The sequence below is a fragment of the Gluconobacter kanchanaburiensis NBRC 103587 genome (assembly GCF_007988905.1).
In the GTDB taxonomy this organism is placed as follows: domain Bacteria; phylum Pseudomonadota; class Alphaproteobacteria; order Acetobacterales; family Acetobacteraceae; genus Gluconobacter; species Gluconobacter kanchanaburiensis.
On the sequence record NZ_BJVA01000001.1, the window covers coordinates 56,473 to 171,815 of the forward strand.

The 115,343-nt window shown below is 59.7% G+C and carries 95 protein-coding genes, 2 tRNA genes, 3 pseudogenes and 1 riboswitch (2 of these 101 only partly in view); of the genes and pseudogenes, 61 read left to right on the plus strand and 39 right to left on the minus strand.

All coding sequences use genetic code 11. The annotated features are described in order from the left end of the window. From aat to GKA01_RS13950, 11 genes are all read left to right on the plus strand, one after another. Positions 1-631, plus strand: partial view of a leucyl/phenylalanyl-tRNA--protein transferase gene (gene aat / locus GKA01_RS00275; RefSeq protein ID WP_146858079.1) — the 3' portion only. It extends 38 nt beyond the left edge of the window; 631 of the gene's 669 nt are visible here — the last part of the coding sequence; the start codon falls outside the window, past its left edge; it ends in the stop codon at positions 629-631. Then, a complete protein-coding gene (locus GKA01_RS00280; RefSeq protein ID WP_146858081.1) occupies positions 628-1,581 on the plus strand; it encodes a hypothetical protein in 954 nt (317 codons plus the stop codon). The genes aat and GKA01_RS00280 overlap by 4 nt, the downstream gene beginning before the upstream one ends. Then, complete coding sequence (locus GKA01_RS00285; RefSeq protein WP_146858083.1) at positions 1,578-2,186, plus strand: hypothetical protein; 609 nt, start codon at positions 1,578-1,580, stop codon at positions 2,184-2,186. Before GKA01_RS00280 ends, GKA01_RS00285 begins: the two co-directional genes overlap by 4 nt. A gap of 164 nt (positions 2,187-2,350) precedes the next feature. Further along, the gene (locus GKA01_RS00290; protein WP_146858085.1) at positions 2,351-2,740 is read left to right on the plus strand and encodes a hypothetical protein; all 390 of its coding nucleotides are present in this window, start codon (positions 2,351-2,353) and stop codon (positions 2,738-2,740) included. A gap of 91 nt (positions 2,741-2,831) precedes the next feature. Then, positions 2,832-3,338, plus strand: coding sequence for a thioredoxin-dependent thiol peroxidase (gene bcp, locus GKA01_RS00295; protein ID WP_146858087.1), 507 nt, complete (start codon positions 2,832-2,834; stop codon positions 3,336-3,338). A 57-nt stretch (positions 3,339-3,395) separates the two neighbouring features. Beyond that, a complete protein-coding gene (locus GKA01_RS00300) occupies positions 3,396-6,656 on the plus strand; it encodes a DUF3971 domain-containing protein (protein WP_146858089.1) in 3,261 nt (1,086 codons plus the stop codon). A 125-nt stretch (positions 6,657-6,781) separates the two neighbouring features. Continuing rightward, the gene (locus GKA01_RS00305; protein ID WP_146858581.1) at positions 6,782-8,206 is read left to right on the plus strand and encodes a replication-associated recombination protein A; all 1,425 of its coding nucleotides are present in this window, start codon (positions 6,782-6,784) and stop codon (positions 8,204-8,206) included. Further along, positions 8,203-9,207 (plus strand): RluA family pseudouridine synthase, encoded by a 1,005-nt coding sequence (locus GKA01_RS00310; RefSeq protein ID WP_146858091.1) that lies wholly within the window; start codon positions 8,203-8,205, stop codon positions 9,205-9,207. Before GKA01_RS00305 ends, GKA01_RS00310 begins: the two co-directional genes overlap by 4 nt. Then, a complete protein-coding gene (locus GKA01_RS00315) occupies positions 9,204-11,717 on the plus strand; it encodes an AsmA family protein (RefSeq protein ID WP_146858093.1) in 2,514 nt (837 codons plus the stop codon). The genes GKA01_RS00310 and GKA01_RS00315 overlap by 4 nt, the downstream gene beginning before the upstream one ends. Continuing rightward, positions 11,714-12,409 (plus strand): ATP12 family protein, encoded by a 696-nt coding sequence (locus GKA01_RS00320; RefSeq protein WP_146858095.1) that lies wholly within the window; start codon positions 11,714-11,716, stop codon positions 12,407-12,409. Before GKA01_RS00315 ends, GKA01_RS00320 begins: the two co-directional genes overlap by 4 nt. 153 nt (positions 12,410-12,562) lie before the next feature. Then, positions 12,563-12,697: a hypothetical protein gene (locus GKA01_RS13950; RefSeq protein WP_264789350.1), complete on the plus strand. Its 135-nt coding sequence runs from the start codon at positions 12,563-12,565 to the stop codon at positions 12,695-12,697. 78 nt (positions 12,698-12,775) lie between these two features. Here the strand turns inward: GKA01_RS13950 and GKA01_RS00325 are convergent, their stop codons facing one another. Genes GKA01_RS00325 through metZ form a run of 3 tightly spaced genes read right to left on the minus strand, consistent with a single transcriptional unit; the run spans position 12,776 to position 15,705 of the window. Next, complete coding sequence (locus GKA01_RS00325) at positions 12,776-13,942, minus strand: bifunctional 2-C-methyl-D-erythritol 4-phosphate cytidylyltransferase/2-C-methyl-D-erythritol 2,4-cyclodiphosphate synthase (RefSeq protein ID WP_146858097.1); 1,167 nt, start codon at positions 13,940-13,942, stop codon at positions 12,776-12,778. A 54-nt stretch (positions 13,943-13,996) separates the two neighbouring features. Then, the gene (gene apaG / locus GKA01_RS00330) at positions 13,997-14,470 is read right to left on the minus strand and encodes a Co2+/Mg2+ efflux protein ApaG (RefSeq protein WP_146858099.1); all 474 of its coding nucleotides are present in this window, start codon (positions 14,468-14,470) and stop codon (positions 13,997-13,999) included. A gap of 41 nt (positions 14,471-14,511) precedes the next feature. Beyond that, on the minus strand, positions 14,512-15,705 hold the full coding sequence (metZ, locus tag GKA01_RS00335) for an O-succinylhomoserine sulfhydrylase (protein ID WP_146858101.1): 1,194 nt from the start codon (positions 15,703-15,705) through the stop codon (positions 14,512-14,514). A gap of 71 nt (positions 15,706-15,776) precedes the next feature. Then, a riboswitch (SAM riboswitch) is annotated at positions 15,777-15,856 on the minus strand. A 108-nt stretch (positions 15,857-15,964) separates the two neighbouring features. Here metZ and GKA01_RS00340 point away from each other — a divergent pair. Next, positions 15,965-16,038: transfer RNA gene (locus GKA01_RS00340), tRNA-Gly, on the plus strand. 20 nt (positions 16,039-16,058) lie between these two features. On the opposite strand, the gene GKA01_RS00345 is transcribed toward GKA01_RS00340, so the two are convergent. The 5 genes from GKA01_RS00345 to GKA01_RS00365 all read right to left on the minus strand — a co-directional run bounded on the left by GKA01_RS00345 (position 16,059) and on the right by GKA01_RS00365 (position 20,997). Beyond that, positions 16,059-16,598 (minus strand): hypothetical protein, encoded by a 540-nt coding sequence (locus GKA01_RS00345; protein WP_194265781.1) that lies wholly within the window; start codon positions 16,596-16,598, stop codon positions 16,059-16,061. A gap of 52 nt (positions 16,599-16,650) precedes the next feature. Beyond that, positions 16,651-17,400, minus strand: coding sequence for a 2OG-Fe dioxygenase family protein (locus GKA01_RS00350; protein ID WP_146858106.1), 750 nt, complete (start codon positions 17,398-17,400; stop codon positions 16,651-16,653). A gap of 80 nt (positions 17,401-17,480) precedes the next feature. Further along, entirely contained in the window at positions 17,481-18,710 is a 1,230-nt protein-coding gene (locus GKA01_RS00355; RefSeq protein WP_146858108.1) for an NAD(P)/FAD-dependent oxidoreductase, read from the minus strand. A 111-nt stretch (positions 18,711-18,821) separates the two neighbouring features. Then, positions 18,822-20,057, minus strand: a complete 1,236-nt coding sequence (gene argJ, locus GKA01_RS00360; RefSeq protein WP_146858110.1) for a bifunctional glutamate N-acetyltransferase/amino-acid acetyltransferase ArgJ — start codon at positions 20,055-20,057, stop codon at positions 18,822-18,824. 4 nt (positions 20,058-20,061) lie between these two features. Then, the gene (locus tag GKA01_RS00365; protein ID WP_194265780.1) at positions 20,062-20,997 is read right to left on the minus strand and encodes a peptidylprolyl isomerase; all 936 of its coding nucleotides are present in this window, start codon (positions 20,995-20,997) and stop codon (positions 20,062-20,064) included. Between the two features lie 313 nt (positions 20,998-21,310). Here GKA01_RS00365 and secA point away from each other — a divergent pair, with 313 nt between their 5' ends. The 15 genes from secA (at position 21,311) to glmM (ending at position 37,911) form a co-directional block, all read left to right on the plus strand. Further along, positions 21,311-24,076, plus strand: a complete 2,766-nt coding sequence (gene secA, locus GKA01_RS00370; RefSeq protein WP_146858583.1) for a preprotein translocase subunit SecA — start codon at positions 21,311-21,313, stop codon at positions 24,074-24,076. Between the two features lie 34 nt (positions 24,077-24,110). Continuing rightward, positions 24,111-24,860, plus strand: a complete 750-nt coding sequence (locus GKA01_RS00375; RefSeq protein ID WP_146858114.1) for a YebC/PmpR family DNA-binding transcriptional regulator — start codon at positions 24,111-24,113, stop codon at positions 24,858-24,860. After that, a complete protein-coding gene (ruvC, locus tag GKA01_RS00380; RefSeq protein ID WP_041111979.1) occupies positions 24,857-25,363 on the plus strand; it encodes a crossover junction endodeoxyribonuclease RuvC in 507 nt (168 codons plus the stop codon). The genes GKA01_RS00375 and ruvC overlap by 4 nt, the downstream gene beginning before the upstream one ends. After that, entirely contained in the window at positions 25,360-25,962 is a 603-nt protein-coding gene (ruvA, locus tag GKA01_RS00385; protein WP_146858116.1) for a Holliday junction branch migration protein RuvA, read from the plus strand. The genes ruvC and ruvA overlap by 4 nt, the downstream gene beginning before the upstream one ends. After that, on the plus strand, positions 25,959-27,008 hold the full coding sequence (ruvB, locus tag GKA01_RS00390) for a Holliday junction branch migration DNA helicase RuvB (protein WP_146858118.1): 1,050 nt from the start codon (positions 25,959-25,961) through the stop codon (positions 27,006-27,008). Before ruvA ends, ruvB begins: the two co-directional genes overlap by 4 nt. Before the next feature lie 52 nt (positions 27,009-27,060). After that, on the plus strand, positions 27,061-27,486 hold the full coding sequence (ybgC, locus tag GKA01_RS00395) for a tol-pal system-associated acyl-CoA thioesterase (RefSeq protein WP_146858120.1): 426 nt from the start codon (positions 27,061-27,063) through the stop codon (positions 27,484-27,486). Between the two features lie 29 nt (positions 27,487-27,515). After that, the gene (gene tolQ / locus GKA01_RS00400; protein WP_174694421.1) at positions 27,516-28,307 is read left to right on the plus strand and encodes a protein TolQ; all 792 of its coding nucleotides are present in this window, start codon (positions 27,516-27,518) and stop codon (positions 28,305-28,307) included. Between the two features lie 3 nt (positions 28,308-28,310). Next, complete coding sequence (tolR, locus tag GKA01_RS00405) at positions 28,311-28,751, plus strand: protein TolR (protein ID WP_146858122.1); 441 nt, start codon at positions 28,311-28,313, stop codon at positions 28,749-28,751. Between the two features lie 12 nt (positions 28,752-28,763). Continuing rightward, positions 28,764-29,759: an energy transducer TonB gene (locus tag GKA01_RS00410; protein ID WP_146858124.1), complete on the plus strand. Its 996-nt coding sequence runs from the start codon at positions 28,764-28,766 to the stop codon at positions 29,757-29,759. Between the two features lie 16 nt (positions 29,760-29,775). Continuing rightward, positions 29,776-31,137 (plus strand): Tol-Pal system beta propeller repeat protein TolB, encoded by a 1,362-nt coding sequence (gene tolB, locus GKA01_RS00415; RefSeq protein WP_141349673.1) that lies wholly within the window; start codon positions 29,776-29,778, stop codon positions 31,135-31,137. Positions 31,138-31,624: 487 nt separating this feature from the next. Further along, entirely contained in the window at positions 31,625-32,104 is a 480-nt protein-coding gene (pal, locus tag GKA01_RS00420; RefSeq protein ID WP_146858126.1) for a peptidoglycan-associated lipoprotein Pal, read from the plus strand. A 143-nt stretch (positions 32,105-32,247) separates the two neighbouring features. After that, positions 32,248-33,129, plus strand: a complete 882-nt coding sequence (locus GKA01_RS00425) for a tetratricopeptide repeat protein (RefSeq protein ID WP_146858127.1) — start codon at positions 32,248-32,250, stop codon at positions 33,127-33,129. Further along, positions 33,126-34,367: a tRNA lysidine(34) synthetase TilS gene (tilS, locus tag GKA01_RS00430; RefSeq protein ID WP_228119734.1), complete on the plus strand. Its 1,242-nt coding sequence runs from the start codon at positions 33,126-33,128 to the stop codon at positions 34,365-34,367. Before GKA01_RS00425 ends, tilS begins: the two co-directional genes overlap by 4 nt. A 172-nt stretch (positions 34,368-34,539) precedes the next feature. Then, a complete protein-coding gene (ftsH, locus tag GKA01_RS00435; protein WP_146858129.1) occupies positions 34,540-36,444 on the plus strand; it encodes an ATP-dependent zinc metalloprotease FtsH in 1,905 nt (634 codons plus the stop codon). Between the two features lie 108 nt (positions 36,445-36,552). Further along, complete coding sequence (glmM, locus tag GKA01_RS00440; RefSeq protein ID WP_146858131.1) at positions 36,553-37,911, plus strand: phosphoglucosamine mutase; 1,359 nt, start codon at positions 36,553-36,555, stop codon at positions 37,909-37,911. Between the two features lie 67 nt (positions 37,912-37,978). On the opposite strand, the gene GKA01_RS00445 is transcribed toward glmM, so the two are convergent. Next, the gene (locus GKA01_RS00445) at positions 37,979-38,722 is read right to left on the minus strand and encodes a response regulator transcription factor (protein WP_146858133.1); all 744 of its coding nucleotides are present in this window, start codon (positions 38,720-38,722) and stop codon (positions 37,979-37,981) included. Between the two features lie 190 nt (positions 38,723-38,912). Between GKA01_RS00445 and fliI the strand changes: the two genes are divergently transcribed. After that, entirely contained in the window at positions 38,913-40,271 is a 1,359-nt protein-coding gene (fliI, locus tag GKA01_RS00450; protein ID WP_146858135.1) for a flagellar protein export ATPase FliI, read from the plus strand. 13 nt (positions 40,272-40,284) lie between these two features. Further along, positions 40,285-40,710, plus strand: coding sequence for a flagellar export protein FliJ (fliJ, locus tag GKA01_RS00455; protein ID WP_146858138.1), 426 nt, complete (start codon positions 40,285-40,287; stop codon positions 40,708-40,710). Here the strand turns inward: fliJ and GKA01_RS00460 are convergent. The 3 genes from GKA01_RS00460 to GKA01_RS00470 form a co-directional block, all read right to left on the minus strand. Further along, the gene (locus GKA01_RS00460; RefSeq protein WP_146858140.1) at positions 40,692-41,123 is read right to left on the minus strand and encodes a hypothetical protein; all 432 of its coding nucleotides are present in this window, start codon (positions 41,121-41,123) and stop codon (positions 40,692-40,694) included. The genes fliJ and GKA01_RS00460 overlap by 19 nt on opposite strands. Positions 41,124-41,186: 63 nt before the next feature. Continuing rightward, a complete protein-coding gene (locus GKA01_RS00465; RefSeq protein WP_146858142.1) occupies positions 41,187-41,744 on the minus strand; it encodes a hypothetical protein in 558 nt (185 codons plus the stop codon). Beyond that, the gene (locus GKA01_RS00470; protein ID WP_146858144.1) at positions 41,741-43,024 is read right to left on the minus strand and encodes an aminopeptidase; all 1,284 of its coding nucleotides are present in this window, start codon (positions 43,022-43,024) and stop codon (positions 41,741-41,743) included. Before GKA01_RS00470 ends, GKA01_RS00465 begins: the two co-directional genes overlap by 4 nt. Before the next feature lie 38 nt (positions 43,025-43,062). Here GKA01_RS00470 and GKA01_RS00475 point away from each other — a divergent pair, with 38 nt between their 5' ends. Then, positions 43,063-43,938: a glycosyltransferase family protein gene (locus GKA01_RS00475; RefSeq protein WP_244289146.1), complete on the plus strand. Its 876-nt coding sequence runs from the start codon at positions 43,063-43,065 to the stop codon at positions 43,936-43,938. A 45-nt stretch (positions 43,939-43,983) separates the two neighbouring features. Here the strand turns inward: GKA01_RS00475 and GKA01_RS00480 are convergent, their stop codons facing one another. The 4 genes from GKA01_RS00480 to GKA01_RS00495 all read right to left on the minus strand — a co-directional run bounded on the left by GKA01_RS00480 (position 43,984) and on the right by GKA01_RS00495 (position 47,073). Beyond that, positions 43,984-44,259 (minus strand): hypothetical protein, encoded by a 276-nt coding sequence (locus GKA01_RS00480; RefSeq protein ID WP_146858148.1) that lies wholly within the window; start codon positions 44,257-44,259, stop codon positions 43,984-43,986. A gap of 140 nt (positions 44,260-44,399) precedes the next feature. Continuing rightward, the gene (hisC, locus tag GKA01_RS00485) at positions 44,400-45,467 is read right to left on the minus strand and encodes a histidinol-phosphate transaminase (protein WP_146858150.1); all 1,068 of its coding nucleotides are present in this window, start codon (positions 45,465-45,467) and stop codon (positions 44,400-44,402) included. Continuing rightward, positions 45,464-45,964 (minus strand): ankyrin repeat domain-containing protein, encoded by a 501-nt coding sequence (locus tag GKA01_RS00490; RefSeq protein WP_228119732.1) that lies wholly within the window; start codon positions 45,962-45,964, stop codon positions 45,464-45,466. Before GKA01_RS00490 ends, hisC begins: the two co-directional genes overlap by 4 nt. A gap of 74 nt (positions 45,965-46,038) precedes the next feature. Then, entirely contained in the window at positions 46,039-47,073 is a 1,035-nt protein-coding gene (locus tag GKA01_RS00495; RefSeq protein ID WP_228119730.1) for an MBL fold metallo-hydrolase, read from the minus strand. Positions 47,074-47,180: 107 nt separating this feature from the next. On the opposite strand from GKA01_RS00495, the gene tkt reads away from it, so the two are divergent. The 10 genes from tkt (at position 47,181) to aldA (ending at position 59,107) form a co-directional block, all read left to right on the plus strand. After that, positions 47,181-49,238 (plus strand): transketolase, encoded by a 2,058-nt coding sequence (tkt, locus tag GKA01_RS00500; protein WP_146858154.1) that lies wholly within the window; start codon positions 47,181-47,183, stop codon positions 49,236-49,238. A gap of 12 nt (positions 49,239-49,250) precedes the next feature. Beyond that, positions 49,251-52,124 (plus strand): bifunctional transaldolase/phosoglucose isomerase, encoded by a 2,874-nt coding sequence (locus tag GKA01_RS00505; RefSeq protein ID WP_146858156.1) that lies wholly within the window; start codon positions 49,251-49,253, stop codon positions 52,122-52,124. Between the two features lie 3 nt (positions 52,125-52,127). Continuing rightward, positions 52,128-53,126 carry a phosphogluconate dehydrogenase (NAD(+)-dependent, decarboxylating) gene (gene gnd / locus GKA01_RS00510; protein WP_146858158.1) on the plus strand — a complete coding sequence of 333 codons (999 nt, stop codon included), beginning with the start codon at positions 52,128-52,130 and terminating at the stop codon, positions 53,124-53,126. Between the two features lie 105 nt (positions 53,127-53,231). Beyond that, positions 53,232-54,092: a Cof-type HAD-IIB family hydrolase gene (locus tag GKA01_RS00515; protein ID WP_194265779.1), complete on the plus strand. Its 861-nt coding sequence runs from the start codon at positions 53,232-53,234 to the stop codon at positions 54,090-54,092. After that, complete coding sequence (pgl, locus tag GKA01_RS00520) at positions 54,089-54,829, plus strand: 6-phosphogluconolactonase (protein WP_146858162.1); 741 nt, start codon at positions 54,089-54,091, stop codon at positions 54,827-54,829. Before GKA01_RS00515 ends, pgl begins: the two co-directional genes overlap by 4 nt. Positions 54,830-54,840: 11 nt before the next feature. Further along, on the plus strand, positions 54,841-55,521 hold the full coding sequence (gene rpiA / locus GKA01_RS00525; protein ID WP_146858589.1) for a ribose-5-phosphate isomerase RpiA: 681 nt from the start codon (positions 54,841-54,843) through the stop codon (positions 55,519-55,521). A gap of 2 nt (positions 55,522-55,523) precedes the next feature. Next, on the plus strand, positions 55,524-56,060 hold the full coding sequence (locus tag GKA01_RS00530) for a gluconokinase (protein ID WP_194265778.1): 537 nt from the start codon (positions 55,524-55,526) through the stop codon (positions 56,058-56,060). 3 nt (positions 56,061-56,063) lie between these two features. Further along, positions 56,064-56,591 (plus strand): YaiI/YqxD family protein, encoded by a 528-nt coding sequence (locus tag GKA01_RS00535; RefSeq protein ID WP_146858166.1) that lies wholly within the window; start codon positions 56,064-56,066, stop codon positions 56,589-56,591. 49 nt (positions 56,592-56,640) lie between these two features. Then, the gene (locus GKA01_RS00540) at positions 56,641-57,525 is read left to right on the plus strand and encodes a LysR family transcriptional regulator (RefSeq protein ID WP_146858168.1); all 885 of its coding nucleotides are present in this window, start codon (positions 56,641-56,643) and stop codon (positions 57,523-57,525) included. Positions 57,526-57,664: 139 nt separating this feature from the next. Beyond that, positions 57,665-59,107 carry an aldehyde dehydrogenase gene (gene aldA / locus GKA01_RS00545; protein WP_146858170.1) on the plus strand — a complete coding sequence of 481 codons (1,443 nt, stop codon included), beginning with the start codon at positions 57,665-57,667 and terminating at the stop codon, positions 59,105-59,107. A gap of 163 nt (positions 59,108-59,270) precedes the next feature. Here the strand turns inward: aldA and GKA01_RS00550 are convergent, their stop codons facing one another. The 4 genes from GKA01_RS00550 to GKA01_RS00565 form a co-directional block, all read right to left on the minus strand. Next, positions 59,271-60,377 carry a glycerophosphodiester phosphodiesterase gene (locus tag GKA01_RS00550; RefSeq protein ID WP_146858172.1) on the minus strand — a complete coding sequence of 369 codons (1,107 nt, stop codon included), beginning with the start codon at positions 60,375-60,377 and terminating at the stop codon, positions 59,271-59,273. 13 nt (positions 60,378-60,390) lie between these two features. After that, positions 60,391-62,772 (minus strand): TonB-dependent receptor, encoded by a 2,382-nt coding sequence (locus GKA01_RS00555; protein ID WP_146858174.1) that lies wholly within the window; start codon positions 62,770-62,772, stop codon positions 60,391-60,393. Positions 62,773-62,880: 108 nt separating this feature from the next. Then, positions 62,881-64,320, minus strand: a complete 1,440-nt coding sequence (locus GKA01_RS00560; RefSeq protein WP_146858176.1) for an ATP-binding protein — start codon at positions 64,318-64,320, stop codon at positions 62,881-62,883. 4 nt (positions 64,321-64,324) lie between these two features. Then, entirely contained in the window at positions 64,325-65,563 is a 1,239-nt protein-coding gene (locus GKA01_RS00565; RefSeq protein WP_146858178.1) for a TIGR03862 family flavoprotein, read from the minus strand. A 74-nt stretch (positions 65,564-65,637) separates the two neighbouring features. Here GKA01_RS00565 and panC point away from each other — a divergent pair, with 74 nt between their 5' ends. Further along, positions 65,638-66,465: a pantoate--beta-alanine ligase gene (gene panC, locus GKA01_RS00570; RefSeq protein ID WP_146858180.1), complete on the plus strand. Its 828-nt coding sequence runs from the start codon at positions 65,638-65,640 to the stop codon at positions 66,463-66,465. 58 nt (positions 66,466-66,523) lie between these two features. Further along, positions 66,524-68,221, plus strand: a complete 1,698-nt coding sequence (gene ade, locus GKA01_RS00575) for an adenine deaminase (RefSeq protein WP_146858182.1) — start codon at positions 66,524-66,526, stop codon at positions 68,219-68,221. A 148-nt stretch (positions 68,222-68,369) separates the two neighbouring features. Here ade and GKA01_RS00580 read toward each other — a convergent pair. The 6 genes and pseudogenes from GKA01_RS00580 to GKA01_RS00605 all read right to left on the minus strand — a co-directional run bounded on the left by GKA01_RS00580 (position 68,370) and on the right by GKA01_RS00605 (position 77,460). Further along, a pseudogene (locus tag GKA01_RS00580) lies at positions 68,370-68,796 on the minus strand (transposase). A gap of 89 nt (positions 68,797-68,885) precedes the next feature. Then, positions 68,886-70,913 carry a TonB-dependent receptor gene (locus GKA01_RS00585; protein ID WP_244289147.1) on the minus strand — a complete coding sequence of 676 codons (2,028 nt, stop codon included), beginning with the start codon at positions 70,911-70,913 and terminating at the stop codon, positions 68,886-68,888. A 903-nt stretch (positions 70,914-71,816) separates the two neighbouring features. Beyond that, the gene (locus GKA01_RS00590) at positions 71,817-72,059 is read right to left on the minus strand and encodes a hypothetical protein (RefSeq protein WP_146858187.1); all 243 of its coding nucleotides are present in this window, start codon (positions 72,057-72,059) and stop codon (positions 71,817-71,819) included. A gap of 1 nt (position 72,060) precedes the next feature. After that, positions 72,061-74,436 carry an SGNH/GDSL hydrolase family protein gene (locus GKA01_RS00595; protein WP_146858189.1) on the minus strand — a complete coding sequence of 792 codons (2,376 nt, stop codon included), beginning with the start codon at positions 74,434-74,436 and terminating at the stop codon, positions 72,061-72,063. A 9-nt stretch (positions 74,437-74,445) separates the two neighbouring features. Next, a complete protein-coding gene (locus GKA01_RS00600; RefSeq protein WP_146858191.1) occupies positions 74,446-75,078 on the minus strand; it encodes an IS3 family transposase in 633 nt (210 codons plus the stop codon). A gap of 222 nt (positions 75,079-75,300) precedes the next feature. Beyond that, positions 75,301-77,460, minus strand: a complete 2,160-nt coding sequence (locus GKA01_RS00605) for a tail fiber protein (protein WP_146858194.1) — start codon at positions 77,458-77,460, stop codon at positions 75,301-75,303. A 232-nt stretch (positions 77,461-77,692) separates the two neighbouring features. Here GKA01_RS00605 and GKA01_RS00610 point away from each other — a divergent pair, with 232 nt between their 5' ends. Beyond that, the gene (locus tag GKA01_RS00610; protein ID WP_146858196.1) at positions 77,693-78,598 is read left to right on the plus strand and encodes a hypothetical protein; all 906 of its coding nucleotides are present in this window, start codon (positions 77,693-77,695) and stop codon (positions 78,596-78,598) included. A gap of 246 nt (positions 78,599-78,844) precedes the next feature. Here the strand turns inward: GKA01_RS00610 and GKA01_RS00615 are convergent. The 3 genes and pseudogenes from GKA01_RS00615 to GKA01_RS00625 form a co-directional block, all read right to left on the minus strand. After that, a pseudogene (locus tag GKA01_RS00615) lies at positions 78,845-79,075 on the minus strand (transposase); the annotation flags it as partial. Positions 79,076-79,117: 42 nt separating this feature from the next. Next, positions 79,118-79,194, minus strand: a tRNA-Arg gene (locus GKA01_RS00620). A gap of 79 nt (positions 79,195-79,273) precedes the next feature. Next, the gene (locus GKA01_RS00625) at positions 79,274-80,299 is read right to left on the minus strand and encodes an alpha/beta hydrolase (protein ID WP_194265777.1); all 1,026 of its coding nucleotides are present in this window, start codon (positions 80,297-80,299) and stop codon (positions 79,274-79,276) included. A gap of 50 nt (positions 80,300-80,349) precedes the next feature. Between GKA01_RS00625 and polA the strand changes: the two genes are divergently transcribed. Genes polA through GKA01_RS00640 form a run of 3 tightly spaced genes read left to right on the plus strand, consistent with a single transcriptional unit; the run spans position 80,350 to position 85,462 of the window. Then, the gene (polA, locus tag GKA01_RS00630; RefSeq protein WP_194265776.1) at positions 80,350-83,184 is read left to right on the plus strand and encodes a DNA polymerase I; all 2,835 of its coding nucleotides are present in this window, start codon (positions 80,350-80,352) and stop codon (positions 83,182-83,184) included. A gap of 13 nt (positions 83,185-83,197) precedes the next feature. Continuing rightward, positions 83,198-83,806, plus strand: coding sequence for an SCO family protein (locus GKA01_RS00635; protein ID WP_146858198.1), 609 nt, complete (start codon positions 83,198-83,200; stop codon positions 83,804-83,806). Further along, the gene (locus tag GKA01_RS00640; RefSeq protein ID WP_146858200.1) at positions 83,807-85,462 is read left to right on the plus strand and encodes an ABC transporter substrate-binding protein; all 1,656 of its coding nucleotides are present in this window, start codon (positions 83,807-83,809) and stop codon (positions 85,460-85,462) included. It abuts the gene before it with no gap. Between the two features lie 11 nt (positions 85,463-85,473). On the opposite strand, the gene GKA01_RS13550 is transcribed toward GKA01_RS00640, so the two are convergent. The 3 genes from GKA01_RS13550 to purD are packed head-to-tail and all read right to left on the minus strand — an operon-like array spanning position 85,474 to position 87,355. Beyond that, complete coding sequence (locus GKA01_RS13550; protein WP_167506291.1) at positions 85,474-85,881, minus strand: hypothetical protein; 408 nt, start codon at positions 85,879-85,881, stop codon at positions 85,474-85,476. Next, the gene (locus tag GKA01_RS00645) at positions 85,842-86,129 is read right to left on the minus strand and encodes a hypothetical protein (RefSeq protein WP_146858202.1); all 288 of its coding nucleotides are present in this window, start codon (positions 86,127-86,129) and stop codon (positions 85,842-85,844) included. The genes GKA01_RS13550 and GKA01_RS00645 overlap by 40 nt, the downstream gene beginning before the upstream one ends. Then, entirely contained in the window at positions 86,126-87,355 is a 1,230-nt protein-coding gene (purD, locus tag GKA01_RS00650; protein ID WP_146858204.1) for a phosphoribosylamine--glycine ligase, read from the minus strand. Before purD ends, GKA01_RS00645 begins: the two co-directional genes overlap by 4 nt. Before the next feature lie 66 nt (positions 87,356-87,421). Here purD and xseA point away from each other — a divergent pair, with 66 nt between their 5' ends. Together xseA and GKA01_RS00660 are read left to right on the plus strand one after the other, a co-directional pair. Then, positions 87,422-88,975 (plus strand): exodeoxyribonuclease VII large subunit, encoded by a 1,554-nt coding sequence (xseA, locus tag GKA01_RS00655; RefSeq protein WP_146858206.1) that lies wholly within the window; start codon positions 87,422-87,424, stop codon positions 88,973-88,975. A 37-nt stretch (positions 88,976-89,012) separates the two neighbouring features. Beyond that, complete coding sequence (locus GKA01_RS00660) at positions 89,013-89,372, plus strand: hypothetical protein (RefSeq protein WP_146858208.1); 360 nt, start codon at positions 89,013-89,015, stop codon at positions 89,370-89,372. Positions 89,373-89,455: 83 nt separating this feature from the next. Here GKA01_RS00660 and GKA01_RS00665 read toward each other — a convergent pair whose 3' ends face one another. Next, entirely contained in the window at positions 89,456-92,245 is a 2,790-nt protein-coding gene (locus GKA01_RS00665; RefSeq protein ID WP_456305902.1) for an Rne/Rng family ribonuclease, read from the minus strand. 578 nt (positions 92,246-92,823) lie between these two features. On the opposite strand from GKA01_RS00665, the gene GKA01_RS00670 reads away from it, so the two are divergent. The 3 genes from GKA01_RS00670 (at position 92,824) to GKA01_RS00680 (ending at position 96,371) form a co-directional block, all read left to right on the plus strand. Next, the gene (locus tag GKA01_RS00670; protein WP_146858209.1) at positions 92,824-93,672 is read left to right on the plus strand and encodes an N-acetylmuramoyl-L-alanine amidase family protein; all 849 of its coding nucleotides are present in this window, start codon (positions 92,824-92,826) and stop codon (positions 93,670-93,672) included. Between the two features lie 209 nt (positions 93,673-93,881). After that, positions 93,882-95,450, plus strand: a complete 1,569-nt coding sequence (locus GKA01_RS00675; protein ID WP_146858211.1) for a 2-isopropylmalate synthase — start codon at positions 93,882-93,884, stop codon at positions 95,448-95,450. 153 nt (positions 95,451-95,603) lie between these two features. Further along, positions 95,604-96,371 (plus strand): sulfite exporter TauE/SafE family protein, encoded by a 768-nt coding sequence (locus tag GKA01_RS00680; protein WP_146858213.1) that lies wholly within the window; start codon positions 95,604-95,606, stop codon positions 96,369-96,371. 25 nt (positions 96,372-96,396) lie between these two features. Here the strand turns inward: GKA01_RS00680 and GKA01_RS00685 are convergent, their stop codons facing one another. After that, entirely contained in the window at positions 96,397-96,858 is a 462-nt protein-coding gene (locus tag GKA01_RS00685; protein WP_146858215.1) for a hypothetical protein, read from the minus strand. A gap of 47 nt (positions 96,859-96,905) precedes the next feature. Continuing rightward, the gene (locus GKA01_RS00690) at positions 96,906-97,160 is read right to left on the minus strand and encodes a YMGG-like glycine zipper-containing protein (protein ID WP_146858217.1); all 255 of its coding nucleotides are present in this window, start codon (positions 97,158-97,160) and stop codon (positions 96,906-96,908) included. A gap of 310 nt (positions 97,161-97,470) precedes the next feature. Here GKA01_RS00690 and GKA01_RS00695 point away from each other — a divergent pair, with 310 nt between their 5' ends. The 6 genes and pseudogenes from GKA01_RS00695 to GKA01_RS00720 all read left to right on the plus strand — a co-directional run bounded on the left by GKA01_RS00695 (position 97,471) and on the right by GKA01_RS00720 (position 104,628). Further along, a complete protein-coding gene (locus GKA01_RS00695) occupies positions 97,471-98,520 on the plus strand; it encodes a rod shape-determining protein (protein WP_146858220.1) in 1,050 nt (349 codons plus the stop codon). Between the two features lie 17 nt (positions 98,521-98,537). Further along, the gene (mreC, locus tag GKA01_RS00700; RefSeq protein WP_146858222.1) at positions 98,538-99,467 is read left to right on the plus strand and encodes a rod shape-determining protein MreC; all 930 of its coding nucleotides are present in this window, start codon (positions 98,538-98,540) and stop codon (positions 99,465-99,467) included. 5 nt (positions 99,468-99,472) lie between these two features. Continuing rightward, a complete protein-coding gene (locus GKA01_RS00705; protein WP_146858224.1) occupies positions 99,473-100,039 on the plus strand; it encodes a hypothetical protein in 567 nt (188 codons plus the stop codon). 77 nt (positions 100,040-100,116) lie between these two features. Beyond that, positions 100,117-102,006, plus strand: a pseudogene (mrdA, locus tag GKA01_RS00710) (penicillin-binding protein 2); the annotation flags it as partial. 167 nt (positions 102,007-102,173) lie between these two features. Then, on the plus strand, positions 102,174-103,361 hold the full coding sequence (gene rodA, locus GKA01_RS00715; protein WP_146858226.1) for a rod shape-determining protein RodA: 1,188 nt from the start codon (positions 102,174-102,176) through the stop codon (positions 103,359-103,361). After that, positions 103,351-104,628 (plus strand): hypothetical protein, encoded by a 1,278-nt coding sequence (locus tag GKA01_RS00720; RefSeq protein ID WP_146858228.1) that lies wholly within the window; start codon positions 103,351-103,353, stop codon positions 104,626-104,628. Before rodA ends, GKA01_RS00720 begins: the two co-directional genes overlap by 11 nt. Before the next feature lie 71 nt (positions 104,629-104,699). Here the strand turns inward: GKA01_RS00720 and GKA01_RS00725 are convergent, their stop codons facing one another. The 3 genes from GKA01_RS00725 to GKA01_RS00735 are packed head-to-tail and all read right to left on the minus strand — an operon-like array spanning position 104,700 to position 109,663. Continuing rightward, complete coding sequence (locus GKA01_RS00725; protein WP_146858230.1) at positions 104,700-106,736, minus strand: DUF2075 domain-containing protein; 2,037 nt, start codon at positions 106,734-106,736, stop codon at positions 104,700-104,702. A 4-nt stretch (positions 106,737-106,740) separates the two neighbouring features. Next, the gene (gene glyS, locus GKA01_RS00730) at positions 106,741-108,795 is read right to left on the minus strand and encodes a glycine--tRNA ligase subunit beta (protein WP_146858232.1); all 2,055 of its coding nucleotides are present in this window, start codon (positions 108,793-108,795) and stop codon (positions 106,741-106,743) included. Beyond that, a complete protein-coding gene (locus tag GKA01_RS00735; RefSeq protein WP_146858234.1) occupies positions 108,788-109,663 on the minus strand; it encodes a glycine--tRNA ligase subunit alpha in 876 nt (291 codons plus the stop codon). The genes glyS and GKA01_RS00735 overlap by 8 nt, the downstream gene beginning before the upstream one ends. A gap of 153 nt (positions 109,664-109,816) precedes the next feature. On the opposite strand from GKA01_RS00735, the gene GKA01_RS00740 reads away from it, so the two are divergent. The 3 genes from GKA01_RS00740 (at position 109,817) to aspS (ending at position 114,204) form a co-directional block, all read left to right on the plus strand. Then, the gene (locus GKA01_RS00740; protein ID WP_146858236.1) at positions 109,817-110,584 is read left to right on the plus strand and encodes a DUF2076 domain-containing protein; all 768 of its coding nucleotides are present in this window, start codon (positions 109,817-109,819) and stop codon (positions 110,582-110,584) included. A 146-nt stretch (positions 110,585-110,730) separates the two neighbouring features. Continuing rightward, positions 110,731-112,302 (plus strand): FAD-dependent oxidoreductase, encoded by a 1,572-nt coding sequence (locus tag GKA01_RS00745; protein WP_146858238.1) that lies wholly within the window; start codon positions 110,731-110,733, stop codon positions 112,300-112,302. 105 nt (positions 112,303-112,407) lie between these two features. After that, the gene (aspS, locus tag GKA01_RS00750; protein WP_146858240.1) at positions 112,408-114,204 is read left to right on the plus strand and encodes an aspartate--tRNA ligase; all 1,797 of its coding nucleotides are present in this window, start codon (positions 112,408-112,410) and stop codon (positions 114,202-114,204) included. 114 nt (positions 114,205-114,318) lie between these two features. Here aspS and GKA01_RS13745 read toward each other — a convergent pair whose 3' ends face one another. Further along, positions 114,319-114,783, minus strand: coding sequence for a hypothetical protein (locus tag GKA01_RS13745; protein WP_146858242.1), 465 nt, complete (start codon positions 114,781-114,783; stop codon positions 114,319-114,321). A 341-nt stretch (positions 114,784-115,124) separates the two neighbouring features. On the opposite strand from GKA01_RS13745, the gene GKA01_RS00760 reads away from it, so the two are divergent. Continuing rightward, on the plus strand, positions 115,125-115,343 hold the 5' portion of the coding sequence (locus GKA01_RS00760; RefSeq protein ID WP_146858244.1) for a YXWGXW repeat-containing protein. The gene runs 54 nt beyond the window's last position; the window shows 219 of its 273 coding nt (coding positions 1-219); it begins with the start codon at positions 115,125-115,127; its stop codon lies beyond the right edge, outside the window.

Below are 115,343 nucleotides of genomic sequence, written 5' to 3' on the forward strand. Positions count from 1 at the left end.
GGCCTATGCTTCGGGGATTTTCCCCATGGCTCCTGATGCGGGTAGCGAGGAACTGACATGGTACCTGCCCGAAGAACGCGGGATCATGCCGCTCGGCGGGATGCACGTTTCGAAAAAGCTCCTGAAACTCGTGATGTCGGGCAGACTGACGGTCACGGCGGACAGGGCCTTTGACGATGTCATGCTGGCCTGCGCCGAACCCGCGCCCGGTCGGGAAACGACCTGGATCAGCGGACGGATCCGCGCGCTTTACGGCGAACTGCACCGTCGGGGAAACGCCCGTTCCATCGAGGTCTGGAACGGCGGAACGCTCGCAGGTGGCCTGTATGGCGTCTGCCTGCGCGGGGCTTTTTTCGGGGAGAGCATGTTTTCGCGGGAACGGGATGCTTCTAAGGTAGCACTCGTCCATCTTGTCGCCGGGCTGCGCAAGGGAGGGTACACGCTTCTGGATACACAATACACGACGCCCCATCTGACGGGGTTGGGCGGTATCGGGATTCCGGCGGCGGACTACCAGTCCCTGCTTCACCAGGCTTTGACCGTTCGCGCGGTCTGGCCCGAAGATTTCAGTCTTCCTGCCCTTCGCGACTTCATTGCGTCACTGCGCGCCCCTGCCGGAGATCCGCCATGACTGTTTTCCCGCACCCTGCCTCTGGATACGGAGCAGTGCTCGGCCTGCTGGGAGCGGCTCTGTGCCTGCCTTTGCCGGCCTGTGCCGAAGACCATCCCCGCCTGACACCGACACGGGACGTCACGGTCGTCTACGCGCTGGCCACGCCAAACGATGCGACCAAAGGCGGCCCGGGGACTGTGAAGGTGGCATTCTCGGGTGCTGGCGATCTGCTGCGAATTGATTCTCAGGACGGAAACGGCGTGACCATCCTCGACCGCCCGGGGCAGCAGGTGACGCTCGTGATGATGAAGCAGCAGATCTACACCCGCCTTCATCCGACCCACGGGCTGCACAATCCGTTCATGCTCGATCTGGATATGCAGTATACACCAGCGGGTCATGACACCGTGGCCGGCGTGTCCTGCGATCTGTGGACGATCCAGAGCAGCCACGGCAAGGCCACGGCATGCGTGACGACGGATGGCGTCATTCTCCGGGAAAATGGCGTGGACGCGGACGGCGTCGAGGGCTCAATCAAGGCGCTGTCAGTGTCCTATCAGGACATTCCTGCCTCGGCCTTCCAGCCCCCCGAAGGCTTTCATGAACTTCAGCCCAAAGCCCGTCCCGCGCATCAGGGCGAGGCCGGAAGCCCCACACCGTCCCCCGTGCCCGAAGCGTCAGGAAGCGACACCAAGACCACAACATCGGAAGTCACGCCTCCCGATGCCGCCGATCCTGACACGCCCCTGATTGGCAGTCATGACGTCCCTGTTCCCGCGACCACCACGCCAGGTTCAGGCGCCTCCCAGTCTGGAAAGCAGTCCGCGGTCCTGCCTGGCCTCTTGCCGGGGCAGACGGTACAACCGGATACAACACAACCCTCCGTTCCCAATGATTCCGCGGGAGACGGCTCGGTCTCCACGCCCGATCAGCCACCGAGCGGTTCCGAGGGTGGTGACCCTAAATGAAAAGAATGCTCTCGGCGGGCATCGCGGTCGTGGGTGGTCTGTTGATCGCTTTCGCTCATCCGGTATGTGCGGAGGATGCGGCATCCCCCTCCGCTTCGGCAGACAGTGAAGCACCCTTCGTGACGCCCCTGCATGATGCGGACATCACCTATGTCCTGACTACGGGGCCGTCGGGCGGGCATCTGCGCCAGCGGATGCGCTGGACGTCCGCCCTGTGGCGTCAGCGGGTAGAGACCGAAGGGTCCGCCACCGTCATGCTGACCGACTACCGGACCCACACCCTCATGGTTCTGGATCGTACCAACCATACGGCAACCGTCACGCCTGCGCCGGGAACGGGTTTTGCTGCACCGGGAACGCCTGCCACGGGAACGTGGCGCCGTGTGGGGCAGGGACATATCGCGGGGGAGGCCTGCACGATCTGGGACAGTGTCGACAGCGACAGCAGGCTGACCACATTCTGTTACACGGATGACGGGCTGATGCTGGGAGCCGTCCATGGCGGAAAGCCGGTCGTCGAAGCGGTCTCCGTTAGCCGCGCACCGCAGCCGGTCATGATTTTCGACCCGCCCCCGGGCTATCACCGGGCTGATCTCCCACACTGATTCCGACAGAAAAGCCGGAAATCGGGTCTGTTACAATTTGTCCGGCTCCTGCCATGATTGGCGCCTCTTGCTGCCATTTTCATTCGGCATCTTTTCTCCCATGGACGGAAGGGAGTTCCCCCGCCGGAGCTTCTCCGTCCACGTGTATCGAGGAGAAAGATGCCATGCGTCGCATCACACGTGCAGTTCTTATGGCCGCTCCCCTGCTGATCGGCTCCGCTGTTGTTCCGAATGTCCTGGTGCCTCAGGCGCAGGCTCACTGGCATGGCGGTGGCCCGGGTTACGGCTATGGACCGGGCTACGGATATGGCGGTCCGCGCGGAGGCTGGCATGGTGGCCATCATGACCATACCGGCGCCGTCGTCGGCGGAATTCTGGGTGGACTGGCGCTCGGAGCAGTCGGGGGCGCACTCCTTGCGCAGCCTTATGCACCTCCGCCCCCGCCGCCGCAGGTCGTTTACGCGCCGCCCCCGGTTGTCTACGCGCCGCCTCCGCAGGTTGTGTATGGCCCCCCGCCGGTTGCCGTCTATCCGGGGATGTATCGCGGCTACTGAGGACTACAACAGGGATCAGCACGGCTGATCCCAAAATACTGAACGATTTTCGTCCGGTTTGCCTTGATTGGTCCGGACGGGTCGGGCAATCATGGGTGTCATGACAGCCTCTTCCCAGAAAACGGACCTGCAACCGGGCGACCGGGCGCCAGATTTCACGCTTCCGGCTTCGGGCGGGCGTACCGTCAGCAGCGCGGCCCTGACGGGCATGCCCTATCTGCTGTATTTTTATCCCAAAGCGGATACGCCCGGCTGTACGACGCAGGCCTGTGGTCTTCAGGAGGTTCTGCCGAAATTCGAGGCTGACGGCCTGACGGTCATCGGTGTGAGCCCGGACCCGGTTGCGAAGATCGAGAAGTTCGCCACGAAATACGGACTGGAGTTCCCGCTGGCGTCTGACGAGAACCATACCGTCGCGGATGCTTATGGAACCTGGGTTGAGAAATCCATGTATGGCCGGACTTACATGGGTATGGAGCGCAGTTCCTTTCTGGTCGATGGTCAGGGCGTCATTCGCAATGTCTGGCGGAAAGTGAAACCTGCGACGCATGCCGAACTGGTTGCGCAGGCCTTCCGGGATCTCGTCTCCAGAGCCTGAGGGCTTTTCCCAAACCTTCCAGAGGGAGACAGGCCGGAAACGCGCCGATGACCGTCTATGGCCGTCCCCGACTTCCAGCATCCGTCCCGCAGGCGCTTTCAGCCGTTCACGCCCGGCCCGCACATGCCGCGCCATCTGCATGTTGCGCGGTGGGTCGCGCTCGTATGCGTGACCCCGCTTGCGCTTGTCGCAGCGACGGGAAGCGTCTTTCTGTGGCAGCTCGCCCACGGCCCGGTGGACATCACGCGCGTCTCACGGCTGGTGGAACCGGTGGCCATCGCTGCGGGCAAGCGGCCCGGGCATCCCGCCGGGCGGCTGGACTGGGACATGCTCCGTATCCAGTGGCAGCCCGCCGCGGGAGGCGTCCCTGCCGGGCTGGTCCTGATGGCAAAGGGATTGAAAGTCACCCGCTTCGACAACCGGATTGCCGAACGCGCTGATGAGGCTGATGCGGTTCTCTCCCTGAGCGCCCTGTTCAAAGGCGTGCTCGCGCCGCGGACCCTGCGTCTGAAAAACGCGTCCATCGCCCTGCGACGTCTTCCTGACGGCGACGTGGATCTGGACCTCCCCGAGCAGAAAAAAAGCGGTCGCGGTGTGCCAACCCGACTGGACAGACTCCGCTCCGTCGATGTCCATAACGTTTCCATAACACTCGCGGGTTTGCCTCAGGACCGTGTTGCGAGGCTTGGCCCCGTAGAATTGCATGCGCGCCGGATCCCCGTGAGGCCGCACGGGCGGGATTATGTCTGGATCGGTACGGGACGGACCCGTGTCGCGATCGAAGGTTTTCAGACCACACTGTCTGTGGAGGCGCGGCAGGTTGGAAGCTCCGGCGAACTGCATGTCCGTACCACGCCGTTCCAGCCCTCGGACTTGGGCATGTTCAATCCCATTGCTGCTGACTGGCATGTTCCAGTAGCGCTCGACCTGCGGGCGCTGTTTGTGCCCTACGGTATGAATGACCGTCCGTCCGATGCGGTGTTGGACGTATTACTGGGCGAAGGCAGGGTCTTTCAGAAAACTGCTGATCCGGTCCATTTGAAGGCTGGTCGGGTCATGGTGCATCTGCGGATGGATCATGCGGGCCTGACAGGCGCGGCGACTGTCGCGGTGCCGACCGCGACACTGGATGTTGCCGATCCTGACGGGGTCGTGACGCATGTTCATGCCTCGGCGACATTGAAGCTGGATGATCTTCTGAAACCACGGGTTATGGACGGTGATGCGGAGGCGGGACTTGATGCCATCCGGTTTGCAACCCTTGGGTCCATCTGGCCCGCCGCCATCATCAAGGGTGGTCGCCGCTGGATTGCTAAGAACATTACGGACGGGACGGGACGGGACCTGAACGTGAAGGCCCATCTGCACAGTGATCACGGTCCGGAACGCATCCTGCCGGTTGCGGTGCAGGGACAACTGATCGGTCACGGACTGACGGTCCACTGGCTGCGGCCTGTTCCGCCGGCGACCGGGCTTGACGCGTCCCTGCATTTTGATGGCCCCGAGACATTGGTCATCAATCTGGCCAAAGGGATACAGTCTACGGGAGTGACGGAGAATGTGCTGCTTCCGGAAGGAGAAATCCGGATCGGCAACCTCTACGCCAAGGATCAGACGGGCGATATTTCCACGCATCTGACAGGATCTCTGACGGGGTTCATGTCAGCCCTCTCCCATCCCAGGCTGCATCTGTTGTCGCGTCATCCACTGCCCTTCACGCAGCCTTCAGGTCAGGTGGATGCGCATGTGCGGCTCACACTGCCTCTGGTCGCACATATTCCGGACGGGTCGCTGCATGTCTGGACGCAGGCGGCGTTTTCGGGCGTGCATCTGGGCAATGTCCTGATGGGACAGCCTGTGGACGACGCGGCAGGAAAAATGTCCGCGACCGAGGAGGGCCTGGATCTCATCGGAGATGGGCGGCTTGCAGGGATTCCTACTCATGTCGTGCTGCATGAGAATTTTCAGGGTGGTGCGCCATCGCGCGTGTTGCAGACGATTGATGCCCGGTCGGTTCTGGATCCGCAGTCTGCCGCGAAAGCCCGGATCGCACCGGCGGGACTGTTTGATGGACATGCTATCCTGAATGCGCATTTCGTGCAGCAGGCCAACGAGGCCTCCGATCTGAAGTTGTCTCTGGACATGACCCAGGCGGCGTTGAGTGTTCCGATCTGGGCCAAGCCGTTGGGCGAACCTGCGACGGCCATGGCGCATATCGGGTTTCAGAAAGGCCGGATGGCGGTTCTGGACGGGTTGCAGGCGCATGGGGCGGATCTTTCCGTTGCGGGGCGTGGTGTGACGCAGGGCGGGAAGCTGACCGGGATCGTGCTGGAAGGTTTCCGGATTGGCCGGACAGAGGGCGATGCGCGCATCGCGTTGCCGCAGGATACGGACCAGCCCATTGGCGTGACGGTCGATGCGGACCCTCTGGATCTGGCGCCGATGTTTGCGCCCCATCGACCGGTTTCTGACGTAGGAGCGCAGGGAAACACAGGTGGAAAAAGCCCTTCCATGGGCGATAGCTGGTCCATCTCCCTGAATGCGCCGCATGTCTATTATGGCCCGAAAGCGCAGGTGGGCGGCGTTGTTTCTCAGATCGAACTGAGAAATGGTCTCCTGACATCCGGGCGGTTCGCGCTTGATGCGCCGACGCGGGTGCGGGCAGTTCTGGCCGATACGGGGCGCGAACACCCGTTCGTGCTGGATATCGACAATCTGGGTACGCTGCTGAACGGACTGGGTTTGTATGATCGGATCCGTGGCGGTCAGACGCATCTGGATGGTGTTTTCACTCCGGATGAGACCGTGCGCAGGGTGCCGGAGGGGCGGAATGTGAAGTCGGCCGGCCTGTGGGGTGGGCTGCCGCCATTCCGGGGGCATGTGGAAATGGGCCCATCGCAGTTCCTGCGGCCGCCGTTGACGCTGACGGCGGTGTCGGACTTGTCACCGCTGCACTGGCTGACCAATCATCTGGACCGTTTTGAAATCACTCATCTGTCCACACGGCTCAGTCTGGCAGGGAACATGCTGCTGCTGCATGATGGGGTGATCGGCAATCAGGCGCTTGGTGCCACGATGGAAGGGCCGATAGACCTGAAAACGTCCGAGCTGAATCTTAACGGGACGATCGTGCCGCTGTTCGGGTTGAATGCGCTGCCCGGGAAGCTGCCTGTTCTGGGGCATCTGATGTCGCCCGAAAAGGGCGGTGGATTGCTCGCGGCGACGTTTGATCTGCATGGGACCGTGGAAAAACCGGATCTTACGGTCAATCCATTATCGATGCTGTTGCCGGGTGTCATGCGGCGCATCCTTCATTAAGGCTGCGGGCGAGGTCATGCTCAGATAACGGACAGGTAGGGATTACTCAGAGCCGCCTGCTTCCCCATATTCATGATAAAACTTTCTGAGAATGGGCCGGAGAACGGGAGACGCCAGTGAGCGACATGACAGATCTTTTTGGTGGCGCTCCTGTCGGCCGATCCCCGGGAACGCAGCCGACATCCGGGCAGTCGCAAGTCCGCGGGTCATCCGGCCCCCCGGATACCCTGCGACAGAACCGTCCGATCGAAGCGCCCCAGGTGGCGCGCAGGCCGCCATCTCGGACGCAGCCTCTGGCAGACCGTTTGCGGCCGAAAAGACTGGAAGACGTGCGGGGTCAAGATCATCTGCTCGGGCCTGAGGGGACTCTGACACGGATGCTGGCGCGGGGTACGCTATCCAGTCTGATCCTGTGGGGCGGTCCGGGATGTGGCAAGACGACGATTGCGCGGCTGCTCGCAGGACGGGCTGGGCTGTTTTATTCCCAGATTTCAGCCGTGTTTTCGGGTGTTGCGGATCTGCGTCGGGCGTTTGAGGAGGCCGATCAGAAACAGGCGGCGACGGGCAAGGGCACGCTGCTGTTCGTGGACGAAATCCATCGCTTCAATCGCGCGCAGCAGGACGGGTTTCTGCCTTATGTGGAGCGCGGGACAGTGGTTCTGGTGGGGGCGACCACCGAAAACCCGTCTTTTGCGCTGAATGCGGCGCTCCTCTCGCGGTGTCAGGTCCTGGTGCTGAATCGGCTGGATGATGCGAGCCTTGAGAGCCTGCTGGAACATGCGGAAGAGGAAGTTGGTCGTCCGTTGCCGCTTGATCCGGAGGCGCGGGCCAGTCTGCGCGCCATGGCGGATGGGGACGGGCGGTATCTGCTGAACATGGTCGAGCAGCTTGTGGCTCTTGATTCATCAAAAGTGCTGACGCCGCGCGATCTGGCGGCGATCCTGTCCCGCCGGGCCATCTTGTATGACCGGGACCGGGAAGAGCACTACAATCTCATATCCGCTCTGCACAAATCGCTGCGGGGCAGTGATCCGGATGCGGCTCTGTACTGGTTCGCGCGGATGCTGGAGGGCGGGGAGGATCCGCGTTACATCGCCCGGCGTTTGACGCGGTTTGCGGCCGAGGATGTGGGGCAGGCCGATCCGTCCGCGCTGCCGATGGCCGTGGCGGGGTGGCAGACCTATGAGCGGCTGGGCTCGCCGGAAGGAGAACTGGCGCTGGCGCAGGTCGTGGTGCATCTGGCGACCGCCCCGAAATCCAATGCGGTCTATACGGCCTATAAGGCGGCGCGTGCTCTGGCGCGCGATACCGGCAGTCTGATGCCGCCGTCCCATATCCTGAACGCGCCGACGGCGCTGATGAAAGACATTGGCTACGGCCAGGGCTACGAATACGACCACGATAGCGAGGACGCGTTTTCGGGCCAGAACTACTTTCCGGACGGGATGCCCAGAGCATCTCTTTATCATCCCACGGACCGCGGACATGAGGGGCGTATCAGAAAACTTCTGGACATGCGGGCCGCCAAGAGGGCATCCCGCGAACCATGACAGTTACCAACCGCATCGTGACCGAGGATGAGGCCGATATTCGCCTCGACCGCTGGTTCAGACGTCACTACCCCAATCTGACGCAGGGCGCGCTCCAGAAGCTGTGCCGTAAGGGACAGATCCGCGTGGAGGGAGGCCGTGTTCAGACCAATACGCGCCTGATCCCCGGACAGAGCGTTCGCATCCCGCCGCTACCGGATGTGGACAAGCCCGCGCCGCTGCCGCCACCGGACCCGATGCTGGAGCGTGAGATCCGCAAGATGGTAATTTACGAGGACGAGCATCTTCTGGTTCTCGACAAGCCGTCCGGTCTTGCGACGCAGGGCGGTCCGGGCATTACGAAGCACGTGGACATGATGCTTGACGGCCTCCGGCCTGAGGGCGGGGATCGGCCGCGTCTGGTGCATCGGATCGACCGGGATACGTCCGGCATTCTGCTGATTGCGCGAACGCCAGGTGTGGCGGCGAAACTCGCAGCCGCGTTTCGTGGGCGTGATGTGGAGAAGACGTACTGGGCCGTGGTCGTCGGACGTCCGTCGCCGGAATCCGGGATCATCGACCAGCCTCTGGCCAAAATTGGCGCTGGTGGCGCGGCGCTGGTGATTGCGGCATCGCGTGATGAAGAAGACGCGGCTTCGGCCAAGACGGATTATGCGACGCTTGATGCGGCCGGAAAAAAGCTGAGCTGGTTGAAGCTGTCTCCGCTGACGGGACGGACGCATCAGCTGCGTGTGCATACCGAATCCATCGGCACGCCGATCCTTGGCGATCCGCGCTACGGCGGAAAGGCCGCGCATCCAGAAGGGTTTATCGACCGGTTGCATCTTCATGCGCGCCAGCTGGATATTCCCCATCCCGCCGGTGGGCGTCTGATCGTGACGGCCCCTCTGCCGCCGCATATGCGCGAGACCTTCCGCACGCTGGGCTTCGTGCCGGGTGAGACGCCCGCGCCCAAGCGTATCCGGAGTGGAAACAGCAAAGGCCGGGGGCCTGCGAAATGAAGAAGCTTGCCGGCGCTTTGATCGCCATCATCGTTGTTCTTGTTGGAGCCAGCGTGGCGACGCATTTCCTGATCGATCAGGAGGCCCTGCGTGAGCGTGTGGCTCTGGCGCTGAAGCGCCAGACAGGACTGACGATGCAGGTGCGTCATTCGTCGGTACAGCTTCTGCCCTGGCCCGCCTTTGAAGCGTCCGACGTCGTATTGACCCGGGACGGCCAGACGCCGGTTCTGAAGGCTCATACGATCCATGCCGGGATCGCCGTTTTTGCGCTGTTGCACCGGGAGGTCCGGTTTCAGGATTTCGTGGTGGAGCGGGCGACGCTCAGTCTCGTCCGCGGGATGGATGGGCAGGCCAACTGGTCTGTCATCCCCGATCGCGGAAGCGAAGATGCCTCTCTGCCGGTACACGGGCGTAGCGGGCAGCGGATTCAGGCGCGCTGGGATCTGTCGCTGGATGGTCTGCATGTCGTGCAGTCGGCCATCGTCTGGAATGACCGCCTGACGCGGACAAGCGGTGCTTTCAATCTGGACACGCTGGATCTCGCAGGGTTGCGCAGTCCCAGCCCATGGATCAGCCTTCAGGGTCATCATGACGGAACGCCGTTCACGCTGAAGGGCCATATCGGCAGCCTGGCGCAGACTGGGGGGACGAAGCCCTGGGCTTTCAGTGTTGCGGCAACACTGGGGGACGGCGCGCGGCGTGACTGGCTCAATCTGGACGGGCGCGTGGGTAATCCGTCACAGATGCAGAACGTCGCCCTCACAGCGCAGGGCGAATGGCCGAATCTGCGGGACATACATCGGCTGTTCCCCCATGCCGGGTTGCCGGACGTGCCCTCTCTGGGCGGCGATATCGCGCTTCAGGGCAGTCCTGGGGTCCTGATGGGCCTGACAGGGGATGCGCTTAAAAACCGGCTGCTGAACAGCATGACGCCTATGCATGTGCATCTGCATGCGGGTCAGGTCACGCTCCGGCAGGGAATATTGCGGAACCTGCATGTTGATGCCGATTCCGTTGATGCACCTCTGACATTGGCTGCTGATATGCAGTGGCATGATACGATGTGGCATCTTCAGGCTGGGGCGGGTACGATGCGGCAGGCTCTTGCCGGATGGCGTGACGGACTGCACACGGCGGTTCCTCTGACAGCGGAACTGCGCAGCCAGACGACGCTTCTGTCGGGTGCGCCTGCCCTCAATGCGCAGGATGAAGCCCGTTTTGCGCTTTCTGGAACGGTCGGCCTTTCAGGGGCGCATCTTGTGGCCCAGGGAAGCGGCAGAACAGTGCATTTCCCGGGGGCGATTCTGCATGACGTTAGCCTAAAAGGGACGCTGGAAGGTCATGACGCGGGGACCATGACTCTGGACGGTCTTACCTTTGGCAGCCGGGAAGTGGCGCTTGATGGAGCCGTGACGCTGGTTCTGGATCATGATGCTCCGCCGATTGCGAGCGGGACGCTGCATGTTCCGTTCATGGATCTGGACGCGCTCAAGGGGCTATGGCTCCAGCCTTCGTCTACTGCCGCGCCCATTACCCCTGTGACGCCAGTTGCTCCTCATGTCGAGGCTTCGCAGTCCGGATCGTTGGCTGCGGAAAGAGCGCCGGAAAAAAATGTCGTGGGTGCCTCTGCGCCCGATGCGACGCCGCTCTGGGTCCGGCGGCTTCGCGGGCAGGATCTGAACCTGCATCTTTCGGCGGATCGTGTTGTTTACTCTGGCCGCGATTACACGGGGCTTGCGACGCATTTGACCCTTTCTGGGGGCCATCTACGTCTGGACCCGATTTCCGGACAGGCACAAGGTCTGCCGCTTTCGGGTATGGCGGAGCTGGATGCCAGTGTGCTTCCGGTGACCGGCACGGTGACTTTTCAGCCGCTGGTTCTGCCTGCCGGATTGCTGGAAAAACAGATTGGTATGCCAGTGCTGCTTCAGGGGCCGGTGCAGATTGTCGGGCAGCTCTCCGCCAAGGGAAACACATCCGCTGAACTGCGTCAGTCGCTGGATGGACATCTGGGCGTGTCCATTGTGGATGGACAGGTTCAGAGCAAACTTCTCGGGCAGCTTGCAGGTTCCGCGGCCAGCGTCGTTCTGGGTAAGGGAGACCGTTCGCTCCGCTGTCTGGGCCTGCACATGACAATTGCGGATGATGTCGCCCATGTTGATACGCTCGGGCTTCAGTCAGGGCGTTTCTCGACCTCCGGTCGCGGAACGGTCGGACTCGGGACGCAGGCTCTGGACCTCCGGCTTCTGCCTGTTGTCGATTTCGAGGGGGCAGGGGCGTCCACACCCGTTGTGGTGACGGGAACGCTGGCCGCGCCGAGCGTGGCACAGGATCGCGATGCTGGTGGCCGGTTCCATCTTACGATCGTGGGAGATGGCAATGCCGGTGATCCATGTACCACGCCTCTGGCCGCGGCACGCGAAGGACAAGCCGGTCCTGCCCCCGAGACGATCAAGGTTCATCATTCAAAGGCCGGGGATATTCTGCGGGCTCTGGGAGTGCTGCATTGAGCGGGCATAAGCGGTTCTGGAAAACGGTTGCTGTCGTTCGGGAAGGCGACCTGTTTGAACCACGTCTTGATAACCGGCCGATCCGTCTGCCGCAGGGGCGGGTACTCGCTGTCCAATCGCTTGCTCTGGCTGAAGCCATTGCGGGGGAGTGGGGCGGAATCGCAGAAAATGCCTCCTTCACACCGGATATGTTGCCATTGACCCGAATCGCCGGGACGATGATCGAACGGATCGCGCCTGATCCGCAAGCGGCGAGGGAGATGCTGCTCGGACTCGGGGTGGATGACGGTCTTTGTTATTGCGAAGACGGGACCGGACCGGTTGCGGCACAGGTTTTTGGCTGGCTTTTGGGTTACGGGATACACCCGAGTGTAACAGACGGGCTCATGCCGGTGGCGCAGCCGGAGGGATATCTGGGTGCTCTGGCGCAGTTGCTGGTAACTCGGGATGATCTGGAACTTGCGGTTCTGGGGGTTCTGGCTCAGGCGACTGGCAGCCTGCTTTTGGCGCTTGCCGTCGTTGGAGGGGCCGTCAGCCTCGTAGATGCCGTGCTATGGGCTAATAATGATGAAAAATCCCAGCTTGCAACGTGGGGACAGGATGAAGAACTCGTCCGGTCCATTGAAAATCGTGAGAAGGATATTCTGGATGCGGGCTTGTTCCTGGCCTTGGGGCGCAGGGTTTCAGTCTGAGAGGAAAATGCCCTGAATGGGGCATGATCTTGCCATATTCGGGGATCATTGAAGGCGCTGTCATGTGACAGAACGAGATTATTGGTGATTTGGTTCCGATAGGGATCAGACGCTATTTCACGGATCTGTCGAACACCGTCAGAGGCGATAAAGATGTCTGTATCCGTCGTTCGTAGACCCGTGCTGCGTCACATGGGTACCCGTATTGTAAAGACCTGCTCTATTGGGGCATGGCTCTTTCTCGCAGCCACGCCGCTGATTGTCGTGGTCTGCGCTATTCACGGCTGATTTTTTCGGTAATTCAGGCAATAAAAAAGCCCGGTCCCCGTGAAGGGAGCCGGGCTTTTTTCGTATTGAAACTGTGAGTCAGGCTTCCCCGTTATCCGGAAGCATAATGCTGACGGTCGCGGTGGCGGCGATGCCTTCTTCACGGCCCGTAAAGCCCAGACGCTCGGAGGTCGTGGCCTTGACCGAGATCCGGCTGACGCTGACCTTCAACAGATCGGCGAGGCGGTTGCGCATGGCTTCGGCGTGCGGGCCGATCTTCGGGCGTTCGCAGATCAGCGTGACGTCTGCGTTCACGAGGAAGCCGCCGCGCTCGCGGATGCGCTCGCCGGCATGGATCAGGAAGCGGGCCGAATCCATGTCCTTCCATTCGTTGTCGGAAGGCGGGAAGTGGCGGCCGATATCGCCCTCGGCCAGTGCGCCATAAATGGCATCGCACAGTGTGTGGATACCCACATCGGCGTCCGAATGTCCGGCGAGGCCCTTCGTATGGGGCACCTCGATGCCGCACAGGATCAGCTTGCGGCCTTCCTCGAAGGCATGGACGTCATAGCCCAGTCCGACGCGGGGCAGCAGGTTCCGGTCAATCACACCTTCAAGACGCATCAGGTCCTCCGCAACAGTCAGTTTGATATTGTCTTCCGACCCTTGAACGATCGCCACCGGATGGCCAGCCTGTTCGAGCAGGGCGGCGTCGTCGGTGCGGGCATCGCGCAGGGTGCGGTGAAGTTCGAGCAGGGTGCCGAAGCGGAAACCCTGTGGGGTCTGGGCGCGCCACAGTCCGTCACGCGGGACGGTATCAATGATGATGCCGTTGGCGGCTTTCTTGATCGTGTCGATGACGGCGACGGCCGGGATCACGCCCTCATAGGTTTTCAGGGCGTCGATGACGTTCTGCACGACCTCTGCCGGGACGCAGGGACGTGCGCCGTCATGGACCAGCACCAGATCGGGCGGCTCGGGGAGGGCAGCAAGGGCTTCGAGGCCGTTGCGTACGCTGTCATGGCGTTCTGCCCCGCCGCTTACGGGGGACAGGACGTTCAGTCCTGCGAGGCTATCGGCCAGCAGGGGATCGTCCCCGACCGGCAGGAGCACGTCCACATGCGGCAGGAGGGCTTCGGCGGCTCTACGGATGACGGGTTTGCCCCGCAGTATCCGGAACTGCTTGGAAGAAGTGTCCCCGTTCTGTGAGGACGCATCGAAGCGCCGGCCACGACCGGCAGCGAGAAGAAGGGCAGCGATACGCATGGGGGAGGAATGGTCCGGGATGGTCGCAACGTCAAGCGTGTGTGGGTGTTCCCGTCAGTGGACCAGTGTGCTGTCGTGGGGGCTGTCGAGGCTGAAGACCGGGATGCTGACGTCGAAACGATAGCCAGAGCGGGGTTCTAGCATGTGATAGGTGCCGCGCATGAAGCCGGTTGGCGTTGTGAGCATGGCGCCAGACGTGTAGTCGAACTGTTCGTTAGGCGCGATCACAGGCTGTTCGCCAACGACACCATCGCCGTGAACATGTTCCTTGCGTCCAAGCCCGTCCACGATTTCCCAGCTGCGCGAAAGAAGCTGGAAGGTGTCTTTCCGCTCATTCTCGATGCTGATGTGATAAGCCCAGGCGTATTGATGGTCTTCGGGGTGGGACTGGTCGTCCAGCCAGAAGGTCCGGACCGTGACCGTCACGTCGTCCGTAGTTTCGCTGAAGCGGGGGGCGCTTTCCATGGCTTCGGCGAGTGCCGTCTCGGGATCGGCATGAAGATGGGGGTGGGATGACTTGTCAGGCATGACGCCATTGTAAAGCCATCCCGGGGATTTGTCAGGAAAACTTATGCGAGGGCAGCGACGGCTGCCGCACCACGCTTGAGGTCATCGATCAGGTCTGCCGGATCTTCCAGACCGACGGAGAGGCGAATGGCGCCATCGGTGATGCCGAGACGGGCACGCTCCTCTTCGCTGACGCGCATATGGGTCGTCGTGGCGGGGTGGGTCGCGAGACTCCGGGCATCGCCGAGATTGTTTGAAATCGCGATGATCTTGAAGGCGTTCATGAAGGCGAATGCGCCCTCACGGCCCTTGTCCACCACGAATGCCACCATGGAGCCGCCATTGCTCATCTGGGCTTTGGCGAGTTCATGTTGCGGGTGGTCGGCGCGACCTGGATAGCGGACCTGAACGACACCGGGAAGTTCGGCCAGTGCATCGGCGACGGCGGCGGCATTGCGCGCCATGGCGTCCGTGCGGAGCTGAAGCGTTTCCAGACCCTTGAGGAGAACCCAGGCGTTGAATGGTGAGAGCGCATTGCCCGTATTGCGGGTGTAGGGCTGAAGCGTCTCGTTGATCCATGCGCTGGAACCGAGCACTACGCCGCCAAGGACGCGGCCCTGACCGTCGATATGTTTCGTACAGGAATAGACGATCACATCCGCGCCCAGCTTGAGCGGGGACTGTCCGAGCGGGGTTGCGAACACGTTGTCCACGATCAGCAGACCGCCTGCCTTGTGCGTCAGCTCGGCAACGCGGGCGATGTCGAGGACATCGAGCATCGGGTTGGACGGGCTTTCGATCAGTACGGCGGCGGTCGGCTTTGACAGTGCGCGCTCCCAGGCGTCGTAATCCGTTCCGTCCACCAATTCGGTCTCGATGCCATATCGGGGGAGGAGGTTGGTCACGATCCAGTAGCAGGAGCCGAAAATGGCACGGGAAGCCACGACGCGGTCTCCGGCCTTCACATGCGACAGGATGGCCGAGGAGACGGCGCCCATGCCGGTGGATGTGGCGACACAGGCTTCTGCACCCTCGAGGAGGGCCAGACGCTCCTGAAGCGTATCCACGGTTGGGTTGCCGAAGCGGGAATACTGGAAGTGCTGGACGTCGCCTGTGAAGGTTGCAGCGGCCTGTTCGGCGCTGTCATAGACGAAGCCGGAAGTCAGGAAGAGCGCTTCGGACGTTTCGCCGAACTCGGTGCGGTTCGGAGCTTCGTGTAGGAGACGGGTGGCTGTGCGCCAGTTTTTTGAAGACATGATATCCCTCCATAAGACGCCCTGTCGGTGTAGGGCGCATGTGGTGGGCCGTGGAAGTCCTGGAAATCGTTCGATAACGACGCAGGGCCTCTTTAGCGCAATTCTTTAACCTCGCCGCAAGCCGGCCGCTCAAATCACGAGGGTCAGTCACGCTGGAGCGTTTCTGACAACGGGACTATGGGCCGTATTTCGGTTTTGCGTCAACACCTTGAAGGCGGATTGCGGAGGGATCGCAGAGCGGTTATGATCGCAAGCGTAAGCGGGCGTAGTTCAATGGTAGAACGGCAGCTTCCCAAGCTGCATACGGGGGTTCGATTCCCCTCGCCCGCTCCAGACTTCCCGAAAAACAGTGGTTATTTAGGTGCCGGCGGTGCGCTGAGGGTGTCCTGATATTCCTTGCCGTTCCAGATCCAGCGGTCATTCGGACTGACCAGCAGATCATGCATGCCCTTGTGTCGGGTGGGGAGGACGGAAATATCGCCGTTGACGGAGTCCAGAACCGTATTCCAGGTATTATTGTGCTTTAGATAGACCGACGTCGTGCAGCCTGCGGAGCCGCACAGGCGGGCGGACTGAAGTTGAACGAACAGGGCTTCATCATTCTTCCCTGAAGACAGCGGGGCGGAGCCGACGAGTACGACCGGCTGATCGTGATGTTTGGCCGCGTCCTGAAGATCGTCTTCGTTCAGTTTGCGGGCGTCTTCATCCAGTTTTGTGCCCGGGTGGGCTGTAAGGATGACGGGGGCCGCACCGGTATTGGCTGACTGTGCGGCATGCCGCGTGTGATGACGCGTCTTGCCTGTGGCGGCATCGGCGTCAAAGAGCGCCGCCGGAAGCAGGATGGACAGGGCCAGAACCGCCACCGGGCGGGAGAGAAGCTGCTGGATCGACATAAGACCTGTCATAACACGAAATTGAAGAAGAATATCTGTGAAGCTTCGGGTGTCATTCGTGACGCAGGGTCACCACCAGCACGTCCCGGTAGGCAGGCTGTGTAGGATCGACGGGCTGGACAGCCGTGACGCCGTGATAGACGCGATGGTCGTCCACGATTGCGGCATCCAGTGGATTGGTCAGGGTGAAAGAACCTAGAGGGTTTTTTCGCATATCATGAATCGTGGTGACGCCCTGTTCCACGTTGTGGCGCGAGACCATCAGTACAAGCACCCAGTCCACACCATCCCGGTGCAGTCCTTCCGGCGTCGGGCGCCCTTCATTTCCGGTTCGGGCTTCAATGCGGAACTGGTGAACTTCCACGTGCCATGAGGGTGGCTTTTCCGTGGGCGGTGTCAGGGCATCTGCGATTGTGCTGATGGTGCGGATTGCAGCCGTCATGGCCGGATGGGAGGCGACCGAATCTGTTACTGCAGGAAACCAGCGTTCAACCCCGCCATTCAGAAGGTTGTAGTCCCGGCTTTGATAGTGAGGCTGATGCTTTTTGCGGGTGATAACATCGCCTGAGATGGCGAAGGTTGCATAGCGGCGGCGGCGATAGCGACCACCATCAGCCATATAGCGGTCAAGACCGAGATGACTCCAGCTTTCGGCAAAACCCTGCCAGTCGGACAGGCCTGCATGCTCCAGAAGAGGGCGGCTGACTTCAGCCCGGAGGAAGGAAAATCCCTTTTCCAGCAAGGTATCTTCGATACCGGTCAGAATCGTGTCGAAGGGCGGGGAGAGATCGGAAGGGCTCATGAGTTCTCGGTCCATGGGACGCATGGTCTGATAATGCTGCGTCCCACATTCCCCTTTTGAAAGACGTCTGAAAAGGTCTTTCAGACACCAAGATCAGGTTTGACCGGTGAAAGATGTTCACGGACCGTGCTGCATGCCGTCGGAGTGAAGCCGAGAATGCCCGCGAGGTGCTGGCGATAGAGGCCTTCGTGGATCAGGCGAGCCGCTAGACCGGAGAAAAGACCACCGCCGAAACTGCGCTTGGCGTCCAGCATGCCCCAACCATTGTAATCCCCCAGGGCCACGACAGCGCCGCGATCATTATAGGCGAAGGGGGCGGGGGTACGGCCTGCGATAATTTCGGGAAGAGCGCGGCCAATATACTGGCCCTGCTGGCGCGCAGCCTGAGCCGTCGGGGCGATCGGCGCCGCATCAATGCGGGAGCAGTCGCCGATTGCAAAGACGGACGGGTCCTGTGTGGTCTGGAGTGTGGTGGTCACGCCAAGTTGGCCCGAGCGTCCACGCTCTAGCCCTTCAAGGAGACTGGTGGCATCAGAAGCGCGGACGCCTGCCGCCCAGACGCGCAGGCTGGCGGGTATGTGCTCGCCAGATTTGAGGCTGAAGCCGGTATCGTCAGCGCCGACCACCATCGCTTCGGTCCGCACGGAAATTCCAAGTTTCTGCAATTGCTGTGTCGCAGCCGTGGAGACCGCTTCGGGGAAAGCCGGGAGGATGCGCGGACCCGTCTCGATCAGCACAGCGTCGAGCAGCGATTTGCGAACGGCTGGGCCGAGGCCGCGTGCATCATCAATCGATTTGCAGAGCTCGGCGATCAGCTGAACGCCTGTCGCACCGCCACCGACGATGCCGACGGAAAGTTTCTGGCCGGCGGAACGCGCCTTGCAGACCGCCTTGCGGAAGGTCGCGAAAAGGGCATCGGCATCGTTCAGGCTGTCGATGAACATGCAGTGATCAACAATGCCAGGAATGCCGAAATCATTGGCGCGGGAACCTAGCGCGACGATCAGGTAATCGTATGGGAGTGTAGCACCATTATCGATCGAGACAATTTTGCCTTCGCGATTGACGGCGACGGGACTGCCCTGAACGAAAGTGAAGCCGAATTTCGCAGCTGTATCGGTAAACGGAATACAGTTACCCTCATGCTGCATCGTGCCGGCAGCAAATTCATGAAGCGCAGGCTTCCAGTAGTGCACCGGGCTACGGTCAACGAGGGTGACGGCAATGTTCTGGCGACGGCTGAGCGCGGCAGCCGCTTCAAGCCCTCCAACGCCTCCGCCAAGAACAAGCACGCGAGCTGCAGCAGACATGGACTTCTTCCTCATATCAAGTGCGAAACGGCACCATACTTCTGCTAGTCGCAGAGGTGGGGCCACACAAGTCCCGCTCTCGCTGACGTGTTTGCGGGCGTTTCGGGACGATCAGCTCCGGTAGGAGCCGTTGATGTCGATGTAGCCATGGGTGAGATCGCAGGTCCAGACGCGGGCCTGTCCATCGCCCAGCGCCAGATCGACGGCAATCTCGATCTCCTGGCCTTTCATATGAGCAACGACCGGAGCTTCGTCATAATTCTCGACGACGCCGCCGTTTTTCGCGATCCATGTGCCGCCAATGGCGACGGAAAGGCGATCACGGTCGGCGGGTTCACCGCTTTTTCCGACCGCCATGACCACACGTCCCCAGTTGGCGTCCTCGCCTGCGATAGCAGTTTTTACGAGTGGAGAATTGGCGATGCAAAGAGCGATGCGATGTGCGGACAGGTTGGAGTCCGCTCCGGTGACCGCGATGCGGACAAGCTTTGTCGCACCTTCACCATCGCGAACGACCATTAGCGCGAGTTCCAGAAGAAGGTCATTCAGCGCCAGGGTAAATTCGGCGAGAGCGGGGTCGTTGACGTCGTCGATTTCGGGATTGTCGGCCTTTCCGGTCGCGAAAATCATCAGCATGTCCGAGGTGGACGTGTCCGAATCGACGGTAATCGCATTGAAGCTTTGGGCGCAGCCGGAAGTCAGCAGGGACTGCAGCACGTTCTGCGGCAGTTTGGCGTCGGTTGCGACATAGGCCAGCATCGTGGCCATGTCGGGGGCAACCATGCCCGATCCCTTGGCGATGCCCTGAATGCGGACGGAGGTGCTGCCGATCTTCACGTCGCGACGCGCGGCTTTGGGGAAGGTGTCTGTCGTCATGATGGCGCGGGCCGCATCGGCCCACCCATCTTCGTTCAGTCCGGCCTTTGCGGCGGGAAGAGCGGCAATGATACGGTCCTGCGGCAGTTTTTCGCCAATCACGCCTGTCGAGGCGAGAAAGACATCTTGCGGCGGACAGCCGAGAAGCTGTGCTGTGGCGTCGGCACAGTCGGCACAGGCCTGAATTCCGGCGCGGCCGGTAAAGACGTTCGCGTTCCCCGCATTGACGAGCAGGGCGCGGGCGTAGGGAGTGCTTAACGCTGATCGACACCATAGGACTGGTGCGCCGGGGCAGGCGTTTTTCGTATAGACGCCTGCCGCAACCGTACCGGGAATGAACTCCGCGAGCATCAGGTCCGTTCGGCCCTGATAGCGGATTCCCGCGGCGACGGCGGAAAGCCGCACTCCCGCAATCGTTGCAAGCTCAGGAAGCGGACGAGCGAGCGGAGAGACGGGGAGCGGCTTTGCCATGGGCTTACTTCTTTGCAGGTGCAGCGGCGGCAGGGGCCGCGTTCGGGATAACCTTGCCTTGTGCGTCGTAGTGAACGACCTTCACCTGGGCCTCGGCGGCCTGAACGATGTCACGCACCTTGTCACGGATCAGTTCCTGACGGACCTGGTCATGGACCTGGTCGAAGGTGGGGATCGGCGCCGTACGGGTCGCGAGAACCTGAATTACATGCCAGCCATACTGCGTATGAACCGGAGTCTGGGAGATCGTGTTCGGCTTCATGGCGAAAGCGGCGGCAGAAAAGGCGGGCAACATGTCAGCCTTCTTGAACCAGCCCAGATCGCCACCGTTTGCGCCGGCGGAACCCTTGTCCTTGGACAGCTGGGCAGCAAGCTTGCCGAAATCTGCACCCTTGCCGAGCTGGGCGATGATGTCCTTGGCCTGCGCTTCGCTGTCCACGAGAATGTGACGAGCGTGGACTTCTTCTTCCGGCTTCTTGTTCGCGTAGTGCGACTGATAGAAGTCGTGCAGCGCGCTATCGGTGACCAGCGGGCTGACCTTCTCTTCGAGATAGGCGTTCTGCAGGGCGTTCGCTGCGGCGGCGTCCATGGCGGCCTTCACGTCCGGCTTGCGGCTCAGGCCTTCTTTGTCAGCGACGATCTGGACGGCTTTCTGGTCGACAAGCTGGTTGACGATCAGTGGTACGAGCACGGATGGCTGGATCTGGCGGGCCTGCGGCGGCAGGTTTCCGGCGGCACGCTGCACGTCACCCAGCGTGATCTTCGAGCCGTTGACTGTGGCGATCAGCATGTCCGGGTTGGCTGCGGCCGGTGCAGGCGCTGTTGCAGCCGGAGCGGTAGCAGCAGGAGCCGCGGCCGGGGCGGCGAAAGCCGTGGAGGCGGCGACTGATGTGCCAGCCAGAAGGGCGGCAAGAGCGAAAGTGGAGCGGGAAAGCCGCATGGAGACTACCTCGGATGTAACCTGAAAATAAGGATCGTCTGCACCATGACAAAGGCTGGTCCGCCCTGCAAGGGTGCGGTCCGTTACCATTCTTTCACGCGTCTTCTGCTCGGAGCGCCTGGATGGCCTGTCATGTGACGTCGTGATGACAGTGGAGACATTTCCTGGGGCATCCGGGTGGCCTCTCCATTGACCCTTTGCGGCCCGGGTCCTATCTCCAGCAGACGTGAAAATCCTGACGGCACGGTGTGACGGCTCTTTTCGGTACTGGAAAGAGCTGGCGCTTCGGGTCTTCGGCATCTCAAGGTTCAGCATGTTCGCACGCCTCGCCCGCGCCCTTTTCGGTTCTGCCAACGATCGCACGCTCAAGGCGTATCAGCGTCGTGTGCCCGAGATCAATGCACTGGAACCTGCGGTCCAGGCCCTCTCTGACGGGCAGCTCCGACAGAAAACGGTCGAGTTCAGGGAGCGGCTTGAGAAAGGCGAAACCCTTGATGGCCTGCTGGCGGAAGCCTTTGCGGTCTGCCGCGAGGCGTCTCGCCGGGTTCTGGGCAAGCGTCATTTCGATGTGCAGCTCATTGGCGGTATGGTTCTGCATGGTGGCCGGATCGCGGAAATGCGGACCGGCGAGGGTAAGACCCTTGTTGCGACGCTTGCAGTTTATCTGAACGCGCTGAGTGGCAAGGGTGTGCATGTCGTCACGGTGAACGACTATCTTGCGCGACGTGATGCTGAGGAAATGTCCGTTCTGTACAGCTTTCTTGGGCTGACGACGGGCGTGATCGTACCGAACCTGTCGGATGGTGAACGTCGCGACGCCTATGCCGCGGACATCACCTACGGGACAAACAACGAGTTCGGCTTCGACTACCTGCGCGACAATATGAAGTATTCGCTCGCCGACATGGTGCAGCGTCCGTTCAACCACGCGATCGTGGATGAGGTGGACAGCATCCTGATCGATGAGGCGCGGACCCCGCTCATCATTTCCGGTCCTGCGGATGACAGCTCCGACCTGTATCGATCCGTCGATGACGTGGTCGTGAAGCTTGTTCAGGAGCCGGATGTTTACGACAAGGATGAGAAGCTTAGGTCAGTCACGCTGACCGAAGAAGGCTCGCATCGTGTTGAGGAACTTCTGGCCCAGGCCGGGGTGCTTCAGGAAGGCGGACTTTACGACATCCACAACGTGGCCGTCGTTCATCATGTTCAGCAGTCCCTGCGAGCACATACGCTGTTCACGCGGGACGTGGATTACATCGTGCGCGAGGGCAAGGTCGTTATTATCGACGAGTTCACCGGCCGTATGATGGACGGGCGTCGCTATTCGGACGGTCTGCATCAGGCGCTGGAAGCCAAGGAGCATGTGGAGATCCAGCAGGAGAACCAGACGCTCGCCTCCATTACGTTCCAGAACTATTTTCGTCTCTATCCAAAGCTGTCCGGCATGACTGGAACGGCCATGACCGAGGCCGATGAGTTCGCGGAAATCTATCATCTCGACGTGGTGGAAATCCCGACGAACTTGCCGGTCCAGCGGATCGACACGGATGACGAGGTCTATCTGACGGCTGCGGAGAAGTTCAATGCCGTCGCGGATCTGATCCGCGATATCCACAAAACGGGTCAGCCCATTCTCGTGGGTACGACGTCCATCGAAAAGAGCGAATATCTCTCCCATATCCTGACGCAGCGCAGCATTGCGCATAACGTGCTCAATGCCCGTCAGCATGAAAAGGAAGCCATTATCGTCGCGCAGGCGGGTGCGCCGGGTGCGATCACGATTGCGACCAACATGGCGGGCCGTGGAACCGATATCAAACTGGGTGGCAATATCGAGATGTTGGTGAAGGCCAGCATCGAGAACGTTGAAGATGAGACGCAGCGCGAGGCTGTTGAGCAGGAGATCCGGGCGAGCGTTGAGGAGCATCACGAGGAAGTTCACAAGGCTGGTGGTCTGTATGTGATCGGCACGGAACGCCATGAAAGCCGCCGCGTGGACAACCAGCTTCGCGGCCGTTCTGGCCGTCAGGGCGATCCTGGTAATTCGCGCTTCTTCCTATCGCTTGAAGACGATCTGATCCGTATTTTCGCCAGCGACCGCATGGGCGCGATGATGCAGAAGATGGGGCTCAAGGAAGGCGAGGCGATCGTTCATCCCTGGCTGAATAAGGCTCTGGAGAAGGCGCAGAAGAGGGTCGAGGCGCGCAATTTCGACATGCGCAAGAACACGCTCAAATATGACGACGTCATGAATGACCAGCGCAAGGAGGTTTATGCCCAGCGCCGCGAATACATGGCGACGGAAGACCTGTCGGGCGTGATTGCCGAACTGCGCGAACATACGATCGAAGATCTGGTCCATGCGCATATTCCCGAAAAATCCTTTGCCGAGGCCTGGGATACGGAAGGGCTGACGAAGGAAGTCTCCCGTATTCTGAACCTGGATCTGCCGATCGCAGACTGGGCGAAAGAAGACGGCATGGATTCCGAGGGCGTGATTGAGCGCATTCAGGCCGAAGCCGCGAAGGCGCAGGCGGCGCGGACGGCCAATATGGGGCCCGAACTGATGCGCCTGATTGAAAAACAGGTTGTGCTGACGACGTTCGATGCGGTCTGGAAAGAGCACCTGCACGGGCTGGATCAGCTGCGTCAGGGTATCGGTCTGCGGGCGTATGGTCAGCGCGATCCGCTGAACGAGTACAAGCAGGAAGCTTTCCAGATGTTCACGGCGATGCTCGACGACATGCGGGTTCGCGTAACGGAGACGATGTGCCGCATTCAGGCCGTGTCCGAGCCGCCGCCATTCCCGGTGATCAACACCGAGACGTCCGGTCCGTCCGAGGAACCTGCCGGCCTGTTTGCGCAGGGTACGACGGGTTCGGAAATCCCGGCGCCGGGTCCGGTTGCGGCTTTCCCGTCTCCTCAGCCGTTCATGCCGCGTCCGCAGCCTGTGGCTGTTGGAGCAGAGCCCGATGCTGAGACGCTTCAGCGCTGGAATGCCGAGACGCCGCGCAATGCCCTGTGCCCGTGTGGGTCTGGTCTGAAGTTCAAACACTGTCATGGCAGGCTCGCCTGAGCCTCTGACACGACGATAGAAGAAGGAGCGACCGATGGCCGGTCATTCACAGTTTAAAAACATCATGCACCGCAAAGGTGCGCAGGATGCCAAGCGGGCCAAGCAGTTCGCCAAGGTGCTGCGTGAAATTACGGTTGCGGTGCGTTCGGGGCTGCCCGAAGCCGCGTCCAACCCCCGTCTGCGTGCGGCGCTGTCCATGGCGCGTGAAGTCAATATGCCTAAGGACAATGTCGAGCGGGCCATCAAGAAGGCGTCCGGCACTGCGGGTGGCGACGATTACGTCGAAGTCCGTTACGAGGGCTATGGCCCGGCGGGCGTTGCGATCATCGTTGAAGGGCTGACGGACAACCGCAACCGGACGGCGGGGGAAGTTCGCGCGGCGTTTTCCAAGCATGGCGGTTCGATGGGTGAGACGAATTCGGTCTCGTTCATGTTCCAGCGTTTGGGCGTCATCAGCTATCCGTTGGATGTGGCCTCGGAAGACGACATGTTGGAAGCCGCGATCGAAGCCGGTGCGGATAATGCCGTGACCACGGAAGACAGGCATGAAGTCACCTGCGAGATGGAAAATTTCTTTGCTGTCCGCGATGCGCTCGAAAGTCGCTTTGGCGAACCACAGTCGTCCAAGCTCGATTGGCGTCCAGAAAACAGCGTGACGCTGGATGAGGACAAGGCGCGGTCGGTCATGAAGTTGATCGACGTTCTGGAAGATAATGACGACGTTCAGGCCGTCTACGCGAACTTCGACATCCCTGACGACGTGGCCGAGGCGCTGGCTGCTTGATCCGCCTGATGGGCATTGACCCCGGCCTGCGTTTCATGGGCTGGGGCATCATTGATGTGGACGGCAATCACCTGAAGCATGTGGCGTCGGGTGTGATCGGAACGGATGGATCCGAATCCGTTCCGCTGCGCCTGTGCGAGCTGCATGGGGCGCTGAAGAAGCTGATCCGCGAATATGCGCCAGCCGAAGCCGCTGTTGAGGAGACTTACGTTAACCGCAATGGTTCCTCGACCCTCAAGCTCGGCTATGCGCGTGGTGTGGCGCTTTTAACGCCAGCCTATGAAGGGCTTCCGGTTGCGGAATACGGGGCGATGACGGTCAAGAAATCCGTGGTCGGGACCGGGTCTGCAACCAAGGAACAGGTGACGATGATGGTGAAGCGGCTTCTGCCGGGGGCGGAGATCCGCAAGGCCGACGCGTCCGATGCGCTGGCCGTTGCAATCTGTCATGCGCACCACCGGGCCAGTGCGGCGCATGTCGTAGCCGGAAAGCGCATGGCATGATCGGGCAACTGACAGGGCTTGTCGGGCAAATCGAGGGCGAACGCTGCATCGTGGACGTCAATGGCGTGGGCTATGTGGTGTCGGCCTCGACCCGCACACTAGCGACGCTGCCGCAGCCGCCATCCGTGGCTCGCGTATTGATTGAGACGATCGTGCGCGAGGATGCGATCCAGTTGTTCGGTTTTGCGACGACGGATGAGCGGGACTGGTTCCGGCTGCTGACGACCGTGCAGGGTGTGGGCGCGAAAGTGGCGCTGGCGATCCTGTCAGCGAACAGCCCGGGAGAGCTTCTGTTGGCGATCAATGCCGGAGACAAAGGCTCGCTGACGCGGGCTGCGGGCGTGGGGCCGCGTTTGGCGGATCGGATTTTGAGCGAGCTTCGTAACAAGGTCGCCAAAATGCCGGGTGGCGGCGGAATGATCGCTGCACCGGGGATCGTCTCCGGTCCGAGTGTCGAGAACGATGCGCTTCTGGCGCTTGCTGGACTTGGCTTTCGGCGGGCTGAGGCGTGGCCGGTTTTGAGTAAGGTGCTGGCCGAGAACGAGAATGCGACGCTTGATCTGGCGATTCGTCTGAGCCTGAAGGATCTTGCGCGGTGAGTGATTCCTATCGCGAAACCGATCCGGCCCGTCAGCCCGAGGATACGGGCGAGGGCAGTTTGCGCCCTGAAACGCTTGCGGATTTTACGGGCCAGAAAGCAAGCCGGGAAAACCTCGCCATTTTCATCGAGGCCGCGCGAGCGCGGGGTGAGGCACTGGATCATGTCTTGCTGCACGGACCGCCGGGTCTGGGCAAGACGACGCTGGCACAGATCGTGGCGCGTGAACTGGGTGTAGGATTCCGGGCAACGTCTGGGCCGGTCATTCAGCGTGCGGGTGATCTGGCGGCGATCCTGACGAATCTCCAGCCGCGCGATGTGCTGTTCATTGACGAAATCCACCGTCTTCAGCCCGCGATCGAGGAAGTCCTCTATCCGGCGATGGAAGATTTTCAGCTCGATCTGATCATCGGCGAAGGTCCTGCCGCGCGCTCCGTGCGGATTGATCTGGCGCCGTTTACGCTCGTGGCCGCGACCACACGGGCCGGGTTGCTGGCCACGCCTCTGCGGGACCGGTTCGGGATTCCGCTGCGGCTGGTATTTTATACGCCGGAAGAACTGCGGGCGATCGTCTCGCGCGGGGCTCTGAAGCTCGGGATGCGTTTGACGGAAGATGGTGCCGAAGAGATTGCCCGTCGTTCGCGTGGGACGCCCCGGATTGCCGGGCGTCTGCTGCGCCGGGTGCGGGATTTTGCGCTCGTCTCGAAACAGGCCGTTGTGGACCGGGCGCTGGCGGATGCGGCGCTGGGGCGGCTTGAGGTTGACGGGCGCGGGCTGGATGCGATGGATCGGCGCTATCTGAAGCGGATTGCCGAGCATCATCATGGCGGTCCCGTCGGCGTGGAAACACTGGCAGCGGGACTGGCCGAAGCGCGCGATACACTTGAAGATGTGATCGAGCCTTATCTCATTCAGGAAGGGCTCGTTCTGAGAACGGCGCGCGGGCGGATTCTGGGTGAGGCGGGATGGCGTCATCTCGGCCTCACGCCGCCAGCGAGCCAGGTGGACCTGCTTTCCTCGTTGGAGCAGGACGATTCCGCGCCCTGAAAGATCCTGAACGGAGTTTGGGGGATGGGCGCACCATGACTGGAGAGACAGTATGGCCACGCACAAGATCAGGTTCCGGGTTTACTACGAAGACACTGATGCGGGCGGCATCGTCTATCATGCGCGCTATCTGGGTTTTGCCGAGCGCGCGCGAAGCGAGGCGATGCGCGATGCGGATGCGTCCGTGACGGAACTTCTGAACGATTTTGGACTGGTCTTCGTCGTGCGTCAGGCGGCGGTCCGGTATCGCTCTCCGCTCCGACTCGATGACGAAATGGAAATCGAGACGGCGCTGGAGGCCATGACTCCGACGCGGCTGAAACTTTGTCAGACTGTCCGGAATTATTCCGGGGGTGGCGAAACCGCTACGGTTATTGACGTGGAACTGGCCTGTCTGAGTGCCGTTGATATGAAACCTGCCAAAATTCCGCCTCGCTGGCGTGATGCAGTAAGAAAACTGGAGGCAGGAGAGCTCTGACCCACTTTCCTGTTTCTCCGTGAAGTGCAATGGAGAGTCCTGACCCGCAAGGGACAGGATCTGTACAGGAGAGAACAGTGGATCATGAGGTAAGTTCGAGTGCGCTTGGGGCGGTCGGTGCGACCGGTCTTTCGCCTCTGGACCTGTTCCTGCACGCCTCCATCGTTGTAAAGCTGGTGATGCTGGGTCTGCTGCTGTGCAGCGCCGGCGTATGGGCGATCATTGCGGAAAAAATCATTCTCATCCGTCGCGTCAACCGTGAGGCGACGGAATTCGAGGACCGTTTCTGGTCGGGCGGATCGCTCGACGATCTCTACGAATCCGACGGTGCGCGCCCGACCCATCCGATGGCGGCTGTATTCGGCGCAGCCATGGGCGAATGGCGTCGTTCCGCCCGGATCGGCGGCATCGACCTGTCGCGGGGTGGCGTGCGCGAGCGCGTGGACCGCGCCATCGACATCACCGTTATGCGTGAGAACGACCGTCTGACGCGTCGCCTGATCTTCCTGGCGACGATCGGGCCGGTGGCACCGTTTGTCGGCCTCTTCGGAACGGTCTGGGGCATTATGCATTCCTTCGCGTCCATCGCGCAGATGCACAACACGAATCTTTCGGTCGTGGCGCCTGGTATTTCCGAAGCCCTGTTCGCCACGGCGATTGGTCTCGTGACGGCCATTCCGGCCTATATCGCCTATAACGGTCTGAGCAATTCTTTCGAAAAGTTCACGGACCGCATGGAAGCCTTTGGCACCGAGTTCGCGGCCATCCTGTCGCGTCAGTCCGAGGAACGCGCGGACGATACGACCGGCGGAAAGGCCTGAACCATGGGAATGTCTGCGGGAGGACGGGCTGGAGGTGGCGGACGCCGTAAGCGTCGCCCCGCGTCGGAAATCAACGTCACGCCGCTGGTGGACGTCATGCTGGTGCTGCTCATCATCTTCATGGTGACGGCGCCGATGCTGACCAGTGGCGTCAATGTGGATCTGCCGAAGACGGATGCAAGCCCGGTCAATTCGGATACCAAGCCGATCACCGTTTCCCTGAGGACGGATGGGTCGCTCTATCTGGGAGACCAGCAGGTGACGTCGGACCAGCTGATCGACCAGCTCAAGGCACAGTCGCAGAATGATCCGACCCATCGTATTTTTGTCCGGGCCGATGCGCATATCGACTATGGGCAGGTGATGCAGGTGATGGGTCAGATCACGGCGGGTGGCTTCACGCATGTTGCGCTTCTCGCGCAGCAGCCCCAGAGCGGCCAGTAAGAGGCTTCTGCCGTGGTCCGTCCACGCCGCTCTGACAACAGGCGCTTTCGTCATGCGCTTTACGGATCAGCTGCCATTCATCTGGGGCTGATCGCGTATCTTCTTGTGCAGATTCCCCCCGAAAAACCACCCGAGCCTGCTGAGCCCCCCACGGTTCAGATGGAGTTTGAGCAGGCAGGACCGCCGACCCATCCGGTCAAGGGCGATCATCCGGCGCCTGCGCCCGCTCCGGCCCCAGCACCTGTGAAGAACGAGGCGCCTCCCTCTCCGACGCCGCCTCTGAAGGCGCCGACGGAGGAGCCGCCACCGCCGCCACCGCCGCCCCAGCCTGTGCCGCCTCCACCGGAGACGCCGCCACAGAAGCTGCCGGACATGAAGCTTCCGCCCAAAATGACGGATGAGTCGCCCGAGCCTGTGCCGGCCTCGCCGCCGAAGCCGTCACCGCCGTCGAAATCGGCGATGGTCGCGCCGCCGAGTCCGCAGACGCAGAAAGCCGACAAGCTGCCGGATATGCCGAAGTTTTCGCATATGACGCAGCCAAATGCGGCCAAAAAGACGGAGGCAGACAGCCATTCGTTGCTGGCGACGCTGGATAATTTCCGCGCCGATCAGAAGCAGACCCATGCGCCCACTGCGAAAGCTAATCCGCCGCAGGGTGGTGCGCCGAACGGGGGCGGTGTGCCGAATGGCGACATCACGAAGTCGCTGTCCATGGCGGATCAGAAGGCTATCGGCGGTTCTGTGCGCCGTTGCTACACTGAAGATACCGAGGCACGAAACTATGCGAGCTTTGTCGCGCATATGGTCGTGACCGTCGATGCGACCGGTGAGGCACGTATTGTCAAATTTGCACCTGAAACGGCTGCGAAGATGGCCTCCGACCCGTCTTACCGTGTTCTGGCGGAGCGGGCGCGGGATGCGGTGCTGAGCCCCACCTGTGCCCATCTGCCCATTCCCTCCAAGATGCTTGGTCAGACGCATGAGCTGCGTTTTGTCTTCAGGCCGTAATCCACGAGGAAGTCTCATGTCCTTCATTCCCGATACTGACGCCGAGGCCCTGAGCGCGCTGTTTTCGCGCCGTTCCGTTCTGGGAGCCACCGCTGCTGGTGGTCTCCTGGCGACGCCTCTGGCGGCTTTTGCGCAGTCTGCTGGGGCTTCGGGCCCTGGCGAAGCTGAAATCACCGTCGATCAGGCCCGGCAGGAGCCAATCCCCATTGTCATCCCGAATTTCGGGGCAGGTCTGGGTGAGCAGATTTCCGGTGTCATCACGTCCGATCTGAATGGCACTGGCCTGTTTAAGGTCATGAGCGGCAACGTGCCGCCGGGCTCTACACCGGATTTCAGCGCGCTCAAGGCACAGGGTGCCCGTGCTGCCGTGGCCGGTCAGGCGATCGGTTCAGGCAGCGTGCGCGTCGAGATGCGTCTGTGGGATGTGCTTTCCGGCCAGCAGCTTCAGGGCACGGCCTATACGGCTTCGACGTCCAACTGGCGCCGCATCGCGCACATCATTGCTGATGTGATCTATGAGCGGATGCTGGGCGAGAAGGGCTATTTCGATACCCGCATCGCCTATATCGCCCGCACCGGCCCGCGCCATCACCAGATCACGCGTCTGGCCCTGATGGATCAGGATGGCGCCAACGAACGGATGCTGACGAATGGTGAGTGGCTGACGCTGACGCCGCGCTTCAACCCCGTGCGCGATCAGATTGCGTTCATGTCTTACGCCAATAACCGTCCGCGCGTGTATCTGTTCGATCTGGCATCCGGTCGTCAGCAGATTTTGGGTGAGTTCGCGGGCATATCTTTTGCGCCCCGCTTCTCGCCGACGGGTGGATCAGTCGTATTGTCCGCCACGCGCGGCGGCGGGTCTGACATTTTTGTGGTTGATCTGGCGTCCCGTGCGAAACGGCAGATCACCAATTCCAATGGCGCGATCGACACCAGCCCGTGCTTCAGCCCGGATGGCAGCCAGATTGTGTTCAACTCCGATCGTGGTGGCAGCCCGCAGCTCTATATCATGAGTGCGTCCGGCGGAGCGGCGAAGCGGATTTCCTATGGTAATGGTCAGTATGGTTCGCCGGTCTGGTCTCCTCGTGGAGACTTGATCGCCTTTACCAGGATTGGCAGCGGCGGCTTCTCGCTTGGTGTTATGAACCCTGATGGTACGGGTGAACGTATCCTAACGCAGGGCTTTACGGTGGATGGGGCCACGTTCTGCCCGAATGGTCGTGTTCTTGCGTTCTGTCGCCAGAGCGCGTCCGGGGCAGGCGGTGCGGGCTTCGCGTCCGGTATTGGTACGATCGATATTACGGGCTTTAACGAGCGTCCGATCCGGATCTCGACGGGTGCGTCCGACCCGGCCTGGTCGCCGCGCAACGGCTGAGGCCAGGCTCCGCGCTTTCGGTTTGAAAGCGCGGATTTTCAGGGGTGAAAAACCCCGTTTCATAGAGTCCCATTGCTGTGTTGATTCGGTCTGTAGCCGTCAGGGCGATGTAGATCGGTTCTCGATGCTACGCCTGTAGCGCTTGGCTGCCACGCGGGCAGTGCATGTATTCAAACTGTAAAACTTCAATTGTGAGACAAATATGGCGAAATTCTGCCATATTTGTCAGATCTGGTGTGACATTTCTGCCGAGTTTTCTGGTTCCGAAACTGAATCGAACTTTCCGGCCCTGGCCAACGTTAACACGACACTTGACCCATGATTTGAGTCATGAGTATGGGCGCTTATGGCCACTGGTTTTCAGGCTAGGCAGACAGGAATCGAAACTGGATCCTGCATGTTTGGCTCCGGAAGAAAGTGGTCCGCAATAACGCGGCATTTTCCGCATTCGGTTCCCGCTGTGGGGCCGTTCTCAGGATTGAGACACATGAAGTTCAAGGTATTTGGCGCGCTTGGTCTGGCGCTTGTTCTCGCAGCCTGTTCCAACGGCAACACCAATAAGGGTGACAGCAACGGCGCAGGCGCCGTCGCTCAGGAAGCTGGCCCGACGCCCGGCAGCGAAGCCGATCTGGTCGCCAATGTCGGCGATCGCATTTTCTATGAGCTGAACCAGTCCCAGCTCTCCGAAGAAGCCCGCGCAACGCTGGACAAGCAGGTTGCATGGCTTGCCAAGTACCCGCAGGTCAGCATTCAGGTTGCTGGTAACTGTGACGACCGTGGCACGGAAGAGTACAACATCGCTCTTGGCCAGCGCCGTGCAAACGCTGCCCGCGATTATCTGGTCGCCAAGGGCGTGAGCGCTTCGCGCATCACCACGATTTCCTACGGTAAGGACCGTCCGACTGCCGATGGCGATGACGAGCAGTCCTGGGCCCAGAACCGTAACGCCATTACGTCTGTTCGCTGAACCGACGTTTCAGGCCTGACGGACTGGGATGAAGAGCGGCCGGGGGATTATCCCCCGGCCGTTTCTGTTTTATGACTGGGCTATGTCGCACGCGAGACCTGCCTGCGTGCCCGTGACCGTGAGTTTGTCTCAGGAGATCCGTTATGGTGCTGTCCCGTTCCCTACGTGCCGTCTTTCTGGGCACGGCTCTTTCCGTCCTGTCGCCCGTCGTTGCGGCGCTGGCTCAGGATGCTCCGGACAGCGGGGAAATTTCGTCTCGTGAGGCTATTGCCCTTCAGGATCAGATCGCGTCCCTTCGTCAGCAGCTTTCACAAGTTCAGAATGGAAGCGGGCTGAGCGCGCCGAGTGCGACAGCAACGCCGCAGGTGTCGGCCGGAGACGGGAATCTGACAGCCCAGCTTCTGGAGCGTGTTTCGGCTCTGGAAGAGCAGAATCGTCAGATGCGTGGCGAACTCGACCAGCTCAGCAACTCCGTGCGCGACAGTCAGGCCAATATCTCCAAACAGATTTCGGACATGCAGTTTGCATCCCAGAATGGGGGCGGTGGCTCTGCCGCAGCTCCAAGTGCCGCTCAGTCCCCAGCGCATCCTGACAAGGTGGCTGCCCCTGCTTCTGCCGGGGAGGGGCCGGAACAGCCCAAGACGGCTCTGGATGCTCTCAAGACAGGAAATGCGTCCCTGAAATCCGGAAATTATGTTGATGCGGAAAGTAATGCGCGTTTTGCCATCAAGACCGCCCATAGCATCTCGGGAAAGATGGACGCCCAGTTTCTGCTGGCGCAGTCTCTGGCAGGTCAGAAGCAGTACCGTCAGTCCGCAGTGGCCTATTATGACGCTTATACGAAGGCGCCAAAGTCCCTGAAAGCTCAGGATTCCCTTCTGGGTGTCGCGGCGTCCATGCTGGCGTTGGGGGAGAAGGGATCGGCCTGTCAGGCTCTGGACAAACTGAAATCTGAATTTCCGACTCCTGCACCTCGGGTGAAAACAGCCGAGACAACTTTTCGGGGCCGCGCAACCTGTCATTGACGTCAGAAAGCCTCGATAGCGCCCGGATTATTGGAGCGGGGGAATTTGCCGCGCTGATGATGCCTCTGGGATCCTGGCCACCGGATATGGAAGCGGCTCCCGTAGGGTTGGCGGTCTCGGGGGGGGCGGACTCCATGGCACTCGCGTTTCTGGCGCGCCGCTGGCGGCGTAACGTTGTGGCGTTTGTGGTCGATCATGGATTGCGGCCTGCTTCAGCGTCTGAAGCCTGTCTGACAGTCGGACGACTTAAGCAGATGGGGATAAAGGCCCATTTGCTTAAGCTGCCTCCTTTTGCCCGGGGGAGGATCCAGGAACGGGCGCGCGAGGCGCGTTTTGCCGCGTTGGAAGACGCCTGTGTCACTGAGGGCTGTCTGGATCTGCTGATCGCGCACCATGCAGCCGATCAGGAGGAGACGGTCTGGATGCGCAGTCTGCGTGCGAGCGGTCCAGCAGGGTTGAGCGGGATAAAGGCTGTCTCCATTCGGGGGCGCATCAGGATCGTCCGGCCTCTTCTGTCCCTGTCGCCACAACGTTTGCGCACCACATTGCGCGCTGGGGGGCTTCCATGGCTCGAAGATCCGTCGAACACTAACCGACGCTTTGAGCGGGTGCGCTGGCGGCAGGATCTCACACCTCCGCAACGTCAGCAGGCAGCATTTTTGCAGGCGGGAGCGGTGAAGGAGCGGCTTTGTCTGGAAGCTCGTCTCGCAGCGGACCTTGCCTGTTACGTCACCTGGTATCCTGAAGGCTGGGTTTCCCTTGAACGGGATGGTGTCTGTGAAGAAAGTCTGTCCGCACTCCTGCGTCTGGTGTCTGGTGGTTCGTATCGTCCGTCACGTGAAGCCGTACACCAGTTGATAAAACAGGGGCATGGGACATTGTTGGGTGTGCGGATGCGACCCGCAGGACGTTTTGGAAATGGCGTGATTCTGTTTCGCGAGGAACGCGCCGTGTCGGGGCCCGTAAGAGTCAGGGCTGGAGCCGTTTGGGACGGACGCTGGCGGTTGCTGGGTGCCGACTATCCTCAAGGTAGCGAGATTGCAGCCCTCGGCGATGCGGCATCCCGCTCCGATCGTCAGAGAAGGGATATTCCTGCGGCAGTGCTGCGTACGTTACCCGGAATTTGGCATGACGGCAGGCTGATTTCATGTCCGCATTTCGGAAATGGCCCTGAAGTCGCGGGGTTTGTCTGGGCTGTAGGTGTCCCCGTGACTGGGGAAAACCCGCAGATTGTGTAAAAATACGCCTTAAAAACGCAAGAAATGCGTTTTCCTGTGCTGGATGGGGTAGGATCGCGGGCGCAGAGGCTTATGTTATGAGGTCAATGCAGAATGTGACCGGTCGGCCAGTTGTGACGGATCTCTCCGTAACACATCTGACGGAACAGTCTGAAGGACGACAGAGAGCGAGATGAACAATTTAGGCCGTAACGTCTTGATCTGGGTGGTCATCATCGTGGTCGGAATGGCAGTGCTGACAGCCTTCCAGCCCGGTGGCGGCCAGCATGCAGCCCAGCAGATCGCCTATTCCGATTTCATTCATGACGTGGACCAGCACCAGGTCCGTTCGGTTGTGATCCAGGAGCAGAACATCTCCGGGACGCTGACGAACGGCACGTCTTTCGAGACTTATTCACCGCTTGATCCGGGCCTTCCTGCACGGCTGACGGCAGCAAATGTTGAGGTGACCGCGAAGCCTCTGGATAGCGGCGAGAGTCCGATCCTGCGTTATGTCGGTGCTTATCTGCCTGTTTTGCTGCTGGTCGGTCTGTGCTTCATGGTGTTTCGCCAGATGCAGGGCGGGGGTGGCCGGGCCATGGGGTTCGGCAAGTCCCGCGCCAAACTGCTGACAGAAAAGACCGGTCGCGTGACGTTTGAAGATGTCGCCGGAATTGATGAAGCGAAATCCGAACTTCAGGAAATCGTTGAATTCCTGCGTGACCCGCAGAAATTTACCCGTCTGGGTGGCAAGATCCCCAAGGGGGCGCTGCTGGTCGGCCCTCCGGGTACGGGTAAGACGCTGCTGGCCCGTGCCATCGCTGGTGAAGCAAACGTGCCGTTTTTTACGATTTCCGGTTCGGATTTCGTGGAAATGTTTGTGGGCGTTGGCGCATCCCGTGTGCGCGACATGTTCGAACAGGGCAAGAAATCGGCCCCCTGCATCATCTTCATCGATGAAATCGACGCCGTGGGCCGTCATCGTGGCGCTGGTCTTGGTGGTGGGAACGACGAGCGTGAGCAGACGCTGAACCAGATGCTGGTCGAAATGGATGGTTTCGAGAGCAACGAGGGCGTTATCCTTATTGCCGCGACCAACCGTCCGGATGTTCTTGATCCCGCACTTCTGCGTCCTGGCCGCTTTGACCGTCAGGTCGTTGTTCCGAACCCTGACGTAGCCGGGCGTGAGAAGATCCTGCGCGTCCACATGAAAAAGGTGCCACTGTCTTCGGATGTGGATCCGAAGGTCATTGCGCGTGGGACTCCGGGTTTCTCTGGTGCCGATCTGTCCAATCTGGTGAATGAGGCGGCTCTGATGGCCGCGCGTCAGGGACGCCGCACGGTCAATATGGCGCAGTTCGAGGAAGCGAAAGACAAGGTCATGATGGGAGCGGAACGTCGCTCGATGGTCATGACCGAAGACGAGAAGCGCTCGACGGCCTACCATGAATCCGGGCATGCAATCTGTGCGATCTTCACGCCGGGCAGCGATCCGATCCACAAGGCGACGATCGTCCCGCGTGGGCGCGCACTGGGTCTGGTTATGACGCTGCCCGAAAAGGACAACATTTCCTACAGCAGGAAGTGGTGTCTGGCGCGGCTGGTCATTGCCATGGGCGGTCGTGTGGCTGAAGAAATTATTTTCGGTCGTGAAGAGGTCAGTGCAGGAGCTTCGGGCGATATCAAGAGTGCGACTGATCTTGCGCGCCGGATGGTGACCGAATGGGGCATGAGCGACAAGCTGGGCATGATCGCTTATGGTGATAACGGACAGGAAGTTTTTCTTGGTCACTCCGTAACGCAGAACAAGAATATCTCGGAAGAGACGGCGCGGGAGATCGACAAGGAGGTTAAGGCTCTAATCGATATGGCCTATAAGCAGGCGCATGATCTGCTGACCGAGCATCTCGACGGCCTGCATCGCCTGACGGCGGCATTGCTAGAGTATGAAACGCTAACGGGTGATGATGTCGGTCGTATCATGCGCGGCGAGGCGATCGAGCGTACCACGGATGAAGAGCAGGTTCCTGAGAACCGGCGTGCGTCGGTTCCGACAACCCGTCCGGGAGCGTTTGATCCGGCACCGCAGGCAGGCTAATCAGTCAGCCAATCGCACCGATAGGCGCGTCATTAAGGAGTATATCCTTGGTGTCGCGCCTTTTTTTTGTTTTGTGCCTTTTCAATTTTTTCAGGCAGGATTTTTATTATGGCCAACAAGCGGTCTCTGTTCGGTACTGACGGCATTCGGGGAACGGCCAACACCGCCCCCATGACGGTTGAGATTGCGCAGAGACTGGGGCAGGCTGCCGGGCTGTATTTCATGCGGAGTCAGAACCGGCGGCACAGCGTCGTTCTAGGCAAGGATACACGTCTTTCCGGCTATATGCTGGAATGTGCCTTGGTTGCAGGATTTCTGTCGGCAGGCATGGATGTTATTCTGGTCGGACCGCTCCCCACGCCTGCAATCGCCATGCTGACCCGCTCACTGCGAGCTGATCTCGGTGTGATGGTCTCGGCATCGCATAATCCGTTTACCGACAACGGGATTAAGCTGTTTGGCCCTGACGGCTTTAAGTTGTCGGATGAGGTTGAGGCGGAAATCGAGCACTTGATGGGACAGGATTTGTCAGAACGACTGGCCTCTCCTGCGCAGATCGGCAGAGCGTCGCGTCTTAACGATGCTGCTGGTCGATATATTGAAAATGCGAAAGCGTCATTTCCGCGGGGGCTGCGGCTGGACGGACTGAAAATCGTCATCGATTGTGCCAACGGCTCTGCATATCGCGTCGCCCCTAAGGCGTTGTGGGAGCTTGGTGCGGAAGTTATTCAGATCGGCTGCGCGCCGGATGGTCTGAATATCAATGATGGTGTGGGCTCAACGCATCCGGAAACGCTTTGTGCGGCTGTCCGGGAACACAAAGCTGATTTCGGAATTGCGCTGGATGGTGATGCCGATCGCGTGCTGATCGCTGACGAAAATGGTCAGCTTGTCGATGGGGACCAGATCATCGGACTGATTGCTGCCTTCTGGAAACAGCATGACAGACTGAAAACCAACACCGTCGTTACGACTGTCATGTCCAATATGGGTCTGGAAAAGGCACTTGCGGACAATGGGCTGGAGCTTCAGCGGACAGCGGTCGGCGATCGTTATGTCGTTGAGCGCATGCGCGAGCTGGGAGCCAATCTTGGGGGAGAGCAGTCCGGCCATATGGTCCTGTCAGACTATGCGACGACAGGCGACGGACTTGTAGCAGCTTTGCAGGTTCTGGCCGTTTCGGTAGAGACTAAGCGCCCTGCAAGTGAAATCTGCCGTTTCTTCAAGCCCTATCCGCAGCTTCTTAAAAACGTGCGCTATTCAGGTATCAGCCCGATTGGAAGCCCCGATCTCGCTGCTGCCAAGGCGTGGGCTGAGGAAAGGCTGGCAGGAAGCGGGCGCCTCGTGCTTCGCGCCAGCGGAACGGAGCCGTTGATCCGCGTGATGGCGGAGGCGGAAGATGAGGCTTTGGTGACCGAAGTCGTGGATCATGTCTGTGACGTTATTCGCGCAATTGCTCACGTCTGAATTTCGCTGTCATACGAAAGGCGGCGAAGGCGTTGCGCGGGCGACCGGATCGTCTGACCGAAATTCCTCAGACAGGCGCTGCAATAGCCGGTGAGGTATTTTCTAGGGTGACGTCAGGTGCGAGGAGTGGTTCACTACCCTCGTTTTCGCGCAGGATGTAGCCCCGACCCCAGACCGTTGCAATCAGGTTCCCCGCACCGACGTTCTGAAGTTTGCGACGAAGTTTGCAGATGAAGACGTCAATAATTTTCATTTCCGGTTCGTCAATGCCGCCGTAGAGGTGGTTTAGAAATGCATCTTTGGTCAGAACTGACCCTTTGCGGATGACCAGAAGTTCCAGAATGGCATATTCCTTGCCGGTGAGGTGCAGTGGTGCGCCATCTACCGTTACATTTTTGCCATTCAGGTCCAGCTCCAGATTTCCAACACGCAGTTTTGGTTCTGCGAAACCGCGGGAGCGGCGCATGACGGCCTGAAGGCGCGCTACCAGTTCCCCGGCATCATAGGGCTTGGTCATGTAATCATCAGCCCCCATAGAAAAGGCCCGGATCTTGGCCTGCGGTCGCAACAGGGCAGAAAGCACAAGAATGGGGGTTGTGATGCGGGCTGTCCGGACGCGCCGAATGACTTCGTATCCTTCAAGATCGTTCAGCATCAGTTCCAGAACGACGACGTCATAGTCGTAATGGCGAAGCATTTCGATCGCCTCTTCGCCGGATGGCGTGTGATCGACGGTAAAGGAGGCGGTCCGCAGGGTCTGCGACAGGGTAGCGGCAGCGGTCTGATCACTGTCAACGAGAAGGATACGCATTTCATCAACTCCTGGATTGGTAAAATAATGGTTACTACCCATAGTTGTGTATGTCGATGGGTGGAGATGAAAAATCGTAAATTTGTCATTATTTCTCTCGTGAGAGGGGAGTGTTAGGGATCCCTTAATGAGTGGGTTGTAGAATGTAAAAATCTTACAAACCTTTAAAAACTGGCTGGAAACTGCCTTTATGAGCGATTATGACAGCCTGATTGAGCGCATTCTAAACACGAGCTTTGTATGGGTTTCAGGAAGTGTGAAAGATGTCGTCGGCCTGTGCATGACCGTTATCGGACTCGACGGATTCGTTGCGATCGGTGATCGCGTGGAGATAAAGGCGCGGAGTGGTCGCTCAGTACAATCAGAGGTTGTTGGTTTTCAGGGCGAGGTTGCGCGCGTCATGTCTTTCGGGTCGCTGGAGGGTATTGGCCCGGGATGCGAGGCGAAAGTCGCACTTGATCGCCGTGAAAATGGACTGCGGGTCAATGACGGGTGGCTTGGACGCGTAGTGGACCCTCTCGGGCAGCCGATCGATGGACGTGGGCCGTTGCCGAGCTCATTCCGCTGCCAGCCGAGCCAGTGTCCTCCGCCCGGGGCGGCAAGCCGTGCACGGCTGGGAGATCGCATTGATCTTGGTGTTCGTGCGCTCGATACATTCACGACATGTCGGCGCGGGCAGAGGCTGGGTCTGTTCGCCGGGTCTGGTGTCGGAAAATCAACTCTGCTCTCAATGCTTGCCCGCGGAGCGGACTGTGATGTTGCCGTCATTTCTCTGGTTGGGGAACGTGGTCGCGAAGTCCGTGAATTTATCGAGGATGATCTGGGACCAGATGGTCTGGCCCGGAGTGTCCTGGTTATCGCCACGTCGGACTCGCCGCCCCTGATGCGTCGTGAAGCGGCTCTTTCAGCCATGGCGATTGCTGAATACTTTCGGGATCAGGGCAAGTCCGTTCTGCTGTTGATGGATAGTGTCACGCGGTTCTGCATGGCATTGCGTGAGATCGGTCTGTCGGCGGGAGAGCCGCCGGCGACGCGTGGTTATCCCCCCTCTGTTTTTGCGGAACTTCCTCGTCTTCTGGAGCGCGCAGGCCCCGGATATCCCGATCAGGGGATGATCACCGCGCTTTTCACGGTTCTGGTGGAAGGTGATGACCAGAACGAGCCTGTGGCGGACGCCGTGCGCGGTATTCTGGATGGGCACATTATTCTTGACCGGAAGATTGGCGAACAGGGACGCTATCCCGCCATTGATGTTCTGAGGTCGTTGTCCCGTGCGGTTCCGCGATGCAATTCCGACGAAGAAAACGCTCTCACATGTCAGGCCCGCGCGGCCATGGCCACCTATCAGCGGATGGCCGACATGATCCGGCTGGGTGCTTACAAGACGGGAACTGACAGGGAAGTTGATGAAGCGATTACCCTGATGCCCAAACTGAACCAGTTTCTTTCCCAGGGACGTGAGGAGCATTCTACCCGTGCGGAAGCTTTCGAACAGCTCGGCGCGATCATGCATGCGCTTCCGCAGATAACTCCTCAGAATGCAGCTTAAAGGAAATCCTGAGATGGAAAAATCTCCTCTGGACGCACTGATTGCTCTGCGGGAGCAGGAACTTGATCTTGTGGAACGCAGTTTCGCAGAGGCTGTGGCGCGGGAGGCTGCAGCTGAGGGGCAGCTGGATGCCGCTCAGGAGGAAATCCTGAGTGAGCAGCGGATTGCGTCCAGCCCGACGGCAGGAGACGGGGCCGTTGAAGCTTTCAGCAGATGGTTGCCTTTGGGGCGTAAAGCAGTGGCCGATGCTCAGGATAGGTGTCGCGAGGCGGCCGTTGACCGGGAGACTGTTCGTTCCGCCCTGATTGCCGCCAGAGCGGCCATGGAGGCCGTAAAAACCGTCCGTCAAGAAAGACAGGAAGAGGAACGGCAAGCGGATCTCAGAAAGGAACAGAATGTTCTTGATGAACTCTCGATCCGTCAGTTCGGCAAAGGATGAACGGGTGTGTGGGCGCGGAGTGTTGTTTCAATCTGGGCGGCTGTACCAATCAGGGCGCAGGCGACAGGATGTGTGATGTCGCGTACAAACGCCAGAACGAGATCCGGGTCACTGAGGAAAAGGTCGCTTTGTATGGTGATAGTCGGGGCCATGACACCATCGCGTGAAGCGGCCTCGGCTGCATGGGAGAGCAGTCGTGTTACGGCTTTCTCCATGGCTGGAAGAAGAACAGTATGAGGCGCCGTATGATCACTTGCATGCGTGGCAACGAGTTCGTCCCAGCCTGAGCGCGTTACAAAAGCCGGAATCCCGTCTGACGGCGTTTCACGTTCGGCACGTAGAACTGCACCGGATTGCGCCATTCCCAGAATATCGAGCGCGGGCAACATCATGGGATCGAGTTTGATGGACATTTGTTTCCTGATTTGACGAGACGGCTGATCTGTCCCTTTGATGAACAGATCAGCCGTAACGGTTCAGTGTGGTGGGTTGCCCATGGCCTGCATCAGGGCGCTAACCTGCTGGGGCTGGGCTTTGAAGAGGGCGACATTGGCAGGATTGGGTGATGGCATTCCTGTTGGAAGCTGGCCATTGCTGGCGGCAAGTGTCATGCCAAAGGTCGTCATGCCCATCACGAAAGTCTCCGGCGTGAAACCGTGGCTCTGGAGGATTGGAGCAAGTCCGGGGACTTGCCCAATCTGGCGGATGGTATCCGACAGGCTTGCACCATGTGAGCTCGGTGGCTGGATGTTCCGGGCCTGGAGCTCGGCGACCGTCGCTGTTGCGCGCGTCATGAAATCAGGCGGAAGGGGATAACCCATCGCGCGCTGTGTATCAGCACGAACCTGCGGAGAAACCTGTGGCGTCGTGGCGCCCTGAACGGGCGCACTTCCGTCAATCTGGGTCTGGCTCTGGCCTGACGTCCCTCCATTATAGGCAGAAGGTGGGTAGGACTGGGCGTTCGCGGCCGCGGCAGGCAGCATTGCAACAGAAACCATAAGGGCGGAAAGCCCTGTCATGCGGAAAAATGTCATGCCTGCACCCATTCGCCAGCGCGCATCAGCGGCACGCGGTTACCATTCTTGAGACCATCAAGATCGATCTTGTCTGACCCGATCATCCAGTCAATGTGAATAAGGGAATCATTAACGCCCCTCTCCAGAAGCTCTTCGGGTGTCAGGCCTTCGATATCCACCATGCATTTCGTGTAGGCCTGCCCGAGGGCGATATGACTGGACGCGTTTTCGTCGAACAGCGTGTTCCGGTACAGGATTTTGCTGGCCGAGATTGGAGAGGAATGCGGAACGAGCGCCACTTCACCGATGCGGGCTGCGCCTTCGTCTGTGCTGAGGATGCGCTTGAGCACATCTTCGCCATGACTTGCGGAGGCTTCGACGATCCGGCCCTGTTCAAAACGGACCGAAATATTGTCGATCAACGTACCCTGATGGAAAAGGGGCTTTGTGCTGCTGACCCGGCCGTCGACTTTGCTGCGATGAGGCGTTGTGAAGATTTCTTCTGTCGGGATGTTCGGATTGCAGACAACACCGTTTCCTGATTTCTCCGACCCTCCGGCCCAGAGATGGCCATCCGCGAGGCCAACCGTCAGGTCGGTTCCGGGACCTGTGAAGTGAAGGGCGTCGAAACGGCTGTCATTCATGAACTTTGCCCGGGCATGCAGGCGGGCATTATGGGCTTTCCATTCGGCGACAGGATCGGCGACGTCCACCCGTGATGCCTTGAAAATTCCGTCCCAGAGCGCGGCAAGGGCGTCCTCGGGAGAAAGGTCCGGGAAGACCTGTGCTGCCCAGGCCGGCGTGGCGCAGGCAATGATGTTCCAGTTCACTGCGAACTGGGTAATGATTTCCATCGCCGGGCGATTGGCTTTGGAATTGGCGCGGTTGGCACGGGAGATACGGTCGGGATCCTGCCCTTTGAGAAGGGTGGGATTGGCCCCCGTGATGGCCATGCGGGCTGCACCTTCGCGGAAAGCGCGCGCCATGCCTTCGGCGAGCCAGGTCGGAGCGACGTCAAAAGCCTCGTCCGGAGCATGGATGAAGCGGGCAAGGGTGGTTTCGTCATCTGCGTAAAGCGTCGTAACCAGCGAGGCTCCAGCCTTGTAGGCATGTTCCGTAACGCGCCGGACGAGAGGGACCGCGTCCAGGGGAGCAGTAATGAGAAGTTGCTGGCCCGGGGCGATGTTCAGGCCAACGCGCACGGCAACTTCGCCCAGACGGTCAAGTAACTGTTCATGCGAAAAGGTGGGAGAAGTGGACACGGGAGACTCTTTCGCAGTGGTCATTGTGCCTGTCATGGTGTGCCCTGTAGCGGTGAAGTGCAAGAGAGCGGTGTGTGGTCGGCTGTGAGGTGAGCTGTGAGGTGACAGGGGGAGGGGGGCGCAGTATCGTCCCTGCCATGGAACCCGGACTTCATATTTTCGCTGATCCCCCCGCTCCCGATCAGCAGCCGTTCGACGTCGCGGTCGTGATGCCCAGTCTTCTCCGCCCGAGTATCGTCAGGGCGCTTCATTCGGTTTTCAGGCAGCAGGGTGGTCTGCGGGTTCAGATCATGATCGGGCTGGACCGGCCTCCGGGTGAGGGGGCGGATGATCTGGTACGGCAGGCTGTGGAAGGACGGCCATCGGGATGGTCGGTTGAAATCCTGTGGCCGGGTTACTCGACGTCCCAGAGACATGGCGGTTTTGGAAAGGCCAGAGACGGGGGCGTATTGCGTAGTGTGCTCAGCCAGCTTTCGAATGCTCCACGCATTGCCTATCTCGACGATGACAACTGGTGGGCTCCCGATCATCTTTCCTCACTGCTGAAGGCGATCGACGGACAGGACTGGGCCTGGGCCGGTCGCTGGTTCGTGCATCCGCGAAGCCTCGCGCCGATCTGTGAGGACCAGTGGGAGTCGGTTGGTATCGGCGGAGGGATTTTCCGGGAGAGTTACGGCGGTTTCGTGGATCCGAACTGCCTGATGATTGATCGGACACGTGTGCCGGAGGTGCTGGATTTCTGGAATCGTCCCCTCGCGGAGGATATGACCCAGATGACCGCCGACCGGAGTGTCTTCCGGTTTCTGAAAGAGCGGCCCGGCAGGCCGACAGGTCAATATACGGCGTATTATGTCCTGACCGAGACCGATGGTCTGCATCCGGCCCGGCTTCGCCTGATGGGATCTGCCTGGGCGCAGGCGGCGCAGGATATGGCGCCTCATAGCCCCTGATAGAAATGGCCGGTGCGGAGGGATCTCTGCGCCGGCCATTCTGCATTACATGGATCGGATTGTGTTGCGTCGCGGCGGACGCCGCTGTCGATCGGACTGTGTTTCCGGATTTGCGGCCCTGGCGGCCTTTTCGCGCGCGATGGTTTTCAGTTCGGTCTCCAGCTCGCGGATACGGCGCTGGATGCTCTCCTTCAGCGTAGGAGAGGTATGGGATTTCATCGTCGCAATCGTTTCCTTGAGGTCCCGAAGCTGTTTTTCCTTTTCGGCCTGATTGCGGCGAATAGGCTGGTTGTCGGACATCTGTCCCTGGAATGCACGCATATGTTCAGTCTTTCCGCATGAAGCATCTACAGGCCTCCTGCCCATTCCGGAGAAAGGACAGGACAAGGCATGACGAAGCATGCCTGATTGGCCCTGTTCGGTTCATGACTATGGGGACGGAGTATTACCGTCCGGTTAATTCAGGATCGGGGAGTAAGGATGTCCCGCAAAGCGTCTGTCAGGCGTATGCAGGCCTCATCCGTTCCGATCGAGATGCGCAGCCAGTCCTGGATGCGCGGGGTTGAGAGATGCCGGACAAGGATCGCACGCTCGCGCAGGGCTGCGGCGATGGCTCCGGCTTCGTGCTCCGGATGGTGCACAAGAATGAAATTGGCACAGGACGGCAGGACTTGGAAGCCAAGATTTTGCAGCTCCGGAACCAGCCGGTCACGGCTGGCGATGACGCGCGCCGTAATGTCCGCCAGCCAGTTCGTGTCCTGGATTGCGGCGATGGCCCCAGCTTGTGCCGGACGGGAGAGAGGGTAGGAATTGAAGCTGTCCTTGACCCGGTTGAGACCTTCGATCAGCTCTGGTGAGCCAATCGCAAAACCCACACGCAGCCCTGCCAGAGCGTAGGACTTTGACAGCGTCTGGATCACGATAAGGTTGTCATGACGATGTGTCAGTTCAATGGCGGACTGTCCCCCGAAATCGACATAGGCCTCATCGATGATGACGGTTCGGTCGGGATGGCGTTTCAGGAGTGTTTCGATCTGTTCCAGCGGCAGGGCTATGCCTGTATTTGCGTTGGGATTGGCGACGATGATGCCGCCGCATTCGCCGGTATAGGCATTGATGTCGATCGTGAAGTCGTCTTTGAGCGGAATATGGCGGAATGGCTGATCGAATAGGTCGCAATAAACCGGATAGAAGCCATAGGTCACATCCGAAAACAGGACCGGTGAGTCGTCGTGAAACAGGGCGCGGAAGGCATGGGCCAGGACTTCATCGGAGCCGTTGCCTACGAAGACGCGGTCAGCGGTGGTTTCGAACCGGGCGGCGATGGTGTCGCGCAAGCTCGTGGCTGTCGGATCCGGGTACAGGCGCAGGTCGTCGCAGGCGGCCTCACGAATGGCCTCAAGTGCTTTCGGACTCGGACCGTAAGGAGATTCGTTCGTGTTGAGTTTCAGCAGATCGGCGACCTTGGGCTGCTCCCCGGGAATATAGGGGTGTAGGTCGCGTACGCGGCGGTTCCAGAGACGGCTCATGCGGATGCGCCAGCAAACAGATCGATCATGAGCTGGCGCTCCGAAAGATCGCGTGCGGAGACGCCGTCAGCGTCCGTCAGATCAGGGTTGGCGCCTGCTGCCAGCAGCTTTCGCGCCATGTCTTCGCGGTTGAACATGATGGAAAACATGAGTGGGGTGCGGCCTGCATGATTGGTATGATCCACTTGTGCGCCGTGATCGAGCAGAAGTGTTGCGATGTCGGTCAGGCCTTTGAAAGCCACGCCAGACAGGGCGCTTGCCCCTTTCAGATCGGTTGCCTCGGTGTCGGCGCCACGGTCGAGTAGCAGTCGTGTGGCGTCGGTATGGCCGTTATAGGTGGCGACGATCAGCGCCGTATAGCCACGGCTGTCCGGTGTATCGATGGCCATGCCCGCGTCGAGAAACTGGGTCAGGAGGTCGGTGTCGCCTTCACGGGCTGCGTCGATGAACAGGGCAGTGATCTGGTCTGACGTAAAAGTGACGTTCTGGGCGTTCATGACGGTTTCCACATGGCGGTGTTCGCCGGGCGGCGGGGCTCGGCAGGGGAAGAGGAAGTAAATCTCGTGCGAGGTTAGCTTTTTGTGAGGGCGGGCGGAAGAGTAAGGCTGTCGCCGTTTTCCAGCGCCATGAACGGGCGATGCTCCGGCCGACAGGCGAATTCCAGACGGGTGGGAGGTTCCAGGATGGCTTCATCCGTGAGCTGGAACGTTCCGAAATGGATCGGCAGTCCCCGCCTGGCCTTGAGTGTGTCGAATGCCATCAGGGCTTCTTCCGGCGACATATGCACGCGGCGCATGAGATCGCGCGGTTCGTAGGCGCCGATGGGAAGAATGGCGAGATCGATCTCCGGCCAGCGACGGTGAATGGCCTCGAAGTGCTTCCCCCAGGCGGTATCGCCTGCGAAAAAGATCGAGTGGCCGTCTGCTTCGATCATAAATCCGCCCCAGAGGGCGCGGTTGGAATCGAATGGAGTGCGGGCGCTTCCATGGAGGGCAGGGGTGGCCGTGAAGTGGGCGCCCTCATCGGTTGTGCCCTCCCACCAGTCCAGTTCGACGATGCGGGGCAGGCGGGCTTTTTCCAGATGGCGGCGGTTGCCCGGCAGTGACAGGCAGAGCGGGTCGTCACGTTCCGCCAGAGCGCGCAGGCTGGGTAGGTCCATATGGTCGTAATGGCAGTGCGAGACGAGAATAATATCGATCCGCGGTAGGTCAGTGAGCGCGATGCCGGGTGGGCGAACGCGTCGGGGGCCGAAACTGCGGAAGGGGGAACAGCGTTCGGAGAAGACCGGATCGGTAATGATCCGTAGAGGCGCGCGTCCTGTGCGGCCGAACTGGAGCAGAACGGTCGCATGACCGATAAACGTGACGCAGCATTCTCCTGGGGCCGGTGTGGCCTGAGGGTAGGATTTCTGGGGCGGAAGGGCGTTCGGCCAGCGTGGTCTGAGGCCCATCTGCCAGCGGAAGATATTTCTGATCCTCTGGGAGGGACGGCGGGCCATTCTTGCCCCATCAGGACGCCAGGCTTCGGGATTCAGGTAACGATGCCCGTCGAAGTGCGGCAGGTTGTCATTAAGCACAAGAGCGTGTTTCACAATATGGTTTACCAATCAGCCATTGCGTCCGGCGCGACTTCGCGTCATGCCGTGGCAACAGAATGTACGGGAAATATCGTCGCGTTTCTTCCCGTCAGTCACAAGCCGGAGATCCCATTCCGATGAGTACGCTTCCCCAACTCGCCATCAATACGATCCGTACCCTTTCGATGGAAGGTGTCGAACGCGCCAATTCCGGCCATCCCGGCACGGCCATGGCTCTCGCACCCGCGATGTATGCGGTCTGGCAGCACGATCTGAAATACGATCCGGCCGATCCGTGCTGGCCGGCGCGTGACCGTTTCGTCCTTTCGGTCGGCCATGCATCGATGCTGCTGTACTCCACCCTGTTCCTGACGGGCGTGAAGGATATCCGGGACGGTAAGGTCGTTGATGCACCGTCGCTTACTGTCGAGGATCTCTCGCAGTTCCGTCAGTTGAACTCTAAGACGCCGGGCCATCCAGAATATCACTTTACCGCTGGTGTAGAAACCACGACCGGCCCGCTCGGGCAGGGGTGCGGCAATTCCGTCGGTATGGCGATTGCGCAGAAATGGATGTCCGCGCGCTATGACCGTCCGGGCTTCAAGCTGTTCGACTATCACGTCACGGTGTTCTGTGGTGATGGTGACATGATGGAAGGTGTGGCTTCCGAAGCTGCCTCCACGGCAGGTCATCTCGCACTTGGAAATCTGACCTGGATTTATGACTCGAACCAGATTTCGATCGAAGGTTCGACGGACCTTGCTTTCACGGAAAACGTGGGTAAGCGCTTCGAGGCGTATGGCTGGCATGTTCAGACGCTCACGGACGGCAATGACGTCGATGCCATTCTCGCAGCACTGAAGGCGGCCCGCGCGGTGACGGATCGTCCGAGCCTGATCGTGCTCAAGACGGTCATCGGCTATGGTGCTCCCAAGAAGGCCGGTACGGCTTCGGCGCATGGTGAGCCGCTGGGTGCGGAAGAGATCAAAGGCGCAAAGGCCGCTTATGGTTGGCCTGAGGACGCTCCGGACTTCTATGTCCCGGACGGGGTGAAGGAGCATTTCGCCGAAGGTCTCGGCAAGCGCGGCGCGAAGGCCAGTGCGGAATGGCGTGAGCTGTTCTCGGCCTATCGTGAGGCACATCCGGAACTCGCGGCTGAAATCGACTGCATCATCGAGCACCGGCTGCCGGAAGGCTGGGACAAGGATATCCCGACCTTCGAAGCTGATGCCAAGGGCATTGCCTCGCGTGCAAGCTCTGGTCAGGTTCTGAATGCGGTTGCGAAGAACCTTCCCTGGATGATTGGCGGTTCCGCCGACCTGACGCCGTCCACCAAGACGGACATCAAGGGCGGTGGCTCTTTCCAGCCGGAAAAATGGAATGGCACCTATGGCGGCCGGAACCTGCATTTCGGTGTGCGCGAACATGCGATGGGTTCCATCTGCAACGGCATCGCGCTGTCGGGAATCCGGGCTTACGGGTCGGGCTTCCTGATTTTCTCCGATTACATGAAGGCGCCGATCCGTCTGTCGTCCATCATGGAGCTGCCGGTTCTTTACATCTTCACGCATGACTCCATTGGCGTGGGTGAAGACGGACCGACGCATCAGCCGATCGAGCAGCTTGCACAGCTTCGCGCTACGCCGGGCATCATGACGATCCGTCCGTCCGACGCCAACGAAGTGGCGGAAGCCTGGCGGACGCTGATTCCGATGACGCACAAGCCTTCTGTCCTCGCTCTGAGCCGTCAGAATCTGCCCACGATTGACCGTACGAAGTACGCTTCCGCTGCCGGTCTGGCGAAGGGCGCCTATGTTCTGGCGAGCTGTGAGGGCAAGCCTGATGTGATCCTGATTGCGTCGGGTTCGGAAGTCAGCCTTGTGGTCGCGGCTTACGAGAAGCTGACGGCAGAAGGCATCAAGGCCCGCGTCGTCTCCATGCCGAGCTTTGATCTTTTCGAAGAGCAGAGCCAGGAATACCGCGATTCCGTCCTGCCGCCGGATGTCATTGGCCGCGTCGCGGTCGAGCAGGCTGCGGCCTTCGGCTGGGATCGTTATGTCGGTCTGGGTGGCGCGATCATCGCGATGAACACGTTCGGTGCGTCGGCTCCGGCTTCCGCACTGCTCACGAAATTCGGTTTCACGCCCGAGGCGGTCTATGACGCGGCAAAGCGTCAGGCCCTTCGCGGCAAGTAAGGGAGAGATCCTGTGGCAGACACAATCTCCAATACCGGTCTGAATACCGTTAGCAACGCTTTGTGCGACCTCGAGAAATACGGCCAGTCTCCCTGGCTGGATTTCATCCAGCGTAGCTTCACGGAGGATGGAAGCCTCCGCAAGCTGGTGGACGAGGATGGCCTGCGTGGCGTGACGTCCAACCCGGCCATCTTCGAGAAGGCTATTGGACACGGCACGGAATACGATCCGCAGATTCGCAAGCTGCTCGAAGGCGAGGGGTTGTCCCCTGGCGATCTGTACGAGCATCTCGCCATTGACGACATCCGGTCCGCCTGTGCGGTGCTTGACCCGGTGTTTGAAAAGACCAAGGGGCTGGATGGCTATGTCAGCCTCGAGGTTTCGCCCTATCTGGCGTTTGACGCGCATGGAACGATCACTGAGGCCCGCAGGCTCTGGAAAACGGTCGCGCGCAAGAACCTGATGATCAAGATTCCTGGAACTGCCGAAGGAACCGGCGCGATCCGGGAGGCGATTGCGGATGGCATCAATGTCAATGTGACGCTGCTGTTCTCACTGGACGCTTATAAGGCTGTTCTTGAAGCCTATATTTCGGGTCTGGAAGCCCGCGTGGCGCGTGGCGAGGAAGTCTCCCGCATTTCCAGCGTTGCCTCGTTCTTCGTCAGCCGCATCGACGCCAAAATTGATGGCGAAATCGACCGCCGTGTGGCTGCAGGTGATGCGGAAGCCGAGGCACTGAAGGCCATTCGTGGCAAGGTTGCGATCGCCAACGCCAAGATGGCGTATCAGTACTACCTTGAAGTTCGTGACAGCCAGCGCTGGAAGGCGCTTGCCGAGAAGGGCGCCAACCCGCAGCGCCTGCTCTGGGCCAGCACCGGCACCAAGGACAAAGCCTATTCCGACGTTCTCTATGTCGAGGAACTGATCGGACCCGAGACGGTCAACACCATTCCGCCCGCAACGTTCGATGCGTTCCGCGATCACGGCAAAGCGCGTGCCAGCCTGACCGAAAATATCGATCAGGCCCGGCATGTGATGGCAGAGGCCGAGCGTCTTGGCCTTGATCTTGATGGCGTGACGACGAAGCTGGTCAAGGAAGGCTGTGCGGCCTTCAGTGTGTCGTTTGATACACTCCTGACCGCTGTTGCCACCAAACGCGAAGCTGTTCTCGGTGACCGCCTGCTCCGTGTGAGTGCGGACCTGCCGTCGGATATTCGGGACGATGTGGCAGGCGCCGAGAAGGACTGGAGCCAGAGTGGCGGTCTGCGTCGCATCTGGAAGAAGGACCCGTCCGTCTGGACCAACGGTCCCGAAGCCGATTGGCTGAACTGGCTGACGGTCGTGCAGGATCGGCTGTGGCATATCGAGGAGCTGGAAGTTCTGGCCCGCGATGTTCGCAGTCGCGGTTTCACGGACATCCTGCTTCTGGGCATGGGCGGTTCGAGTCTTGGACCAGAGGTTCTGGCCGAGACATTCGGTCAGCAGGAGGGTTGGCCGAAGCTGCATGTTCTTGACAGCACGGACCCGCAGCAGGTTACGGCGTTCGAAAAAGCCATCGACCCCAAGAACACGCTGTTCATCGTGGCCAGCAAGTCTGGCGGCACGCTGGAGCCGAACATCCTGTTCGCGCATTTCTGGCAGGTCGCGGGTCAGGCGCTTGGCAAGAAGCCCGGTGACAGCTTCATTGCCATCACCGATCCGGGTTCGCACATGCAGAAAGTAGCCGAAGAAAACGGCTTCTGGCGTGTGTTCTACGGCGATCCGAAGATTGGCGGCCGTTATTCGGTGCTGTCCAATTTCGGGCTGGTGCCGGCAGCCGCGAGTGGTATCGATGTTCGCAAGCTGCTGACGATTACCAGGCTGATGGTGGAATCCTGTGATGGCAGTGCGCCACCTGCCGCCAATCCCGGTGCTGTTCTGGGGCTGATCCTCGGTCACGCAGCACATTGCTTCGGGCGCGACAAGGTGACGATTCTCGCTTCTGATGGGATTGCCTCGCTGGGTGCATGGCTGGAGCAGCTTATTGCTGAAAGCACCGGCAAGAAGGGCCTCGGCCTTATTCCGATTGACGAAGAAGAGCTGGGCACCCCGGACGTTTACGGAACGGATCGTATTTTCGTCGATCTGCTTCTTGGCGACGATGCTCCGGACAGCCGTCTTGGCGCACTGCGCGCCGCAGGGGCTCCTGTCGTCACGATCCGTTTGGCCGACGCTGCGCAGATCGGACAGGCATTCTTCCTGTTCGAATTCGCGACTGCCGTCGCCGGTGCCGTTCTGGGGATCGATCCGTTCGATCAGCCGGACGTGGAATTCAGCAAGCTCGAGACACGCAAGCTGACGTCCGCCTATGCCGAGACGGGTTCGCTTCCGCCGGAAACGCCTTTCGCCAAGGATGGTCCGCTGTCCTTTTATGCCGATGCGAAGAACACTGAAGCTTCTGGCAGCAAGGGGGATGCGGCCTCCATTCTCAAGGCGCTGTTCGATCGGGTGAAGCCCGGCGATTACGTTGGTCTGCTGGCTTATATCCGGCGTGATCAGCAGACGCGGGACTGGGCACAGTCGGTTCGCATGGAGCTTCGGGACGCGCTGAAGGTGGCGACAGCCGCCGAGTTTGGCCCCCGGTTCCTGCATTCGACGGGCCAGGCCTACAAGGGTGGACCTGACAGCGGCGTGTTCCTGCAGGTTACGACCACGGATGCGGCGGATGTGCCGGTTCCGGGCCATGGCTTCAGCTTCAGTGTCGTCAAGGCGGCACAGGCACGAGGCGATTTCGAGGTGCTCGCGGCTCGTGGCCGTCGTGCCCTTCGTGTTCATATCGATGGACCGCTGGAGGAAGGGCTCAAGGCTCTGGAAACGGCGATTCACAAAGCACTGGCAGGAGCATAAGTCATGCGGATCGGAATCATCGGACTGGGACGGATGGGCGGCAATATTGCCGTTCGTCTGACGCGCCACGGACATGATGTCGTCGTGCACGACCGCACGCCGGAAGTTACGGCTTCGGTCGCTGGACGCTGTGAAGCGGGGCGCGCGACCCCCGCCAGTTCTGTGGCCGAGATGGCGAAGCTGCTCGAAGGTGACGAACACCGCGTGGTGTGGGTCATGCTTCCGGCTGGTGCCATCACCGAAGCCTGTGTTCAGGAGCTCGGTGGTCTTCTGGGGCGCGGGGATGTCGTCATCGACGGTGGTAACACGTATTACAAGGACGACGTCCGCCGGTCGGCCGAGCTGGCTGAAAAGGGCATCTCTTACGTGGATGTCGGGACTTCAGGCGGCGTCTGGGGTCTGGAGCGCGGTTACTGCATGATGTTTGGCGGCACGAAAGAGACCGCCGAATACATCGATCCGATCCTCAGCGCGCTCGCGCCGGGCATCGGGGACGTGCCGCGCACGCCTGGCCGTGGCGAAGCGGGTCATGATCCGCGCGCCGAGCAGGGCTATCTGCACTGTGGTCCCGCTGGTTCGGGGCACTTCGTGAAGATGGTCCATAACGGCATCGAATACGGTATGATGCAGGCCTTCGCCGAAGGTTTCGACATCATGAAGAGCAAGAACTCTCCCGTTCTTGCAGAAAAAGACCGCTTCGAGCTCAATATGGGTGACATTGCCGAAGTGTGGCGCCGTGGCAGTGTCGTGTCGTCCTGGCTGCTCGATCTGACAGCCGAGGCGCTGACCCGTTCCGAGACACTCAACGAGTTCTCGGGTGAAGTCGCGGACTCCGGCGAAGGCCGGTGGACGATCGAGGCCGCTATCGAGGAAGACGTACCGGCTCCGGTCATGACGGCCGCGCTGTTTACGCGCTTCCGTTCGCGGTCGGGCAACAACTTTGCCGAGAAAGTGCTCTCGGCACAGCGTTTCGGCTTCGGCGGACACGTCGAAAAGAAATAAGACTGCGCCCGTCATGGGCAATGACTGGCTGGCAGGGTATGGTTCTCCATTGCTGACCAGCCAGCCCCCGCAAAGACTCTGACGGGGGTTTTTACAGGGGCTTTTATGTCCGTTGACCTAGACGCCATTCATGCGGATCTACCGCCGCTGCCACAGACCATTCGCATGGTCGTGTCAGATATGGATGGAACCCTTCTTACACCCGACAAAGTGATTGCACCGTCGACGCTTGCGATGGCCAAAGTGCTGCAGGACCGGGGTATTCCGCTCTGCCTGGCCAGCGCCCGTCCTCCTGCTGCCATGGTCTCCTATATCCGGCAGCTTGGTCTGACGGGGAACAATGCCGGGTTCAATGGCGGCATCATTTTCTCGCCTGACGGTGCGGTATCCGTCAGCCGCGTTCTCTCTCCGGATGTGCTGTCCATTGTCCATGACATGCTTCATCTGCACGGGATTGAGACCTGGTTTCTGCGGCAGTCCTACTGGCTGGTAAAGGACGCCCATACACCCTTTGTCCAGCACGAACACGGCATTACCGGTCTAACCCCGCATCAGGTTCCGGATCTGCGCCAGGAGTTCGAGGGGGTTGGCAAGGTCATGGGTGTTAGCAGCAATACCAGCCTGCTTCAGGATATCGAGACGGAACTTGCTGCTATGCTTCAGGGTGATGCGAGTGTGAGGCGCTCTTCCGATATCCTGCTCGACGTAACACCGGCCCTTGCCAATAAAGGGGAGGCGGTGCGCGAACTGGCCCGTGCCCACGGGATTGCGCCGCATGAAGTGGCCTGTCTGGGTGATGCCCATAATGATCTGCCGATGTTTTCGGTCGCAGGTCTGGGGATCGCGATGGGACAGGCCGAAGACGATGTGAAGGCCGCCGCGCAGGTCCTCACGGATACCAACGAGCGAGACGGCTGGGCCAAGGCCGTGGAGCGTTACATTCTGCCGAGAGTGCCCCAGTCATGACAACAGATATTCGTGCTGCTACGCTGGAGACCCTTCCGGACGCGGAGGCTGTTGCCCTTCGGATGGCGGATCTCCTGATCGAGGGCGTTCTTGCCAAAGCTGACGGTCCGTTCCGGGTAGCCCTTTCGGGCGGCTCCACTCCTAAAAGACTGTTTGAAATTCTCGCGACGCCATCGCGTGCGAAGCTGATTCCCTGGGATCGGGTCGAGGTCTTTTACGGAGACGAGCGGCATGTTCCTGAAGGACATGCCGACAGTAATCATACGGTCGGCCAGTCCGTCTTGCTGTCGCGCGTGCCGGTGCCGGCGCAGAACGTCCACGCCATTCCGACGGTCGGCACGGTTGAAGAGGACGCGAGAGCCTACGAAAAGACCCTTCAGACGGCTTATGGTGCAACGGTTCTCGATCCGGAGAAGCCGTTGTTTGATCTTGTCATGCTGGGCCTGGGCACGGACGGACACACGGCATCACTGTTTCCAGGTCAGGACGTTCTGAAAGAGCGGACCGCCTGGGTCGGGACGGCCGCTCCCTCTACCGCGCCGTATGAGCGTATCACGCTGACCTATCCGGCCATACGCTCCAGTGCGCTTGTTGTGTTTCTCGTGACCGGTTCTTCCAAAGTCGAAATGCTGGAGCGCCTGATCGAGGGTGACAGTTCCATTCCGTCCGCGCGGGTGACAAGCGAAGGACGGATTGTCATTCTTGCGGATCGTGCAGCAGTGGGAGAAGGCGCTTGAGCGATACCGACATGAATATTCACAAGCGCACTGCCGCGCGTGAAGCCGCTGATATGGTCAAGAGCGGCATGGTGGTCGGGCTCGGAACGGGAAGTACGGCCGCTTACATGATTGAGCGTCTGGGTGAGCGTGTTGCCGAGGGGCTGGAAATTTTCGGAATCCCGACATCTGATGATAGTGAGGACAAGGCGCTCAGGGCTGGTATTCCGCTGACAGATTTCAGTGTGCATCGCCGGATCGATATTGCCATCGATGGTGCGGACGAGGTTCAGAGGGGGCCGCTCAATCTGATCAAGGGACTGGGGGGCGCGTTACTGCGTGAAAAGATCGTCGCGCAGGCTGCGAAGCGTTTCGTGGTCATCGTGGACGGGACCAAGCCTGTCGATCTGCTGGGTGAGCGCGCACCTGTGCCCGTGGAGGTGGTTTCCTTTGGTTGGGAATGCACGGCGGAACGTCTTGCGGCCTGCGGGGCGAGAGGCGTGAAGCCGAGGGCCGATAGAGCGGGATCTCTGTTCGTAACCGACACGGGCAACATGATTCTGGATTGTCATTTTGGTCCGATTGAAGATCCGGAGGCGTTGGTGTCGAAGATTGCCCGCATCGCGGGCGTTGTGGAGCATGGCATGTTCCTCAACATGGCCTCTGAAGTGCTGGTCGCCACCTCCGAAGGCGTTGAACGGTGGGAGCTATGACAATGGATGCACAGACAGCTCATATCGGCGTCAGGCCCCGTTATCTTGTGATCATGGGTGTCTCTGGGACGGGGAAGACGACGATCGCGAGCGGGTTGGCCACGCGTCTTGGGTGGCGCTTTCAGGAAGGCGATGCCCTTCACCCGCCCGCGAATGTGGAGAAAATGAGCGCGGGACAGCCTCTTACCGATACGGATCGCGCGCCCTGGCTTGCGTTGTGCCATGAGTGGCTGCGGGCGCAGGTCGAAGCGGAGCAAGGGGCGGTCCTAACGTGTTCGGCTCTCAAGCGGGCCTATCGCGAGCAGCTTGCAGGTGAAGGACTGCCGATCGAATTTGTCCATATCGACACGTCTGCTGACGCTCTGGCTGAACGTCTGAAGCGGAGGGAAGGGCATTTCATGCCCGCAAGCCTGCTGCCGAGCCAGCTTGCGACTCTTGAAGTCCCTGGAGATGATGAGCCGGTAATCCGGGTTTCGGGCGAGAAGCATCCCGACCTGGTTCTTGAAGAACTGATCCGGCATTTTCAGGCGGAAGACTGATCCATGACGAAGGCCACCCGGATTCTGGTGGATGCCGATGCGTGCCCTGTTAAGGATGAGATCTATCGGGTCGGGGCACGCTATGGTTTGCAGGCAGTCGTTGTCGCCAATAGCTGGATGAACATTCCCCAGTCTCCGCTTATCGAACGTGTTATTGTTCCTGAAGGGCCAGACGTGGCGGATGACTGGATCGCGGAACAGGCGACTCCTCTTGATATCATTGTAACGAACGACATTCCGCTAGCGGTACGCTGTCTGGCGAAGCAGGCTTCTGTCCTGCGCCCCAATGGCGAGGAAATTGACGAACGCTCCGTCGGAATGGTCTCGGCCATGCGCGATCTGATGCAGGGTCTGCGCGAGACGGGGGCGGTCACGACCTATAATCCGTCTTTCGGAAAAGCCGACCGGAGCCGGTTTTTATCCGCACTGGATACACTCATCGTGCGACTCCGCAGGAAAGCTGGCATGGGGAAAACGTTCCCCAGTTCTTCCCAAACAATCCACAGGCCCTTCCCCGGAGATGTTCCCTGAATCTGGGGATATGTTTTTCCGGGACCGTGTCCTTTCCTGAGAACGTCGTATGAACCCGCTCCGCCTTGCTCAGATAGAAATGTTCTGTGCTGTCGTGGAGGAAGGGACCGTCATTGCGGCATCTCGCCGGCTGAACTGCGTGGCGTCCAATGTGACGGCGCGGATCCGGGAACTGGAGCTTCTGCTGGGGCAGGATCTCTTTTTCCGCGAAAAAGGGCGATTGATCCTCACTCCCGAAGGACGACTATTCTATCAGAAAGCTGGTCCGATCGTTTCCGGCGCACGGGATCTGACTGATCTGTTTGAAGAGGGAAGACCGCGCGGCATCCTGACGATTGGTGCTCTGGATGTGGCTCTTGAGGGATATCTGCCGGGGATCGTTCCACACTTCCTTGCAGACTGTCCGGAGGTGGAACTCAGGGTGCTCCTGCGTCCAACATATACTCTGGAGCGGATGCTCGCGGAGGGTGAAATTGATCTGGCGGTGACGGATGGCCCGATCGTCCATCCGCTCATGGCAAGCCGTCTTACTTTCCATGAAAAACTGGCTCTCGCGATGCCGGGCGGTCAGACAAGGCTCCGGGCAGGCCCCAAGGACAGGCAGCATGTCTTCCTGTTCAATACGGACTGTCTTTACCGGCGTTTTTTTGAAACCTGGCTCGAATCACACGGGGTGACGAACGCCGTCATCCATACTGTCGAATCTTACGATGTTATCCTCGCCTGCGTGCAGTCCGGTCTCGGGATTTCCTGCATTCCCCGCAGTATTCTCCTGCAGGTCCGGCAAGACCGCCGCGATGGGATCGATTTCACATATCCTGAAGATCTACAGGGGAGCGATGTGTATTTTATCTGGCGCGAGCCGGGGTTGAATGATTTGGGGCGTAGGTTCCTGGACCATATTCCGGCGGTTCTGAATATTCATGAAAAGTGAACATATAGAACACAAATCGTCACTTTTTATTATCGGAGAAGGGCTTCACCCTACGGTCATCAAATGAACTGCTGGCTGCTTGATGCGTCTGTTGCAAATCAGAGCGTCTTGCCGCCGCACTGAAAAAGCAGGAAATTTCATGATCGAAAAGAAAAATCTCTTTATCAACGGAGCCTGGGTCGCGCCGAAGGGCGGCGAGTGGCTGAGTGTTGAAAATCCGGCCACGAAAGAGGTCGTGGGTGAAGTGGCCAAAGGAGGGCAGGCGGATGTGGACGCTGCCGTTGCCGCTGCGAAATCCGCCTTTACTGGCTGGAGCCGTCGTACAGCCACCGAGCGTGCAGACTATGTGCATGCGCTCAAGGATCTGGTGAAGCGGGACAAGGAGAAGCTGGCCGCCATCATCACGTCCGAAATGGGCAAACCGCTGAAGGAAGCCCGGGTCGAAGTGGATTTCGCCATTGGTCTGCTGCGTTTCGCTGCTGAGAACGTATTGCGGCTCCAGGGCGAAATCATTCCGGGCAATTCTCCTGACGAAAAGATCTTGATCGACCGCGTGCCGCTCGGCGTTATTGGCGCGATCACGGCCTGGAACTTCCCGCTCGCGCTTTGTGCCCGCAAGATCGGCCCGGCTGTGGCGGCGGGTAATACGATCGTCGTCAAACCCCATGAACTGACGCCTCTGGCGTGTCTGCATTTTGCGAAGCTGGTTGAGGAAGCCAGAATTCCTCATGGCGTCATCAATGTCGTGACGGGGGACGGCAAGGATGTCGGTGTGCCGCTCGTAGCACATAAGGATATCAAGCTCATCACGATGACCGGCTCGACACCGGCGGGCAAAAAGATCATGGCTGCCGCGTCTGAGACGTTGAAGGAAGTCCGGCTGGAACTTGGGGGCAAGGCGCCGTTCATGGTCATGGAAGACGCCGATCTGGACAGGGCCGCCGAGGCTGCGGTTGCGTCGCGTTTTGGTAATGCAGGGCAGGTTTGTACCTGCAACGAGCGGACCTATGTTCACGAGGCTGTCTATGACAGGTTTGTCCAGAAAGTTCGCGCGAAGATCGAGGCTTTGAAGGTAGGATTGCCGACCGATCCTGCCACGGATATGGGCCCTAAAGTGAGCGAAAATGAGCTCAACAAAGTTCATGAAATGGTGGAACATGCCGTCCGTCAGGGCGCACGCCTCGCCATTGGGGGCAAGCGTCTGACGGGTGGTGTGTATGACAACGGGTATTTCTATGCCCCGACGCTGCTGACGGATGTGGCGCAGGACATGGACATCGTGCACAACGAGGTCTTCGGTCCGGTCATGTCTCTGATCAGCGTGAAGGATTTCGATGAGGCCATCGCATGGGCCAATGATTGTCGCTACGGCCTGTCGGCCTATCTCTTCACCCACGATCTGGGGCGTATCCTGCGCATGACACGCGAGCTGGAATTCGGCGAGGTCTACGTGAACCGGCCGGGTGGCGAGGCGCCGCAGGGCTTCCATCATGGCTACAAGGAGAGTGGCCTTGGGGGTGAAGACGGGCAGCATGGCATGGAAGCATACGTCCAGACCAAGACCATTTACCTCAACGCGTAACTGTCTGACGGGCGGCGATACTTTCGCCGCCCGGATAATATTCCGGCCTTCAACAGAGCTGTCATCAAGGACTTCAAGCTCGACTGAGAATCCTGCTCGGCCATAAAAAAAGGAGGCTCTCCTATGCGGGGGAGACCTCCTTTATTTGTACGAGAATGATGGGTCAGATGGTCCCATCCACGGCTATGCGCCCAAGTGCGGGGTCGTCCGTGAAGAAGCCGTCGATCCCCATGTCCAGATAGCGGCGGAGTTCCGCGATCATGCCTTGAGGATTGCGGACGGCGTCGCCAGCATTACTGCGAAGCTGCGTCGGGAGGAAATAGTTTTCCGGCCGCGCCGTGTAGGAGTGGACCAGAAGTCCGGCTTTATGGGCGTCCGTTACGAGGGTGGAGGGTTCCAACCACGCTCCCTTGCTGTCGCGCGGGATCAGGTCCGTGTTGGACGGACCGATCACGTCGGCATAGCGGCGGATGTCCTTCAGGCCGTCAGGCGTCATGAGATCGCCGAAGGTGGTGGTTTTGCCCGCTGCCAGCAGATCGGGCGGGACGTCCTTGCGTTCACCCATCAACAACATCAGACGCGCCTGCGGGTTGATGGACAGGACGTCCGACCGGATGCGACCCAGATTTCCGGTCTCGAAGGACTGGACCTCCAACGGGGCCTGCCGCGTGTAGTTGTGGGCCGAAATCGTGCGCAGGAACGCGGCTTCGGGGTTCAAGCCGAGGCTGTTGAAGTGCGTGGAGTGTTTGATTTCCGGTACAAGGCCGAAAACCTTACCCGTCGCGGCTGACTGTGCGGCGACCTGCTCGATGACTTCTTCGAAGGTCGGGATTTCGAAATGATCATCATAGCGGGTGTTGTGGACCCGGATCGTGGAAAGACGTTCACGGGCGCGCAGGGTCTTGAGTTCGGCGAGCGTGAAGTCGGTTGTGAACCAGCCGGTTTCGACGCGCCCGTCAATCTTGAGAGACCGGTGACGGGAGGCGAATTCTGGATGGTCCGCGACGTCTGTCGTCCCGGCGATGTTGCTTTCATGGCGGACGACCAGATGGCCGTCCTTTGTCATGACGAGATCGGGCTCAATGAAATCCGCACCGTCCATCATGGCGCGGGCGTAGGAGGCCAGTGTGTGTTCCGGACGCAGGGCCGAGGCCCCGCGATGGGCGAATACGAGGGGCTTCGGCGCCAGTGAGGGCGCGGCCTTCGCCCGCAGATGCAGGGCCGGAAGTCCTGCTGCGAGCAGGCCGAGGCTCTGGCGACGTGTCAGCATGAGGCGGTATTCCTTAAAGGGTCGCGCTGAGGCTCAGGAAGAACATGCGAGGCGCGATGGGATAGGCCGAAAACTGACCCGAGGTCTGGGTTGCGTTGATCGTGGACCATCCCTTTGTATTTGTCAGGTTGGTGATGTTGCCCTGAACCTTCAGCGACGCGAGATGCGGGATATTGTGGAATGTGTAGCCCGCATTCAGGTTGAACTGAGCGTATGGCGCGGCCCACATGTCGTTGGTGTAGGTCGCATAACGTTTGCCGATCACGTCGCCGGTGAACTGGCCGTAAGCATTGCCCCAGTTGGTGGTGAAGACGAACTTCTCCGACCAGTCCGGCATGCCAACGACGTTCTTGCCTGCGGTGTGAATGATGCTCGAGCCGGTGCTGTAGTTATCGTTGTAAACGGACTTGTTGTAGGACAGTGCGTTGTACAGCGAGAAATGCGGACCGAAATGGGTGGTGAAGGAGAAGTCCATGCCATCCGTTGTGACCGAACCCACGTTCGCAAGCGTGGTGGCCGAACCGATGATGGACGACAGGGTCTGCGTCGTTGCCACGGCCAGAAGGCGGTTCGAGAAGTGGACGTGATAATATTCGACCTGACCTTCGATCGCCGTCAGAGGGCCGAGATGGACTTGGCGATGTTCACGCAGACCGGTTTCGTAGGTCCATGATGTTTCGGGCTTGCCGTTCTTCTTGAACTCTTCGAAGGCGGCCTGGCTGGTTGCGCCCCAGGGGGTGGCATTGCCATAGCCTGCGTCCTGATAGGAGCGCATGTTCTCCTGGATATTGGCGAACCACTGCTCGTGCTTTGTGATATCCCAGACTGCACCGAAAGCGGGCAGGAACGGCTTGGCGGCATCGATCTCGCCACCCGGAGCAGTCACAGCATAGGATGGCGAGAGCGAACCAGCCTTTGCCGCGACCGGTAGGGTGCCGTTCGTATAGACCAGCTCGGACTTGAAGCCCGCCATCAGCGAGAAGTTCTTCGAAATCTGCCAGTTGTCCTGCAGATGCGTGACGAATGTGTTGGTATAGAAATTGTTGGTATACTGGTCGATCAGAGCATTCTGCTGGCGCTCATACGGCGTCGTCGGATTGGTGGCGCTCAGCGGATACCAGCGACGGGCCTGCGTGTTGTTGTTGCGCTCATACCAGCCGCCGAGTTCGATCGAATGCTTGCCCAGATGGTAGCGCAGCGTGGACATCAGGCCGCCGCGATTGTCCCAGTATTCGGTCGTCCGCGTTGCATAGCCTGAACCGCCGAAGACGCTGTTCAGGTCCTGCCCCGGATAATAGGCGGCGAACAGCGTCGGCAGACCGGCTGCGGAGATCGGACCGGCAACAACACCTTCACCCAGATCGTGGTGATAATAGATGCTGTTGTCCCAGTGCAGGTTTTCGCTGAAATCATGCGTCCACTTGGAATAGGCAAGGAAGTCTTCGCGCTGGGCCGCAGAGTAGTAATTGCGATAGTTCAGGCCGACCGCATTTGCGTTGGCCTTGGCGTAATTGAAATTGGGATAGGTGAACGGGCGAACATAAATACCGTAACCCTGCGGTAGCGTGATGCTGTCCTCGTTCGGCTCGACCTTCTGGGACCAGTCGAAGAAGGTCGAGAAATGATCATGTTCGCTGTTGTGAACGAACTTCGCGTTGACCTGATAGCCGCCCTGATGACCGGCAAAGTCCCACGCGCGCGCATCCTGCCGTGCGAAGGAGACATAGGCCGAGTTGCCGTGGCCGAACTCGCCAGTATCAAGCCGCGCATAGGTCCGGAATGTGGACCAGCTTCCGAAAACCTGCTGAATCTGTGCGCCACGCTTCCTCAGTGGGTCCTGAGTCGTGAACTGGAGCGTACCGCCAAGATTGGATGTGGACGCCGTACCGAGTGCGCCTGCACCGGACGAAACCGAGGCCGATCCGACATTTTCGCTGATGACCGCACGCTGCGGGGACAGGCCGTTGTAGTTGCCATAGGCCTGATCGCCGAGCGGAATTCCGTCGAGCGTGTAGCCAAGCTGGTTCTGGTTAAAGCCGTGAACGTAGAGCGAGGAATTCTGCTCGTTGTTGCCCCAGGGGTCGGCATTGTTGAACACTACGCCCGGCAGGATTTCGAGTGCCTTGACCGGGTTCACGCCCGGAAGGATGCGCTGAATCTGGACGCGGCCCAGAGCCTGCTCCGAACGCGTGCGGCGCGCTGTGATGACGAGCTGCTCGGTACCGCCTGCTATGGCCTCTGCTTTGGCTTTGTGTCTGGCGTTATGGCCGGTGGAAACTGGCTTTTTGGGGGCCGTCGCTGCTGCATCGGCCGTGTGAGGAAGGGCGGTGACGAGCGCGAAAGGCGAGCAGAAAACCGTCAGAAGCAGACGGGAGCGTAGCAGGTTACGCGGCATTGAATGTCTTTCCGGAAGCATAAGGGGTCGAATGCGGCGGACCCTAATCTTTCCTTAAAGATCTGCGTGTGAAGCTCCTGTGAACGTGCGGTGACAGAATTATGACAGTCAGGTCGTCTGCCAGCCCAGTCCGACGATCGCCACCCGCCGTCCCAGAGGTGTATCCTGAAGAACGATAACCTCCCGTTCCTCAAGATAGTTGAGCTGGCGGCGGGCACGGCCAAGGGAATGTGTTCCGTAGGCACGGGCCAGCGCATCATCGTCCGGGCAGGTTTCCGCATCCAGCGCCGTACGGGCCAGCAGCAGGAAAACGCCCTGCACGTCTTCCGGCAGGGTCGCGGCGACTGTCTGGGCCTGCTTCCACTCCTCGCCTTCGGAGCGCTCCCGGTCCATCCCGGCGCGGATCGTGGCCAGCATCCGGCTAAATGACCCCAGTTCCAGCACATTGCGCGACAGGCCCTGAATGCGCGCCCTGAGTTGGAAGTCCTGATACAGGGTCGCCAACGGTTTATAGTCCGAACCTTCCCCAGCCACGACTTCGGCGACCAGCGACCAGAGCTGATCTGGATCGGCCTCGATGCTCACGGCTGCGGGGGCGGGTTCCTCAGACTCACGTTCTGCACCATAGGCATCGAGCTGGGCGAGGAGATCCGGCGGAGGGGGGCGGGACTCGCGACGCGCCCGGGGGGTGAACTCATGGACGGGTTCGAGAATGATGTCCCGCAGGTCTTCAGCGGAAACAGGCTCAAGCGGCACGAGAACCGGACCAGTGGCATGGCTTGCGGTTGTGACAGGGCCGATGGCTACGAGTTTCGGACGTCGGCTCAGGGCCGGCCCGAGCGCCATGAACTGACCACGGGCCAGGTCACGGAAGGATTCCGCTGCCCGGCGTTCCATGCCCAGAAGATCGGCCGCGCGTGCCATGTCGATATCGAGGAAGGTCCGGCCCATCAGAAAGTTGGATGCTTCTGCCGCAACGTTCTTCGCCAGCTTCGCCAGACGCTGGGTTGCGATCACGCCTGCCAGACCGCGCTTTCGGCCACGGCACATGAGGTTCGTCATGGCGCCGAGCGACAGGCGGCGTGCTTCGTCCGATGTGTCGCCGCTGGCCACGGGGGCGAAGAGCTGGGCTTCGTCCACCACCACGAGGGCCGGATACCAGTGCGCACGCGGGGCTTCGAACATGCCGTTAAGGAACGCGCCGGCTGCGCGAAGCTGCATTTCGGCTTCGACCTGTTCGAGGTTCAGCACCACGGAAGCCCGATGCGCCCGTACGCGCTCGCCAGCGGCGCGGAGGCTGGCTTCGGACTGGTCTTCGACGTCGATCACCAGATGGCCGTAATGGTCGGCGAGTGTGACGAAATCGCCTTCCGGATCAATCATCACCTGCTGGACGAGGGTTGCCGTCTGCTCAAGCAGGCGCCGCAGGAGATGCGATTTCCCCGAGCCGGAATTGCCCTGGACCAGCAGGCGCGTGGCCAGGAGCTCCGGCAGATCAATGCAGGTGTCGGAGCCGTCGCGGCCCTGTCCGAGAACGATGGATGTCATGGCGTCAGGCGATAGCGGAATTGGACGATTCTAGCCACCCAAGGACGCCATTTGCCGCCGCATGAGCTGTGGAAAAACACCCCTGAAGCAGATAGCCGCCCGTCGGCGCTTCCCAGTCCAGCATTTCTCCGGCCACGAAAACGCCAGGGCGGGACGTCAACATGAAGCGTGTATCTACGACCTCCCTTTGTACGCCCCCTGCGGTCGAGATGGCGCGATCGAGCGCGTCCATGCCGACCAGCGGCAACGGGAGGGCCTTGAGGGTCTGGGCAAGCTGCAGTGGGGTGGCGTTTTTGGGTGTCGCGAGCCTGAGAAGCTCCTGGGACGGTGCATCCAGTGCCAGTGCTTTGCGCAAACGGTTGGACTGGCTTTCGCGTTCGCGCTGGGCCAGCAGGCGCTTCAGAACTTCTTCGTTCGAAAGTGTCGGACGAAGATCGAGAGTGAGAACGGCTTGTCCGTCGCGCCGGATCGCGTCCCGTAACGCAGCCGAGAGCGCATAAAGCGCCGATCCTTCAAACCCGCGGGCGGTGATGGTCAGGTCGCCCCGGCTCTGATGTTCGTCAAATGATAGGCCGCCAAAAGAGAGACCGACTGAATGCAGGACGCTACCGTCGTGCCTTGCTGCGAAATCGGCTGGCCAGTCGGGCAGGAAGCCGCAGTTTGCAGGTGCGAAAGGCGCGGTGTCATCCGGCAGGAGGTCTGCCCAGAGACCGTCCGACCCCAGACGGGACCAGCTTGCGCCCCCCATTGTCAGGAGGGTCGCATCGGCCTGAACGGAAATCCGGCCGTCAGGAGTATCGAAAACAGGGTCCGAACCCTCCCAGCTGACGAAACGATGCCGGGTTTGGATCGTCACGCCCTGCTGCGCCAGACGCTCCAGCCACGCTCGTAGAAGCGGAGAGGCTTTCATGGCTTTTGGGAATACCCGCCCTGAAGAGCCGGTAAAACATGGCTGCCCGAGGCCTTCCGCCCATTGCCTCAGTGCCTCTGGCGGAAAGGCGCGGATGGCAGGTTCGAGCCAGTCTTGCGCATTACCATAACGCTTCAGAAATCTGCCCAGCGGTTCCGAATGTGTCAGGTTCAGCCCGCTACGCCCGGCCATGAGCAGCTTGCGCCCCACGGTTGGCATCCTATCAAACACCTGTACCCTGCATCCTCGCGCAGACAGGATTTCGGCGGCGAACAGCCCTGCTGGACCGGCTCCGATAATAGTGATGGACGGGGAAGGGGACGCAGTAGTCATAGGCGTCTGATTGCCATGTGCGGCAGGGTTTGTCAGGTTCCGCACGACTGGTTCTGGCCGGAAAGGAAACACAGATGCAGGTTTTTGAAACAATCGCGGCGTTTCGGACCGCACGGAAAGGCTATGCGGCGCTCGGCTTCGTTCCGACGATGGGGTTCCTGCACGAAGGTCATCTGGGCCTTGTCCGCAGGGCCAAGGCCGAAAATGGTGCGGTGGCCGTCAGTATTTTTGTCAATCCGACGCAGTTCGGGCCGAACGAAGACTACGCCTCCTATCCGCGCGATCCGGACCGTGATCTGGCGCTTCTGAAAGACGCCGGAGCCGATCTGGTCTTCCTGCCAACGCCGGACGTGCTTTATCCGCCGGGTTTCGCGACCCGCATTGAAGCCGGCGGCGTTGCGGACGAACTCGAAGGCCAGTCCCGCCCCGGACATTTCTCCGGTGTGGCAACGGTTGTGACGAAGCTGTTCAACATCGTCCAGCCGCAGCGGGCCTATTTCGGACAGAAGGATGCCCAGCAATGCGCGGTCGTCCGCCGTTTTGTGGCGGATCTGGATATCCCTGTCGAAATCGTGGTCTGTGATATCGCCCGGGAAACAGACGGCCTTGCGCGGTCCAGCCGCAATGTGCGCCTGACGCCAGAAAACCGTCAGAAAGCCCCGGCGCTGTATGAGGCATTGCAGGAAGCCGCGCGACTGTTTCGCAGCGGTGAACGTAACACGGACGTTCTGGAGGGGGCGCTGCGCGTCAGCCTGATAAAGGCCGGCCTGCCGGACATCGACTATGCCACGGTCGTGAATGCAGACACATTTCGCCGCGAAGGCTCCTGTTCCGAAAACGCGCTGGCGCTTCTGGCCGTGAAAGCAGGGGCGGTCCGGCTGATCGACAATATGCCACTTTGAGATCTGCCTCCTTCGTGCGGTATAAGCATGAATTGCTGACGGACGGAGGATTTCAGACATGCAGAAAACCATCATGCGCCGGGTGGCTCAGGGGCAGGGACGCGAACCCGCCGATCTGGTCATTCGCAATGTCCGGCTGTTCGATCTGGTCACGGGTGAGCTTGTGCCCACCGATATTGCCATCTGTGGCGACCGGATCGTCGGTACTTATGGCGCGTATGAGGGGGTACGGACGATCGACGGCGCGGGCCGGATTGCTGTGCCCGGTTTCATCGACACGCATCTCCATGTTGAATCCTCGCTCGTCACGCCTTTCGAGTTTGATCGCTGCGTTCTCCCGCATGGTGTGACGACAGCAATCTGCGATCCGCACGAAATGGCCAATGTGCTGGGCCGTGCGGCATTCGATTATTTTCTGGCCGCTGCCGAGCGGACGATCATGGATCTGCGCGTTAACCTGTCGAGCTGTGTTCCGGCCACGTCCATGGAGACATCTGGTGCGGTTCTGAATGTGAATGATCTGGTGGCCTATCGGGATCATCCGAAAGTGATCGGTCTGGCCGAGTTCATGAACATTCCGGGCGTTCTGAATGGCGATCCCGGCTGCATGGACAAGCTGGCGGCTTTTGCAGACGGTCATATCGACGGTCATGCACCGCTCATGCGGGGCAAGCCCCTGAATGGCTATCTGGCAGCCGGTATTTCAACCGACCACGAAGCCACGGCTGCTGACGAAGCATTGGAAAAAGTCCGCAAGGGCATGACGGTCCTGATTCGGGAAGGATCGGTCTGCAAGGATCTTGAAGCGTTGGTGCCGCTTCTGAACGTCGCGACTTCGCCGTTCTTTGCGTTCTGCACTGATGACCGCAATCCGCTCGAAATCGCCCATGAAGGCCATCTGGATTTCCTGATCCGCCGTGCCATTGAATTGGGTGTGGAGCCGCTGGCCGCATACCGGGCGGCCTCACTGTCTGCTGCCACAGCTTTTGGCCTGAAGGATCGTGGACAGATCGCGCCGGGCAAGCGTGCGGACATCGTCCTGCTTGATGATCTGGAGCGCTGTCAGGTTTCCGACGTGATTTCTGCCGGGCGTCTGGTGGATGACGCTGTGTTTTCAGAGCGGGAAATCATATCTCCCGTTGGGCTGGAAAGCGTGAAGCTGCCCCGTCCGGTCACGGCGCAGGATATGCGTATCGAGGGGAATGGCCGAGATCGTCCGGTCATGGGCCTGATTCCCGGACAGATCATTACGGATTTCCTGCGTCTGGATCTGCCAGAGAGAGAGGGGGATGTCCTCGCTGATCCTGCGCAAGATGTGTGCAAGGTCTGCGTCGTAGCGCGGCATGGCCACAACGATAATATCGGTCGCGGCTTCGTGCGGGGGTTCGGGCTAAAGGCAGGAGCACTTGCGTCGTCGGTCGGGCATGACAGCCATAATATCTGTGTCGTGGGGTCTAACGATGCTGATATGGCCTGTGCTGTGAACCACCTGGAAAAAACAGGCGGAGGATTTGTCGCCGTTCGCGGTGGTAAAGTGCTTGCGGAACTACGTTTGCCTGTTGCTGGCCTGATGAGTGATGCCTCTTATGAGGAAGTGCAGGATGACCTCATTCTCCTTCGAAAAGCGGCAAAGGAAATGGGTGTGATCCCTGAAGAACCGTTCCTGCAACTCGCTTTCCTGCCTCTGCCTGTTATCCCGCACCTCAAAATTACGGATTACGGAATGGTGGATGTCAGGACGATGTGTCTCGTCTGAGAAAGACGGCTGCTTATAAAAACAATCGTTTATATGGCTCGTCAGGAGTAAGTTTGTGAATACGATATTGTCACTAAATACATTCATGGTAATCATGACAAATATTGTATAAATTCAATCTTATACTTAATTTTGTTGGGCTCAGGACTTATAGCCAGAACATGACGGTTGCAGCGAGACAGATGGCTGAGAAGAAAACATTCGGGCATCTGTCGTAGCGTGTTGCGACACACCACCAGTCCTTGAGGCGGCCGAACATGATTTCGATGCGGTCGCGTATTTTATATTTCCGCTTGTCGTAGTTGAGTGGTTTTTCGCAGGATTTCCGCCCCGGAATGCAGGGCCTGATCCCTTTTGTCCGTCCGATCAGGCGGCCTGGATCGCCTTTTTAAACCGCAGACTTGAAGCCGTGCAGTGCGCTTTAAGATAGGTCGCATCAATTATGATCGTCTGAGGCTCGCTTTTAGCGCAGACAGGCCATTACGCTTCGCAAAAATGATGCTGCTCAGCACGCGCTGGTCATCAACCCGAGGTTTACTGTGGCTTTGGGGAAAGAGCGGTCGCAAACGCTCCATCTGGCCATCCGCCAGCCGAGGTGTCGTATCTTTCCGAAAGCCTCGACCGACTGTGTCGGCCTCATGTGTGGCGGGAAACTTTCTGATCTTCAGAACTCAGAAACCACAGAGAAGAATGTTCCCCTACGCTGGCCATATTGGGCCTGATAGATGCCGACGCCACTGCCGTTGCGGAGCTGATAGCGTTTGTCGAAAAGGTTGACGACATCGGCACGGACCTTGATGTCATGTCCGAACGGCACCCTTGTGAAAGTATGCTGATAACCGATGTTGAAGACATCGTATTCTGGTTCTTTCTCCAGATTGGCAAATCCGCTGCGCAGTCCATAACCATAGACGAAATCGACATAGGCCATATCGTGTTTTGTCGTCCATGAGGCTCCGGCCGTAGCCGTGAATTCCCCCTGATGATCGAGCTGTATCGCGTGATTGCGGATATAGGCCAGTTCAGCCAGATCGAACTGGTATTGTGCGGAGTTGATGTCGCGGGCGGATGTCTTGACGTAGGAGAAATTGCCGAAGAGCGACCAGGAACCATGCCGCCATGAGCTACCGAATTCGGCGCCGTAGACTCGCCCGCGCTTGTAGCTGAAAGGAGCGAGGATGACGGCGCGGCCGAACTGGCCGAGATCAGTCAGGTCATGGGCCCATTTGGCGTAGGCATCGAGCGTGATCTGAAATTCGGGTGTGATGCGCTGGAGAATGCCGCCATCTACATAGTGTGATTTTTCCACCCGGGTCGCATCGTTGATTGTGTTCGCGGCAGCATTTGTCGTGCCTGCGAATTTGGCGAGCGTCGAAGGGTAGACATATTGCGGTGAGGGCGGGGCGAAGTAACGCGAATAGCCAAGATGCAGAGTCGTGTTGCGGGTAGGTTTCCAGACCATGTTCGCGCGCGGACTTAACTGGCCTTCATTATCGAAAGACGAGGCGAACCGGTCATAGCGGATACCGTAATTGAAGGTCAGGTTTCGCGTAATCCGATACTCGTCCTGAATGTAGGCGCCTGCTTCGACGGACCAGTTTCCGGTATTGTCGATGAGCCGTGACGCGATGTTCGACGTCTGGTTGCCGCCTTCGTCCGTCTGGAAGGCCAGTGTGTTGGTATCGAGCCGTTCCGACGTGTACTGACCCAGCAGGCCCACACGCAGTGTATGACTCCGCGCAATCTCGTAGGAGAGGTCGAACTGCATGCCACCGGTCGTAAAATCGTTGACCTCGTGTTCCGACACGCCCTGATAGATCAGGTCCCGATCCCGGTCCGGTGTGTAGTCAATGCGTCCGTAACGGAAATATGGTGACGCCTGAAAATTCATTTTATCCGTCGTGCGCTGATAGGACAGCACCGCGTAATAATTCTGTTCCGTCTGGCTGTCGTTCAAGTTTGCCCAGTTCATGGACGGATCCTGCGGATTAACGCCGGCCACGTTATAAATGGTCGTGTAGTCAGGACTGGTCGTGTCGAATGTCTTGAACGAGTTCGGGATCTCGAAATCCGCATAAGAGGCGCTGGTCAGCAGGGTGACGCGGCTTGCGTCGTCGATGTGATAGGAGAGATACGAGAACGCTTTTTCCTGTTCCGTTACGTCATGAACGGCCCGGAAGGTATCGCTTGGATTTTCGATCCCAATATTGTTGCGGGTAAAGGAAAGGGTGGTGAAGTAGTCAAGTTTTCCGTGCTGGCCCCCCAGTTGCAGCGATGGCACGAATGTATTGTAGCTGCCACCATACAGCGAGACCTGATTGTGTTTGAGGCTGTCGCCGGTCTTGGTTGTGACGTCTACGACGCCTGCGGTGCGGAAGCCGAACTGGGCAGGGAGGGTACCGGTCAGCAGGTCCACGGACTGGATAATGCGGGTGTCGAGTTCCTGTCCGAAACCATTCAGTCCTTCGGGCAGAAGAACGCCGTTGACGCGATAGGTCAGGCCGCCATGTTCGCCGCGGACATGAACTTCGCCGTAACTATCGAGAACAACGCCAGGTACCCGTAACAGGATCTGGCTGAAAGCAGCATTCTGTCCACCTGGAGTAGTCGTGATCTGGCGTTGGTCGATGTTGTAATCCACGGCACCAAGTCCCGGGAAAATACGCGCCCGTTCGCGGTTCAGGTGCCCCACAACGCTGATTTGTTCCGGGCTCCGTCCCGGGGGAGGGGGGGGCTTGGAGGCTGCGCTCCTCTTTGCATGAGTGGTTTTTCCGGGCCCTTGCTTTTGAAGGCCTGAGTGAAGAGCAGTTTGATGTCTGGTTTCTGTTGCAGCGTCGGGTGTTACCTCGTCCCTATCGGATGGGGAAGCGAAGGCAACGCCCGTAGTAAAAGCAAGTAGACTCAGAGATAGTCCTTTATAAATGCCAAAGTTTCTCAGGAATGATAGAGGGATGTTTTTATTATAGTATATGCTATAATTCCAAATATCAGAATGGAGGCATCTTCTTCGAAGAATGAACATGAGAACGCCTGAAAATGGTTGTTAACGCCCTGAGGGGCATGGAGCAGGAGACGATCATTAGGACAATTACAGCCTTATATGCAATATGCTATATTAAAAAGTATAAGGAAATTAAGGTAGCATTTGCGCGGAAATGGGGGGCGAATTGGATTGAAAGTCTCGTTAGAGAGTCTTCCTTTCAATCTGGCTTATATCCATTAGCTGTAAAGAAATTGGCGCATTCTTCCGCTTTCTGAGCTAGCTGCTCGTCGAGCCGGACAGCTAGCTCAGAAACGCGGGTTGCCATGTCTCGGGGCTCTGAAGTGGAATAGGTCGGATCGCTTATGGCGAGCGTTGGATAGGTAATTGACTGCCCAGGACTGATATTTTTGGCGTCGCGCGAACATCAATCTTGCAGGAACAAGGGGTAGGATTGGCGATCGTGACTTCCGCGCTAAACGGCAGGTCTTCCAGATCCCGCGTCCAGACCTGACCGTCTACCCGGACCATCCATGCGTGGCGGTAGGCTTCCGAATGAGTCGGCGACTTCGCTTGTACGGGGTCGGAGCGAAGGGCATAAACTCATGTTGCCTGTCAGATGGGACGGGATTCCATCCCGCCGCGGTCGAAAACGGGACCCGCCCCCGCAGCGCCCCGGCCGGTGCCCGTATCGTTGTAATCGCCGATTATCTCCGCCCGTGTTCCTCCGGAGACGAGATTGTCTCCCGCGAAACCGGAATTGTAGAACGATGCGAAAGCCGGCTGACGGCTGGTCGGTGCCAGCCAGCCGCGTGGATTGCTGCTCAGATCCACGTTTCCTGAAATCAGTCTGACCACGTCAGTTCTCCAGATGGGCGTTGAGGGCGCGCGCGATAAATGACGCTGCCAGCCGGTCGGCTGCGGCGGTCGGATGCGTGCCATCGTGATAAAGGGCGGTATCGGCGTGATTGCTCATCGGCAGCGATGACCAGGGATCGATAAAGGCGTCCGCATCGATCGTTCCATCCGCGACGGCCTGTCGGATGGCCGCATTCAGGCCCGTGTTATACTGCCCCAGAATGAACAGCTTTTCGTATCCGGCCGCCCGCAGCTTCTGATGAATGGTTGCATTGTTCGCCACGACGGTCGCGATGGACTGGCCACCATTCACGTCGTTGTTGCCGTACCAGGTGATGGCATGTTTGCGACGGGGCTGGGCCGGGTCCGCGGCATCGGCCAGCATGTTGGCAATCGTGTATTCCAGAAAGTCCGAAGCCTTGGACCCGGCGACTGAAACCGAACGGACCTCGAAGGGCTGGTCCAGATAATCGCCCAGCATCTGCGGCCAGCACCAGCCATCCTTGTTGAGGTAGCCCTGCGTCGTGGATGACCCGAAACAGTCGAGACGATCACGGATCTGGGGCGTCCAGTCGTACAGACGGGCGGCGCTCACGGTGGCGGCTTTGATATCCGCGTCCGTGACCGCTGCGTTCAGGAGTACAAGGCCGCTGACCTGGAGTGCGGATGAATACCCGCTGCCTGCGGGAGCCCCGCCCAGAACACCACCAACGAACTGACGGGCACTGAACCCCGATGACAGGGAAATGTCCTGCCCAGCCGGGTAGATTGTCGGGACATGCAGGGTGACACTGTCGCCACCCCCGAGGCTCACGCCGATCAGCCCATGACGGACGTTCAGCGTGCGACCGGAGTCCGCCAGAACCGTGGTGGGCTTGTAATCCGAGAAGGCAAGTCGTCCGCTCTCTGCTCCACCCCCTACGCCGAGGGTCAGCGCCTGTCCGTCCGTCGATCCCAGCCCGAGCAGGGAATAGGTCGTGTAGAGCGGGCAGTTGCAGGACGAGACCGCACCATAAAGCAGCGCCGAGGCCGACCCTGCTGACAGGGTCAGGGATGCTGGGATTGCCAGAGGCTGGGCAGCAGCCGGTTCCGCGGCCCATGACACCAGATCCAGCCGTCCGTGATGGCGCTCGCCGATATGAGGCAGATTTGCCACCTCAACACTTGCTGCCGTCCCGTCAAACCCCGAAGCCATGATGTGATGGCCGTTGCTGCTCTGGTCATACAGCTTCACCACATAGAGCGGCGTTCCGGTCGCAACGCCTGCGCGGGCCGTCATAAGATCGGAGCGCGACAGAAACCCTGCGTCGTCCTGCCCGATCGAGACCACAACCGGGCCTGAACCCCGGACCGCGATGACGTCCATCAGTGGACCTGTATAGGCCGAGACCTGCCGCGTCGTGCCGTAAGCGGCCGCCAGCGATGCTGAGAACTGGTCGCCGGGGCGCTGTGGTACGCTTCCTTCAGCCTGCCAGATGGCGCTGTTTGCGTTCGGATACAGACAGGTCTGGCTTTCACCATCATGCTGCCAGACATCGGCTGCGGCATAGAGCGCGGCGGCATCGTCTCGACAGCCGGGAGGGCGCTGCGTCACAGAAAGGGTCTGGCCACCCGAAGGGGCCGACAACGCGTTCAGCCGGAGCGGGAAACCGTGCTTGTCCAGCAGTGCGACGGTCTCATCGGAGCTTTGCAGGAGCCTGACGTCCCCGGCAAAGACGCCGCTGCCCGTCAGGCCGAACGCAGGCTGATCGTCCTGATCCGAGGCATACGACCCGTCCGGCCCGATCAGTCCGATGAGAAAGCCGAAAGCGTCCGTCAGAGTCAGCGCATTGCCGTCCTGTCCGGAGAGCATCCGTGCGGTGCCTGCGCGGATCTCGCCCAGGGAGGTAATCGTCTGAGCCACCGCCGCCCAACCCGCGCGGGCATAAAACTGCCACGCCCCGTTATGGAACCATGCCGCATCCCCAACAGCCCAGACGGCATTCCCGTCGAGGGACATCGTGCCAGCTACCGAGACAAGGTAAAGGTCGCCCTCTGCACCGACGCCATTGGCAAGAGCCGGCGCGTTGGCATGAGCGTCCCAGTATCCCCGGAAATTTCCGATAGAAGATCCGTTCTGCGATGCCGTCAGGAGCACCTTGGCGGCCGGTGCATCGGCCGCCACACCTGATACGGCGTTCTGGGCAGACGTCATCGTTGCCGCGAAATCCGTTTTGATCTGCTCCGCCGTGTTGGCCGCGTATTTCTCCGCGAACAGCGACATGATCTGCGCGGCTGGCAGCTGAAAGATCAGAGGTGTGTTGTTGACGATCCGCACCAGCATGAGGACGTCGCCGTCAGCCAGTGTTGTGATGGGCTGTTGGGTAATTTCAGTCATGGCAGATCCTTACGGGGTGACGTTCTGACCACCGACCGTCACGTCATGCTGATTGAACGTCAGGCTCTTCGGGTCAACGGGTGCCCGCACGATCCGGAACGTTCCGCCACCCGCCTGCGGGTTGGCTTCGATGTCGAATGTGGCGATGATCGAACTGTTCTTGCTTCCCGCATTGCTCACCGGGTTGCGTAGCGTGGCGTTCAGGAGCGTCAGAACATAGTTGTTTCCGTTCAAATCCTTGACCGTGATGGCGCCCGGCCCCTGCGCGGCCCGGAGCTGATACAGTGCCCAGGTCTTGAAGAAGATCTGAACGATCCGCTGGCCAGGCCGGATGCCACAGGCAACAGCATGACCCATACCATAATCCGACCCCGAACCGCCACGATCCAGCGTGATCTGCACCTGATGGACATAGCCGTTCGGCCCCTGGTCATTCACCGTCAGGCCGAGATCACGCATCAGTCTGGCTACGGTGCACCGTTCCGCCGAGATATTGTCCCAACGCAGCTGATGCCAGACCCAGCGTACGCCATAGACGCCGAAATTCTTGGTGAAGATCTGCAAGATTTTGGGTTTCAACTCGGTATCGCGGCGCTCCCGCGCCTTCAGCCGATCAGCGTGGGCACGAACCTCAGGAGACAACTTCTTCTAAGAATTGCTCATCAGGCCTTTTTCTCACGTGAAATAGATTTTCGCCAATCCCGCGTGGTCTACCTCAAAATCAGCAGGGTTTTCGAACCCTCCAGAAGTTGGGTGCCGCAGCATAGCAATCTAACGAATAATGATTTCCAAGCGGCTCAAGACGTAGATGGGAAATCATCAATGGGCATAATAAAAGCCCAAATCATAAGTCAGGTATATCAATCAACGGCTCATCGAGCCTTCCATTTTCAATCCCATAGGGCCAGACCAGCTATCCGATGCCAGGTATGGACCCGCGCTATGAATCTGAAGCGCCAGGATAGCTGTGTTGTAAACCGTCCGAGAGCGAAGCGGCAGCAGTGCATTTCCATTTGTCCAGCGCATCGCAGCGTTTTCGACATTGTTCCATCCAGACAGATCAATGTCATGCAAATGGCAGATTAACCTCGTTGTTATGTCAGATTCAAAAAGCTCGATAGAACCGACCAATACACCAAGTATACGGCGATCATCCAGAAAAGGACCGATCACATCGCACGGCCGGCTGGCATTGGACAAAATACGAACGGACCTTACGCCAGAAGGGATCTTGAACATGACCCGATCTTTCGCCTTGCGGATAGGATGAAGAATTTGCCCGGCTTCAGTGACAAGACGTAACCCATCTTCGTATGTCAGAATCGGAGCTTGCGACCGCCCCGAATATTCGACGTGATCGGCCCGTGACTGAAGGCTACGAAACAGAGGTTCAACAAAATGGCGCGAAACATCGAGCGGGGCCGCCGCATCATCCCAAGTTAAATTACGGCTCTGCCTAATTGAGACAACCGGACCGTTCTGATCGAAGGCGCGTCTGTTACCGGTATCGAGGTAGCTTTCAGTTAATACACCATCGGCCATAATGACAGAGTGGTCCTCTGTCTCCACATGATAATAATCGTAAGATACTATGCTTTTATCGAAAAAAATCGAACGTCCGTTGATAAGCATTCGTACCGGGACGAACCGACCATCAAGAAACAGACAATGTTCTGATGTAATGAGCATGTCTTTGTAGGGAACGTTGTGTGCAATCGCCCCTTTTAACAGACGCACTGGATAGCCAGATTCATCATCCGGCAAACGCGTTCTAACGACCGCACGCGAGTGGCCTACCCACGTCACCTGCCTGATGGTGCCCTTTGTTACGTCGTCATCAAAGGCAATAATGTGATCACCGATCTGGATCTCTTCTATGGGAATATCGCCTTTGGACGTACGTATACGGCTTCCTCTGCAAAAGCAGGCCCCTACAGATACGCTCAGAATGGCAGTGTTGCTTCCGTAAGTCTTACCAAAACTCTGAGACCCGCCACTTCCGGCAACAACTGTATCTGAAAGATTCGGAAGGGCAAAATTCGTAAGACCATTACCGCCGTAAGTTGTGCCTAAAAGGGCAAAAAGCGCCTGGTTTTGAGCAATGGGTAGCAGTGTACCATTCGCCAATACCCACCCCTGAGGAATGGAGGCTGCTGATCCCGCGTAAGCACGAATTTCGCCCATGACGGGACCACTATCGCTACCTGAATTAGGAAAAGCGCCGCTAACACAGATAATGTAATTTAGTGCGAGCCCGGGAGCACGATTGTCAAAGGACGTACCGTTGCCTCCATCGGACACGGGGACGTTCGCATTACTCAGAGAGACTGTCTGCTTTCCCACAACAGCCCCCAGTTTTAACGTGCTGGATGTCCCGATAATGCTGCGCCCAGTCAGATTAGGCAGCGCAAATGTTGCCTGTCCATCTCCGCCATAAGTAGTGCCAATGACCGCATACAACTGGGGGTATTCGGCGATAGGCAGTAATTGCCCAGCTGCCACAAGAAACTGACCACCAGAGATCATGAAGGTTGACCCCGCAAAAGCGTCAACCTCTCCCACAAATCCCGGCGAAGACGAGTCACTCGTCACGCGAATGAGATAATTGACGTTCAGTGAAGGTTGAGCGTTATCCACTGATTGGCTGACGCCACCCAATGCCGGCGGCAACTGGTCGTCGGTCAGCGTGGTCTGGCTTTCGCCAGTCACCTGTCCCAAAGACGCACTGCTTTGGCTTCCTACTTCTACTTTTCCTGTCAGATCTGGAAGATTGAAATTCTGACTACCATCTCCACCATATATCGTACCAAGAAGAACAAACAACGACTCGTTGCCCTTAATGGCAAGAAGCTGACCCTGATTCTTTAAGGTGACTGACGTTAAAATATTGTCAAAAGCAAAGGTTCGGATCATTGCTATCGGCATATCCGAGGAGCTTGCGGCAGATAGAAAGCTGCCGCTGACGACAATTGCCTGCGTCAACGTTATAGTCTGCTGATTATTGTCAAATGTCCCAGTAGTCATGCAGATGCGCGCCTTTGATACTTTTTTCTGTCGTATTTGGCGTAAGAAAAGATCACATACACAAATGCATCTCTGTAAAATGGACTGTTTTTAAAAGACATGCTGCCAGTTTCGATCTCGGCCTCAAAAAAAACAAGTCGAAACATGAATCTCACCAAAAATGCGACAAAGGGATTTCCTTCATCCGGCAGACCTCTAAAGATGACGCCTGATCATTTTGTTGGGCATTTGTATGACATACGCTGACTTTACACCCTCCGATCACAAAACCGTGCCAACCTACACAGTTGATGATTTGATGGCATTGCCTAGCTTCCTTCAGTGCCTGAATTTCTGTAACCACCAACTTCTGTCGATCCACAGGCAAATGCCGCGGGAAGTCCGCTATGTCGCTGATTTACGTCGCTGGGTTATGACCCACGGCGCACTTGCATTGCATTTTTCACACCAGATTAATCCGGATCTTCCACCACTCACGGCAACCAATCTTTTTCGTGAGGTCGAGCATACGGGAATAGCCAGTCCCAATACGGTCACGAGCTATCTGAAAGAAATTCATACACGGGGCTATATCACCTTGCTGCCCAAAGCAGACCAGCGTGTGCGGGCCTATGCCATGACAGAATTTTCTGAAAAAATGTTTTATCTCTATCTTCAGATCAATCTGCAGGGACTGGATCTGATCGATGGTGCCGGGCGTGCTGAGATCGCCAGTACAGATCCGCGAATTTTAACCCACATGCACCCGATTTTTGCGCGGCGCATGCTCAATGACCCGGTCTATTATGCGCCGCCGCCGTCGATTGCGCCCCTGGTCAACACAACGATTGGCATTTCTGTTCTCAATGAAATGACACGAGCACAGAAAGAGACATCGTCGGACGCCAGTCGCGCTTATGTTGATCTTGGCAGCGCTAGTGCAATGGCCAAGCACTATGGTGTTTCTCGCGGGAACGTCGCCCGATTGCTGTCAAAAGTGCAAAATGCTGGCCACTATGGGCAAGATGATCGAGGCACATGGGTTTCAGCGCAACTGTTAGAAGACCATTATGTTCTACAAGCCCTTAAAATAGCTCATAGCGCATCAGCCTTCATCGAGGCACAGAAGCTGAGAGCAGAGGAGGCTGCGACGATGTAATGATCGATTTCCACATGAACTGGTAGCACCTGGAGAGATCGAAAAACTGTTGGTTGATGCAGTTTTGTCCTGATTTCTCAGTTTTGGGGTGGTTACCATGGTGGCCCCCTCTTTCTGTGCTTCGAGCAGAGTGAGGATTTCATGCTTCGGCTTGCCAAGCAGCGAATATTATAGACGACATTGGTTGGCCCGATCCTCATTGCCTTTTGAGCGATAAGCCGTGTCGGCCCAGCCATGAGAAGCCGTATCAAAACGATCAAACAGTCTTTCAATCGCAATGATCTGTGTCGGGCGTTCGCGGAACAGCCGGATTATTCTGGTGTCAGGTACACGATCCGGCAGGGCTGGACCGAGAAAGCGTATGAAGGAAAGGCTATCGTTAATCAGGTATTCTGTCCGCTCATCGGACAGGTTGTTCTGCATCTGGATCACTCGACCGAGCTTGGTGCTGTCCAACCTCTCCCGGAAGATGTCAAACCTTCTGAAAAACTGACAGAATATAGCGATTTTTGAGATTGGTGGTGGACCTGACGCGATTCGAACGCGTGACCTTTGCCTTCGGAGGGCAACGCTCTATCCAGCTGAGCTACAGGTCCATGTGGGTTCAGATAACTGCTTCGGCGACAGATTGCCAGCCCCATTTTTCATGAAACATATGGCGTCCGCGTCAGGCCCTTACGGAAAAGTCCGGGTCTGGGCTGTGGCCTTCCACGCAGCGGCGGCGATGTCTCCGCCTGATGGTAGGAAGCGGTTCGGGGCAGCCAGCCACGAAACAGCGTCCTGCGCGGCCCCCCGGCGATCCCGGCTGAGAAGATGGTGCGCGCCAGGCAGTTCGTCGATCCGCGTGTCCGGAGGCAGTTTGCGAAGCAGGCGTGCCGTGAAGGGTGGCAGGACGAACTGGTCCCGGCCGCCGAAAATGATGAGCAGCGGGGTCCGGGCTCGGGGAGCGGCCTTGTAGGCGGCCTGCATCAGAAGGGTCAGGCCGTAAAGTGGATGGATCGTCGAACTGTGCAGGGTGAGGGGATCGAAATACATCCGGCGGAGTGCCTTGAGATTGTCGCTTGCGACCCGGTGGCCGGGTACGGCTGATCCGTCGAGCTTCCAGTGCGGGGCCAGTACATCCATGCCCCCCAGAATGCTCTCCCAGGGCTGACCGATATTCAGTGCCGCCGGGGCAAGCAGGATCGTACTGCGGATATAGGGTGTGTCTGTTGTGGCCAGCAGCAGGGCTATGGCCCCCCCCATGCTTTCTCCCATGACGTGAATGGGAGTGTCCGGATAATGGGCGTGCAGCCAGAGCACCTGTTCGCGGGTGTCCTGCACCAACCTTGCCGTGCTGCTCCAGCTACCCCGGTCCGCTGTCTGTCCGAAGCCGCGAATGTCCGGGGCGGCCAGGGTAAAGCCTGCGGACGTGAAGGTCGGGCCAGCGAATTCCCATGCGTCCCGGCTGTCTCCATATCCATGCAGGGCAAGAATGATGCCACGTGGTTTGGGTGTGGTGGCCGGGTAGAGGCGAAGCGGAATATGGGCGCCGTCCGACATGGCGAGTGTCAGCGTCGGGGGGATCAGGGCCGTTTCCTGCGCTGTTGGGTGCAGGTTTGGCAGAGGCGGCGCCGTGCAGGCCTGAAGTGCCAGCAGGCAGAGCACTCCGCAGGAAAGACGTGCGAGGCGGTTTGAAACGGAAGGGAATGGGCCTATCATCGCGGAGATTTTAGAACGTCCGCTCCTTTGGGGCGAGAAGGGAGACATTCGTGACGCCAGAAAAGCCCGATTTGGAGAAGCCTGATTCGGGAAAGCCTCATCTGGTCCTGATCGACGGGTCTGGTTTCATCTTCCGTGCGTTCCATGCCCTGCCACCGATGAGCAGCCCTCAGGGCGTGCCGGTCAATGCGGTCTATGGCTTTACGAACATGTTGTCGCGTCTGCTGCGTGACCATGTGGGAACGCATCTGGCGGTGATTTTCGACGCTGGCCGCGTGACGTTCCGCAACGAAATCTACCCGCAGTACAAGGCGCACCGGCCGGAAGCTCCCGAAGATCTGCGCCCGCAGTTCGGTCTGATCCGCGACGCCACGGCTGCTTTTAATGTGCCGTCGATCGAGCTTGAGGGCTGGGAGGCGGATGACCTTCTCGCGGCCTATGCGAAAGCGGTCGTGGAAGAGGGCGGATGCTGCACCATCATTTCGTCCGACAAGGATCTGATGCAGCTCGTGCGTCCCGGCGTTGAGCTGATGGACCCGATGAAGCAGAAGCCGATCCGTGAGGCTGAGGTCGAGGCCAAGTTCGGCGTGCGCCCTGATCAGGTCGTGGACGTTCAGGCGCTGATGGGGGATTCGACGGATAACGTGCCCGGCGTTCCCGGGATTGGTCCAAAGGGTGCGGCGCAGCTCGTCAACGAATATGGTACGCTGGAGCAGATCCTCGCGGCTGCTCCGGGTATGAAAGCGTCCAAGCGGCGCGACAATCTGATCGAACATGCCGAGGCCGCGCGCATGTCCCGCAAGCTGGTGCTGCTGGACGAGAACGCGCCGATGCCGCAGCCGATCAGCGAACTCGGATGCCGCGAGCCGGTTCGCGAAACGCTGCGGGACTGGCTGGAGGAGATGGGTTTCCATTCCACCATCCAGCGCATGGGGCTGGGTCTGGCGGCCAAGCCGCGCCCCTTCACGCGTCAAATCGTTCGGCCCGAAGACAAGGCTGCTGAACGCGACGAAGCTGCGGCCGTCACGGTCCCCGACGCGCCTTATGGCCCTTACGAAACCGTCACGGATCTGGAGGCGCTGGATCGCTGGATCGCGGAGGCCCGGACGGCGGGTGTGGTGGCTGTTGATACCGAGACGGACAGTCTCAATGCGCGTCAGGCCCATATGGTCGGGCTCTCGCTATCAGTTGCGCCGGGGAAGGCCTGTTATGTGCCGTTCCTGCATGAAGTCACGCGCGATCTGCTGGAAGAGGCTCCGGCAGATGAGCCCGCCAGCCGCCAGCTTGATCGTACAGAGGCGCTGGAGCGTCTGGGTCCGCTGTTGCGCGATGCATCCGTCCTCAAGGTATTTCAGAACGCGAAATACGATCTGACCGTTTTTCGCGGCGCTGGCATTCCCGAGATCACGCCCATCGATGACACGATGCTTATTTCCTATGCCCAGTCCGCAGGTGAGCACGGGCAGGGGATGGACGAACTTTCCCAACTGCATCTGGGTCACACGCCCATCACTTATGACTCTGTAACGGGAACGGGTCGCAAGCGCATTCCCTTCACACAGGTCGCGATCGAGGCAGCGACGGCTTATGCCGCCGAGGATGCGGACGTCACGCTGCGTCTGTGGCAGGTGCTGCATCCGCCGTTGCGGACCCGACAGGCACTGGCGCTGTATGAAGAAATCGAACGTCCACTGATCCAGATCCTGACGGATATGGAAGATGTCGGCATCAAGGTGGACGCCACAGAACTGCGCCGCATGTCCGTCGATTTTGCCGAACGCATGGGAGCGATTGAGCAGGAAATCCATGAACAGGTTGGGCGCAGCTTCAATGTTGGCTCTCCCAAGCAGCTTGGCGAAATCCTGTTCGACGAAATGGGTCTTCCTGGCGGAAAGCGGACGAAAAGCGGAAGCTGGGGCACGGATTCCGGAGTTCTGGAATCACTGGCCGAGCAGGGGCATGACCTGCCGCGCAAAATTCTGGAGTGGCGCCAACTCGCCAAGCTGAAATCGACCTATGCCGATGCGCTGGTCCAGCAGATGGATCAAGACACGCAGCGGGTCCACACGTCCTTCCAGATGGCGATCACTACGACGGGCCGTCTGTCGTCCAACGAGCCGAACCTTCAGAACATTCCTATCCGGACGGAGGAAGGCGCGCGCATCCGCAAGGCGTTCGTGGCGGCTCCCGGCTGCGTTCTGCTCTCGGCGGATTACAGTCAGATCGAACTGCGCCTTCTGGCTCATGTCGCACAGATCGAACCTTTGCTTGAGGCGTTCCGTCTGGGTCAGGACATTCATGCCCGCACGGCGTCTGAAGTCTTCGGTATCCCGCTCGAAGGCATGGACCCGCTGACCCGTCGCCGGGCCAAGGCCATCAATTTCGGCATTATTTACGGTATCTCGGCTTTCGGTCTGGCGCAGCAGCTCCAGATTTCTCCGGGTGAAGCACGTTCCTATATTGATGCCTATTTCGCCCGATATCCCGGTATCCGCGCCTATATGGAGCGGACCAAGGAAGAGGCGAAGAAGCACGGCTATGTCACCACGCCGTTTGGGCGTCGTTGCTATGTGCCGGGCATTGCCGAAAAGAACGGTGCCCGTCGTGCATATGCGGAGCGTCAGGCCATCAATGCCCCGCTTCAGGGCGGTGCGGCGGATATTATCAAGCGTGCCATGGTCCATTTGGCGCGGCGTTTGCCCGAAACGGGGCTGAAAGCGAAAATGGTTCTTCAGGTGCACGATGAACTGCTCTTCGAAGTTGAAGAGCAGGATGCGAAAGCACTGGCGGAGTTTGTCCGCACAGAAATGGAAGGGGCCGCCAAACTCGACGTGGCCCTTGAAGTAGAAACCGGTATCGGCCCCAGCTGGGCTGACGCACATTAAAGACAGGAAGGTCATGCAGACCAATCATGAACGCCGCAAGAAGGTCGGCAATCGCATCATCTGGGGCGTGTTCGCTGTGGCGGTCGTTCTGGGATATGTCGGCTTCCATCTGGCGTCTAACGGTGGGCCGGGTCTGCTGGTCCAGTCCAACGGTAATGAGGTCGGCGGCAGCTTCCGTCTGGACTCGCTGGGCGAAAGCACTGTGACCGAAGGCGATTTCCATAATACCTGGATGCTGGTCTGGTTCTTCGACGCCAACTGCCCCGAGGAAAAGTGCAAGCCTGTGCTGAAGAGCATGGAGCAGGCACTGGTCACGCTGCGTCCGGAAGGCATTCGCGTTTCACCTCTCGCCGTGTCCCTCAATCCGTTCGACGAGGCTGACCCGCTTAAGGAATATGTCCTGCCCGTCGCACCGCATGTCATGCCGTTCACGGGCACGCCGAACATGATCAAGGCCATGACGGCTGAATATCATGCGCCGCTCCAGAAGGAGGGGGACCATTTCGTCCCTGCGCCGCAGATCGTCATCATGGACCCGAATGCGCGTTATGCCGGCACTATTCCAGCTGATGGCAACGCAGATGCTCTGATCGCGCGTCTGCGTGAACTGGCGAAGCGCTGAATGAAGCGGGGGGCTGCGCTTCTCGCGGCGGGGTTGTTTCTGGGACTGGGGGCTTTTCCTGCACTTGCCGGAGAGCAGACACCGCCTGACTGGAACGGCATCACGCTTGGCAGCCCCCATCGCGGCGGCACGTTGCATCTGACGGCGGATGGCCCTGGCGGGACGCTGGACCCGCAGATCAATTATGGCACCCAGTACATGCAGGTGTTCGTCAACATGTACGATCCGCTGTTGACCTTCCGCCTGGCGCGGGGAACAGCAGGGTTGGAAGTGGTGCCGGACCTTGCCGACGCCATGCCGCAGATCAGTCCGGATGGCCTGACATGGCGCCTGCATCTGCGGCCGGGTCTGCATTTTTCCGATGGTGCGCCCGTGCGGGTGGAGGACGTGGTGGCGTCTTTCCGACGGATCTATCGCGCCGGAAGCCCAACTGCCGCCTCATTCTATGGCGGTATCGCAGGCGCCGCGGACTGTCTGGAAAAGCCTGACCGCTGCATGCTACCCGGCGTTGAGGGGCATCCGGAAACCGGCGAAATCGTCTTTCATCTGACGAAGCCGGACGGCGAATTCCTCTACAAACTGGCATTCCCTCATGCGGTGATCCTGCCCGCCGCAACGCCTGCTCACGACATGGGTGGAACGACCGTTCCCGGAACCGGGCCGTATCGCATCACGCAGTACGATCCGGGACACGGGATGGTTCTGGAGCGCAATCCGTATTTCCACGTCTGGAACCCCCAGGCCCAGACGGACGGCTTCGTGGATCGCATCGAATATGATTTCGGATTGTCGGACGAGGCGCAGGTCACGGCAGTTGAGCAGGGGCGTTATGACTGGATGCTGGACGCCAAGCCTGCCGACCGACTGGGTGAACTAGGCGCGCAATACACGTCGCAGGTGTATATCGAGCCGCTGCTAGGCCTTTATTATCTGGCGATGAACACGCACGAAAAACCGTTCACCGATGTGCGGGTGCGCCGGGCGGTCAGCATGGCCGTCAATCGCCATGCCATGACAATCCTGTTTGGTGGTAGCGCGATTTCCGAGCCCCTGTGCCAGATGGTGCCACATGGCATTCCGGGCGCTGATCTGGAGCTGGAATGCCCGCAGGATCTGGAGGGCGCGCGCCGTTTAATCCATGAAGCGGGGGCGGAAGGGGCATCCGTGACACTGGTCGTGCCTAACCGGGCCATGGAACTCGGCATGGGCACGTATCTGCGGAATGCTTTGCAGGCCGTCGGTTTGAACGCGCAGCTTCGTCCCATTACGGCAGGTCTTGCGGACTCTTACGAACAGAACACCGCTAATCACGTCCAGATCGCATTGTCCTATTGGTTCGCGGATTACCCCTCCGCCTCAACTTTCCTCGACGACCTGTTCGGTTGCGACAACTATCATCCCAACACAGCCGTCTCCCCGAACTTCACGGGGTTCTGCGACCAGCATGTGCAGTCTCTGTTCGATCAGGCCAAAGCCGAGACAGATCCGACCAAAGCGGCTCCGATCTGGCAGGAGGCCGGTCACGCCATCATGCAGCAGATGCCTGGCTCGCCCATGATCCAAATGAAAACGGTCGATTTCGTCTCGAAACGGACAGGAAACTATTTTTCAACCCTTTTGAACCACATGCTGTTTTCGCATGTTTGGGTGCAGTAGGGGATGGATTTTCAGATCCCCACTTTGTTTCGTAGGAAAAGAGCAAGTCTCTCGCGATCGCAGGTGTTGATGCGGCTGCCTGTTAGATGCGTTACGCCGATGGCGGGAAAGCCCCAGATCTGACCTTCCCGGACCAGAACATCCGCTCGGCGTGAATGTTGCTTCCGTAAAACCGGTCTTCCCTTAGTCAGGGTGTCAAAAGTACCCAGACCAATGACGAAAATCATCCGGGGGCACAGGGCCCTGGTAATGTATTCACAGTTGTCCTGCGAGAATGTTTCGAGTTCCTTACGGACCGGGCGTGCGATCTGTCGCCATGCGGCCATGGAGGGTGCACGAAAGAAAACGAGATTTAGTCCAGTACATCGCTCCAGATAGTTCACCCGAAGATATTGCGGATCGCCCGAGCCAAAGACCATGGGGCCGAAACCAGTTCAAATTGGTGTGGCCAGTGCCTGTGCTGCCCTTCAGTGAGGCCTTCCAGCGCATCCTGTTCACGGCCGCCCGGTTGGAAGCCGATGAAAAGGATATCGGGACAGGGACGGGGTGGTCCGTAGAGAATACGATAACCGAGTGCCTGCTGGCCCATTTCAGGCGCGAGCCTTGTGTAAAGGGCGTCGGTTTCCCGGTATATTTTCTGAACCAGCAGGATTGGTTCGTTCGTCACAGCCCGATATCGTTGCGGAAGATCTTGTCCTCCCACTGGATCGCGGATGCGCCTTCATAAGCCAGCTTGCGCGCTTCTTCCGGTGTTGTGGCCTTCGCGCAGACGGTCAGGACGCGGCCCCCATCCGCCACCAGAACGCCATCGACCAGTGTTGTGCCCGCATGGAAGACCGAGACGCCCGGAACGGCTTCTGCGCGCTCGATCCCGCTGATCCGGCCACCTTTTTTCGGGGCGTCCGGATAGCCGTTGGCGGCCAGAACCAGTGAGATCGAATGTTCGTCCGAGAACTCGGCGGCTGCGTGTTCCAGATTGCCTTGGGCCAGTGCGGCAAGGATCGGTAGCAGGTCCGATTTCAGGCGGATCAGCAGGGCCTGCGCTTCGGGGTCGCCAAAACGAACATTGTATTCGATCAGCTTCGGCCCTTCGGTCGTCAGCATCAGCCCTGCAAAGATCACGCCTCGGAACGGCGTGCCACGACGGACCATCTCGGCCAGCATCGGGCGCACCATGATGTCGAGCGCCTTTTCCTGCATCTCGCGCCCGAACGCGGGGGGCGGGGAAATCGCCCCCATACCGCCGGTGTTCGGGCCGGTGTCACCATCGCCGAGGCGCTTGTGGTCGCGTGCGGCCCCGATGAGTACAGCCTTGTCGTCCGAGCAGAATGCGAAAAGCGAGACTTCCTCGCCGACCAGGCATTCCTCGATCACGAGCGGCATGCCGAGCCGGCGGATAGCGTCTTCGGCTTCCTCGACGCTCTGGGCGACGACCACGCCTTTGCCGCCAGCCAGCCCGTCCGCTTTGATGACGATCGGAGCGCCACGACGACGCACGAATTCAATGGCCGGGGCTTCGTCTTCAAAGCGCTCCCAGCGTGCAGTTGGAATACCGGCTGCGTCCGCTACGTCCTTCGTGAACGCCTTGCTGCCCTCCAGCAGCGCCGCCGCCTTCGTCGGACCGGCGCACGGAATGCCCGCTTCGGCGCAGGCATCCGCCAGGCCTGCTACCAGCGGCGCTTCCGGGCCGGGGACAATCAGATCGATCTTCTGTTCCTGCGCGAACCGGACCAGTCCTGCGACGTCATCGGCCTTTAGCGGAACGAGCGTGGCAATGGACGCCATGCCGGGGTTGCCCGGAGCCGCATAAAGAGCGCTCAGGCTCGGCGAGCGTGCAAGACATGTAGCCAGGGCATGTTCACGCCCTCCGGACCCGACCAGCAAAACGCGCATTCCGCTTATCCTTTATTCTGCACTCATGGGCTTCGTTTGAGGGCGTGCGTAGCATAGACTGATGTCATGATGGAGAGTGATGGCGCGTCGATCCGCGGGAATGTGCCGCAATATTCGGTTTCCGAGATTTCCGGAGCGATCAAACGCACGCTGGAGAGCGGATTCGGCCGCGTGCGCGTGCGCGGTGAGATTACGGAACTCAAGCGCTATCCGTCCGGGCATATTTATCTTTCGCTCAAGGATGAAGGCGGCAAGATCGCAGGTGTGATCTGGCGCGGGAGTGTCTCGCGCCTTGGCATGGCTCCCGAGAACGGCAATGAAGTCATCGCGACCGGCCGTGTCTCGGCTTATGGCGAACGTTCCAGCTATCAACTCGTCATCGATCGCATGGAATTTGCGGGCGAGGGGGCGTTGCTCGCGAATATCGAACGCCTGCGCCGCAAACTGCTTGAAGAAGGGCTGTTTGACCCCGAGCGCAAGAAGGCCATCCCGTTCCTGCCGTCTCTCGTCGGCGTCATCACGTCGCGGTCCGGTGCGGTGCTGCACGATATCATAACGACGATCAGCCGCCGTTTCCCGCGGGACGTCCTGCTCTGGCCGGTTCCTGTGCAGGGTGAGGGGGCAGCATCCCAGATTGCCGCCGCCATCGAAGGCATGTCCGTCCGCCGTCCGCGCACGCCGGATGTGCTGATCGTTGCGCGTGGCGGTGGGTCTCTGGAAGATCTGATGGCGTTCAACGACGAGCGCGTCCTGCGCGCCGTTGCGGCCTGTCCCGTTCCCGTTATTTCCGCAGTCGGGCATGAGACCGACACGACGCTGATTGACCTTGTTTCGGACCGCCGCGCGCCCACCCCGACCGCAGCCGCCGAAATGGCCGTGCCCCTGCGCTCGGAAATGGTCGCGGACATGGCGCACCGGAATGCGCGTCTGACAGGTGCGCTGACCCGTATCATCCAGACGGCCCGTGCACGTCTGGATCAGGCCGCCGCCCGTCTGCCCGATCTGCCCGGTCTGTTGGATTCAGCGCGGATGCGTCTGGAGGATCGGGGGCAGCGGCTCGATCTGGCGTTGCCGTCTTTTGTAATGCGTATCCGCAACCGGCTTGATACGCCGGGGATGCATCTGCCGTCGCCGCAGCTTCTGATCGGGCGCAGTCAGGCACGTTTGCAGGCCCTGCGCCTACCCGCGCCAGAGCTTCTCGTCAGTCGCGCCCGTGCCCGCCTGACGGCGCCAGCAACCCATCTTCCCAGTCCGGAACTGCTGATCGAGCGTCGACGTGCCGCGCTGCGTCTGGTCTCTGGTGAACTGGATACGGCCTGGCAGCGTTCGCTCCAGACCTTCCAGCTCCGGACCGAACGCCAACGCCTGTCGCCCGATATTCTCAGAAGCGCGATCCGACTTCAGCAGGCTCGGCTTCAGGGGTTGGGCAGTCATCTGGAAGCCGTCTCGCCTCGTGCTATTCTCAGTCGCGGCTATGTACTTGTGCAGGATGTGAACGGACAACCTGTCACGAGTGCGGAAGCCCGGCCTGTCGCCGATCGCGTCGTTCTGTCTTTCGCGGATGGAGAGCGTGGGGCAAAACTGGACAGTCTGTCGCCGCAGGGCGATCTTGGACTTTGATTTTTTCCATCCATCTGATCTGCGATCCGGAGTCTGCATGCGTTCGTTTTGGTTGAGTCTCGTTGCCCTGCCACTGCTAGCGGCCTGCGTCGATCAGCCCAGGGCGCCTGTGCCTACCGCCGGTCCAGTCACGCAGGCGAAGATCCCGCCACAGGATTTTGCGCCGGGACTGGTGGACGAAAGCTCCGAGGACGGGAAGAAAAAACTGTTCAACGACCCGTCAGCCCCTCTGGATACGCCGCTTTGTGGAAGCGCACTTCAGGAGCAGGCCCGGGCAGGAGCAGCCGTCTACGCACAAAGTCTGGCGAGCACGAGTTCCTGTCCGCGCAATGCCTGCTTTCAGCCTCTGACCGGGACCTATATCGCGGCGACAGGCGCGCAGAGCGTCTGCCGTTAATCAGGCGATGTAACGCCAAATAAAAAAGGCCGGTCGGGATAATCCCGACCGGCCTTTTTTATGAAGAGGAAAACGCTGAGCGATCAGCGCTTCCACCAACCCACGCGACGCTTCGGCGGCGCGATTTCATCGATATTGACCGGCTGCAGAACATTGCCGTCATCGCTCGGGGCTGCTTCCGGCTTGGCCTTGGCAGTCCGACGGGTCCGGGTCCGTTTCGGCTTGGCACCCTCCGCAACCGTTTCTTCGGTGATGATGGCCGAAGGAGCTGATGGAGCCTCGGCCGTGGACTCCGTGACAGGAGCCACAGTGTCATCAGTCTTGGCTCTGGAAGTGCGACGCGTCCGTGTGCGGCGCGGTTTCGGAGCCTCTTCTACTGCTTCCGCTGCATTGGAAGACGGTGCGGGGCTTTCCTCGGCGGCTGGTATTTCCAGCGTCGTCTCGGTAGGGGCCGCCTCAACCGTCTTCGCCCGTGCCGGACGGCGACCACGACGGGGCTTGATGACATCTTCGGTAACGGGCTCTTCGGCTACGACTGTCGTTTCGATCACGGGCGTCTGCTCGATCTCGATTTTTGCAGGTGCGTTGATACCGGTCTGCAAAGCCTGCGTCGTTCCTTCGAACTCTGCCTGCTCGATCACGTCGAAGATATCGAAGCTGCCACCAAACGGATCGGCGGGCGTCGGACCGGTGTAGCGACGAGTGACAGGACGCTCCTCGCGTTCTTCACGGCGGCGTGGCGAACGTTCTGCCGGCGCATTGGAGCGCTGCGGCGCCACATAACGGTCTTCGGAAAAAGCCTCCGCGGGCGACACGCCTTCACCTTCGGTCTCGCGAACCACGCGCTTGAAGCGGGTACGACGACGACCTGGGATGATACCGTTTTCTTCGGCGGCATCGGCAGTCGCAGGCTCGCGCTCCTCGTGAAGGGGGGCATCGTGCTCCTGATACGCGTCAGCAGCCTGCATGTCACCCGTCTGTTCGCGGCGACCGCCACGACGGCGGCGGCGGCGGCGGCGGCGACCGCCATTGCCTTCTTCATCACTCTCTGACGGCACCACGTCTTCGATGATTTCCGCATCGACAACCGACGTCTCCGGGCGCAGGGCCACGGGGGCCTGCTCTTCGATGATTTCGATTGTACGCACCGTTTCAGGTGTCCGTTCCACGGCGCGCTCGGGTGTACGCTCCGGTGCGGCAGTCTGGGCCTTCAGGCGCTCGATGCGCATGTCGGTCGCGGCCAGATTTTCCTCGGTGCGGAAGATGACCTGCATGCGGTGGTGACGTTCGATATCCGCAAGCCAGGAGCGCTTGTGATTGAGAATGTAAAGCGCGATTTCCGAACCTACATGCACTTCGATCTCGGACGAGCGCTGGCGTGCGCCTTCCTCGTCGATCGCTCTCAGAACGTGCAGTGCGGAGCTTTCCGTGCCTCGGATGAAGCCCGTGCCCTGGCAGTGGGGGCAGGGGGTCAGCACGGCTTCTGCGATGGACGGGCGCAGGCGCTGCCGGGACATTTCGAGCAGACCGAAATGCGAGATGTGTCCGACCTGGATGCGAGCGCGATCGGAACGCAGGGCGTCCTTGAGGCGCTTTTCCACCTGGGCGTTGTGGCGACGGCTCTCCATGTCGATGAAGTCGATCACGACAAGGCCGGCCAGATCGCGCAGGCGGAGCTGACGGGCGACTTCCTCGGCGGCTTCGAGGTTCGTGCGCAGGGCCGTTTCCTCGATATTGCGCTGGGAGGTGGACTTTCCGGAGTTCACGTCCACGGCCACAAGGGCTTCGGTCTGGTTGATGACCAGATAGCCGCCCGAAGGCAGGCGGGCCGTGGGCGAGAACATCGCGTCCAGATGGCCTTCAACATTGTAGCGGGCGAACAGGCTCTGCCCCCGGTTCTGCCAGAGCTTCACTTTGTTGGCGTTACCAGGCATCAGCAGGCGCATGAATTCGCGCGCGCTCTTCCAGGCGGCTTCGCCATCGACGAGAATGTCTTCGATGTCCTTGGAATACAGGTCGCGGATAACACGCTTAATGAGGCTTGCTTCCTCATAGACGAGCGTCGGAGCAACCGAGGACAGGGCGTGGGAGCGGATGTCGTCCCACAACTGCAACAGATATTCGCAGTCGCGCATCACTTCGGGAGCGGGGCGACCGGCTCCGGCTGTGCGGACGATCATCGCCATGGATTTAGGCAGATCCAGTTCTGCGATCACATCGCGCAAGCGGCGGCGATCGGCGTCAGACGTGATCTTGCGGGAAACCCCGCCGCCACGCAGGGCGTTGGGCATCAGGACACAGTAACGACCGGCAAGGGAGATATAGGTGGTCAGGGCTGCGCCCTTGTTGCCACGCTCTTCCTTGACGACCTGGACCAGCAGCACCTGACGGCGGCGGATGACTTCCTGAATCTTGTAGTTGCGCAGGAAACGGGCCGTGCGGCGCGAAGACGCGTTTTCTTCACCCGTATCGTGCTCGCCGCCGACGGTTTCGGGAGCCCGGCGGTCGCTGATCTCGCCGTCGTCGCTCTCTTCCGGGGCACTTTCGGTGTCACCGTCGTCGGCGATTTCAGCGCGTTCGGCGTTTTCTTCTTCCTGGAGCGCAAGAAGCTTCTCGCGGTCTGCAACAGGGATCTGGAAGTAGTCGGGGTGGATTTCGCTGAAAGCCAGAAAGCCGTGACGATTCCCGCCGTATTCGACGAACGCGGCCTGAAGGCTTGGCTCTACACGGATAACCTTGGCAAGATAGATGTTGCCCTTGAGCTGTTTCTTGGTTGAGGTCTCGACGTCGTAATCTTCGACGCGGTCACCATCCATGACCACAACACGCGTTTCTTCCGCGTGTGTGGTGTCGATGAGCATACGCTTGGTCATGGAAAACTGAACTCCACGACGCTCCACTGTGACTGCCTTGGCCTGTGGGAGCATCAGATTGTGTGGGGTGGAGGGAACGGCGCAGTCCGAACGCACAGCGGCGGGATCCATCTGGTCCCGTTCCGGTGAGGCTGCTGGATGCGAGCACGTTGAATGACATTCGTCCCCTGAACAGACGGCCGGTCCAGAATCTGGAGCCGGATGAAAAACTTTGTCCGGAAGACCCTGAGGGGCATACCGGAGTCCATGGATCGCCACTTCGATCCGGTCAGGACAGCGTACGGAAGGCAACTCGCGCATCTGTCAAACGACGGGACGTCATGACGGGAACAGGAAAAGGCGGGAGCGGCACGGGAAGGCTTGAGCCCGTGGCCGGTCGGACCGTACTTTACATGTCCCTGTACCGCAGGATGACTGAAAGCGTTGTCTGTGGCAAGCGTGCCATTTTCCTTCCGTGCGCCCCACGCCTTCACGGCGTTGCGAAAGACAGTTTTTGGTGCGTCTGCGCCATGTTTCTGACAGGGTCTGATGCTGTATGATCATTTCTGTCATTCATCGCACGGACCGGAACACCGCCAATGCTGACGCGACGTACACTGACCAGCGCCCTGAGCAGCGGTTTCTGCGCTGGTGTGTCGGGGGGGGCGTTTCTTGTGCCCCGGGCTGCCCTGGCCCGCCACGCGGCGCACGCGAAACTTCATACGCCGGCCATTCATAAAGGAGCAGCCCCTCCAAAGCCGCTGGTGATGCTGGATCCTGGTCATGGAGGCAAAGATCCGGGAGCGATCGGGGTTTCCGGAACCTATGAAAAACATATTGCCGAAGCCGCAGCTTCGGAACTGAGTCGTCAGCTTCTGGCCTCGGGGCGTTACCGGGTGGCGATGACGCGCTCTGAAGACCGTTTCATTCCGCTGGAAGGGCGGGTCGAAATGGCGCAGCGACATCAGGCCCATCTCTTCATTTCCATGCATGCCGACGCCCTGCATGACAGGGATGTGCGAGGCGCAAGTGTCTATACATTGTCAGGTGGGGCATCCGATGCCCAGACAGCATCTCTCGCGCGGACGGAAAACAGCGCGGACCGCTTCGCTGGTCCCGCATTTCACGGTATGTCGCCGGATGTACAGCAGATCCTGGCAAGTCTCGTTTCGGAAGAGACGCGCCGGGGTTCAGCACATATGGCGGCCAGTGTCGTGAACTCGTTCCGAAACAGAATCGGGTTGCTGACCCATCCGGCCCGCCATGCCGCGTTCGTGGTCCTGAAATCCTCCGAGATCCCTTCTGTTCTGGTGGAGATGGGTTTCATGTCCAATCGGCTGGATGAAGCGGCCCTGCGTCAGGCCGTGCATCGCACCCAGGTCGCCAACGCAATGAAAACGGCCATAGACCGTTATTTCGCAACGAATGCAGGCGTCATGACAGGGTGACCCAATGTTTTTGCATTGGAGACTTTATGTTCATGCGGGTTGCGCATGGCGCAAGAATCAGTCATTGAACGCAGCCATGACGTTTCTTTCGATCCTCTCGCTTCGACTTATCGGCCCCTGAACGCCTTATTCTAGGCGGACAGCGCTCCGTTGCGTTCAGGGGATAACAGACCGAAAGCCACCCTGAACCAGACGAGACGATCTCCATCATGACTTTCCATCACCCGTCCTTCGGCACCATCGCCGACGACCGCGTCATTATTTTCGACACTACGCTGCGCGACGGCGAGCAGTCTCCCGGCTTTTCGATGAACCTCGAAGAGAAGCTCCGTATGGCCCATGCGCTGAGTGCTCTGGGCGTGGATGTGATTGAAGCCGGGTTCCCCGTGGCGTCCGAAGGCGATTTCGAGAGTGTGCGCCGGATTGCCGAAGATGTCCGTGGATCGGTGATCTGCGGTTTGGCCCGCAGTGGTGGTAAGCGCGATATCGAATCCTGTGGCGAGGCCCTGAAAAAAGCCGAGCGACCGCGGATTCACAACTTCATTTCCACGTCTCCGCTGCACATGAAATACAAGCTGCGTATGGAGCCGGAAACGGTTCTGGAAATCATTGCCTCGGGCAACCAGAAGGCGCGCCAGTACACGGATGACGTGGAATGGTCGGCTGAGGACGGCTCGCGGACCGATCCTGATTTTCTGTGCCGTTGCGTCGAAATGGCGATCCGCAATGGCGCGAACACGATCAACATTCCCGATACGGTCGGCTTTGCTACACCGGAAGAAATGCGCGCGATCTTCACCATGCTGCGCGAACGCGTGCCGGGTGCGGATCAGGTGATTTTCTCTGCGCATAACCACAACGATCTGGGCCTCGGCGTTGCGAACACGCTGGCGTCCGTCGAAGGTGGCGCACGGCAGATCGAATGTACGATCAACGGCATCGGCGAGCGCGCAGGTAATGCGGCGCTTGAAGAAATCGTCATGGCGTTGCGCACGCGTCACGATCAGTACGGTAAGACGACTGGTATTGAGACGACAAAGCTGCTGGGCATGTCCCGCATGCTGGCGACGATCACGGGTTTTGATGTCCAGCCGAACAAGGCCATCGTCGGACGTAATGCATTCGCTCATGAAAGTGGCATCCATCAGGACGGGATCCTGAAAAACGCTGCGACTTACGAAATCATGACGCCGGAAAGCGTAGGCTGGAACAAGACCTCGCTGGTCATGGGCAAGCATTCCGGCCGTGCGGCATTCCGCGACAAGCTGGCGCAACTCGGTTATCCGCCGCTGGAAGACGATGCCCTGAACGCCGCGTTTGCGCGCTTCAAGGATCTGGCCGACAGCAAGAAAGTCGTTTTTGATGATGATATCCGAGCGCTCGTCGATGATGAAAGTCGTGACCACGAGCGGGTTCATCTGATTGCACTGGAACTGGCGTCGGGCACGAAGCAGAAGGCTCGTGCCAAGCTGGAGATCAGCGTTGATGGTGCCATCCAGTACGCGGAAGTCAGTGGCAATGGGCCTGTCGACGCAGCTTTCCGCGCAATAGGCGAGGCTTTCCCACATACTGCTGAGCTGGCCCTCTTTTCTGTAGCCAACGTGACTGAAGGTACGGATGCACAGGCTCGCACGACGGTCCGTCTGCAGGAAAACGGCAAACTCGTGGACGGGCAGGGCGCCGATGCTGATACGGTGGTATCCGCAGTCCGGGCCTATATTCACGCACTGAACAAGCTTCTCACCAAGCGCGAACGCACCGAGCCGGAAGCTCTGTAAAAGATCATCTACAAACAGGCGTGAAGGGACTGACCCGCACGCCTGTTTTTTTTTGTCTACCGATTATTTAACTAATTAAAATAGTTTATATAATCGGTAGACAAAAATACCACGAACGGTATGGTCTCATTATCTGAGGGATAAGGGACCGTCATGCCGCATTCTTGGCTTTATACGCTTTCAGGGCTGCTGGTCGGCTTTCTGGTGGGAATGACGGGCGTTGGCGGTGGGTCACTCATGACGCCGTTGCTGATTCTGCTGTTTGGCGTCAAGCCTCAGTCGGCTGTCGGGACAGACCTGCTTTATGCCGCCATTACCAAGATTTTCGGCACGGCACTTAATCGGCACCACGGTGTTGTCCGCTGGAGAATCGTTCTTCTCCAAATGGCCGGAAGTCTCCCTGCCGGGCTTTTATGCCTGATTTTCCTTCGTCATTTCGGTCCCAGCCCATTTGTGTCCAGGTTGATCACCGAAGTGTTGGGTATTGCGCTGCTGCTGACCGTTCCGGCGATCCTTTTCAAACCCTGGCTGCAGAAATGGTCCGCAGGGGTCGGCACGCTTCGCCCCGTGACCATTGATGGTCTGACGGTAGTACTTGGTGTTGTGCTCGGGACGCTGGTCACACTTTCATCCGTAGGGGCCGGAGCCATTGGTATGGCGGCCCTGACGGTCCTGTACCCGCGTGTCAGTACGCGTGAACTCGTTGCAACGGATATTGCGCATGCCGTTCCCCTGGCGCTGCTGGCTGGCGGGGGACACTGGCTTCAGGGCGCTGTCGATTCTGTTGTGCTGGTGGAACTGTTGATGGGTTCCATTCCAGGCATTTTGCTTGGAACACTTCTTGCGGGACGGTTGCCCGAGAATGCCCAGAGATGGTTTCTGGGCATTCTCCTTGCAGTTATCGGTCTGAGAATGATCTGAGGCCAATAACCCTGCGCATTTTGGCTCAGTAGCCGTAGCCACCCTGATAACTGGGGGATTGCTGTTGATAGCCACCCTGCTGGGCATATCCGTTGTTGGGCGGGTACTGGCAGTTCGTGTTCGGCGGGCACTGGTACTGCGGTTGCATGTACTGCCCCTGCTGCTGCCGATAGCCGCCCTGCTGGTTATTGTAATAACCCTGCTGGCCGTTGGCGTATCCCCCCTGGTACCCGGGGCGATTAGGAGTCGTAATCGCGCCTGCGCCCGCGCCAAGGACGCCGCCAGCCAGAGCACCGATTGCCGCACCGCGGCCACCCCCTGCGAGAGCACCGATGGCAGCGCCGGTTCCGCCGCCCAGGAGACCGCCTCCGAGAGCGCGCGAGCCGGGATCATAATTCCCTTCGCATCCACCCAGAGCGAGAACAGTGGCGAATGCCCCGACAAGCGCCGTACAGCGCAGGGCGGAGTGGGAAAAAACGGTCCTCATAGTCCGAATCCTTGATCGTCTCTAACGGAATGAGTGCTGCTTATAGCTCAATATCCGTTGCGTGGGCGGTTAGGAGTCGTTGCTGCACCAACTGCGGCTCCCGTGCCGCCACCGGCAAGGGCTCCGATCAGTGCCCCGCGACCACCACCGGCGAGTGCTCCGATTGCGGCACCACCGCCTGCGCCGATCAGTGCGCCGGAGCCTGCACGTGCGCCACTGTCATACGGGCTGCCGCAGCCAGCAAGTGCCACGCCGCAGAATGTCAGAACAGCCAGAAAGCGAGGAGTTGTAAGGGTCTTCATGACAAAGCATCCTGTTAGACGTTCCGGTCCGCGTTCCGGTGATCGGTTCGGAAGGAACGGTTTCGCACTTCTAGACACATACAACGTGACAGAAGGGTGGCAGGATCAGGGCGCGCGATTATTTTTTTGTATGTTTCCAAACGGGATCCAGGAAATGGGATCTGGACGCCCCAATTTCGTCGCGCGCATTATATTGACTCTCCGGGCCTTGCTGAACCTGCCGCGTCTGGTTAAGTCCACCCGCGGGGAGCCGCCCCGCAATCATGATCCGCCATCTGTCCCCTGCACAGAGCCGCGCCAGGAGTTTTGGATGTTTTCTCGTCTGCTGGGTCTCATGTCTGCCGACATGGCCATCGACCTCGGCACCGCCAACACGCTCGTCTATGTCAAGGGTCGCGGGATTGTCCTCGATGAACCTTCCGTTGTGGCGATCGCGGAGGTGCGTGGCAAGAAACAGGTTCTTGCAGTTGGTAACGAAGCCAAACAGATGGTTGGCCGGACACCGGGAAACATCACGGCCATTCGTCCCCTGCGCGACGGTGTGATTGCTGACTTCGAAGTCGCGGAGGAAATGATCAAGCATTTCATCCGAAAGGTTCATAATCGCCGCGCGTTCGCCAGTCCGCAGATCATCATCTGCGTTCCGTCCGGAGCGACTGCGGTGGAGCGCCGTGCGATTCAGGAAAGCGCTGAAAGTGCAGGGGCCAGGAAAGTGCTGCTGATCGAGGAGCCCATGGCGGCAGCCATCGGCGCTGGCCTTCCGGTAACGGAACCTTCGGGCAGCATGATTGTCGATATCGGTGGTGGTACGACGGAGGTGGCCGTCATTTCCCTCGGCGGCATCGTCTATGCCCGTTCCGCGCGTGTGGGCGGGGATAAGATGGACGAAGCCATCATCTCCTATATTCGCAAGACCTATAATCTTCTGGTTGGTGAAAGCTCGGCCGAGCGGATCAAGATCGAACTCGGGTCAGCCATGATGCCGGATGATCCTGCCAATCCTGACGGACCGCTCACGGAAATAAAGGGCCGCGACCTTATCAATGGCGTGCCGCGCGAAGTGATCGTCAGCCAGGCCCAGATTGCCGAGAGCCTGGCCGAGCCGGTCATGCAGATCGTCGATGCCGTGACGACCGCGCTTGAAAACACGCCGCCCGAACTGGCCGCCGATATTGTGGACAAGGGAATTGTTCTGTCGGGTGGTGGCGCGCTTCTGTATCGCCTGGACGAGGTGCTGCGTCTTTATACGGGTCTGCCCGTCACGGTTGCGGAGAATGCTCTGTCGTGTGTCGCACTCGGAACGGGGCGGGCGCTGGAAGAAATGCGGCGTCTGCGCAGCGTCCTAAGTAGCATGTACTGAGGACTGGCTGACGCCGGATGCTGTCCATCCATGCCCGGCAGGTGCTTGCAAAGGCCGTCCTGCCCATCCTGATCCTTCTGGCGGTCGGACTTGTCTTGCTAGGGCTGGTTCGTCGTCCGGTCGTGGATGGGGTGCGACTGATGGCGACGGACTTTATGGCGCCCGCCTATCATGGGCTGGTCTGGCCGCAGGAACGGGTCATGGTCTGGCTGACCGATCTTCGTGGCGCGACGGATCTGGCAAAGGAAAATTCCCGTCTGCGGGATGAAAACCACGCCCTGCGACATTGGTACGATGTGGCCGTGGCGCTTGCGGCAGAGAACGGACGCCTTAAGAACAGCCTGCACTGGATTCCGGAAACGGTACCTCAGTATGTGACGGGCCGGGTGACCCGCGACGATGGAGGTCCGTATTCGCGCGCGGTCCTGCTCGATGTGGGCAGCGGACATCAGGTCCGGATCGGAGATGTTGCGCTTGACGCCGCAGGGTTTCTGGGACGTGTGACGGAAGTCGGCCCTCATACCGTCAGGGTTCTCCTGATCAATGACGACGCGAGCCGCATTCCCGTTACGTTGGGCACGTCTCATGGCGATGCGATCATGGCGGGCGACGATACTGCCGCTCCGCGTCTGATTTTTTACCCGCAGGATCATCACCCCGTTGAGGGTGAACGTGTTGAGACCCGTGGTCAGAGCACCATGCCTGCCGGACTGCCGGTCGGAACGGTTCACTACACCGCGCCCAACCGACCGGTGGTGGTGCCGGATGCCGATCTGGGACGGCTCGATATTGTCAGGGTTTTCGACTACGGCGATGATGACTCCCAGGCCCCGGATGCTCCGGGACGGGTTCGCGTAAAAAAACTGCCCCAGAATCCGTTATCCGGGCCACTGCCGTTTTCCTGGATGCCCAATTTTCCGGACATGCCGGGACGGGGAGGGCAATAGGACTTATGGTCGCTGAGAATTCCACGCCCCATCTGCACTCCGCTGTTGAGCCGAAACAGACGTTCCGGCGTGCGCTGGACATGTCGGCGCGCGCGGCTATGCCGTCGCTGTTTATCATGTTCTGCGCGATCCTGCTGTCCGCACCCTTCGGAGTTCCCGGTCAGGCGCAGCTTCAGTTCGGAATTGCGATGTGCACCGTGTGGTTCTGGGCGTACAGTCGTCCGAAATCGATGCCGGCTCTTGCTGTTTTTCTGAACGGGCTGGTCGTTGAGATCTTCAGTTTCGGTCCTCCGGGGGCTATTCTGCTGTCGTTGCTGGTGATTTATGGTGTGGCGCATCACTGGCGATATGGTCTGTCCCGCCTTGGTTTTCTTGCAGGATGGCTGATTTTCAGTGTTCTTGCTGTGCTGGCCTCATGTTTCCAATGGGCTCTTGTGTGCGTGCATGCGGTTGCATTGCTGTCTCCTGTTCCTGGCCTCTTTCAGGCGGCTCTGACAATCGGTATCTATCCCAGCCTGATCGCGCTGTTTGTCTGGGGGCGCCGAACCTTCGCCAATCCCGATCAGGCCTGACAGTCGTTCCCGTTCGCCGTGCATGGCGTAGGGGGCGCGGAGCCGCTTTCTTTTCCGGATCGTGAATTCCTGCCCTGATGTTTTCCCGAAACTCCCCTTTCCGGTCTCACATCCGTAACAGACGGCAGGCTGAGCCTGTGCGATCCGGGCGCGGTGTCTTTACGCGCCGGGCGCTGCTGGTGATGGCGGTGCAGGCGGGGGTGCTGGGCGTGCTGGGGCGCAGGCTTTACAATCTTCAGGTCGTGGATGGCGATCATTTGCGCCAGCTCGCTGAACGCAACCGGACCAGCAAACGCCTGCTCGCTCCGGCAAGGGGTACGATCCATGACCGGTTCGGCGTGGCGCTCGCGGACAACAAGGTGAGCTGGCGCGCGCTTCTGATGCCGGAAGAGACGACGGATATTCCCGCCGTCATTGAGCGTTTTTCCCAGATCGTGCCTCTGGACGAGCATGACCGCGCGCGCATCGAGCGTGATCTGCGCCATGTCCATAAATATGTCCCCGTCACGCTGCATGAATTCCTGTCCTGGGACGACATGGCCCGGATCGAACTCAACGCGCCCTCTTTGCCAGGCGTGCTGGTTGATGTTGGGTCGACCCGACTTTATCCGTTCAAGGATCTGACTGCCCATATTGTGGGCTATGTCGCGCCTCCGAATGAAGAGGACGTGGCGAAGGACACAACACTCTCCCTGCCGGGAATGCGCGTCGGTCGCGCCGGGATCGAGCAGACTCAGGAAGGGCTCCTGCGGGGTGAGCCGGGCTCTGTAGAGATGGAAGTCAACGCCGTTGGTCGCGTCATTGGTGAGATCGACCGCGTGGAAGGGCAGCAGGGCGAGGATGTGCGGCTGACGCTGGATTCCGTCCTTCAGCAGCAGGTGCTCGATCGTCTCGAAGATCGTGTGGCGAGTGCGGTGGTCATGGACTGTCGGAACGGCGAGGTGATGGCGATGGTCAGCACGCCATCTTTCGATCCGTCCCTGTTCGATTCAGGCGTCAGCCATGCCCAGTGGAACGAATGGGCCAACGACCCGCGCACACCACTGTTAGACAAGGCCGTGTCAGGTCTTTATCCGCCCGGCTCGACTTTTAAACCAGCTGTGGCACTCGCAGCCCTCAAATCCGGATCAGTCACTGCGCAAGACCGCTTTAATTGCCCCGGATATTACGATCTGGGCGGTGTGCGTTTCCATTGCTGGAACCGCTGGGGCCACGGCATGATCAATATGCGCGAAGGCCTGAAATATTCCTGCGACGTCTATTTCTATGAAGTGGCACGTCGTTGCGGCATGGACCCGATTAAGGCGGTCGGCAACACGATGGGGTTGGGCGTTAAACCGGAGATCGAGCTGCCGCATGTCCGCTCCGGTGTGATCCCGACGCCTGAATGGAGGCAGAAAAACGGTTTTCACTGGAATGGCGGTGATACGGTCAATGCGGGCATTGGGCAGGGTTTCGTGCAGGTCACGCCGCTGGAGCTTGCGATTTACACCTCACGCATCGCCTCAGGTCGAAATATTCAACCCCATCTGCTGCGGGCGACCAAAAACCAGCTTTCCGCCATAGCATCGGACGAGTCCGTGTCGAAGGTTGACGTGCCGCCAGAATTTCTGGACGTCGTGCGTGGCGGTATGTTTGCGGTTGTCAATGAACCGCATGGCAGTGCCCCTAGAGCACGGTTGGACTTGCCGGGTATACAGATGGCCGGAAAGACGGGGTCAGCCCAGGTCAGGCGCGTCTCGCGGGCACTGCGTGAGTCCGGGCACTTCAACTCCATGAATCTCCCGTGGGAATATCGTCCCCATGCGTTGTTCATCTGTTTTGCGCCTTACGATAATCCGAAATATGCCGTCGCGGTGGTCGTGGAACATGGCAATGCAGGCGCGGACGAAGCCGCTCCGCTTGCTAAACTCATCATGACCGATACCCTGTTGCGTGACCCGGCCAGCGACGTGCGTCCTGCACCGCCCGCGCCCACCCAGAGCGCGATTTCCCAGAATGCAATCTCTCAGCCCGGGGTTTCCACGCCGGCACTTTCTCCTGCCCAGCCCGATGCGACCTTGCCTGTGCAGGAAACAAAGTTCCCTAACGAGGACCAGCCAATGGCAGGGCAATCGGATCCGGGAGCGCGGCGATGAAGCGGAACGGTCTGGATACGTTCGGTTTTCTCAAGTCCGATCGTCGCCTCCTGCGCGCGGAGCCTGATTTCCGTCCGATGGCGCGTCTGTTGCAGGTCAACTGGATCTATGTCCTGCTGGTCTGTGTGCTGGCGGGCGTGGGTTACATCGCCCTCTATTCCGCGGGTGGCGGGTCGGCCAAGCCGTTTGCCGGGCCGCAGATGGTGCGGTTCGGTTTCGGCCTTGTCATGATGATTGCGGTCTCGCTCGTCAGTCCGCGTGTTCTGCGGATGGCGTCGGTTCCGGTCTATCTGCTCTCAGTCACTCTGCTCGCCCTTGTGTTGCGGATGGGGCATGTGGGGAAGGGTGCGGAGCGCTGGATCAATCTGGCGGGCATGCAGTTCCAGCCTTCCGAATTCGCCAAAATCGGCCTCGTCCTGATGCTGGCGACATGGTTTCACCGCATCGGTAACGAGCGGATGGGCAACCCGCTACGTCTGATCCTGCCCGCTCTCCTGACGCTGTTGCCGGTCCTGCTGGTGCTCAAGGAACCCAATCTGGGTACGGCCACCATTATCGGCGTTATCGGGGCCACGATGTTTTTCGCGGCCGGAATGCGGCTGTGGCAGATCCTGCTGCTCGTGGCCCCGCTGCCCTTCATGGGAAAGCTGGTCTACAGCCACCTTCACGACTATCAGAAAGCACGGATCGACACCTTCCTGCACCCCGAGCATGATCCGCTCGGTGCGGGCTACAACATCATCCAGTCCAAAATCGCCCTTGGTTCGGGTGGTATGTGGGGCGAGGGATATCTGCATGGCAGCCAGGGACAGCTGAACTTCCTGCCGGAAAAACAGACGGATTTCATTTTCACCATGATCGGTGAAGAATGGGGCTTCGTCGGCGGGGTTGCCGTCATCGCGCTACTCGGAACGCTCGTCATCGGTGGAATGCTCATTGCGATCCGCAGCCGCAACCAGTTTGGGCGCCTGCTGGGTCTCGGTATTGCGATGGATTTCTTTCTGTACTGCGCCGTAAACCTGTCGATGGTTATGGGTGCCATCCCGGTCGGTGGCGTGCCGCTGCCGCTGATTTCCTATGGCGGCTCGGCGATGCTGACGATGATGTTCGGCTTCGGCCTGCTCATGTCCGCCTGGGTGCATCGGAACGAGCGCGATCCGGGTCAGGAAGACGATGAGGACTGAGTATCTGCGTGGCTTCTCGATCCCGCAGAGTGGGATGTCCGTGCGTCAGATGGTGTTCTGGGGACTGCTCTTGGCGGTGGCCCTTTTCCTGAGACATCCGGGCGCGTTGCTGATGTCGCAGTTCTGGGGCGAAGATTCATGGGTCTGGTATCCGCAGGCTTATGAACAGGGTGCGGCAAGCCTGCTTAATCCGGAGACTGGATACCTTCAGACCTTCCCGCGCCTGATCGGCCTTCTGGCTCAGGGGGTGCCGTTCCATCTGGCTCCGACCCTTTTCGCGCTCGTAGCCTTTCTGGTGCAGCTTACGCCGCCTCTGTTTCTGCTGACCGGGCGGCTGGATCAGGCGTGGCCGGACAGGACGTCGCGTCTGCTGTTCGCGCTGTTCATGGTCGCGCTGCCCAATTCCTACGAAGTACAGGTCAATCTCACCAACTCCCAGTGGCATCTCGCCATTCTCGCGTTTCTGGTCCTCCAGAGCACGCCGCCACAGGGCTGGGGGCAGCGCCTGTTTGACGGCGCTATCCTGCTGCTGTCAGGGCTGACAGGGCCGTTCTGCGTCTTCCTGTTTCCGATCGCTCTGCTTCGTTTTGTGGCGGTTCAGGACCGTTCGCACCTGATACGGCTCGCGCTTGTCAGTCTCTGTGTGGGCCTTCAGGCGATCACCTATCTGCATAAAGCCCATCAGCGGGTCGGCACCGAGCTTGGGGCATCGCTCATCACGGGGATGCGCATCATTGCTCTCAATATCGAGATCGGCCTCCTGTTCGGACAGCATGCGGCTGCGGATGTGGCGGGCTCCGTATTCTGGTGGCAGCACCGCAGTCCGGCCGTCGTGCTCTGTCTTCTGGGGATCGCGGCCCTGACCTATGCCTGCATGCGGGGCCCCACGATCTTCCGTGACGCGCTTCTTGCTTCCGCATTAACCTTTGCCGCCGCTCTGACCCATCCTCAGGTATCCGTTGATCAGCCCCAGTGGCATATGATGCAGTATTCCGGCTGGAGCGACCGGTATTATATTTTCGCGATGCTGACCCTGCTCGGGTCATTCTTCGTCCTGGCCAGGGCCTCGCGCCCTGCGGTGAAGGCAGCCGGGGTCTCGGCGCTCCTGCTTGTAATGGGAGCCTGCGTGCGGGACTGGCACTTTCCGTTCTTTCCAATGTCGGATTTCTATACGAAAGCCGCGGAATTCGAACGCGCCCCCTCCGGAGCGGTCATCACTTACGGCATCCAGCCTTCACCAATGACCGCGCAGATCCGCAAACGCTGAGAGCCGACGTCCCCTCGCTTAAATCATAAGCAGCAGGCTCATGGCGACCCTGGTCTGGAATACGATGAAGATTAACCGCTCAGCAGATCTGCCAGATCGTTCTGCACGCTAAAGGGCGGAGCGGTACCAGCGACAGTTCCCAGAAGGGGTACACCGCATGCCATCAGAAAATCTGCGATCCGGTCAAGTGTTTCGGGATCGCGTGTCGGATCATCTGCATTGCCTTGCGGCACCCAGATCAGGGTCTCGTACCGGGCCCGTGTCAGCAGGACGCGATAGGTGTTCTGTCGCCATAGCGCCGTTTCCTCAGATTTCACATTGGCCCATTTCGTGCCCGAGAAACGACGTGGCTGCCAGTAATCGTCTGATGAGGCGCGGATCAGGTCTCCATCCCAGCACAGCCCCACGAAATCCAGTTCCAGCCCCTGGATTGCAAACTCCGTCGCATAGGTTTCCAGCGCATCGGAAGCCCGGATGTCCCTGTCCGGAACCCATCGATTCAGAAACCACTGCGAGACGGCCTTGTCGTCCATATGCGGAACTTCACAGCCAAGCCCCTCGGCGCGAAGACGTTTCGCTTTGGAGCTTGCGACCAGCCCGCACCGGTAGGTCAGGCGGGAGCGATGACGCAGCCCGGCCCGCAGATCATCCAGACTACGTGTGAGCCGAAACGGCAGATCCGTCAGCCCGGCCAGACTTCGCGCTGTCTCGACGTCTCCATTCAATACGGCATTGACCCAGCGGGGTGCTTTTTCTTCGCGCAGGGAGCGGATTGCCACCCCGAGGTGCAAAAAGCGCTGCCGGCCCGCCGCAAGTGCTGATGGCAGATGGATCAGGTCCCCGGTCCCGATCACGTCCGGAGCCGCTTCAACGCGCCAGGCTGGGCGGCTCAGAAGGGCCTCGCCCCAGCAGGCCAGACCTCCTTCACCGTCATTGATTTCCTGTCCATGCCCGATCAGGCACAGAATGGCCGCGAAACCGTCATGCCGACCCATGATGTCCAACAGATGCGCAGGCTCGGACTTTGTCAGTTTCACATGCCGCGATGCGCTTTTGCGGACAGCCTGAGCCTGCGTCCAGCACCGTTGGGCCTCGTCAATGACCATGATCTGTTCAGGCGGACAGTCTTCAGGTCGCCCGACATAATGATCACGGAATTTCGTCAGGGACTGAATGGTGGATTCCATCCGCTGCTCGACGAGCAGGCGCTTCTGGCCACGACTGACCGTATCGCGCGTCAGGGCCTCGCGCAGAACCGAAACAAGGGTCGGATTCCCCGTTAGGAACGTCGCGCTCGTGGCGTCGCCGTCATCCGCAAAAGCTGCTTTCAGGCCACATAACGTCTTGCCCGCCCCCGGAATGCCGGAGACGAACACGATGACCTTGCGTCCAGCCGTCCGGGCGGTGTCTAGAATGCTTGCGATGCAGGCTGAGGTCTGTGTCAGGTTTGTCGCATCGGCACGGGCGGTGTGGATGTCGGCAACGCTATGTGTGGCGTAAATCTGCCGTGCCGCTTCTACGATGCTTGGGACCGGATCGTAAGGAGCGTGTTCCCATTGTGCGGGGATCAGCGGATGATCGGTATGAGCCGTTTGTGCCGCCAGCGTGGTCAGGAGCGTTTTCAGTCCCGCTGCATTGACGCGCTGAACCTCTGTGACGCCCAGGGGAAGTAGAAGCGGCGTTGTCTGGGCGCGAGGCGAAGCGTTTGTGGCAACCAGAACGGGAATGAGCGGGTGAGACCGGCTGGCGGCATGAAAATCCAGCAGGTCGAGCGCATAGCCTTCCGTCTGGGAGAGGGCTGATGCATCAAAACTGGATGAGCCGATCTTGAATTCCAGAACGTAAATCGCGCCAGGCGACACCAGAACCGTGTCGATCCGTCCGCCAAGTCGTGGGATCGGAAATTCGAACAGAACCTGCCAGTCCTGCGTGTTGGGAATTGTCGGAAGAATGTCACGCAGAAGATCGATCTGCGCTTCCCAGGCGCGAGCCTGCTGTGGCTCGCCCTGAAAACGGTTCTGCACCACCTGATGGGACAGGGCGGCGCAGAGTTGGTCCGGGGGAGTGTGAAGGAACGTGGTGACGGATCCGGACCACCACGCTCCCATGGCCTCAGCCCTCGATCTGGCCGAAATCGGCGATCAGGGCTGTTGTCTCGCGGAAGAGGGAGAGCAGTTTGAGGCGGTTGGCGCGTACTTCCGGTTCCGGCGCGTTGACCGTCACGGCCTCGAAGAAGCGATCCAGCGTAGGGCGCAGGGCTGCAATGGCCTGCATCGCATCGGTGAAGCGCTCTTCTTTGAGAGCTGTTTCAATTGCGGGAACAGCCTGATCCAGACCGGCAGCCAGCGCGCGCTCTTCGTCCTGAGTATAGAGGGCCGGATCGGGAGCGCCCGTATGCGGGCCATCCTTCTTGTCCTCGATGCGCAGTATGTTGGCGGCGCGCTTGGCGGCGGCGAGCAGGTTGCGGCCGTCTTCCGTCTGGATCATCTCCGACAGGGCGGAAGTTCGGGCCAGAAGCCGGACCAGATCGCCGTCCAGCCCATGCGTCAGGATGGCGGCAAGAACGTCATGCCGTTCGCCTTCGCTGCGAAGCTGCACGCGCAGACGCTCGGCCATAAAGTCCGGCAGCTTGGCCAGTTCGCCCTCTGCGCGTCCGTTAGCAGCCTGAGCGAACAGCGCCGTCAGTTCTAGACGCAGCTCGTTGTCACGGATCGTGCGGATGATGCCCAGGGCCGCACGACGCAGTGCATACGGATCGCCCGAACCACTTGGCAGTTCGCCGATGGCAAAGAACCCGGCCAGCAGGTCCAGACGGTCCGCAAGCGCCACGGCCACCGAAACCGGTGCCTTCGCCGTTTCGTCAGACTGACCGCGCGGCAGATAATGCTCGGCTACGGCGCGGGAGACGGCTTCGTCCTCGCCGTCATGCGCCGCGTAGTAGCCGCCCATGACGCCCTGAAGTTCGGGGAACTCGCCGACCATTCCTGTCGTCAGATCCGCCTTGGCCAGCAGGCCCGCGCGCTCGGCCTGTGCGATCTGCGCGCCATCAAGCCCCATGGCCTGCGCCACGGTGCCCGCAAGCTTCGAAATCCGCTCCGCGCGCTCGGCCTGCGTGCCCAGCTTGGCGTGGAACGTCACCGCCGCCAGCGCTGGAACGCGGTCGGCAAGCTTGGTCTTGCGATCCAGATCCCAGAAATGCCGTGCATCGGCAAAACGGGCGCGGAGCACACGTTCATTGCCCGCCGTGGTCAGCTTGCCACCGTCCTTGAACGGCAGATTACCGATAAAAGCGAAATACGGTGCAGCCTTGCCGTCCGGGTTCCGGAGGGCGAAATAGCGCTGGTTGATCCGCATGGAGACCTGCATCACTTCGGCCGGCAGATCCATGAATGGAGCATCGATTTTACCCAACAATGGGACTGGATACTCGACCAGCCCGCAGACTTCATCGACCAGCCCGTCATTCTGCACGACCGTAATGCCATGCTGGTCCGCCAGACGCGCCACGCCGGTGCGCACCATGTCGCGGCGGCTGTCCATGTCCACAATGACCGAACGGGTTTCAAGCTCGTCCTGCCACTGCTGGCCGGACAGGATCTCGAATGCGCCGGGAGCCAGAAAGCGGTGGCCTTCGGAGAGGTTGGACGCTTTCAGACCATGCGCATCATCCCCATCGCGGGCGAGGGTAAACGGCACGACATGCCCGTCCAGCAGGCACGCGATCCGGCGCAGCGGGCGGACCCAGGTGAAGGTCGATCCCGCACCCCAGCGCATGGATTTGGGCCAGGGGAATTTCCACAGAAGCTCCGGTATGGCTTCAGCCACGCGGCTTTCCGTGCTCACCGGATCGAGCGACTTGTTCAGAACCCAGAAGCCGTTTTCCAGCGTCAGATCCGCTGGTGTGACGCCATGCTTGCGCGTGAAGCCTTCCAGCGCCTTTTCCGGAGCCCCTTCGCGCGGGCCACGTTCGGACACGCTGCGGGCCGGGATCTCGGCATCGACATTCAGGATTGCTGCAATACGGCGAGCGCCGAAGAACGTGCGCAGATCGCGCGGGTTCAGGCCATCGAGCGCCTTCGTCAGCAGCGAACCCAGATCGTCCGCCGCGCGGGCCTGCATGCCGGAGGGGATTTCCTCGCTGAACAGTTCGAGAAAGAGTTCAGCCATGGGACGTCTCCTCACCGGCGAGCCAGGCTTCGCAGGCGGCTTTGGCAAGCGCACGGACGCGCCCGATATAGGAGGCGCGCTCAGATACGGAAATCACGCCCCGTGCATCCAGAAGATTGAACAGATGGGAGGCCTTGAGGCACTGGTCATAGGCAGGCTGGGCTACGCCGGCTTCGGACAGCCGGATGGACTCCCGCTCGGCATCGTTGAAATGGGTGAGCAGCATCTGCGTGTCGGCGAGTTCGAAATTATGGCGCGAATAGTCCTGCTCGGCGCGCAGGAACACATCGCCATAGGTCAGGCCACGGCCATTGAAATCGAGGTCATAGACGTTCTCAACGCCCTGCACATACATTGCCAGGCGCTCGAGCCCGTAGGTCAGCTCCGTAGACGGCATGACGGTCGGAATGCCGCCAACCTGCTGAAAATACGTGAACTGCGAGACTTCCATCCCGTCACACCAGACTTCCCAGCCCAGTCCCCAGGCGCCGATGGTCGGGTTTTCCCAGTCATCCTCGACGAATCGGATATCGTGCAGTTCCGGGTCGATCCCGATGGCGCGATAGCTGTCGAGCAGAAGCTGCTGGCTGTCTTCCGGCGTCGGCTTGAGCAGCACCTGATATTGGTAATAGTGCTGAAGACGGTTCGGGTTCTCGCCATAACGGCCATCCGACGGACGGCGGCAGGGCTGCACATAGGCCGCAGACCACGGCTTGGGACCAAGCGCGCGAAGCGTGGTGTGCGGGGAGAGAGTGCCCGCTCCGAGTTCGGTATCGTAGGGCTGCAAAATAGCGCAGCCCTTCTCGGACCAGAATTGATGAAGGCGCAGGATCAGGTCCTGAAAACAGAGCGGCCGGGTCGCAGACAATTCGATAGGCTCCGGTTGGCAGAAATCTGGCGCACCTTACAGGCACAGGCTCTCAACCGGAAGGGAGCGTCCTTTCGCCGATCTTGTAGAGTGGGCGCAGGTGCATCATATGATTGATGCTCTGCAATTTCTTCATCTGGAAGGATGATGACGATGAACAACGAAGAACGCGATCTGATCGCCCGTTTCGTCGCCCGTGTCGGGGGAGGGGCGCAGGTCACGGGGCCTGGACAGCCGCCGGCCGCCCCTTTGCCGCCCATCGACCCGGAAGCGGATCGCTTCATCGCTGACAACTTCCAGAGATACCCGGAAGCCCGCTACCGCGTCACGCAGATGGCCGTGGTGCAGGAAGCGGCACTGGCACAGGCGCAGAACCGTATCCGCCAGCTTGAATTCCAGCTCCAGCAGGCCCAGCAGCAGCTCGCGCAGGCGCAGCAGTCGGGCGGTTCCAAGCCTGGCCTGTTTGGTGGTCTGTTTGGTGGCGGCAACCGTCCGCAGCAGTCTGCGCCCCCGCCGGGTTGGGGCGCGCAGGCTGCGCCTCCGCCGAATTTCATGCCGCAGCAGCAATATGCGTATCCGCCGGGCTACCAGCCGGGCATGTTCCAGCGCGGCGGCTCGGGCTTTCTCGGCTCGGCCCTGACGACGGCCGCGGGTGTCGCTGGCGGTATGATGGCCGCCAATGCGCTTGAGGGTCTGTTCTCCGACCATCACGGTGGCGGCGATGCGGCCGGTGGTTGGGGAACTGGCGGCGATACGATCATCAACAACTATGGCGGCGATGCTACGGCAGTCGATCCGTTTGGCGGAGCAGGAACTGACGCCGGAAACTTCTCCAGCTCCGACTTCGGGGGCGGTGATTTTGGTGGTGGCGGCGATTTCGGCGGCGGTGACGGCGGCGGCGGATTCGACGATATGTTCTGATCGTTTTGCGATTGTGTAGACAGTTTTGAAAAACCCGTCCGGGCCACTATGCTCGGACGGGTTTTTTGTTGTTTGCCAACCTGCTGTCTTATGCTGCGTTCGCTGTCATGACCGTTCTTATTGCTCCAGCCGGAAAGTCCTAGCTGATGACATCGTCCGCCCCGAATGCCGATTTCCGTGATCTTGTTGCCTTCGATGCGCTGGAAGACGAAAAAATTACTCCTTTTTCTCTTGATGGCACACCGGTGGTCGTCATCCGCGACGGGGAGCAGGTGCACGCCTTTGCCGGAAAGTGCCCCCATAAGGATGCTCCGCTGGAGCAGGGCGCATTCTGCCGGACGGCAAAAGGCAGCGTTCTGGTCTGCCCCTGGCACAAGGCTGTTTTCGATGCGGTGGATGGCAGCCTCGTGGAGCCTCTCGCTCTTGATCCGCTTCCACAATATCCTGTGCAGATCGTAGACGGCAGGGTTCTGGTGGGGCTCAGGCCCATGCAGCGTCAGGCTCCACAGAAGCGGCAGGAGACTGAAAGCGTCCTTCTGCTGGGAGCGGGAGCCGCGGCTGTCAGTGCGGCTGTGACACTGCGTGCAGAAGGGTTTGCCGGAACCATCTCGATGGTCAGCGAGGAAAAGGATCTTCCTTATGATCGTACGGCCCTGAGTAAGACTGTTCTCGTGAGCGAAACGGAAAAGGCACACGCGCCGCCGGTCAGGGAGGAATCTTTTTATGCCGAGCGGGGAATTCGTCGGATCCGTGGGCGCGTTCGGGAATTCGATCCGCAAACCCGCACGGCTGAACTTGAGGACGGGACGAGGCTGACAGCGGATCACGTCCTGATCGCGACGGGTGCTGTTACCAGAAAACCCGATATTCCCGGCGTGGACATGCAGGGTGTTTATACTCTGCACCGCGAGGCGGATGCGGAACGTATCGCAGCACTTCTCAATCCCGACCTTGCCGTCACGATCGTCGGTGCAGGCTTTATCGGGCTTGAAGCTGCCTCCTCGCTGCGTCAGCGTGGAGTAGGGGTAACGATTATTTCGGATACCGAAATCCCGATGGAAAAGCAGTTCGGGCGCGAGATCGGCATCCGGTTGCGTCAGCTTCATGAAGAGAATGGCGTGGCTTTCGTTTCGGATGCCCGTGTGATGGAGATCTATTCCGACGAAAGCAAGGATGGCGTTGCGACGGCGTCCGGTGTTGAGCTGGATGACGGAACACGTCTGCCCGCAGCGTTCGTACTACTGGGGGTGGGGGTGACGCCGGCGACAGGATACGTCTTGGGACTGGAACGTGATGAATGCGGAGCCATCGTGGTCAATGGCCAGATGCGGGTGATGGCCGGAGGGGACACCTGTTCCAACGTATATGCGGCGGGCGATGCCTCAGCGATCATCCATGATGGCGCACCACGGCGAATCGAGCACTGGCGTCATGCCGAAATCCAGGGACGGATCGCGGCGCTGGCCATGATGGGGCATGACACGCCGAACGTTCCGATGCCGTGGTTCTGGACGCAGCAGTTCGGCAAGAAAATCGAACTTCTGGGCTGGGGCGAAAGCTTCGATAACGTGGCGCTGGAAGGGGATATCCGGGGTTTCAGGTTCCTTGCGACCTATCTCAAGGACGGTAGGCCTGTTGCGCTTGCCGGGGCAGGCCGGGCTACCGATATGGCACGGGCGGCGGTCGATTTCGAAGGTTTCCTCGCGGAAAAGGCCTGAACGTTTCGGCAGGGGCGCTGGAGCGCTCGCAGAAAACTTGACATCAGAGGGCCGTCCCGGCTTCCTGCGCCCACTTATCCGCACAGGACGTTGAAGAGGCCCGCCATGCATCCATACCGCACCCATGACTGTAGCGCCCTGCGTGAAGAAAACGCCGGGCAGATCGTCCGCCTTTCCGGCTGGGTGCACAGCAAGCGCGATCACGGCGGCCTGCTGTTCATCGACCTGCGCGACCATTACGGCGTCACACAGATCGTCATTCCCGCGGGTACAGACCTGCTGGAAAAGGCAGAACGTCTGCGCGTCGAGAGCGTCATCACCGTGACCGGCAAGGTCGTGGTGCGTCATGGATCGCAGCGCAACCCGAACCTGCCGACCGGTGATGTGGAAGTTCTCGCCGAAGCTCTGGAAATCCGTTCCAGCGCCGAAGTCCTGCCATTCCAGGTAGCGGGCAACGAGAATTACCCTGAAGACCTGCGTCTGAAGTACCGTTACATCGACCTGCGCCGCGACAAGATGCACCAGAACATCCTGCTCCGCAGCAAAGTCATTACGAGCCTGCGCCAGCGCATGATCGCGCAGGGCTTCACCGAGTTCCAGACGCCGATCCTGACGGCCTCGTCTCCCGAAGGCGCGCGGGACTTCCTCGTCCCGGCCCGTCTGCATCCGGGCAAGTTCTACGCCCTGCCGCAGGCTCCGCAGCAGTTCAAGCAGCTCGCGATGGTCGCGGGTTTCGACCGTTACTTCCAGATCGCACCCTGCTTCCGTGACGAAGCCTCCCGCGCTGACCGCAGCCCGGGCGAGTTCTATCAGCTCGATTTCGAGATGTCGTTCGTCACGCAGGAAGACGTCTTTACGGTGCTCGAACCCGTCCTCGCCGGCGTATTCAACGAGTTCACGCCCGAAGGCTGGAAGATCACGGACGGCGCTTTCCCTCGCATTCCGTATGCCGACGCCATGCGCGATTACGGCTCCGACAAGCCGGACCTGCGCAACCCGCTGATCATCAAGGACGTCACGGAAGCCTTCCGCGATTCCGGTTTCGGCCTGTTCGCCAAGATCGCGGCCTCGGGAGGCCAGATCCGCGCCATTCCGGCTCCGGGTGCGGGCGACCGTCCGCGCGGCTTCTTCGACAAGCTCAACACCTGGGCGCGTGAGAGCGGTGCCGGTGGCCTGGGCTACATCATTTTTGAAGCAGAAGGCGGCAAGGGCCCGATTGCCAAGAACCTCGAAGCCGAGCGCGTCGAGAGCATCCGTGAAGCCTGTGGCCTGAAGGCCGGGGACGCCGTGTTCTTCGCAGCGGGTAAAGGCGATGAGGTCGCCAAGTTCTCCGGCGTCGTTCGCACCAAGGTTGCAACCGAACTGGACCTGATTGAGAAGAACGCGTTCCGCTTCTGCTGGGTCGTGGACTTCCCGATGTTCGAGCTGAACGAGGAAACCGGAAAGGTCGACTTCTCGCACAACCCGTTCTCCATGCCTCAGGGTGGTCTCGATGCTCTGAACACGCAGGACCCGCTGACGATCAATGCCTATCAGTACGATATCGTCTGTAACGGCGTGGAGCTGTCTTCTGGCGCCATCCGGAACCATCTGCCGGAAGTCATGCTCCGTGCGTTTGAAATCGCAGGTTATGGTCCCGAAGTTGTGGAAGAACGCTTTGGCGGCATGCTGAACGCCTTCCGTTATGGCGCTCCGCCGCATGGTGGAGCCGCACCGGGCGTGGACCGTATCGTGATGCTGCTGGCCGATGAGCCGAACATCCGCGAAGTTATTCTCTTCCCGCTCAACCAGAGCGGCGAAGATCTGATGATGGAAGCGCCGGCTCCAGTCGAGCCGGCCCGCCTGAAGGAGCTTCATCTTGCGCTCGACCTGCCGAAGCCTAAGCCGACTGCCAGCAAGTAAACCTTAAGCAGCCTCATTCGCTGTTTCAGAACCGGCAACTTCCATTCGGGAGATGCCGGTTTTTTTTATGCTGTCTGTTTTGCTTCGTTATTTTCAGGTGTGGTCCGTGCGAAACTACCAGTGGATCCGGATTCCCGCTGTCACGGCTGCACTGCCGCCTGCGGCACCCTGGATGGTATCGCGGTGTCCTCCGAAGAAGCTTGCCATCAGGTCCACGCCTGGAAGTGATTTCAGCGGATAGGCAAAAGTCGTCGTCACGCCTTTTTCTTCCATCAGCGGCGATTGTGCTGCCCGCTCCACGTCCAAAGGGCCAATTTTTGAGAGATTTGACAGATCCAGCTTCATCCACTCCCGTCGCACTACGGGGGAGGTTCCTGTCTGCTCAAAACTTAATCCGCCTGACCCGGATCGGCCTGTCATGCTGTCCCGCAGCGCAGGATCCCGCAGGGCATCCGAACGGGGCATTCGTGTGCGGGCGGTATGATGTGCGGGCATGAAATAGGCGGGGGCCTGGGCGCGAAGCGGGAAGGCCCAGACGCTGCCGAGAATACAGGCCGCAATCCACCAGTCTGTGTACATGCTAAAACCCCCAACGAAAAAACGAAATGAGGGTCTGCGGTAATGGCGTGCGAACCGGATGTGCAAGATGTAGGCGCACACTACGCGCTGTGCCAAAAATGATACAGTCAATATAAAACATTCAAATTCAAAAGACTGTAAATAAATTTAACTCTAAATTTGTATCTCAAAAGACACATATCAACTTCTGTATCTTTCCGTTACAGGCGTAGGGGAGGGCATCATGCATGAAACACAAAATTATGATCTGCCCGGATTCCGCCACAGATGCGCCTCAGCTGCGCCAAGACGCTCCCGTCATCATCTTTCTGTGACAAGGCGTCATAGAAAGGAGAGTATTAATGCTGAAACATCTGTCAGGGATTTTGGCTGTTTCCGCCCTGTTTGCAGGTACGATGGCGATTGCGCCGATGTCGGGAACAGCCCATGCTCAGTTCGTGCCCTATAGTGGCCCATACCGGCAGGCACCGCCGCCACCGCATACGCTGCCGGAGACCATTCCGCCCCATCGCGGAGACCTGCACTGGGTGCCGGGCTACTGGCGCTGGAGTGGCAACGGG

What these genes read in the sequence shown, in the direction of transcription:
- GKA01_RS00280 (WP_146858081.1), top strand. Translation starts at nt 628, where the DNA reads ATGACTGTTTTCCCGCACCCTGCCTCTGGATACGGAGCAGTGCTCGGC.
- GKA01_RS00285 (WP_146858083.1), top strand. Translation starts at nt 1,578, where the DNA reads ATGAAAAGAATGCTCTCGGCGGGCATCGCGGTCGTGGGTGGTCTGTTG.
- GKA01_RS00290 (WP_146858085.1), top strand. Translation starts at nt 2,351, where the DNA reads ATGCGTCGCATCACACGTGCAGTTCTTATGGCCGCTCCCCTGCTGATC.
- bcp (WP_146858087.1), top strand. Translation starts at nt 2,832, where the DNA reads ATGGGTGTCATGACAGCCTCTTCCCAGAAAACGGACCTGCAACCGGGC.
- GKA01_RS00300 (WP_146858089.1), top strand. Translation starts at nt 3,396, where the DNA reads ATGGCCGTCCCCGACTTCCAGCATCCGTCCCGCAGGCGCTTTCAGCCG.
- GKA01_RS00305 (WP_146858581.1), top strand. Translation starts at nt 6,782, where the DNA reads ATGACAGATCTTTTTGGTGGCGCTCCTGTCGGCCGATCCCCGGGAACG.
- GKA01_RS00310 (WP_146858091.1), top strand. Translation starts at nt 8,203, where the DNA reads ATGACAGTTACCAACCGCATCGTGACCGAGGATGAGGCCGATATTCGC.
- GKA01_RS00315 (WP_146858093.1), top strand. Translation starts at nt 9,204, where the DNA reads ATGAAGAAGCTTGCCGGCGCTTTGATCGCCATCATCGTTGTTCTTGTT.
- GKA01_RS13950 (WP_264789350.1), top strand. Translation starts at nt 12,563, where the DNA reads ATGTCTGTATCCGTCGTTCGTAGACCCGTGCTGCGTCACATGGGTACC.
- GKA01_RS00325 (WP_146858097.1), bottom strand. Translation starts at nt 13,942, where the DNA reads ATGCGTATCGCTGCCCTTCTTCTCGCTGCCGGTCGTGGCCGGCGCTTC.
- apaG (WP_146858099.1), bottom strand. Translation starts at nt 14,470, where the DNA reads ATGCCTGACAAGTCATCCCACCCCCATCTTCATGCCGATCCCGAGACG.
- metZ (WP_146858101.1), bottom strand. Translation starts at nt 15,705, where the DNA reads ATGTCTTCAAAAAACTGGCGCACAGCCACCCGTCTCCTACACGAAGCT.
- GKA01_RS00345 (WP_194265781.1), bottom strand. Translation starts at nt 16,598, where the DNA reads ATGTCGATCCAGCAGCTTCTCTCCCGCCCGGTGGCGGTTCTGGCCCTG.
- GKA01_RS00350 (WP_146858106.1), bottom strand. Translation starts at nt 17,400, where the DNA reads ATGAGCCCTTCCGATCTCTCCCCGCCCTTCGACACGATTCTGACCGGT.
- GKA01_RS00355 (WP_146858108.1), bottom strand. Translation starts at nt 18,710, where the DNA reads ATGTCTGCTGCAGCTCGCGTGCTTGTTCTTGGCGGAGGCGTTGGAGGG.
- argJ (WP_146858110.1), bottom strand. Translation starts at nt 20,057, where the DNA reads ATGGCAAAGCCGCTCCCCGTCTCTCCGCTCGCTCGTCCGCTTCCTGAG.
- GKA01_RS00365 (WP_194265780.1), bottom strand. Translation starts at nt 20,997, where the DNA reads ATGCGGCTTTCCCGCTCCACTTTCGCTCTTGCCGCCCTTCTGGCTGGC.
- secA (WP_146858583.1), top strand. Translation starts at nt 21,311, where the DNA reads ATGTTCGCACGCCTCGCCCGCGCCCTTTTCGGTTCTGCCAACGATCGC.
- GKA01_RS00375 (WP_146858114.1), top strand. Translation starts at nt 24,111, where the DNA reads ATGGCCGGTCATTCACAGTTTAAAAACATCATGCACCGCAAAGGTGCG.
- ruvA (WP_146858116.1), top strand. Translation starts at nt 25,360, where the DNA reads ATGATCGGGCAACTGACAGGGCTTGTCGGGCAAATCGAGGGCGAACGC.
- ybgC (WP_146858120.1), top strand. Translation starts at nt 27,061, where the DNA reads ATGGCCACGCACAAGATCAGGTTCCGGGTTTACTACGAAGACACTGAT.
- tolQ (WP_174694421.1), top strand. Translation starts at nt 27,516, where the DNA reads ATGGAGAGTCCTGACCCGCAAGGGACAGGATCTGTACAGGAGAGAACA.
- tolR (WP_146858122.1), top strand. Translation starts at nt 28,311, where the DNA reads ATGGGAATGTCTGCGGGAGGACGGGCTGGAGGTGGCGGACGCCGTAAG.
- tolB (WP_141349673.1), top strand. Translation starts at nt 29,776, where the DNA reads ATGTCCTTCATTCCCGATACTGACGCCGAGGCCCTGAGCGCGCTGTTT.
- pal (WP_146858126.1), top strand. Translation starts at nt 31,625, where the DNA reads ATGAAGTTCAAGGTATTTGGCGCGCTTGGTCTGGCGCTTGTTCTCGCA.
- GKA01_RS00425 (WP_146858127.1), top strand. Translation starts at nt 32,248, where the DNA reads ATGGTGCTGTCCCGTTCCCTACGTGCCGTCTTTCTGGGCACGGCTCTT.
- ftsH (WP_146858129.1), top strand. Translation starts at nt 34,540, where the DNA reads ATGAACAATTTAGGCCGTAACGTCTTGATCTGGGTGGTCATCATCGTG.
- glmM (WP_146858131.1), top strand. Translation starts at nt 36,553, where the DNA reads ATGGCCAACAAGCGGTCTCTGTTCGGTACTGACGGCATTCGGGGAACG.
- GKA01_RS00445 (WP_146858133.1), bottom strand. Translation starts at nt 38,722, where the DNA reads ATGCGTATCCTTCTCGTTGACAGTGATCAGACCGCTGCCGCTACCCTG.
- fliI (WP_146858135.1), top strand. Translation starts at nt 38,913, where the DNA reads ATGAGCGATTATGACAGCCTGATTGAGCGCATTCTAAACACGAGCTTT.
- fliJ (WP_146858138.1), top strand. Translation starts at nt 40,285, where the DNA reads ATGGAAAAATCTCCTCTGGACGCACTGATTGCTCTGCGGGAGCAGGAA.
- GKA01_RS00460 (WP_146858140.1), bottom strand. Translation starts at nt 41,123, where the DNA reads ATGTCCATCAAACTCGATCCCATGATGTTGCCCGCGCTCGATATTCTG.
- GKA01_RS00465 (WP_146858142.1), bottom strand. Translation starts at nt 41,744, where the DNA reads ATGACATTTTTCCGCATGACAGGGCTTTCCGCCCTTATGGTTTCTGTT.
- GKA01_RS00470 (WP_146858144.1), bottom strand. Translation starts at nt 43,024, where the DNA reads ATGACAGGCACAATGACCACTGCGAAAGAGTCTCCCGTGTCCACTTCT.
- GKA01_RS00480 (WP_146858148.1), bottom strand. Translation starts at nt 44,259, where the DNA reads ATGCGTGCATTCCAGGGACAGATGTCCGACAACCAGCCTATTCGCCGC.
- hisC (WP_146858150.1), bottom strand. Translation starts at nt 45,467, where the DNA reads ATGAGCCGTCTCTGGAACCGCCGCGTACGCGACCTACACCCCTATATT.
- GKA01_RS00490 (WP_228119732.1), bottom strand. Translation starts at nt 45,964, where the DNA reads ATGAACGCCCAGAACGTCACTTTTACGTCAGACCAGATCACTGCCCTG.
- tkt (WP_146858154.1), top strand. Translation starts at nt 47,181, where the DNA reads ATGAGTACGCTTCCCCAACTCGCCATCAATACGATCCGTACCCTTTCG.
- gnd (WP_146858158.1), top strand. Translation starts at nt 52,128, where the DNA reads ATGCGGATCGGAATCATCGGACTGGGACGGATGGGCGGCAATATTGCC.
- GKA01_RS00515 (WP_194265779.1), top strand. Translation starts at nt 53,232, where the DNA reads ATGTCCGTTGACCTAGACGCCATTCATGCGGATCTACCGCCGCTGCCA.
- pgl (WP_146858162.1), top strand. Translation starts at nt 54,089, where the DNA reads ATGACAACAGATATTCGTGCTGCTACGCTGGAGACCCTTCCGGACGCG.
- rpiA (WP_146858589.1), top strand. Translation starts at nt 54,841, where the DNA reads ATGAATATTCACAAGCGCACTGCCGCGCGTGAAGCCGCTGATATGGTC.
- GKA01_RS00530 (WP_194265778.1), top strand. Translation starts at nt 55,524, where the DNA reads ATGGATGCACAGACAGCTCATATCGGCGTCAGGCCCCGTTATCTTGTG.
- GKA01_RS00535 (WP_146858166.1), top strand. Translation starts at nt 56,064, where the DNA reads ATGACGAAGGCCACCCGGATTCTGGTGGATGCCGATGCGTGCCCTGTT.
- GKA01_RS00540 (WP_146858168.1), top strand. Translation starts at nt 56,641, where the DNA reads ATGAACCCGCTCCGCCTTGCTCAGATAGAAATGTTCTGTGCTGTCGTG.
- aldA (WP_146858170.1), top strand. Translation starts at nt 57,665, where the DNA reads ATGATCGAAAAGAAAAATCTCTTTATCAACGGAGCCTGGGTCGCGCCG.
- GKA01_RS00550 (WP_146858172.1), bottom strand. Translation starts at nt 60,377, where the DNA reads ATGCTGACACGTCGCCAGAGCCTCGGCCTGCTCGCAGCAGGACTTCCG.
- GKA01_RS00555 (WP_146858174.1), bottom strand. Translation starts at nt 62,772, where the DNA reads ATGCCGCGTAACCTGCTACGCTCCCGTCTGCTTCTGACGGTTTTCTGC.
- GKA01_RS00560 (WP_146858176.1), bottom strand. Translation starts at nt 64,320, where the DNA reads ATGACATCCATCGTTCTCGGACAGGGCCGCGACGGCTCCGACACCTGC.
- GKA01_RS00565 (WP_146858178.1), bottom strand. Translation starts at nt 65,563, where the DNA reads ATGACTACTGCGTCCCCTTCCCCGTCCATCACTATTATCGGAGCCGGT.
- panC (WP_146858180.1), top strand. Translation starts at nt 65,638, where the DNA reads ATGCAGGTTTTTGAAACAATCGCGGCGTTTCGGACCGCACGGAAAGGC.
- ade (WP_146858182.1), top strand. Translation starts at nt 66,524, where the DNA reads ATGCAGAAAACCATCATGCGCCGGGTGGCTCAGGGGCAGGGACGCGAA.
- GKA01_RS00595 (WP_146858189.1), bottom strand. Translation starts at nt 74,436, where the DNA reads ATGACTGAAATTACCCAACAGCCCATCACAACACTGGCTGACGGCGAC.
- GKA01_RS00605 (WP_146858194.1), bottom strand. Translation starts at nt 77,460, where the DNA reads ATGACTACTGGGACATTTGACAATAATCAGCAGACTATAACGTTGACG.
- GKA01_RS00610 (WP_146858196.1), top strand. Translation starts at nt 77,693, where the DNA reads ATGACATACGCTGACTTTACACCCTCCGATCACAAAACCGTGCCAACC.
- GKA01_RS00625 (WP_194265777.1), bottom strand. Translation starts at nt 80,299, where the DNA reads ATGATAGGCCCATTCCCTTCCGTTTCAAACCGCCTCGCACGTCTTTCC.
- GKA01_RS00635 (WP_146858198.1), top strand. Translation starts at nt 83,198, where the DNA reads ATGCAGACCAATCATGAACGCCGCAAGAAGGTCGGCAATCGCATCATC.
- GKA01_RS00640 (WP_146858200.1), top strand. Translation starts at nt 83,807, where the DNA reads ATGAAGCGGGGGGCTGCGCTTCTCGCGGCGGGGTTGTTTCTGGGACTG.
- GKA01_RS13550 (WP_167506291.1), bottom strand. Translation starts at nt 85,881, where the DNA reads ATGGTCTTTGGCTCGGGCGATCCGCAATATCTTCGGGTGAACTATCTG.
- purD (WP_146858204.1), bottom strand. Translation starts at nt 87,355, where the DNA reads ATGCGCGTTTTGCTGGTCGGGTCCGGAGGGCGTGAACATGCCCTGGCT.
- xseA (WP_146858206.1), top strand. Translation starts at nt 87,422, where the DNA reads ATGATGGAGAGTGATGGCGCGTCGATCCGCGGGAATGTGCCGCAATAT.
- GKA01_RS00660 (WP_146858208.1), top strand. Translation starts at nt 89,013, where the DNA reads ATGCGTTCGTTTTGGTTGAGTCTCGTTGCCCTGCCACTGCTAGCGGCC.
- GKA01_RS00665 (WP_456305902.1), bottom strand. Translation starts at nt 92,245, where the DNA reads ATGACCAAGCGTATGCTCATCGACACCACACACGCGGAAGAAACGCGT.
- GKA01_RS00670 (WP_146858209.1), top strand. Translation starts at nt 92,824, where the DNA reads ATGCTGACGCGACGTACACTGACCAGCGCCCTGAGCAGCGGTTTCTGC.
- GKA01_RS00675 (WP_146858211.1), top strand. Translation starts at nt 93,882, where the DNA reads ATGACTTTCCATCACCCGTCCTTCGGCACCATCGCCGACGACCGCGTC.
- GKA01_RS00680 (WP_146858213.1), top strand. Translation starts at nt 95,604, where the DNA reads ATGCCGCATTCTTGGCTTTATACGCTTTCAGGGCTGCTGGTCGGCTTT.
- GKA01_RS00685 (WP_146858215.1), bottom strand. Translation starts at nt 96,858, where the DNA reads ATGAGGACCGTTTTTTCCCACTCCGCCCTGCGCTGTACGGCGCTTGTC.
- GKA01_RS00690 (WP_146858217.1), bottom strand. Translation starts at nt 97,160, where the DNA reads ATGAAGACCCTTACAACTCCTCGCTTTCTGGCTGTTCTGACATTCTGC.
- GKA01_RS00695 (WP_146858220.1), top strand. Translation starts at nt 97,471, where the DNA reads ATGTTTTCTCGTCTGCTGGGTCTCATGTCTGCCGACATGGCCATCGAC.
- mreC (WP_146858222.1), top strand. Translation starts at nt 98,538, where the DNA reads ATGCTGTCCATCCATGCCCGGCAGGTGCTTGCAAAGGCCGTCCTGCCC.
- GKA01_RS00705 (WP_146858224.1), top strand. Translation starts at nt 99,473, where the DNA reads ATGGTCGCTGAGAATTCCACGCCCCATCTGCACTCCGCTGTTGAGCCG.
- rodA (WP_146858226.1), top strand. Translation starts at nt 102,174, where the DNA reads ATGAAGCGGAACGGTCTGGATACGTTCGGTTTTCTCAAGTCCGATCGT.
- GKA01_RS00720 (WP_146858228.1), top strand. Translation starts at nt 103,351, where the DNA reads ATGAGGACTGAGTATCTGCGTGGCTTCTCGATCCCGCAGAGTGGGATG.
- GKA01_RS00725 (WP_146858230.1), bottom strand. Translation starts at nt 106,736, where the DNA reads ATGGGAGCGTGGTGGTCCGGATCCGTCACCACGTTCCTTCACACTCCC.
- glyS (WP_146858232.1), bottom strand. Translation starts at nt 108,795, where the DNA reads ATGGCTGAACTCTTTCTCGAACTGTTCAGCGAGGAAATCCCCTCCGGC.
- GKA01_RS00740 (WP_146858236.1), top strand. Translation starts at nt 109,817, where the DNA reads ATGAACAACGAAGAACGCGATCTGATCGCCCGTTTCGTCGCCCGTGTC.
- GKA01_RS00745 (WP_146858238.1), top strand. Translation starts at nt 110,731, where the DNA reads ATGACATCGTCCGCCCCGAATGCCGATTTCCGTGATCTTGTTGCCTTC.
- aspS (WP_146858240.1), top strand. Translation starts at nt 112,408, where the DNA reads ATGCATCCATACCGCACCCATGACTGTAGCGCCCTGCGTGAAGAAAAC.
- GKA01_RS13745 (WP_146858242.1), bottom strand. Translation starts at nt 114,783, where the DNA reads ATGTACACAGACTGGTGGATTGCGGCCTGTATTCTCGGCAGCGTCTGG.